The 80,943-nt window shown below is 40.4% G+C and carries 77 protein-coding genes, 20 tRNA genes, 1 rRNA gene, 3 pseudogenes, 3 riboswitches and 1 other annotated feature; of the genes and pseudogenes, 78 read left to right on the top strand and 23 right to left on the bottom strand.

Annotation, left to right across the window (positions count from 1 at the left end):
- Nucleotides 1–150: 150 nt before the first annotated feature.
- From rrf to glmS, 16 genes are all read left to right on the top strand, one after another.
- Nucleotides 151–266: ribosomal RNA gene (gene rrf / locus GJU40_RS08410) — 5S ribosomal RNA — on the top strand.
- A gap of 11 nt (nucleotides 267–277) precedes the next feature.
- Nucleotides 278–352, top strand: a tRNA-Asn gene (locus GJU40_RS08405).
- 1 nt (nucleotide 353) lies between these two features.
- Nucleotides 354–426: transfer RNA gene (locus GJU40_RS08400), tRNA-Thr, on the top strand.
- A gap of 21 nt (nucleotides 427–447) precedes the next feature.
- A tRNA-Glu gene (locus GJU40_RS08395) sits at nucleotides 448–522 on the top strand.
- Between the two features lie 13 nt (nucleotides 523–535).
- A tRNA-Val gene (locus GJU40_RS08390) sits at nucleotides 536–611 on the top strand.
- Nucleotide 612: 1 nt separating this feature from the next.
- A tRNA-Thr gene (locus GJU40_RS08385) sits at nucleotides 613–685 on the top strand.
- A gap of 16 nt (nucleotides 686–701) precedes the next feature.
- Nucleotides 702–786 (top strand) — tRNA-Tyr (locus GJU40_RS08380).
- A 6-nt stretch (nucleotides 787–792) separates the two neighbouring features.
- Nucleotides 793–867 (top strand) — tRNA-Gln (locus tag GJU40_RS08375).
- Between the two features lie 65 nt (nucleotides 868–932).
- Nucleotides 933–1,005 (top strand) — tRNA-Lys (locus GJU40_RS08370).
- Between the two features lie 282 nt (nucleotides 1,006–1,287).
- Nucleotides 1,288–2,190, top strand: coding sequence for an arginase (rocF, locus tag GJU40_RS08365; RefSeq protein ID WP_154307284.1), 903 nt, complete (start codon nucleotides 1,288–1,290; stop codon nucleotides 2,188–2,190).
- A 239-nt stretch (nucleotides 2,191–2,429) separates the two neighbouring features.
- On the top strand, nucleotides 2,430–2,993 hold the full coding sequence (sigW, locus tag GJU40_RS08360) for an RNA polymerase sigma factor SigW (RefSeq protein ID WP_154307283.1): 564 nt from the start codon (nucleotides 2,430–2,432) through the stop codon (nucleotides 2,991–2,993).
- 14 nt (nucleotides 2,994–3,007) lie between these two features.
- A complete protein-coding gene (locus tag GJU40_RS08355) occupies nucleotides 3,008–3,619 on the top strand; it encodes an anti-sigma factor family protein (protein WP_154307282.1) in 612 nt (203 codons plus the stop codon).
- Between the two features lie 1,157 nt (nucleotides 3,620–4,776).
- Nucleotides 4,777–5,598 (top strand): diadenylate cyclase CdaA, encoded by an 822-nt coding sequence (gene cdaA / locus GJU40_RS08350; protein WP_154307281.1) that lies wholly within the window; start codon nucleotides 4,777–4,779, stop codon nucleotides 5,596–5,598.
- Entirely contained in the window at nucleotides 5,591–6,880 is a 1,290-nt protein-coding gene (locus GJU40_RS08345; protein ID WP_154307280.1) for a CdaR family protein, read from the top strand. The genes cdaA and GJU40_RS08345 overlap by 8 nt, the downstream gene beginning before the upstream one ends.
- Nucleotides 6,881–6,908: 28 nt before the next feature.
- Entirely contained in the window at nucleotides 6,909–8,255 is a 1,347-nt protein-coding gene (gene glmM / locus GJU40_RS08340; protein ID WP_154307279.1) for a phosphoglucosamine mutase, read from the top strand.
- A 616-nt stretch (nucleotides 8,256–8,871) separates the two neighbouring features.
- Nucleotides 8,872–10,677: a glutamine--fructose-6-phosphate transaminase (isomerizing) gene (gene glmS, locus GJU40_RS08335; RefSeq protein ID WP_154307278.1), complete on the top strand. Its 1,806-nt coding sequence runs from the start codon at nucleotides 8,872–8,874 to the stop codon at nucleotides 10,675–10,677.
- Nucleotides 10,678–11,639: 962 nt separating this feature from the next.
- On the opposite strand, the gene GJU40_RS08330 is transcribed toward glmS, so the two are convergent.
- Nucleotides 11,640–12,230, bottom strand: a complete 591-nt coding sequence (locus GJU40_RS08330) for a hypothetical protein (protein ID WP_154307277.1) — start codon at nucleotides 12,228–12,230, stop codon at nucleotides 11,640–11,642.
- 152 nt (nucleotides 12,231–12,382) lie between these two features.
- On the opposite strand from GJU40_RS08330, the gene GJU40_RS08325 reads away from it, so the two are divergent.
- Both GJU40_RS08325 and GJU40_RS08320 read left to right on the top strand, forming a co-directional pair.
- Nucleotides 12,383–13,273 carry a hypothetical protein gene (locus GJU40_RS08325; RefSeq protein ID WP_154307276.1) on the top strand — a complete coding sequence of 297 codons (891 nt, stop codon included), beginning with the start codon at nucleotides 12,383–12,385 and terminating at the stop codon, nucleotides 13,271–13,273.
- A gap of 32 nt (nucleotides 13,274–13,305) precedes the next feature.
- Nucleotides 13,306–13,470 (top strand): annotated as a pseudogene (locus GJU40_RS08320) (IS1595 family transposase); the annotation flags it as partial.
- A 112-nt stretch (nucleotides 13,471–13,582) separates the two neighbouring features.
- Here GJU40_RS08320 and GJU40_RS08315 read toward each other — a convergent pair.
- On the bottom strand, nucleotides 13,583–13,750 hold the full coding sequence (locus GJU40_RS08315; protein ID WP_425481210.1) for a DUF4083 family protein: 168 nt from the start codon (nucleotides 13,748–13,750) through the stop codon (nucleotides 13,583–13,585).
- 403 nt (nucleotides 13,751–14,153) lie between these two features.
- Here GJU40_RS08315 and GJU40_RS08310 point away from each other — a divergent pair, with 403 nt between their 5' ends.
- On the top strand, nucleotides 14,154–14,807 hold the full coding sequence (locus GJU40_RS08310) for an HAD family hydrolase (RefSeq protein ID WP_154307275.1): 654 nt from the start codon (nucleotides 14,154–14,156) through the stop codon (nucleotides 14,805–14,807).
- Nucleotides 14,797–15,187 (top strand): annotated as a pseudogene (locus tag GJU40_RS08305) (NUDIX hydrolase); the annotation flags it as partial. The gene GJU40_RS08310 and the pseudogene GJU40_RS08305, both read left to right, overlap by 11 nt.
- Nucleotides 15,188–15,388: 201 nt before the next feature.
- Here the strand turns inward: GJU40_RS08305 and GJU40_RS08300 are convergent.
- The gene (locus tag GJU40_RS08300; RefSeq protein ID WP_154307274.1) at nucleotides 15,389–16,006 is read right to left on the bottom strand and encodes a DEAD/DEAH box helicase; all 618 of its coding nucleotides are present in this window, start codon (nucleotides 16,004–16,006) and stop codon (nucleotides 15,389–15,391) included.
- Between the two features lie 56 nt (nucleotides 16,007–16,062).
- On the opposite strand from GJU40_RS08300, the gene GJU40_RS08295 reads away from it, so the two are divergent.
- The 8 genes from GJU40_RS08295 to GJU40_RS08260 all read left to right on the top strand — a co-directional run bounded on the left by GJU40_RS08295 (nucleotide 16,063) and on the right by GJU40_RS08260 (nucleotide 23,950).
- The gene (locus GJU40_RS08295; RefSeq protein WP_154307273.1) at nucleotides 16,063–16,938 is read left to right on the top strand and encodes an ABC transporter ATP-binding protein; all 876 of its coding nucleotides are present in this window, start codon (nucleotides 16,063–16,065) and stop codon (nucleotides 16,936–16,938) included.
- Nucleotides 16,935–19,037, top strand: coding sequence for an ABC transporter permease (locus GJU40_RS08290; protein ID WP_154307272.1), 2,103 nt, complete (start codon nucleotides 16,935–16,937; stop codon nucleotides 19,035–19,037). Before GJU40_RS08295 ends, GJU40_RS08290 begins: the two co-directional genes overlap by 4 nt.
- A complete protein-coding gene (locus tag GJU40_RS08285; RefSeq protein ID WP_154307271.1) occupies nucleotides 19,034–19,717 on the top strand; it encodes a hypothetical protein in 684 nt (227 codons plus the stop codon). The genes GJU40_RS08290 and GJU40_RS08285 overlap by 4 nt, the downstream gene beginning before the upstream one ends.
- 18 nt (nucleotides 19,718–19,735) lie before the next feature.
- Nucleotides 19,736–20,287, top strand: coding sequence for an RNA polymerase sigma factor (locus tag GJU40_RS08280; RefSeq protein WP_154307270.1), 552 nt, complete (start codon nucleotides 19,736–19,738; stop codon nucleotides 20,285–20,287).
- Entirely contained in the window at nucleotides 20,280–21,083 is an 804-nt protein-coding gene (locus tag GJU40_RS08275; RefSeq protein ID WP_154307269.1) for a hypothetical protein, read from the top strand. The genes GJU40_RS08280 and GJU40_RS08275 overlap by 8 nt, the downstream gene beginning before the upstream one ends.
- The gene (locus GJU40_RS08270; RefSeq protein ID WP_154307268.1) at nucleotides 21,080–21,817 is read left to right on the top strand and encodes an ATP-binding cassette domain-containing protein; all 738 of its coding nucleotides are present in this window, start codon (nucleotides 21,080–21,082) and stop codon (nucleotides 21,815–21,817) included. Before GJU40_RS08275 ends, GJU40_RS08270 begins: the two co-directional genes overlap by 4 nt.
- Before the next feature lie 464 nt (nucleotides 21,818–22,281).
- The gene (locus tag GJU40_RS08265; protein WP_154307267.1) at nucleotides 22,282–23,535 is read left to right on the top strand and encodes a GTPase family protein; all 1,254 of its coding nucleotides are present in this window, start codon (nucleotides 22,282–22,284) and stop codon (nucleotides 23,533–23,535) included.
- Nucleotides 23,536–23,761: 226 nt separating this feature from the next.
- The gene (locus tag GJU40_RS08260; protein WP_154307266.1) at nucleotides 23,762–23,950 is read left to right on the top strand and encodes a hypothetical protein; all 189 of its coding nucleotides are present in this window, start codon (nucleotides 23,762–23,764) and stop codon (nucleotides 23,948–23,950) included.
- A gap of 124 nt (nucleotides 23,951–24,074) precedes the next feature.
- Here GJU40_RS08260 and GJU40_RS08255 read toward each other — a convergent pair whose 3' ends face one another.
- From GJU40_RS08255 to GJU40_RS08235, 5 genes are read right to left on the bottom strand one after another with little or no spacing between them, the layout of a single operon-like run.
- Nucleotides 24,075–24,713 (bottom strand): ABC transporter ATP-binding protein, encoded by a 639-nt coding sequence (locus GJU40_RS08255; RefSeq protein ID WP_154307265.1) that lies wholly within the window; start codon nucleotides 24,711–24,713, stop codon nucleotides 24,075–24,077.
- 15 nt (nucleotides 24,714–24,728) lie between these two features.
- A complete protein-coding gene (locus GJU40_RS08250) occupies nucleotides 24,729–26,231 on the bottom strand; it encodes a permease (protein WP_154307264.1) in 1,503 nt (500 codons plus the stop codon).
- The gene (locus tag GJU40_RS08245; RefSeq protein WP_154307263.1) at nucleotides 26,221–27,009 is read right to left on the bottom strand and encodes an ABC transporter permease; all 789 of its coding nucleotides are present in this window, start codon (nucleotides 27,007–27,009) and stop codon (nucleotides 26,221–26,223) included. The genes GJU40_RS08250 and GJU40_RS08245 overlap by 11 nt, the downstream gene beginning before the upstream one ends.
- 26 nt (nucleotides 27,010–27,035) lie before the next feature.
- A complete protein-coding gene (locus GJU40_RS08240; protein ID WP_154307262.1) occupies nucleotides 27,036–27,755 on the bottom strand; it encodes a permease prefix domain 1-containing protein in 720 nt (239 codons plus the stop codon).
- Nucleotides 27,752–28,093 carry a PadR family transcriptional regulator gene (locus GJU40_RS08235; protein WP_154307261.1) on the bottom strand — a complete coding sequence of 114 codons (342 nt, stop codon included), beginning with the start codon at nucleotides 28,091–28,093 and terminating at the stop codon, nucleotides 27,752–27,754. Before GJU40_RS08235 ends, GJU40_RS08240 begins: the two co-directional genes overlap by 4 nt.
- A gap of 204 nt (nucleotides 28,094–28,297) precedes the next feature.
- Between GJU40_RS08235 and GJU40_RS08230 the strand changes: the two genes are divergently transcribed.
- Nucleotides 28,298–29,524, top strand: a complete 1,227-nt coding sequence (locus tag GJU40_RS08230; RefSeq protein ID WP_343031475.1) for an MFS transporter — start codon at nucleotides 28,298–28,300, stop codon at nucleotides 29,522–29,524.
- Nucleotides 29,525–29,601: 77 nt separating this feature from the next.
- Here the strand turns inward: GJU40_RS08230 and GJU40_RS08225 are convergent, their stop codons facing one another.
- Nucleotides 29,602–30,075 carry a hypothetical protein gene (locus GJU40_RS08225; protein ID WP_154307259.1) on the bottom strand — a complete coding sequence of 158 codons (474 nt, stop codon included), beginning with the start codon at nucleotides 30,073–30,075 and terminating at the stop codon, nucleotides 29,602–29,604.
- Between the two features lie 284 nt (nucleotides 30,076–30,359).
- Here GJU40_RS08225 and GJU40_RS08220 point away from each other — a divergent pair, with 284 nt between their 5' ends.
- Complete coding sequence (locus tag GJU40_RS08220; RefSeq protein ID WP_154307258.1) at nucleotides 30,360–30,806, top strand: hypothetical protein; 447 nt, start codon at nucleotides 30,360–30,362, stop codon at nucleotides 30,804–30,806.
- Between the two features lie 219 nt (nucleotides 30,807–31,025).
- On the opposite strand, the gene GJU40_RS08215 is transcribed toward GJU40_RS08220, so the two are convergent.
- Together GJU40_RS08215 and GJU40_RS08210 are read right to left on the bottom strand one after the other, a co-directional pair.
- A complete protein-coding gene (locus GJU40_RS08215; RefSeq protein ID WP_154307257.1) occupies nucleotides 31,026–32,372 on the bottom strand; it encodes a TrkH family potassium uptake protein in 1,347 nt (448 codons plus the stop codon).
- 5 nt (nucleotides 32,373–32,377) lie between these two features.
- On the bottom strand, nucleotides 32,378–33,046 hold the full coding sequence (locus GJU40_RS08210; RefSeq protein ID WP_425481212.1) for a potassium channel family protein: 669 nt from the start codon (nucleotides 33,044–33,046) through the stop codon (nucleotides 32,378–32,380).
- Nucleotides 33,047–33,126: 80 nt separating this feature from the next.
- A riboswitch (cyclic di-AMP (ydaO/yuaA leader) is annotated at nucleotides 33,127–33,275 on the bottom strand.
- A gap of 376 nt (nucleotides 33,276–33,651) precedes the next feature.
- Nucleotides 33,652–33,926, top strand: a binding site (T-box leader).
- Nucleotides 33,927–33,988: 62 nt separating this feature from the next.
- Here GJU40_RS08210 and metG point away from each other — a divergent pair.
- The 3 genes from metG to abc-f all read left to right on the top strand — a co-directional run bounded on the left by metG (nucleotide 33,989) and on the right by abc-f (nucleotide 37,994).
- Nucleotides 33,989–35,623, top strand: a complete 1,635-nt coding sequence (gene metG, locus GJU40_RS08205; RefSeq protein WP_154307255.1) for a methionine--tRNA ligase — start codon at nucleotides 33,989–33,991, stop codon at nucleotides 35,621–35,623.
- Nucleotides 35,624–35,791: 168 nt separating this feature from the next.
- Nucleotides 35,792–35,911, top strand: a complete 120-nt coding sequence (locus GJU40_RS21215) for an RAxF-45 family protein (protein WP_281350678.1) — start codon at nucleotides 35,792–35,794, stop codon at nucleotides 35,909–35,911.
- A gap of 193 nt (nucleotides 35,912–36,104) precedes the next feature.
- Nucleotides 36,105–37,994, top strand: a complete 1,890-nt coding sequence (gene abc-f / locus GJU40_RS08200) for a ribosomal protection-like ABC-F family protein (RefSeq protein WP_154307254.1) — start codon at nucleotides 36,105–36,107, stop codon at nucleotides 37,992–37,994.
- A gap of 140 nt (nucleotides 37,995–38,134) precedes the next feature.
- On the opposite strand, the gene GJU40_RS08195 is transcribed toward abc-f, so the two are convergent.
- A complete protein-coding gene (locus GJU40_RS08195) occupies nucleotides 38,135–38,878 on the bottom strand; it encodes a bacteriorhodopsin (protein ID WP_154307253.1) in 744 nt (247 codons plus the stop codon).
- Nucleotides 38,879–39,063: 185 nt separating this feature from the next.
- Here GJU40_RS08195 and GJU40_RS08190 point away from each other — a divergent pair, with 185 nt between their 5' ends.
- Both GJU40_RS08190 and GJU40_RS08185 read left to right on the top strand, forming a co-directional pair.
- Nucleotides 39,064–39,798 carry an AAA family ATPase gene (locus tag GJU40_RS08190; protein WP_154307252.1) on the top strand — a complete coding sequence of 245 codons (735 nt, stop codon included), beginning with the start codon at nucleotides 39,064–39,066 and terminating at the stop codon, nucleotides 39,796–39,798.
- A gap of 62 nt (nucleotides 39,799–39,860) precedes the next feature.
- The gene (locus GJU40_RS08185) at nucleotides 39,861–40,454 is read left to right on the top strand and encodes a flavin reductase family protein (protein WP_154307294.1); all 594 of its coding nucleotides are present in this window, start codon (nucleotides 39,861–39,863) and stop codon (nucleotides 40,452–40,454) included.
- Nucleotides 40,455–40,597: 143 nt separating this feature from the next.
- Here GJU40_RS08185 and GJU40_RS08180 read toward each other — a convergent pair whose 3' ends face one another.
- Both GJU40_RS08180 and GJU40_RS08175 read right to left on the bottom strand, forming a co-directional pair.
- Nucleotides 40,598–41,479 carry a GAF domain-containing protein gene (locus GJU40_RS08180; protein ID WP_154307251.1) on the bottom strand — a complete coding sequence of 294 codons (882 nt, stop codon included), beginning with the start codon at nucleotides 41,477–41,479 and terminating at the stop codon, nucleotides 40,598–40,600.
- Between the two features lie 230 nt (nucleotides 41,480–41,709).
- Nucleotides 41,710–42,540 carry a DUF4037 domain-containing protein gene (locus tag GJU40_RS08175; protein ID WP_154307250.1) on the bottom strand — a complete coding sequence of 277 codons (831 nt, stop codon included), beginning with the start codon at nucleotides 42,538–42,540 and terminating at the stop codon, nucleotides 41,710–41,712.
- Between the two features lie 296 nt (nucleotides 42,541–42,836).
- Between GJU40_RS08175 and GJU40_RS08170 the strand changes: the two genes are divergently transcribed.
- Nucleotides 42,837–43,148, top strand: a complete 312-nt coding sequence (locus tag GJU40_RS08170; protein ID WP_154307249.1) for a hypothetical protein — start codon at nucleotides 42,837–42,839, stop codon at nucleotides 43,146–43,148.
- 209 nt (nucleotides 43,149–43,357) lie between these two features.
- Here GJU40_RS08170 and GJU40_RS08165 read toward each other — a convergent pair whose 3' ends face one another.
- On the bottom strand, nucleotides 43,358–44,194 hold the full coding sequence (locus GJU40_RS08165) for an alpha/beta fold hydrolase (RefSeq protein ID WP_154307248.1): 837 nt from the start codon (nucleotides 44,192–44,194) through the stop codon (nucleotides 43,358–43,360).
- Nucleotides 44,195–44,370: 176 nt separating this feature from the next.
- On the opposite strand from GJU40_RS08165, the gene GJU40_RS08160 reads away from it, so the two are divergent.
- From GJU40_RS08160 to GJU40_RS08145, 4 genes are all read left to right on the top strand, one after another.
- Complete coding sequence (locus GJU40_RS08160) at nucleotides 44,371–44,976, top strand: hypothetical protein (protein WP_154307247.1); 606 nt, start codon at nucleotides 44,371–44,373, stop codon at nucleotides 44,974–44,976.
- A 263-nt stretch (nucleotides 44,977–45,239) separates the two neighbouring features.
- Entirely contained in the window at nucleotides 45,240–45,695 is a 456-nt protein-coding gene (locus GJU40_RS08155) for a DUF2243 domain-containing protein (protein WP_154307246.1), read from the top strand.
- 41 nt (nucleotides 45,696–45,736) lie between these two features.
- Nucleotides 45,737–46,492 carry a cytochrome c oxidase assembly protein gene (locus GJU40_RS08150; protein ID WP_154307293.1) on the top strand — a complete coding sequence of 252 codons (756 nt, stop codon included), beginning with the start codon at nucleotides 45,737–45,739 and terminating at the stop codon, nucleotides 46,490–46,492.
- A 31-nt stretch (nucleotides 46,493–46,523) separates the two neighbouring features.
- Entirely contained in the window at nucleotides 46,524–47,192 is a 669-nt protein-coding gene (locus tag GJU40_RS08145) for a haloacid dehalogenase type II (RefSeq protein WP_343031471.1), read from the top strand.
- A gap of 37 nt (nucleotides 47,193–47,229) precedes the next feature.
- Here the strand turns inward: GJU40_RS08145 and GJU40_RS08140 are convergent, their stop codons facing one another.
- Nucleotides 47,230–47,382: a YpzG family protein gene (locus GJU40_RS08140; RefSeq protein ID WP_154307245.1), complete on the bottom strand. Its 153-nt coding sequence runs from the start codon at nucleotides 47,380–47,382 to the stop codon at nucleotides 47,230–47,232.
- A gap of 231 nt (nucleotides 47,383–47,613) precedes the next feature.
- On the opposite strand from GJU40_RS08140, the gene GJU40_RS08135 reads away from it, so the two are divergent.
- Nucleotides 47,614–48,120, top strand: coding sequence for a GNAT family protein (locus GJU40_RS08135; RefSeq protein WP_154307244.1), 507 nt, complete (start codon nucleotides 47,614–47,616; stop codon nucleotides 48,118–48,120).
- Between the two features lie 418 nt (nucleotides 48,121–48,538).
- Here the strand turns inward: GJU40_RS08135 and GJU40_RS08130 are convergent, their stop codons facing one another.
- Both GJU40_RS08130 and GJU40_RS08125 read right to left on the bottom strand, forming a co-directional pair.
- A complete protein-coding gene (locus GJU40_RS08130; RefSeq protein ID WP_154307243.1) occupies nucleotides 48,539–49,810 on the bottom strand; it encodes an MFS transporter in 1,272 nt (423 codons plus the stop codon).
- Nucleotides 49,811–50,068: 258 nt separating this feature from the next.
- A complete protein-coding gene (locus tag GJU40_RS08125) occupies nucleotides 50,069–50,824 on the bottom strand; it encodes an alpha/beta hydrolase (RefSeq protein WP_154307291.1) in 756 nt (251 codons plus the stop codon).
- Nucleotides 50,825–50,923: 99 nt separating this feature from the next.
- A riboswitch (SAM riboswitch) is annotated at nucleotides 50,924–51,028 on the bottom strand.
- A gap of 193 nt (nucleotides 51,029–51,221) precedes the next feature.
- Between GJU40_RS08125 and GJU40_RS08120 the strand changes: the two genes are divergently transcribed.
- Together GJU40_RS08120 and GJU40_RS08115 are read left to right on the top strand one after the other, a co-directional pair.
- Nucleotides 51,222–52,940 (top strand): methyl-accepting chemotaxis protein, encoded by a 1,719-nt coding sequence (locus GJU40_RS08120; RefSeq protein WP_154307242.1) that lies wholly within the window; start codon nucleotides 51,222–51,224, stop codon nucleotides 52,938–52,940.
- Nucleotides 52,941–53,162: 222 nt separating this feature from the next.
- A complete protein-coding gene (locus GJU40_RS08115; protein ID WP_154307241.1) occupies nucleotides 53,163–54,008 on the top strand; it encodes a manganese catalase in 846 nt (281 codons plus the stop codon).
- A gap of 51 nt (nucleotides 54,009–54,059) precedes the next feature.
- Here GJU40_RS08115 and GJU40_RS08110 read toward each other — a convergent pair whose 3' ends face one another.
- The 3 genes from GJU40_RS08110 to GJU40_RS08100 form a co-directional block, all read right to left on the bottom strand.
- Entirely contained in the window at nucleotides 54,060–55,115 is a 1,056-nt protein-coding gene (locus tag GJU40_RS08110) for an LLM class flavin-dependent oxidoreductase (protein WP_154307240.1), read from the bottom strand.
- Between the two features lie 21 nt (nucleotides 55,116–55,136).
- Nucleotides 55,137–56,381, bottom strand: coding sequence for a carboxylate--amine ligase (locus GJU40_RS08105; RefSeq protein WP_154307239.1), 1,245 nt, complete (start codon nucleotides 56,379–56,381; stop codon nucleotides 55,137–55,139).
- A gap of 111 nt (nucleotides 56,382–56,492) precedes the next feature.
- Nucleotides 56,493–56,595, bottom strand: a riboswitch (SAM riboswitch).
- Nucleotides 56,596–56,653: 58 nt separating this feature from the next.
- The gene (locus GJU40_RS08100; RefSeq protein ID WP_154307238.1) at nucleotides 56,654–56,971 is read right to left on the bottom strand and encodes a thioredoxin family protein; all 318 of its coding nucleotides are present in this window, start codon (nucleotides 56,969–56,971) and stop codon (nucleotides 56,654–56,656) included.
- A 173-nt stretch (nucleotides 56,972–57,144) separates the two neighbouring features.
- On the opposite strand from GJU40_RS08100, the gene GJU40_RS08095 reads away from it, so the two are divergent.
- The 8 genes from GJU40_RS08095 to GJU40_RS21210 all read left to right on the top strand — a co-directional run bounded on the left by GJU40_RS08095 (nucleotide 57,145) and on the right by GJU40_RS21210 (nucleotide 66,468).
- On the top strand, nucleotides 57,145–58,236 hold the full coding sequence (locus tag GJU40_RS08095) for a D-alanine--D-alanine ligase (RefSeq protein WP_154307237.1): 1,092 nt from the start codon (nucleotides 57,145–57,147) through the stop codon (nucleotides 58,234–58,236).
- A gap of 70 nt (nucleotides 58,237–58,306) precedes the next feature.
- Nucleotides 58,307–59,674 carry a UDP-N-acetylmuramoyl-tripeptide--D-alanyl-D-alanine ligase gene (locus GJU40_RS08090; protein ID WP_154307236.1) on the top strand — a complete coding sequence of 456 codons (1,368 nt, stop codon included), beginning with the start codon at nucleotides 58,307–58,309 and terminating at the stop codon, nucleotides 59,672–59,674.
- Nucleotides 59,675–59,997: 323 nt separating this feature from the next.
- Nucleotides 59,998–60,690: an alpha/beta hydrolase gene (locus GJU40_RS08085; RefSeq protein ID WP_154307235.1), complete on the top strand. Its 693-nt coding sequence runs from the start codon at nucleotides 59,998–60,000 to the stop codon at nucleotides 60,688–60,690.
- Between the two features lie 159 nt (nucleotides 60,691–60,849).
- Nucleotides 60,850–62,319, top strand: a complete 1,470-nt coding sequence (cshA, locus tag GJU40_RS08080) for a degradosome RNA helicase CshA (RefSeq protein ID WP_154307290.1) — start codon at nucleotides 60,850–60,852, stop codon at nucleotides 62,317–62,319.
- 1,090 nt (nucleotides 62,320–63,409) lie between these two features.
- A complete protein-coding gene (gene uvsE, locus GJU40_RS08075; protein WP_154307289.1) occupies nucleotides 63,410–64,372 on the top strand; it encodes a UV DNA damage repair endonuclease UvsE in 963 nt (320 codons plus the stop codon).
- Between the two features lie 77 nt (nucleotides 64,373–64,449).
- Nucleotides 64,450–64,926 carry a PH domain-containing protein gene (locus tag GJU40_RS08070; protein ID WP_343031470.1) on the top strand — a complete coding sequence of 159 codons (477 nt, stop codon included), beginning with the start codon at nucleotides 64,450–64,452 and terminating at the stop codon, nucleotides 64,924–64,926.
- Nucleotides 64,919–66,358, top strand: a complete 1,440-nt coding sequence (locus GJU40_RS08065) for a PH domain-containing protein (protein WP_154307234.1) — start codon at nucleotides 64,919–64,921, stop codon at nucleotides 66,356–66,358. The genes GJU40_RS08070 and GJU40_RS08065 overlap by 8 nt, the downstream gene beginning before the upstream one ends.
- Nucleotides 66,337–66,468, top strand: a complete 132-nt coding sequence (locus tag GJU40_RS21210) for a hypothetical protein (RefSeq protein ID WP_281350677.1) — start codon at nucleotides 66,337–66,339, stop codon at nucleotides 66,466–66,468. Before GJU40_RS08065 ends, GJU40_RS21210 begins: the two co-directional genes overlap by 22 nt.
- Nucleotides 66,469–66,680: 212 nt before the next feature.
- Here the strand turns inward: GJU40_RS21210 and GJU40_RS08060 are convergent.
- Nucleotides 66,681–67,265 (bottom strand): annotated as a pseudogene (locus GJU40_RS08060) (rhomboid family intramembrane serine protease); the annotation flags it as partial.
- 311 nt (nucleotides 67,266–67,576) lie between these two features.
- Here GJU40_RS08060 and acpS point away from each other — a divergent pair.
- The 14 genes from acpS (at nucleotide 67,577) to GJU40_RS07985 (ending at nucleotide 78,747) form a co-directional block, all read left to right on the top strand.
- Nucleotides 67,577–67,951: a holo-ACP synthase gene (gene acpS, locus GJU40_RS08050; protein ID WP_154307231.1), complete on the top strand. Its 375-nt coding sequence runs from the start codon at nucleotides 67,577–67,579 to the stop codon at nucleotides 67,949–67,951.
- A gap of 157 nt (nucleotides 67,952–68,108) precedes the next feature.
- Nucleotides 68,109–69,122, top strand: coding sequence for a LolA family protein (locus GJU40_RS08045; protein WP_343031469.1), 1,014 nt, complete (start codon nucleotides 68,109–68,111; stop codon nucleotides 69,120–69,122).
- Nucleotides 69,123–69,240: 118 nt separating this feature from the next.
- Nucleotides 69,241–70,395: an alanine racemase gene (alr, locus tag GJU40_RS08040; RefSeq protein WP_343031468.1), complete on the top strand. Its 1,155-nt coding sequence runs from the start codon at nucleotides 69,241–69,243 to the stop codon at nucleotides 70,393–70,395.
- Between the two features lie 153 nt (nucleotides 70,396–70,548).
- The gene (locus GJU40_RS08035; RefSeq protein ID WP_343031467.1) at nucleotides 70,549–70,830 is read left to right on the top strand and encodes a CopG family ribbon-helix-helix protein; all 282 of its coding nucleotides are present in this window, start codon (nucleotides 70,549–70,551) and stop codon (nucleotides 70,828–70,830) included.
- A 4-nt stretch (nucleotides 70,831–70,834) separates the two neighbouring features.
- A complete protein-coding gene (gene ndoA, locus GJU40_RS08030) occupies nucleotides 70,835–71,185 on the top strand; it encodes a type II toxin-antitoxin system endoribonuclease NdoA (protein WP_003253417.1) in 351 nt (116 codons plus the stop codon).
- 387 nt (nucleotides 71,186–71,572) lie between these two features.
- Nucleotides 71,573–72,418 (top strand): STAS domain-containing protein, encoded by an 846-nt coding sequence (locus tag GJU40_RS08025; RefSeq protein WP_154307229.1) that lies wholly within the window; start codon nucleotides 71,573–71,575, stop codon nucleotides 72,416–72,418.
- Between the two features lie 4 nt (nucleotides 72,419–72,422).
- Nucleotides 72,423–72,788, top strand: coding sequence for an STAS domain-containing protein (locus GJU40_RS08020; protein WP_154307228.1), 366 nt, complete (start codon nucleotides 72,423–72,425; stop codon nucleotides 72,786–72,788).
- Between the two features lie 2 nt (nucleotides 72,789–72,790).
- On the top strand, nucleotides 72,791–73,192 hold the full coding sequence (locus GJU40_RS08015) for an anti-sigma regulatory factor (protein ID WP_154307227.1): 402 nt from the start codon (nucleotides 72,791–72,793) through the stop codon (nucleotides 73,190–73,192).
- 14 nt (nucleotides 73,193–73,206) lie between these two features.
- Nucleotides 73,207–74,214: a PP2C family protein-serine/threonine phosphatase gene (locus GJU40_RS08010; protein ID WP_154307226.1), complete on the top strand. Its 1,008-nt coding sequence runs from the start codon at nucleotides 73,207–73,209 to the stop codon at nucleotides 74,212–74,214.
- Between the two features lie 59 nt (nucleotides 74,215–74,273).
- Nucleotides 74,274–74,609, top strand: a complete 336-nt coding sequence (locus tag GJU40_RS08005) for an anti-sigma factor antagonist (RefSeq protein ID WP_154307285.1) — start codon at nucleotides 74,274–74,276, stop codon at nucleotides 74,607–74,609.
- Complete coding sequence (rsbW, locus tag GJU40_RS08000; RefSeq protein ID WP_154307225.1) at nucleotides 74,606–75,091, top strand: anti-sigma B factor RsbW; 486 nt, start codon at nucleotides 74,606–74,608, stop codon at nucleotides 75,089–75,091. The genes GJU40_RS08005 and rsbW overlap by 4 nt, the downstream gene beginning before the upstream one ends.
- Nucleotides 75,057–75,848 carry an RNA polymerase sigma factor SigB gene (gene sigB / locus GJU40_RS07995; RefSeq protein ID WP_154307224.1) on the top strand — a complete coding sequence of 264 codons (792 nt, stop codon included), beginning with the start codon at nucleotides 75,057–75,059 and terminating at the stop codon, nucleotides 75,846–75,848. Before rsbW ends, sigB begins: the two co-directional genes overlap by 35 nt.
- Nucleotides 75,845–76,444 carry a PP2C family serine/threonine-protein phosphatase gene (locus tag GJU40_RS07990; protein ID WP_154307223.1) on the top strand — a complete coding sequence of 200 codons (600 nt, stop codon included), beginning with the start codon at nucleotides 75,845–75,847 and terminating at the stop codon, nucleotides 76,442–76,444. The genes sigB and GJU40_RS07990 overlap by 4 nt, the downstream gene beginning before the upstream one ends.
- Before the next feature lie 143 nt (nucleotides 76,445–76,587).
- Nucleotides 76,588–78,747 (top strand): Tex family protein, encoded by a 2,160-nt coding sequence (locus tag GJU40_RS07985; protein WP_425481211.1) that lies wholly within the window; start codon nucleotides 76,588–76,590, stop codon nucleotides 78,745–78,747.
- A gap of 33 nt (nucleotides 78,748–78,780) precedes the next feature.
- Here the strand turns inward: GJU40_RS07985 and cmpA are convergent, their stop codons facing one another.
- A complete protein-coding gene (gene cmpA, locus GJU40_RS07980; RefSeq protein WP_154307221.1) occupies nucleotides 78,781–78,891 on the bottom strand; it encodes a cortex morphogenetic protein CmpA in 111 nt (36 codons plus the stop codon).
- Nucleotides 78,892–78,990: 99 nt separating this feature from the next.
- On the opposite strand from cmpA, the gene GJU40_RS07975 reads away from it, so the two are divergent.
- The 13 genes from GJU40_RS07975 (at nucleotide 78,991) to GJU40_RS07915 (ending at nucleotide 80,804) form a co-directional block, all read left to right on the top strand.
- The gene (locus tag GJU40_RS07975) at nucleotides 78,991–79,449 is read left to right on the top strand and encodes a SprT family protein (protein WP_154307220.1); all 459 of its coding nucleotides are present in this window, start codon (nucleotides 78,991–78,993) and stop codon (nucleotides 79,447–79,449) included.
- Nucleotides 79,450–79,586: 137 nt separating this feature from the next.
- A tRNA-Asn gene (locus GJU40_RS07970) sits at nucleotides 79,587–79,661 on the top strand.
- Between the two features lie 3 nt (nucleotides 79,662–79,664).
- Nucleotides 79,665–79,755: transfer RNA gene (locus GJU40_RS07965), tRNA-Ser, on the top strand.
- 8 nt (nucleotides 79,756–79,763) lie between these two features.
- Nucleotides 79,764–79,835, top strand: a tRNA-Glu gene (locus GJU40_RS07960).
- 65 nt (nucleotides 79,836–79,900) lie between these two features.
- Nucleotides 79,901–79,976 (top strand) — tRNA-Val (locus GJU40_RS07955).
- Nucleotides 79,977–79,979: 3 nt separating this feature from the next.
- Nucleotides 79,980–80,055: transfer RNA gene (locus GJU40_RS07950), tRNA-Asp, on the top strand.
- Between the two features lie 63 nt (nucleotides 80,056–80,118).
- Nucleotides 80,119–80,193, top strand: a tRNA-Gln gene (locus GJU40_RS07945).
- Nucleotides 80,194–80,200: 7 nt separating this feature from the next.
- A tRNA-Lys gene (locus tag GJU40_RS07940) sits at nucleotides 80,201–80,276 on the top strand.
- A 16-nt stretch (nucleotides 80,277–80,292) separates the two neighbouring features.
- A tRNA-Leu gene (locus GJU40_RS07935) sits at nucleotides 80,293–80,376 on the top strand.
- A 7-nt stretch (nucleotides 80,377–80,383) separates the two neighbouring features.
- Nucleotides 80,384–80,470, top strand: a tRNA-Leu gene (locus tag GJU40_RS07930).
- 82 nt (nucleotides 80,471–80,552) lie between these two features.
- Nucleotides 80,553–80,629, top strand: a tRNA-Arg gene (locus GJU40_RS07925).
- A 6-nt stretch (nucleotides 80,630–80,635) separates the two neighbouring features.
- Nucleotides 80,636–80,712: transfer RNA gene (locus tag GJU40_RS07920), tRNA-Pro, on the top strand.
- Nucleotides 80,713–80,730: 18 nt separating this feature from the next.
- Nucleotides 80,731–80,804 (top strand) — tRNA-Gly (locus tag GJU40_RS07915).
- The last annotated feature ends 139 nt before the right edge of the window (nucleotides 80,805–80,943 follow it).

The following is an 80,943-nucleotide window of genomic DNA, read 5'->3' as shown; positions in this document are numbered from 1 at the left end:
TGGAAGCATGGTGACATGTGGAGCTGACGAATACTAATCGATCGAGGACTTAACCTATATATGATATAGGCATAAACTAGCGAACAAACATATAATATCTTGCGCGTTATCCAGTTTTGAGGGAACATGTTTTTCTCAAACTTTATACAGTCTGGTGGCGATAGCGAAGAGGTCACACCCGTTCCCATACCGAACACGGAAGTTAAGCTCTTCAGCGCCGATGGTAGTTAGGGGCTTCCCCTTGTGAGAGTAGGACGCTGCCAGGCTTTATGACTTTTCCGCAGTAGCTCAGTGGTAGAGCTATCGGCTGTTAACCGATCGGTCGCAGGTTCGAGTCCTGCCTGCGGAGCCATGCTTCCATAGCTCAGTTGGTAGAGCACTTCCATGGTAAGGAAGAGGTCACCGGTTCGAGTCCGGTTGGAAGCTTTCCAATACATACTATGAAATGGCCCCTTGGTCAAGCGGTTAAGACACCGCCCTTTCACGGCGGTAACACGGGTTCGAATCCCGTAGGGGTCACCATTTTTACATATCCGGAGGATTAGCTCAGCTGGGAGAGCACCTGCCTTACAAGCAGGGGGTCGGCGGTTCGAGCCCGTCATCCTCCACCATGCCGGTGTAGCTCAATTGGTAGAGCAACTGACTTGTAATCAGTAGGTTGGGGGTTCAAGTCCTCTCGCCGGCACTGTTTTTCAAAATATGGAGGGGTAGCGAAGTGGCTAAACGCGGCGGACTGTAAATCCGCTCCCTCAGGGTTCGGCGGTTCGAATCCGTCCCCCTCCACCATATGATTGGGCTATAGCCAAGCGGTAAGGCAACGGACTTTGACTCCGTCATGCGTTGGTTCGAATCCAGCTAGCCCAGCCATTTTTTTTTGCCCAAAATTGGGTTTCATTTGGACAAATTGTACTGCCAATCGAATTTTTTAATTTGAGCCATTAGCTCAGTTGGTAGAGCATCTGACTTTTAATCAGAGGGTCGAAGGTTCGAGTCCTTCATGGCTCATCATAATAGAAACCTGTGCGAATGACATTAGCACAGGTTTTTTTTCTGTTTTCATATTTCCTTGCATAGGTGGCACCGTATTTCAATTCCTTCCGACCCGGCAAATCTCCTCGTTAAGGGCTGCCGACCAGCTGTAGGAAAGGGCGCGGATTGCTAAAAAGGGCATTACAGCTTATGAAAAATCTGAGAGAATTTTCTGTATATATATACATATTTTTGTTGAGTTGAGTCACACACCTCTTACTAGGTAAAATGAAGGTATCGTAAGGGGGAGGAACAAACATGAAAAAGAAAATTTCAATTATTGGGGTGCCAATGGATTTTGGCCAGACAAGGCGCGGAGTGGATATGGGCCCAAGCGCAATCAGGTATGCAAACGCAGTAGAAAGATTGGAAAGCTTGCATTACGAGGTTGAAGATCTTGGTGACATTGATGTAGGGAAAAGAGCTTCCGTTGAAGAAGATGCATCTGAAAAGCTGAAAAACTTAAAAGCAGCAGCTGCAGGAAATGAAAAGCTTGCGCTTAAAGTAGATGAAACAGTAAAGGAAGGGGCATTTCCGCTGATTTTGGGCGGAGATCACAGCATAGCAATTGGTACACTGGCCGGAGTGGCAAAGCACTATGAAAATCTCGGAGTGATCTGGTACGATGCCCACGGAGATTTAAATACGGGAGAAACATCTCCTTCGGGTAATATACATGGAATGCCCCTGGCGGTAAGCCTCGGACTCGGCCATTCCACATTAACGAATATCATGGGTTACAGTCCAAAAGTAAAACCTGAAAATATCGTCATTATCGGGGCGAGATGCCTTGATGAGGGTGAGAAAGACCTGATCAAAAAATTGGGTATTAAGGTTTTCACGATGCATGAAATTGATCGTCTTGGAATGACGAAGGTAATTGAGGAAACCATTCAATATTTTGAAGGCCGGGCAGACGGAGTTCATCTGTCATTAGACTTGGATGGTCTAGATCCAATAGATGCTCCAGGTGTAGGTACCCCGGTAATTGGCGGCATCAGCTACCGTGAAAGCCATTTGGCAATGGAGATGCTTGCAGAAGCTGAATTGATTACATCAGCTGAATTTGTAGAGGTTAACCCGATCTTGGATGAAAGAAACAAAACTGCGATTGTAGCGGTAGAGTTGATGGGTTCTCTATTTGGAGAGAAGTTATTATAAAAGTAACGGGCCAGGGGCGATTTCCCTGGTTTTTTTCGTATGAAAAATGGCACTATTCCCTTTTTCCGGCTCATAGCACCGTAAAAAAGCTTGTGTTTTGCACCGATTTTAGATACTCTTTAAAATTAATTCTACAATATTCCCAATTATTTGCTAAAATATTTTTATATGAAAAAAATGAAACCTTTCTTTTTTGCTTTCGTATACTAAGAGACCCGCTAAGAGCGGAGGTTAAAAATATGGAAACCATTGTAAAAAACAGAATCAAGCAGGTGAAAAAAGGCGACCAAAATGCGTTTGCCGAGATTGTTGATCTTTATAAAGATAAGATTTATCAGCTCTGTTACCGAATGCTTGGCAATTCACATGAAGCTGAGGATATTGCACAGGAGGCATTTATCAGGGCTTATATGAACATCCACACCTATGATATGGACAGAAAATTTTCAACATGGCTATACAGAATTGCTACAAACCTCTCAATAGACAGAATCAGAAAGAAAAAGCCTGATTATTATCTGGATGCAGAAGTAGCTGGGACTGAAGGACTGACGATGTATTCTCAGATCGCTTCAGACACAGAGCTTCCCGAAGATCAGGTGGAAACAATGGAACTTCAGGAAACCATACAAAGAGAAATTCTGAAGCTCCCCGATAAATACCGTTCTGTCATCGTATTAAAGTATATTGATGAGCTTTCTTTGATTGAGATCAGCCAGATTTTAGATCTTCCAATAGGGACTGTAAAGACAAGGATCCACCGTGGCAGAGAAGCGCTGAGAAAACAATTAAAGGATTTGTAATTGAGGTGAATGAAATGAAGTGTTCCGAAGAAATCGTACGATATATGCATCAGTATCTTGATCATGATATTGAAGAAGAAGATGAAGTTGTTCTGCGTCATCACCTGAAAACCTGCACAGCATGCTCACAGCATTTTCATGACCTGGAGAAAGCTGTAGCACTAGTGCAGAGCACTTCTCATATTGAAGCTCCTGCAGACTTTACAGCATCTATTATGAAGGCATTGCCGCAGGAGAAAAAATCCGTTACAGCCAACAGGTGGTTCAGAAACCACCCTTTCCTTGTAGCGGCATCATTGTTTCTTCTTTTTATGACGGGAAGCGTGTTATCCGCATGGAATGGAGAACAGGATTTCAGCGTCTCCAAACAGAACAATCTTATAGTAGAGAATGGCATCGTCACTGTTCCTGAGGGTGAGATAGTCAGAGGTGATGTGACGGTCAAAAACGGCAGTATCAATATAGAAGGTACAGTGGAAGGCGACGTAACAATCGTCAACGGAGAAAAATACATGGCATCTGCCGGACATGTAACAGGTGAAATAACAGAAGTGAACCAGGTTTTTGACTGGCTTTGGTTAAAAATGAAAGAGCTGGGCAATGATGTTATTGATATATTCGAGTAAAAGGTCATCAAATGATGGCCTTTTTCTAATAGCCAGCAGCTTGAGGGACAGTCACGTATTGCCACAGGACGTGGCGCACCTAGCATGACTTCCTTTACTGCGCCTCCGCTTTTCGGCTTTGTCCAGCTCCGGCAGCTAGGCCCTCGAGGTCATAAGCCAGTTTGGTCAAGAGGTCAAAGAGCGACCTCCTGTCCAAACTGTCTTATGCTTGTCGGGCCTTGCAAGCTGCCTCCGCTTTTCGATTTTGTCCAGCTCCAGGCGCCAGCCCGTCCAAGCCATCTTATGCTTGTCAGGGCTGAGCGGGCGCCTTCCGCTTTTCGGTTTGTCCAGCTCCGGCAGCTAGGCCCTCGAGGTCATAAGCTGTCTTGGCCATAAGGGCAAAGAGCGCCCTTACGTCCAAGCCATCTTATGCTTGTCGGAGCCCGACACGACGTCGGACAGTCATGCCGTTGCCACAGGACGTGGCGCTCTTAGCATGACTTCCTTTAAAACGGCGCCTTCCGCTTTTCGTGTTGTCCAGCTCCAGGCGCCAGCCCTTCGAGGTCATAAGCTAATCATCTCAAAAAGGCAAAGAGCGCCTTTTAGAGATGCTCGTCTTATGCTTGTCAGGGCTGAGCGGGCGCCTTCCGCTTTTCGGTTTGTCCAGCTCCAGGCGCCAGCCCTTCGAGGTCATAAGCTGTCTTGGCCATAAGGGCAAAGAGCGCCCTTACGTCCAAGCCATCTTATGCTTGTCGGAGCCCGACACGACGTCGGACAGTCATGCGTTGCCACAGGACGTGGCGCTCTTAGCATGACTTCCTTTAAAAGGGCGCCTTCCGCTTTTCGTGTTGTCCAGCTCCAGGCGCCAGCCCTTCGAGGTCATAAGCCGATCCGGCCTGAAGGTTAAAGAACAACCTTCATTCCGGCTCGTCTTATGCTTGTCAGGGCTGAGCGGGCGCCTTCCGCTTTTCGGTTTGTCCAGCTCCGGCAGCTAGGCCCTCGAGGTCATAAGCTGTCTTGGCCATAAGGGCAAAGAGCGCCCTTACGTCCAAGCCATCTTATGCTTGTCGGGCCTTGCAAGCTGCCTTCCGCTTTTCTTATTTGCTTTAGGTTTTTATATGTTATAATGAGAAAGTTATGTACTTTTTAATGATTTGAACTTAATGGAGGAAAGGTGAATGGCTTTAGGGGATTTTCCAATCTTGCAGTACCTCGGCAACGCCGTTGATATTCTCCTTGTTTGGTTCGTTGTATATAAAAGCATTATGGTTATTCGAGGAACAAAAGCTGTTCAGCTTTTAAAAGGAATAACAGTGATTATCCTCGTCCGTATGTTAAGCAGTTATTTGGGCTTAAATACACTGCAGTGGTTAATGGACCAAGCCCTAACATGGGGATTTTTAGCGATTATTATTATCTTTCAGCCTGAGCTTAGAAGAGCTTTGGAACAGCTGGGAAGAGGCCGCTTGTTCTCCAGGGTAGTGGGCACTGAAGAGGAAGGCCAGCAAAAGCTGACAGAAGATATTATGAAAGCAACCTCTTATATGGCTAAGAGAAGAATAGGCGCTTTGCTGACGATAGAAAAAGAAACTGGGATGAGTGACTACATAGAAACTGGTATTCCGCTGGATTCGCGAGTATCATCCGAACTTTTGATTAATATTTTCATTCCGAATACACCTTTGCACGATGGTGCAGTCATTCTCTCAAAGAATCAGGTTGCTGCTGCAGCTTGTTATCTTCCGCTTTCCGAGAGCCCCTTTATTTCCAAAGAGCTGGGGACAAGACACAGGGCAGCGGTTGGCATTAGTGAAGTAACAGACAGCATTACAATCGTAGTTTCCGAGGAAACAGGAGGAATTGCTGTCGCGCGCAACGGAGAGTTGATTCGCGGGGTGACGGAAGAAACACTGAAAGAAATCCTTCAATCTGAATTTGGTAACCAGCCTAAGGCTGTTTCCCAAACTAGATGGCAATGGAGGGGGAAGAAAAATGGATAGATTGATGAACAATCATTGGTTTATGAAAATCACCGCATTATTTATTGCTTTGATGCTGTATATGTCTATCAATTTTGACAACAGTCCTCCTGCCACACAACCTGGCAGTTCAGCCGGCTTTTTAACACCGGCTAATCCGTCTGTATTTCCAAGGGCAACGACGGAAGCGGCTACGATTACAGAAGTTCCGCTTAGATCATATTTTGATCAGGAAAACATGGTGGTCACAGGAGTCCCTGAAACGGTAACCGTAACAGTGGAAGGACCTACAAGCTCTGTAACAAGAGCCAGGCAGATAAGGGACTTTGAAGTATTTGCGGAGCTTTCCAATCTGTCGGCAGGCACACACAGAGTGGAGCTGGCGCATAAAAATATCCCAGCTGACTTAAAAGTAACAGTTGATCCATCTATCATCACTGTCACAGTACAGGAGAAAATCTCCAGGGACTTTCCGATAGAAGTGGATTTTATCAATAAAAATCAGATTAAAGATGGCTATACGCCTGAACAGCCGATCATCAGGCCTAACATTGTCAGGGTAACGGGAGCAAGAGAAATCGTGGACAGCATTGCGATGATTAAAGCCCGAGTCAGCCTGCAGAACAGAGATGAAGCATTTGAAGAAGATTCAAGAGTGACTGTTTACGACGCTGATGGTAATATCCTTCCTGTAGATGTTGAGCCGTCGGTTGTCAGAATCAGCGTACCGATCGCCGCGCCTTCCAAAAAGGTGCCAATCAATATCACCAGGGAGGGACAGCTTCCCGAGGGAGTCAGCATAGCAGGCTTGGAAACTGATCCGTCAGAAATTACGCTGTATGGTCCAAAAAATGTTCTGGATTCACTGGAATTTTATAATGGCATTAAGCTGGACCTTAGCAAAATTACGGAAGACACCGTGATGGAAGTGGAAGTTCCCTTGCCTAACGGAGTAAGCAGGGTTTCGCCTGAGAAACTGCAGGTGAAGATCAACGTAGACAAGGTGGAGGAAAAAGTCCTGGAAGATCTTCCAGTAAAACCGGTCGGCCTGGCAGATGACAGGGATATTGAATTTCTTGACCCGGTCACAGAAGCAATCAACCTGAACCTTATGGGATCACCAAAATTGCTTGAAGAAATAGAAGCTTCTGATGTAGAACTGTTCGTGAATGTAACAGATCTGGATGATGGGGAGCACGATGTGAAGGTAGAAGTAACCGGTCCACAAAATGTAAACTGGTCACTGGCAAAAGATACAGTAAAAATCAAAATCAGCACACCAGAAGCAACTTCTGATTCTTAAGACGATCTGACAAAGGAGCGAAATTGACATGGGTAAGTATTTTGGAACAGATGGCGTACGCGGAGTAGCAAACAGCGAGTTAACACCGGAACTGGCATTTAAAGTTGGCCGCTTTGGAGGCTATGTCTTAACAAAGGACAAAGAACGGCCAAAAGTACTGATTGGGCGTGATACACGTATTTCCGGTCATATGCTGGAAGGAGCGCTCGTTGCAGGCTTGCTTTCTATTGGAGCAGAGGTAATGAGATTGGGAGTCATTTCTACTCCAGGTGTTTCCTACTTAACAAAAGCGGTTGGCGCACAGGCAGGCGTTATGATTTCTGCTTCTCACAATCCTGTTCAGGATAACGGCATTAAATTCTTTGGCCCGGACGGCTTTAAGCTGTCAGATGAGCAGGAAAACGAAATTGAAAGATTGATGGATGAAGCAGTTGACAGCCTGCCAAGACCAGTTGGCGGAGATCTTGGACAGGTGGCCGACTACTTTGAAGGCGGACAGAAATATCTTCAATTCTTGAAGCAGACAGTAGATGAAGACTTTACAGACATCCACGTTGCATTGGATTGTGCACATGGTGCAACCTCTTCGCTTGCTACTCATCTATTCGCTGATCTTGAAGCTGATGTGTCTACAATGGGTACGTCACCTAACGGACTGAATATCAACGACGGAGTAGGTTCCACTCATCCTGAAGCACTAGCGGCCTTTCTAAAAGAAAAAGGTGCAGATGTCGGCCTTGCGTTCGACGGTGATGGGGACCGGTTGATTGCAATTGATGAAAAAGGCCAGATAGTTGACGGAGATCAGATCATGTTTATCTGTGCTAAATATCTTAAGCAGGTAGGCCGTTTGAGAAAAGATACTGTTGTATCCACAGTGATGAGCAACCTTGGCTTTTATAAGGGCCTTGAGGCTGCCGGTATTGGGAGCATTCAAACAGCAGTAGGAGACAGATATGTGGTTGAGGAAATGAAGAACAATGACTATAACCTTGGCGGAGAACAGTCAGGGCATATCATTTTCCTGGATTACAACACGACTGGAGACGGCCTGCTGTCTGCACTGCAGCTTGTCAATATTATGAAGGTAACAAACAAGCCTTTGTCAGAGCTTGCGGGTGAAATGAAAAAGTTCCCTCAGCTTCTGGAGAACGTAAGGGTTTCTGATAAATACAGAGTGACGGAAAACGAAAAAGTAAAAGCTGTCATAGATAAAGTTGAAGCTGAAATGAACGGAAACGGCCGTATTCTGGTAAGGCCTTCAGGCACAGAACCATTGGTAAGGGTAATGGCCGAAGCACCAACAGAGAATCTGTGCAAAGAGTACGTAGAAAGAATTGCTGTTGTCGTAAAAGAAGAAATGGGCATTGAATAAGCGGGGTTTCCCCCGCTTTTTTTTATAGGTATGTTTGCCTGACGGGCATTATATGAGTAGGTCATTCAGTCAATGATTGGGAATGACAATATGGCAAACTGCTTAATTGCAGTGAGAATATCACGGCTGCGCAGCAGAATGAAATTTTTTTTAGGAAAAAAGGTTTAGAGAGCAAAAAAAGGGGCTAATACATAGTTATGCCTAAAGGTATAGACTGTCCTTAACGTTCGGCAAGCACCTTACATATCTTATATTAGTTAGTGAAAAGGTAACATTGACGAAATTCAGCAGCTTATGTCATAATATTGCTTGTGTTGCAGTTTAGTCCAATAAAGAAAGGGGTTTAGGGTGAATAATAGAATAAACAGCGCCTGAACTGGGTGGAGACGAAAATCCCCAGTTGACGAGGAGGAGGTTTATCGATGTTTCGGCGGATGCCTCCCGGTTACCGAGTTATAACCGTAAGTTTGCTCTAAAATAAGTAGGCAACTATTTACACAAGGCAGCAAACAATAACCAACACTTAAAATTAAAAACATGTATGAGGGGACAGCAGAAGTCCCCGAATTGATTCAGTTGGATTTCCTGTCCCCCTGCTTACGGGAGGAACTTATAAATGTGCGGAATTGTTGGTTATATTGGACAGAATGACTCTAAGGAAATCTTGCTTCGCGGCTTGGAAAAACTGGAATACAGAGGCTATGACTCAGCAGGGATTGCAGTCGTTAATAAAAACAGCGGCGTACAGGTTTTCAAAGAAAAAGGGCGAATTGCCGAGCTTCGTGAAGTAGTGGATACATCTGTGAATACTACAGCTGGAATCGGTCACACAAGATGGGCAACACATGGTGTACCGAGCAAAGTGAATGCACATCCACATCAAAGCTCCACAACTCGTTTAACGATTGTCCATAATGGCGTGATTGAAAACTATTCCGGCCTGAAGAGAGAATTTCTTGAGGGCGTTGAATTGAAAAGTGAAACAGATACTGAAATTGTTGTTCAGGTAATCGAAAAGTTTATGAAGGAAGGCCTTAATCTGGAGGAAGCCTTCAGTAAAACTTTAGGCATTTTGAAAGGCTCTTATGCCATTGCCCTGTTAGACAATGAAAACCCTGACACGATTTATGTAGCAAAAAACAAGAGTCCATTGCTGGTAGGCCTTGGAGAAGGCTTCAATGTTGTGGCTTCCGATGCAATGGCGATGCTTCAGGTAACAGACCAATTTGTTGAACTAATGGATAAAGAGGTTGTTTTTGTTACACGAGAAGAAGTAGTTATTAAAAACCCGGAAGGCGACATCATTGACCGTGCTCCTTACACAGCAGAATTGGATGCCGGAGATATTGAGAAGGGAACATACCCTCACTACATGTTGAAAGAAATTGACGAGCAGCCGCTTGTGATTCGTAAGATTATTCAAAAGTACCAGGATGATAACGGCCAGCTTGTGATCCAGCCGGATATCTTAAATGCAGTGGATGAAGCTGACCGTGTATATATTGTAGCGGCGGGAACAAGCTACCATGCAGGTCTTCTTGGTAAGCAGTTTATTGAAAAGTGGGCTAAAACACCGGTTGAGGTGCACGTAGCGAGTGAATTCTCCTACAACATGCCGCTTCTATCCGAGAACCCATTATTCATCTTTATTTCACAAAGCGGTGAGACAGCAGACAGCCGCGCAGTACTTGTACAAGTAAAAGAGCTTGGCTACAAAACACTTACGATTACAAATGTACCGGGATCAACACTTTCCCGTGAAGCAGACTACACGCTTCTTCTGCATGCAGGACCTGAAATTGCAGTGGCATCAACAAAAGCTTACACTGCGCAGATTGCTGTTCTGTCTATTCTTGCAGCAGTAACAGCTGAAAGAAAAGGTGCAGGACTTCACTTTGATCTGGCTCAGGAGCTTGGAATTGTTGCAACTGCAATGGAAGCACTATGCGATCAGAAAGAAGAATTTGAATATATTGCACGCGAGTACCTGTCTACAACGCGCAACTGCTTCTTCATCGGCCGTGCAGTCGACTACTATGTTGGCTTGGAAGGTTCTCTGAAATTAAAAGAGATTTCCTACATTCAGGCTGAAGGATTTGCGGGCGGAGAGCTAAAGCACGGTACAATCGCATTGATTGAAAACGGCACTCCTGTCATCGCACTTGCAACGCAAGAGCACGTAAACCTGAGCATTCGCGGTAATGTAAAAGAAGTAGTAGCACGTGGTGCAAATCCTTGTATTATCTCCATCAAGGGACTTGAGGAAGAAGACGACCGCTTCGTCCTTCCAGAAGTGCACGAAACACTAACTCCGCTGGTAGCAGTAGTACCGCTTCAGCTGATCTCCTACTTCGCAGCGCTTCACAGAGGCTGTGACGTTGATAAGCCGCGTAACCTTGCTAAGTCTGTTACTGTGGAGTAATGTTGCGGGTGTAGTGTTACAGGTTGTGTCCGCGGACAACTCAGTCGTACCATAGACAACTCGGTCGTACCATAAAAACCTAGTCAATTAGTTAGAATAATATTTGTAATAAAGCCCATCTTCAAAAATGAAGGTGGGTTTTGAACAATAAAGTTGGTAACTAAAAACTCACATCCAGAAACATAAAGACGGCTACTCTTGTACTAACGGGTTCGGTTTTGAAGTGCAAAATTCTAATTATCAGTGTAATTCGCAGTTGAATTAGCAGGCCTTTTAGCGGTGAAATATTAGTACACAAAAAAGCTCGGAGTCATTACGCTTCGAGCTTTTTTTACCGTATTACTTTGTTGGAGATTAGCCCTCTTTAGCTTAATAAGAACCATTTTATAATACGTGTAGATTTTCAACAGCAAAAGCTCGAATATTATTATTTTTGGCTATTATGGCTTCACAAGATAAAGTAAGATCTAGAATCCTTTAAGCAATTATTTAAAAAATATGATTATAAGAAAACCCTCATCTCCGATCATGTACAAAGCAGAAGATTTAGTCATTCCAGTAGTTATTAGACTAATCATTTCATCAGTAATTTTCAAATCACTTAAGGATCGTGTTTTAATGGTTGCGTTAAATCTTTGCTAGTTGCTATGCAAATTGGTGTGTAAAAGAGTGGATTTTGGACATTTATGTTAAAATTGGAGAAAAGCTTATTTTTCTTTATTAAAGAATCAGGACATATTTCTAGAATAACCAGTTGACACCTTCTGCTAATTAAGGGTTTACACTTCTATAAGAGACGTGCGAGATGCGGGTTGATATAGCGGATGAGCCATAACTTCTGCAGATATCTCTTAGCATTTTAAGTTGACCGCAATTATAAGATAAAAAGGCTTAGTTTGTATTCTAAGCCTTTTTTATAATGGAACTAAATATAACTACAATATCTGAAAAGGACAAAACATTTATTTTAGATTTGAATTAATAAATTCCACTAATTTATCTGTAAAAAGTACTGCTATTGGTTCGTCCTTTGTTTTATCGTTTAAATTAAGAACTGTAACTTTAAAAATGATATTCTTGTAAACTAATATTGATTCATCAAAAGTAGCTAAAACCTCTTTATTTTTTAAGCCGTAAGGTACAGACTGATTCCAATATAGCATATCATTATCCATTGGTTTTTCTAAATAAATTAAGTCAAGTGCAGTAACTACGTTTGTATTATTATTCTCAAAAAAAACTCTTTCATTAGTTTCCTTGCCGTCCATTTTGCCTCCTATCGTAAGAAATTCCCTCTTCCCAAAAGATGCTTTTTTTTCGACAATGGTTATCTGAGTATCTGTAGATGCCCCTTTAAAATGAAAACCTTCTACTTTTATTGAATTTCCTAACTCGTTTAATAAAGATTGATATCTGTCATATGTTATAAGTTCAGGTTTTTTTTTTTCGGCAGGTACCTTCGTTGTTGTATGTACACTCTGATTTTCGTTTAAACTGCAACCTACTAACATAAAAAGTACTATAAGAGTTGAAAATCCTACAAATCTTCTCATTACTTCACCAACCTACTTTTTTAACTATTATAATACATAACCAAAAATATACAAATATGTTATTTTTTTAATTTAAAATTTGTTTTTTTGGAAAAAATGTAATATATTTGTAAAAGTAAGGGATAAAAACCAAAATATTAGAAGGAAAATAGATGAAGAAAAAACAAACTGTTTTAGCATCATTAGCTTTAATTACTGGGTTAAGTTTGTATGGCGGTTCCAGTGCAAGCGCAGAACTAGGAACATATAGCAATTCAATGGATTCAGCAGACTACAGTCAATATATAACCAATACTAGAGTGCAACCAATATCAACAGTCGATTATAACTTATTAGGTAGTGTAACTTCTACAGGTGAAGAACCGGCGTATTTGGTCAATGCTAAAGCGGGTAGTACTAGATATGTATACGATTCATTTACAATGTCAAGTACTTCACCTGTTACTAAATCTCACTATGTATCAAAAGTAGGGTTTTCAAACAGAACTCTTTCGGCAGTTCCTTTAGAATACACTCAACAAAATAGTGAAACAGTAGACTGGAGAGTAAGTTCAAACATAGCTGCTGAAGCCAGTCTTGGAAATAAGTTCCTAGCTGATCTTAAGGCTTCAACATCGGTTTCAGTAGAAAGACAAAAAAACGTGGCTTCATCAAACACTGTAACCTTTATAATACAGATTCCTGTAAATAAATATGGAATAATTACCCGTTGGAAAGACGGTCAAAAGGGCGTTGGTACTGCAAGATACAAAAAATATATTAATGGTACCTATGTAGGAATACGTAGTGAAAGAGCAAGTGGATCTGGAATTAAAAATGCAGATGAATACGAAGGGGTAGTAAGTTCTCTTTATAATAAAAGAGTATTAACCGAGTTTTGTAAAACGAACCATCCTAGGCTTGACCTAGGATGGTTTTTAAATTTTGAAATAGTTCAATGTGTGTATTTTCATATTAGAATGACAATGCTAATTTTCGATTGGTATAACTTTTTCTTAGGCTGTTTTCGTATAGATTGTTGCTATACAGAACATAATATATAATTTGGTCGAAGAATGTTGAAAGGGTGTTCCGTATGACGATGGCTTGGCACGATGTTTATAAAGACTTTAATTCCCTTACAAAAAAAGAGCAATTGGAGCTATTTAGAGCAGTTCAACAAGACTTGTTCCCTGAACCGAAATCCTACATATCAAAAATGATAGGGGAAGTTCGAGAAACAAGATTTTCAAAGGGATTAGAACGTGTATTAAATATGTTTCTCAGCTCTTGTCAAAAGGTGAATTTTAATACTGTAAATACTATTAGAGAAATTGCATAAAAGCTCGGCTTTCTGAGCCGAGCTTAATATGCTATTTTTTTGGAGATTGTCCTGATGCTCTATCTAACTTTTCTTCAATTCTATCTAATTGTTCTTTTCTCTTTTTTGAAGAACGAACAAAAATAATAATAGCTACAATGATTGCGATAGGAACTAAAAGTGCAAATAACTGAAAAATAATATCACCGATATTCAACATATGTATCACCTCTCTTTTAGAATATTATACCATTTATTATTATATTAAAAAAACCTTATTCAATAGCAACAATCTTTTAGAAAAGAGCCTTTTCTTATGTTTAGTTTTAGAGTCTTTTTAACATTCTTCTATCAGTGAAAACTAAAGGTCGAAGAATCAGACCAACAAATTCTTTTGTTTTATTTCGGTTTCTTGTCAGTACTCTAAACAAAAAGGTTTGACTGGGTTGCACCGCAAAATTGATCATAGCATTTTATCCTCTTCGCTGGACATTGGTAAAACGATTATAGTCAATTAAAATAAACAACAAATAAACTTAACAGAGCATCTCACCTCAAAAACGTACCACTAAAAGGATTAATGGATATTATGGGTGACGTTAAGCAAGACAGGATGTGTTTTTATGAAAGCGGTAATCTTAGATTTTGATGGAACTTTAGCGAATACCTTACCAATATGTTATTGTGCTTTCAAGAAAGTATTTAGTGAGTTTGATGATAGAGAGCTTTCGTCAGAAGAGATTAAAGCGATGTTTGGGCCTTCTGAAACGGGGATTATTAGAGAGAATCTGTGTCATCAAAATAAAGAACAAGCAATTGAAATGTATTATGAAACCTATACAGCATTTCATGAAGATTTAGTAGAACATAATCAAGAAATAGATGATCTAATACAGTATTTAAAAAACATGGGAGTAAGGTTAGGAATTGTTACAGGCAAGGCAAAGAGGAGTTTGGATATTTCATTAAAAGCTCTACAAATGGAAGATTTATTTGATGTTATTATAACGGGTGATGATGTAACAAACCCAAAACCGCATCCTGAAGGGGTGATTAAGTCTTTATCTGATTTAGGTGTAGACAGAAGTGAGGCAGTGTTTGTTGGAGATAGTGACGCTGATATCCAGGCAGGTGCAAAGGCAAATGTTTATACGGTTGGAGTTCAATGGTTGCCTGATTATCAAACTTTGGAATTTACTATTAAACCTGATTCTTTTTTTAAAAGTGTAGCTGAATTTCTTGAATTTATAAAAATAGGTGTTCCAAATGAGTCATAAGTGGTTGGAATGGGCAAAAAAATTCAATCATTATCCCAAGCGGGATTAGCTTTTTCAAAAGATGTTTATGACATTGAACGCTTTGAAGAGTTACGAAAAATAAGTGCTGAGATCATGGAAGAATATACTGGATTAGAAATGCAAAAAATTAAAGATTTATTTACTAATGAAACAGGATATCAAACTCCTAAGTTAGATGTTCGTGGTGTTGTGTTTAAAGATGATAAAATCTTAATGGTAAGAGAAAAAATGGACGATAGATGGTCTTTGCTGGAGGGTTTTATGATACAGGATTATCACCTAAAGAAAACATTGTAAAAGAAATAAAAGAAGAATCGGGCTACGAAGTAATTCCTACAAAAGTACTTGCTTTATTAGACATGAATAAACAGGCTTAGAAAAATGCAAGAGGTACTCTATATATGTAATTAATAGTTCAGACATGATAGAGCAATTATTTCGTATTATATGGAGTGCCTTACAAGTATTATGAAGATAATCAAACGATGAACACTTCGGCAATAAATCCGTCAAGTTTAGGACAAAATGAGCCGTCAGTTTCAGGACATTATAGAGCGTCATTAACAGTATACCTCTCTTATTAAGGTTCGAAGGTTTATGTTATATATAATATCATTTGGAAATCCTTTCTTTAAAAGCCCCTTTTCTTCAACTTTTGTTCTAAATGGAGTGGCAGTTGATCCTAAAATTCCTAATTTATCAACCTCTTTCCCTAACAAATTAATAATATTCCTGTATGATTTAGCCGTCGCACGATGTGTCTCATCAATGACCAAAAAAACCTCCTTATTAGACTTCAACCACATACTTATTAAATGGTCTTTCTTTCTCAAACTATCTTTACTTGCGATTATAAAATCGTCATCCCCTCTTATTTCAGTTGGTTTACAATGTTGTCCAGATATTACTCTATAATTAAAGCATTCTCTCTTGGTAATTAGATTAGCATATGAATTACTTTTTACAGTTCTAAGTGCTTGATCAAGCAAATCGTATCTGTGTGCTATCCAAAGAACACTCTTATTATTGTTAATTATATTTTTTAATACCCAGTGCACAGCAGTCAGCGTCTTCCCTCCACCGGTGGGTATCACTAATAATCCTGCAAATTTATCATCTTGGTAATTATTTACCGCCTTATTTATTGCATGAAGTGCTTCCATCTGTTTTTGAAACATTTTCTATCTCCTATTCGTGTTAAGGCTAGAACATGGTTTTAGGGGGAGAGATGTATATGTATAATGTCAAAATAAAAGGATTAAGTAAATCCTATCGGAACTTTCAAGTTTTAAAAGATATCCAACTTCAAATTGAAACAGGTTTATTTGGACTTCTTGGACCTAATGGTGCTGGTAAGACGACTTTAATAAAAATCCTTAGTACCATCCTTCCTTGGAAGGAAGGAGAAGTGACTATATATGATTATGATCTGTTAAAAGAAGGAGACAAGGTACGAGAAATACTTGGTTATTTACCGCAAAATTTCCATGCTCCTTTACAGTTTACTGGTAAAGAGTTTTTACACTATGTAGGTTCGATGAAAGGTATTACTGATAATCAGGAAAGATCAAAACAAGTTGAACGAATTTTGGAAGAAGTAAATCTTCTGCAGCATGCCAATCAAAAAATAAAAAGTTTCTCTGGCGGAATGAAAAGGCGGCTTGGAATTGCACAAGCATTACTTGGAAACCCGAAATTAATTATTCTAGATGAACCGACCGCAGGGCTTGATCCATCAGAGCGAATTCGATTTCGCAACTTAATTGAAAAATTGAGTAAAGATTATTCCATCATTCTTTCCACTCATATTATAAGTGATATAGAATCCAGCTGTGAAAAGGTTGCAGTATTAAATAACGGTAAGGTACTTTATCAAGGAACGACTGATTCTTTAGCGAAAATAGCAGTGAATTACGTCTGGGAGTTTCAAGCGCTATATTCTGAATATGACAATGTAGAAAGGGAACATTTAATTATTTCTAGCAGAAGAGAAAAGGACATTGTTGTCTTCCGAGCAATTGCGAAAGAACCACCATATAAAGGCGCCATAGCCGTACAACCAACGATAGAAGATGGGTACATGGCGGTCATAAATGGGATGATTCAATGAGAATAATGAATAGTATTTTTCGCTATGAAACACTACTATTAATTCGGAATAAGTTTTTAGCTGTGCCATTCATACTGAACATCTTGTGTTGGGGATATGTCATTCTATCCTATGAATTTCAATCCGTTCATTATAATGAAAGGGCAGCCGTTTTTTATGATAGCTATCAATGGGTTCTACTATTAAATCTATTATTTCTAGGATTATTTGCGGTGTATATGGCGGGAAAAGACCGTGAAAATAACTTTGAACATTTAGTTATTACCTATAAGGTAAAAAATGTTGAATGGATACTAGGGAAATGGCTGATCACTCAATCATTTGGTCTATGTATTACGTTAATCACATTGATTATTCAAGGAATATGGTTTTCGAGTGGAAGCATCACTTTTGGGGAATGGTTAAAAAACATTATCTACTTATTTATCCAAATGGAAGGTGCATTTGCTTTACTGATTTCATTAGGTTTTTTGTTCGGTATTTTGATAAGAAATATGATAGCCTATGTTTTTATTCCGGTTATTTTGGCAGGGGTATTCTACCTTCATTTCGAGATTCAGGGTTATTCATATATAAATCCAAAATTAAAATTACTAACTCTATATGATTCTATGTTTTCAAATTCTCCTTTTAATAGTATATGGGGAATCAATGCCGTATTTGAAGGTGCAATTATTCACCAGGTTATCGTTTTTTTGCTTGGGATTGTTATAGTTCTTGTTACACTAATCCTGTATAATCCGGCTCGCAGTAAAAGAAGAGATAAAAAAAAGATTGTAGTAATTTTAATGGTAATTTCTATTCCTGCAGTACTGCTAAGTGGTTTTCGCTACATTCAATATTATGTAGCGTTAGAACAATACATTCAAGCAGGAGAGTATTACTTAGAAGATGATGCAGAGAATTCATTTTATGATTCTCGACAAGATCAAATAAAATATGATTTTTCAATGGAGCGTACAAATTTAAACATTCAGTTCCCATCTGAAAATCAGATTGATGTCATAAGTAGTTTGATGATCAAGTATAACGGTGATAAACCAGTTCAAGATGTTTATCTTACATTACACCACGATTTAAAGGTGAAGGAATGTTATAGTGAATCGGGGGTTACTTGTTCAAGAGAAAAGGATGCTCTAGTTGTTCACTTCAACAATATGATTGAACCAAATGAAGAGATCCACTTAATGTTGAATTATTCCGGAAATATGAAGCAATATCATAACGACGCCTTTGTGCAGCATTCCTTTATAGAAGCAAATCGGATCTATCTACCTAAGGAAGCTGGTTGGTATCCACTCATTGGAAAACGTCATTTAGCGAAAAGTCGTGAACATAATAATCGCTATGCACAGTTTGAACTAAGAAATGGAAGAATTGTGGAAGATCATCCTACTGAATTTATTGTTGAAATAACAAATAAAGAAGATCGTATTCCTATCGCACTGACGATACCTCGTGTGGAAAGTGGTCTATATAAAGGAACATCTAAATATGGATTATCCTTGATTGGAGGCAATTTTGAGAAAGTGATGGTTGATCATACTAGAGTGGTCGGTCATCCTGAAGTTCTAGAAGGTGCCAGAGAAACTGTACGGAAATATCAAAAAGGATGGAAGATTGCAGAAGAGTGGCTAGAAGTTCCGATGACGCCAAATGTGATTTATATTTTGGATCCTGTACATAGCTCTCTTACAGAAAACACGCCGAGCCAGGAGTTTATCGTGTGGGATGTTAATGACCTCGATCAGAATGATTCTATTATTCCATATAAGATTGTGGTAGACCTTACTAAAGGAGAAGCAATATTGGGGGAATATGATGATCTATTTTTGTTGCAAAAAGCCATGGAATGGTCATTACTGAATGATATGGAGAATGAAACAGGCTTTAATAAATTTAAAGACTGGATTGTTAGTCATACGGGATTAGAGCAAACAAATCTCATAGATATCTTAAATCGTTATAATGAAAAAGGAGTAAAAGAATTTAAGCAAGTCGTTAAATTTCTTTTTACTCAATACTCTCAACTGGAAGAAGAGAAAGATTTTAATATGAGTGCCGAATTGCAAAGGTATGAAGGAGAAAAAAGCAAATGAGTGGACTAGCGATTAGATTAAGAATTTGGATTAAGCTTTGGTTTACTTCTTTCCATTTCATTGTCATCATGTTACTCATTCCTTTTGGAGGATACTTTATCCATATTTTCCAATTATATACTGTCGGTTCCTTATCAAGTATGATATATGAAAAAGCCGCGCTCATTTTATTCGTGTTTATTTTACAATGGTGCTTCTCCATTGATTTTGATTCGAAATTTTATGGCCAATTAATTACGTATTCTATATCAAGATGGAAGCTGATTGTTGAAAGATTAGTAATATCATCACTAATTTTTTTCACCTTACTGTGCTTCGTTACACTTTTGTTGACGCCTCTTACTGGCAGCTTTATTTGGAAAGGCCTTCTGTTTTCTATTCCAGTTTACATAGGAATTGGAGGGACTGTAGTAGTAGCTACGGTAACTGGAAATCATTCACTTGGGGGGGGATTTGCAGGACTAATTTTTTGGATGATATCATTAAATGGAGGAGCGCTATTATTATATTTAAACCCAGTTTTACTGGATTTTCCTAATGTTTATAAGTATATCAACGGTAATAGTGGTTTTTTTTCAATCGATGATCGATGGATCTTATATAATCGATTGTTTTATATCGGTCTAGGAGTATTATTATCAATATTGGCTGTTTTTCAATTCAACCGAAAGTCATTTTGAAAAAACGGAGGGACAGGAATGCAAGACGAGGATTATATGAGACGGCTGTCAGTCGGTAATGACTCGGCTCTGGATACACTTGTTTTCCGCTATCATAAACCTCTGTATGGTTATGTGTACCGATTACTCTTAGATGAAAAATTGGCAGAAGACATTGTTCAGGAGACATTTATTAAAATCTATCGACAAGGAAAAAGAGGACACATCCCTGATCAGTTCAAACCATGGATATACAAAATAGCGACGAATCTTTGCAAAGATCACTGGAAAAAGGCTTCAACTCGTCAGGAACAATTTACCGATTTGAATTTAGAAACAAAGGGGCAGATTCACCATATAATCGATCGGCAACTTGAACGCCAATGGATGGTAGACTCCTTAAATCAATTATCAATTGAATATCGTACTGTTCTTTATTTGAGATTTTATCAGGATTTGCAATATGCAGAGATTGCTTTGACATTGGATATTTCAATCAACACGGTAAAAACTCGGATTGCGCGTGGTTTAAAGCATCTTGAGAAAATTTTAAAAGAAGATGATAGAAAAGGGGTGGGTGTAAATGGGTGAAGATCAAGAATTGTCACGTATGGAAGATCAGTGGAAAAAACGTTTTGACCGTTTTACATCCCCAGAGCCAACGAGAGAACAAACTTTTAGTTTGATTGAAAAAATAAAAGAGGTTGAGGAGATAAAGCCTGTAGATTTACGTGCAGAGCTGGAAGCCAATCAATCTGCTCAATCTATGTTTTCAAAAATATTGAATTTATTTTTATCCCAATGGAATTTTCACGGTACAGCTAGTTGGCTGCTGACAGGAATAGTTATGCTCGTATTGACAATTACAATCAGTCATAATTCGGTTAATGAAATAATTGGATATATGACATGGATCAAGTGGATCACGCTTATTATAATTGCTGTAATTAGTTACTCCTTTCGCTCTGGAAATGAAGGAAATGAAATCATTGAAAAGTTAAGTTATTATTCTTTAATACAGCAAATGTTTACGCGTTTTATGATTGTCATGGGTTTACAATTAGCAATCACATTACCGTTAAGCTTTTTAATATTAGGAAGAGCGAATTCAATCTTGTATTTATTAAGTTCTTTTACTCCTATTTTTTTCTTTGGAGTAGTTGGTTTTGTAAGTACATTTTGGTTTGGACAAAAGATAGGATCTACCTTTGCACTAATCGTATGGTTTAGTCAAACTTTATTTGACAAGCAACTTAAATCAGCATCTATGTTTCAGTTACCTGAAAATGATTATTTCTTTTTATTGAATAGTGTCATCATAGGATTTTCTTGTCTTATGTTAAGTAGCGTCCTACTGAGGAATCGTCTGTTGAGGGATATGGAATGAGCCTGAGGATTTCGTTGAATAATGTGGAATACATGGAGGGTAATACCAAACTCATAAACAATATTACATGTTCGTTTTCAACAGGAATCACCTATATGGTCGGAAAAAATGGGGCAGGAAAAAGCTCAATTTTAAAACTTATTGCTACAGCTGTACATCCAAATAAAGGTGAGATATTCTATACAAATTTAATATATGAAAAAAGATTAGGAGTGTCTCTTAAAGAGCTAAACGATGAGGATATAAGAGAAATGATCGGTTTCATGCCACAGCACTTTACTGGCCATGCGGAAATGACAATTGAAAGATACTTAAAGTATATGGCCTTTCATAAAGGGATTCCTCACACGCTTGTTAAACCTTTATTAGATAAATGGTTAAAGGACACTAATTTATTTGAACTTAAGAGAAGAAAGCTCCGAACCCTTTCGGGAGGGCAACGACAAAAAGTAGGTTTGATTCAGGCACTTATTAACCAGCCACGAATTTGTATTCTGGATGAACCATTTGAAGGCTTAGACTCTAAAGAAAAGTCATTTTTTAAACGGATCATACAAAGGCTCTCTTTTCATAGTGTCATTATAATTAGCACACATTTACTTGAGGAAATTGAGCAATCCGACAATGTCAGCGTATTATATATAGAAGAAGGAAAATTGTGTTTTTATGGGGGGGCAGATGAAATTGAGAAAATATTGGTAATATTAAAGAGAAATAATAATCCGTATAATTAATCTTCGGTTTTAAATCAAGATTTACAATTTCCACTCATTTTAAACAACTTTATTGTTTCTTTTTCAATGGTTAAGATAGGTAAAATTAAAGAATTAAACAACATTATTTTTACACCGTTTACACTTGTGGACGGTGTAATGCGTATTTGCAGCTTCAAAATTAAACAACTTTATTCTCATTTAACAGGTTGTCTCAAACAAAAATTACAGTTTCTTAAACAAAAATACGATTTAAATAAATATAACATTCAAGACTGAAGGTTTCCTGATCTGATTCAGATGATCTTCAGTCTTTTTTGCTTGAAAAAGAAAGGGTGAAAAGGAGAGAAACAGGGAAAAGAAGAAATAATTGTGAGAAAGTAGATGCTAAGCAAGTTATATAGTGTGAATTTACAAAATCTTCTAATATCGGGTTGGTTTTGCTATAATAAGACATATGTAATATATGTTTTGGGGGATAGTATATGAGCAGCAATGAGGAATTTAACTATGAACAAATAGAGGATTTATTAAAATCAATTTATGATGCTTTAATAGAATCGAAGTTACCTGAAAAAATAAAAAAGAATATGAGAGAAGAACTTGAAACATTAAAAGCGTTTACTTTAGATGCCAGACCTGCACGAATTGCTATAGTAGGAAGAAGAGGTGCAGGAAAGTCCAGTTTGATTAATGCTATTTTTAGTGAAATGAGAGCGGAAATTGGTGATGTAAAAGCAAGAACCGGTATGGGCAAATGGCACACTTACCAATCTGACTCAGGTGATCTTGAAATACTTGATACAAGAGGCTTAGGAGAAGCTGATAAACCAGAAGAGGATATTTCAGAGGTTTCTGCCATTGAAGAGGTACAAGCATCAATAAAGGAAAAATGCCCCGATGCAATTTTGTTTTTAAGTAAAGCCAAGGAAGTCAGTTCAAGAATAGATGAGGATATGGCTCAACTTATAGAATTGAAAAAGACAATCCAAATAGAACATGATTATGATGTGCCAATTATTGGGGTAGTGACACAAGTAGATGAACTGAGTCCGAAATCGTCAGATAAACCACCGTTTGACCATCCAGTAAAACAAAAGAATATAATTGATGCAATGGAAGTCTTATCTGTAAAGTTACGTGATGCGGTTTCAAATCCTGTTACAGTAATACCTATTTCTTGTTATGTTGAATTTGAAGATAATCAAATAGTATATGACATAAGATGGAATGTTGATTCTTTATTAGATTATCTTATTGAGCAGTTGCCAAATGAGGCTCAAATGATACTTGCAAAATTGTCTAAGGTTAAATCTGTTCAGAAAAAAATAGCAAGAAGAATAGGTAAAAGTGTGGCAGGTGTAACAGGTGCGATCGGTGCGAGTCCAATTCCTCTTGCTGATTTACCCATAGTAACTGGATTGCAAATGGCAATGGTTACTTCTATCGCTTTAATTGGTGGTAAGAAGATTGATAAAAAAGGCGTTGTTGAATTTTTGGGAGCTTTAGGGTTAAATGTGGCCGCTGGTTTTATACTAAGACAGGTAGCAAGACAGTTACTCAAGATTATACCTGTTGCGGGAAATGTGATTTCGGGGGCTATAGCATCAGCAGGTACTTATGCTTTATGCGAAGCAGCTATTGCATACTTTATTGACGGGAACTCAATGGATAATGTTAAAAAGACATACAATAAAGTATATGAAGACAATAAAAAAGAAAATGAAAATGAAAAATAGTGATAGATTATAACTAAAAAACTTTTGGGTTTAAACCATGTTCTTTAATAAAGAAGATTGGTCAAGACTGGAGGAAAATTAGGTGATAGCCTGGTAGCCCCTCGGTCTTTTTTACATGAAGAAAAGCGGGAGAAGGAGTGTTGAAACGTGCCAGCCAGAATGAATAAAAATGCTTGAACAAAAGCCTGATAAATCAAGGTTTAAGGCAGGAAAGAGCATGAGATAAATGGAAAAGAAAAGCAGGAGAAAAAGTAGGAGGAAAACCAGAGAGGCAGGAGAAAAATGGGAGAAAAAAGCAGGAGAAATACAGGATGTTTGGACAAAGTTTCTCATGTCAAAGACCATGAAAAGTTGGTACAAGTTTGAGAAAAAGTGGGGAAGAAGAGGGACAACTTGTTTCTTTTCTAAGAGGTGAATAAAGTGCATGAGCATAAGGAGGAAGAGTAGGGATAAAGATTATTATGTGTGAAAAGATGTATTTAAGTAGGAATTAAAAAAGCATGGCAAATGCCATGTTTTAAGAAAAACTAATAATCTACTTACTTTAACTGTTCTAAAGCGTAATTCCTTACTCTAAAAATATGGTCACTCAGAATATCGATGTCCTCTTGGTTATGACTGGTTAGAACAATTGTCTTTCCTTCTTTTTTCAAGGATAGTAATAGCTCCCGTATATTTTCAACACTGTCAATATCAAGAGCATTAAACGGTTCATCTAATAAAAGAACTTCTTGATCTTCCATAATAGCTTGGGCGAGAGCTAATTTTTGTTTCATGCCAAGAGAATAGTTCTTCACTTTTTGTTTGGCTGTTGGTTGCAGCCCAACCTTCATCATGGTTTCTTTTATCTGTTCGTCCGAAATCTTATCTTGAATCATCGCTAAATATTTTAAGTTCTCAAATCCAGTTTTATTTCCTAAATAGCCTGGACGATCAATGATTACACCAAAATTTTGCGGGAACCGATTTTTCTTTCCGAGTTCTTCCCCTCTGACGGTTACGCTTCCCTGGTCAGGAAATATAAAGCCGCACATCATTTTAAATAAAACCGATTTTCCTGAACCATTAGGACCAATTAGTCCATAAATTTTTCCCTCTTCGACTGAAAGGTTCGTATTTTCAAAAAGAACCAACCCTTTATACGATTTACTTACTTGTTTCAATTCAATTAGAGACATAAAACCACTTCCTTTTCATAGAATAAAATCTTTTCGTCTTAATAAATAGACTAGAATTGTTAGTTCAGCAAGAACAGATATCACTAAAACAATTGAATGTGTATAGGGGGTTGGATTTATGAATAATTGCCCCATACTGTTTAAGCCGATTGGTATCAGGTAATCAAAATTGATTCCTGGAAACATAAACACAATGAATATTAGCAGGGTGACAAAACTTTTTAACACATCTTTTGTTATCCATGAAATTAGAACAATCAGTAATACATAAAACGTAATTTGCAAAAATCCATTTATAAAAAACTGATAACTAAATATAAACGCAGAAACATCTGGAAGTAAGCGTGAATTCAAAGAAAGTGAAAAGCCAAAACCAACCGAAATAATTAAAGTAGAAACAGTAAGTAAAAGCAGAAATACTATGGTATTTCGGAGAATAGCAGAAAACCATCCCCAGAACCATTTGACTAAAGATTCATAGCGAATGATGGAGTAATGGCTCAACTCCATAAGTTGTTTTTGCAGGAAGAGCTGCACAAAGTAAACAAATCCAATGAATACGATTACATAAAAACTGAGAGAAAGAATTTGAAACGCCTCATGAGTAGTTCCAAAAAATGCAAGCAGCCATAAATCCATTGCCGTGAGATTAGCATCTGAATATTTCATAGCCTGGAATACGATACCCAGGAGAATTAGTCCGATAAATATACCTATAGGAGCTACTTCAATAAAATTTTCTTTCAAAAGCCGAAAATCTCTCCCGATAAATTGTAAGCTGATTAAGGCTATTCCAAGCAGGAGGATTAACACTAAAAATGAAGCCCAAGTGCTACTGAAACTTTCTACTCCATGAAATAAACTTAAATAGTTAGGCAGTAGGAGCCATTTATAAGTTACTGGGATAACTTTAAAAGACAAAATGGACATTACATACAAAAAAGATAGACAAGTGTAAATAGCACGTTTACTTTTCGTTAAGACATATAAGATGGATAAAACAAGTTGAATTGTATGCATTGCCAAGAAGAATAATAGAAACTGCAATATCAAGGCATATAATGGTTGTGAAAAATTGCTACTTAAAGTATAAAGAATTTCATTTCCGTCTAAATTTAGCTGCCCAAATTCACTCCATTGCAAAGTGAAAGGTAGTCCGAAAGATACTACTAAACTGCATAAGTTCCAGAGAAGTAACAGGCAAACATTAAATAGAGAAAAAACCTTCAAATTTTGAATGATCCATCTTTTATAAGAACCCCATCGTACTAATTGTGTATATTCAAACGAGTTTGCCAATTGATGTCCTGTTTTTAATAAGAAAATAGGAAACATAAGATAAACAATCAAATATAGGTCATTTACACTCACTAAGATAACATCCCAAAAATTCAGGGTAGCATCTTCGGTTTCTGCTTTAAGCAAGATGGAGTTCCGTTCGCTAAAAATATAAAGAGAAATGATAGGCACAAAGATCAACCAATACACCGAAAGTGGTTTTTTCCAATTAACTAGCATGTTCAAAAACCTTTTCTTGAAAATGGGTTTTTACATAAAAGATTAATGAGAATAGAATCATTATATTAGTAGTAAAGGGAACAAATATCGTCCAAATAGGTTGTTGTGTAATGTTAAATGGGAATGCTGTGCTGGACATTGAAAATTGAGGAAAGCCCAAAATGGCGATTGCATAATTTACAACAAAGTACCATAGGAAAGGCAATGAAAGAGCTAGAAAATTATTTTTAATTATGATTGTTAGAACATATGAAGCTGTACTATAAAGGACCGCATTTACTGCCACCCAAAAAGAATAAACAAGACCATACGTTAAGGTACCGTACGATAGAAAAATCTCAAACGTACCAACCGATACGTGTCTAATATCTCTTGTCTCATAAACGACGATATTTAATAACGGTTCAATATATACAATGAGTACAAATGATACAAAGACCATGGAAAAAGCCACCGCAAATGTTAATACCGCATTGACAATTCCTTTGGCTAATAGATAGTTTGACAACTTTGTTCGAGACTTCATATACGTGATGAAGTTATCTTTTATTTCACTTGCATAACTATTTGAATAGATAATAATGAACAGAATTGGAAATAGAAGAGCAATGATACCTCCTATCATTTCTGTATGCACTTCGACAGGACGATAAAATTGATACCCAGTTTTCACATAGAGAAATTGCACAGTTGTTGGAATAAATATAATTGCTAAACACATCAGAATTCTGTTTAATGTCAATGCTTTCTTCCACTCAACGCTTAATAACTGTTTCATCTCATTTCCTCTCCTTAATAATCTTGTTAAAAGATAATATTTATCTTTCTTTTTCTTTTATGGTAAGCATTAATAATTGTCCAGATAATAAATAACAATCCAAAGCTAGCAAAACCTACAAATAAAAAAATGATGGCAAAAGTACGGTACTCCACTACTTCAAGTTTTACGAAGCTCTCTCCAGTACCATAAGAGTAATTGTTTAAGAAAAAGGTTGAAGGAAAACTAATTTCTCTTTCATATTCATATACAGGTTCGGAATTATTTGCTCGATTCAAATTGTTTGCTTTATAAGCACTTACTTTAGCAATATAATTCGTATCTTGTACAAGAGCTTCAATTTCTTTTTCTTTAGAGTTTGCTATTTCTGCACTGTTTGAAACTATGTCAGCTATTTCATAAGCAATGATTGATTGTTCACTAACATGATCGTCACCAATTTTTATAGTAAATCCAAAAATGATTGTTGAAATGAGAAGAATACCTAAACCTGTAAAAAGGAGTTTTTTGCCGAATGTTTTTTGCGTTTGAAATAATTGGCTGATAATAGACCGTAATTCATTTTCTTTACCAAAACGTTCGATTGCGATTGCGATTGCTTCCTCTTCAGATTTCCCCTCTAATTTCAATTCGTGAACGGCTTCAAGTAAGTGGTTCTTCATTTCTAACTTTAATTCTTGGACTTCTTTATTATTGCCTTTGACGTTTTGATAGACTTTGTTTACATATTCTTCAATTTGTTTCATTGTTTCTCTCCCCTTTCAAGAAATGAATCCATTATTTTTTTTACGAATTCCCATTCTTTTCGTTTTTCTTCATAACCTTCTTCACCCAATGGTGTCAGATTGTAATATTTCCGTCTTCCACCTGGTCCTTGTTCGTCACCCCAGTAAGAGGAGATCCATTTATTTTTCTCCAGTCTCTTTAAGGAGAGATAAAGTGTACCTTCCTTTAACTCAAATTGATTTTCACTTTTCTCTCTAACTAATTTCGCTAACTCATATCCATACATGGCTCTTTTATGTAACAGGGAAAGTATTAACGTATCAATATGCCCTTTTAATACCTCTTTATTTATTTCCATCTTAAAACCTCCCTTTTAGAAATGAATCTTATATACTCTATAATGCAAGGTATTGTTGTAAAAAAATAACATGGCTTTACTATAAGATATTATACTTAATAATGCAAGGTATTATTTTGTAATGTTGCAATATACCACCTCTTAATTTTACACATTGTGGTATAATCCCTGCATATTGCAAAAATTTGTGAGAGGAGGACTGAAGTGAATCGCTCTTTCTTTGCTTTGTTAGTCAGTCAGACTACAACTAACCTTGGCTTTGCAATATATACAATGGTCGTTGTTTTACATCTATATGAAATGACTGGTTCAACGACATTAGCTGCAACGGTTACATTGGTTAGTGTTGTTTCTCGGATTATAAGCACTATATTTCTACCTGCAATTTCAGATAAATTTAAACCATCTAAATTGCTAATGTATTCTCAAATGAGCCAATTGATACTGCTTTGTGTATTATTTGGATTGTTTCTTCAAGTAATCAATACGATAAACGTAATGATCATTTTCTTTTTGTTAGGGTTTATATCTTTTTTTAATGGTTTTTTTTCTCCTGTGAAATCATCAATAGTTAAGTCTATTGTTCCAAAAAGTCATAGAGTGAAAGCGAATAGCCTTATATCAAGCGTGGACCAAACATTTTTATTTGCTGGTTGGACCTTTGGAGGGGTACTTTTAGCTTTTCTTGGCAAACAAAATACTCTTTTCATTACAATTTGCTTAACTATAATATCTATACTCTCTTTATCATTGGTAAAAGCTAATATGTCTTCAAAAGTTCAATTACAAGAAGGGATAATCACTCGCATAGCAATTGGTTGGAAATATATCTTCAAACATAAAGGACTCAGAATCATTATTATAATGGATTTAATGGAGGCTTGGGTTGGAAGTATATGGATAGGAGCTGTAACACTAACTTATGTTCAAGATGCACTCGGGAAAGGTGAAACCTGGTGGGGTTATATCAATGGCGGCTACTATCTGGGAACTATTCTTGGTGGATTTTTAGTGTATCGTTTTTCAAAAATGTTAAAGGGACGTTTAACAAGTTTTATGTTGTTTGGTTCCGCAGCTTTTGGGATTTTAACCTTTGTTTATGGTTTTGTTTCTGAGCCTTTTATTGCTTTGTTTTTAGTGTTATTAATGGGGCCGTCTTATCAAATGAGAGATTTAGCACAAGAAACAATGTTTCAAAATAGTGCAGATGAAGGGACTTTAATGAAAATACTTTCAGCAAGATCTACCTTAGTTCAACTTATTTTTATCGCCTCTATTATTGGAATAGGAGCTTTAACGGATTTGATAGGAGTTCGTCTTGTTTATATTCTATCTGGATGTTTATTGATATTTTCATCTTTATTCGGATTAATTAACCTTCAACACTATAAAAAAGGTATTTCTTTGGAAAATGAAAATGTAAATTATTAAGGAGAATGACCTTGGCTTATCATAACACTTTTAAATAGAAACGCTTGGAGATGTCCAAGCGTTTTTTCATCACGTGTCTACTTCTTATATTTGCTCTTCCACTCATTGTTCCATTTCTGCCAGTCACCATGAATTTCCTCTATTGTTTTTCCGTCAATTGAATAAGGAGCTCCAACTAAAGGTTCCTTAGAGTGAGGGAAAGACCATCCACCAATAACTTCCCCGTTCAACGTCATGACAGTTGCATTTGTTTTGCCCATATCAAATTGATCATCTAATGGATGATTTTTTATCAGAAATTTCTCCAATAGTATTTCTTTATCAAGATATTCATCAGGTTCTGTGTATTGAACTCCCCAAATTTGTTCATCTGGCATGTCTGTTAAGCGAGGTTTTGTGAAAATAATCATGCTTTCACCCTCATAAGATACAACTTCATAACCCAATTTCTGTAGATATGAGTCTGCTATTTCTCCATTTTCAGTTAACGTAGGTTGATTACTGCATCCTGTAAGTATGAAGGCTATTAGAAGGATAAACACCTTTTTCAATTTGTCCTCTCCCCTCATGATTTACTTTTAGTATATAGGGTGGTAAATTCATTTTAGCATATATTTTCCATTTTTTTAAAAAAGTTAGCTGTATGATAGCGAACGATTCTACTAAGAACTTTTAAGTTTACTTTTTAATACTTAATCGGTTAAGGAGTACCCCATTGCAGAGATACTTCTCGGTACTTTCATATTTACACAAAAAAATAGTGAGAGTAATCATATTATAATGATTTATAATGGGTTTGGAGGATACAAATCATTAAGACTTGAGGGGAAATTCAATGGTTTTAACTTTTATAGCACTGTGCTTTTATACATTATTCATATATCAGTTTTATTTTAAGCCGATTAGAAAATACAGCGATATTATCAATCGAGGTTTTGCTTTACGCATAATTGGAAGAGCTGACAAAGAAAAAGAAGTATATTTGAAGTCTTTAAGGGACGTGCGTTTATCTGATACTGAACAAAGAGATGTGAAGTATGTTTTGGGTTTATGGTATGCGAGGAAAGAAGATTATTCAAATGCCATTCAGTATTTTGATGGAGCATTTCAAAATTTTCCTGACGATTACAATTATAAAAAGGAGTTTGTTACAGTTGTAGACTCATATATAAAAGCAAATTGTGAAGATGAAGCTAGGCTGAGGCTGCAATCCTTTCTTTCGAGAGTATCTTTTGATAAGAATTTCAAAAAACTGGAGCGGCCTTTCAAGAATCTTCTTTAAGAAGCAACCTTGTAGGTTAGGGAGCTATTTGTGTCTACACTAACCTAAATCATACGGATTCCCGGAATCTTGGTTATTAAATTTCAAATAAATTAAACAGAGACACACTGAAAAAAGTTGTCTAGTCTTATGTTGATATCTATTCAAGCAATAGAGAATCAGACTCATCTGATTCCCTTAGATGTAAGTAGAAGCATTCAATAAGTTAATATTATTCTATTATCCAGTAAATATTTCTTCATCAGGGTATCTCACCGCTGATTTTTGTCGTCTTGCCAAAGTAAATGCCAACGTTAATGGCCCGATTCGACCGATAAACATCATAACGATAATTACTTGCTTACCAACTGTTGATAGTTCGCCTGTTAAACCCATTGATAATCCGACTGTACCAAATGCAGAAATGACTTCAAATAAGATAATAAGAAACGGTGCATTTTCTGTTATGGTCAAAATAAAGAGCATAATAAATATAAATAATAGACTTATTACAATGATAGCAAGTGCTCTAAGGATTGTTTGCTGTTTGATTGTCCGCTTAAAGGCGACCGTTTCGAGCCTGCCTTTTAGAAATGTAATTGTAGCAAGTACCATAATAATAAAAGTTGTCACCTTTATCCCGCTACCTGTAGAAGCACTACCTGCTCCTATAAACATTAGTACGATAATGAGCAAAATGGCGGGTGTAGTCATATCTCCTATTTCAATGGAATTAAACCCTGCGGTTCTTGGTGTTACTGCCTGGAAGTAAGCCCCCCATAACTTTTCTGATAAAGGCAGAGTCCCTAATGTTGCAGGATTAGCGTATTCTAAAATAAAGATTAGAAAGAAAGCAAATATGTTAATGAAAAACGTCCCTATCATCATGAGTTTAGAATGAAGGGATAATTTTCTGAAATTCTTCTTATACCACATATCAGCTAGTACAGTAAAACCAAGTCCACCCGTTATAAATAAAAAGGTGATTACTATATTTACTGTTGGATCACCGACATAACCTGATAAGCTATCAGACCATAATGAAAATCCTGCATTATTAAATGCTGAAACTGTGTGAAATAGACTTTGGTACATACCCTCTTTCCAACCATACTCAGGAACCCACCGGATAGATAAGAATGTAAAGGCAATGCTTTCTATAATGATGGTGAATACAAAAAGCATCTTTACCAAACGAACTATTCCACCTAGAGAAGTCTGGTTGAGCGATTCCTGTACTAGAATTCTTTGTTGCAAGCCTATCTTCTTTCCGAGAACTAAAATAATTAACACAGCAAATGTCATTAAACCTAAACCACCAAGCTGTATTAGACACATAATAACCACTTGGCCGAACACCGAAAAATCAATACCTGTATCAACTACCACTAGCCCTGTGACAGTAATTGCTGAAGTTGCAGTGAAAAGGGCGTCAATCCAGGAAATATAAGTTGTTGATGCAAAAGGTAATTTTAATAAGATGGTTCCTATTGTAATAAATGATAAGAAGCTTAGTGCTAAGACCTGTGGCGGGCTAAGGTGCAAAACCTTACCTTTAAATGGATTTGAAGAGAAGAGTTTTGTCATTCTTCTTACAGCCCCTCTTCTTCAAAACTAGTAATATCTTTATTATGGCCTATTACAATTAGGATATCGCCTTCAAGGATAGCGTCTGTTGGTGCAGGCGATATATTAACGTTAGCTCCTCTTTTAATAGCCAAAATTGTACATCCATAATTTGCCCGTACATCTAAATCGACAAGAGATTTATTTTTCACTTTAGTAGTGGCACTTAATTCAACGATACTGTAATTCTCTGACAACTCAACATAATCAATTATTTTCTCAGATGAAAGATGGTGAGCAATTCTCGTTCCCATATCTTGTTCGGGATGTACTATTTTATCTGCACCAATTTTCTCTAAAACTTTATGGTGATAATCGTTTTGGGCTTTCACCCAAACTCTTTCTACGCCCATCTCTTTTAAAAGTAGTGTGCAAAGTACGCTTGATTGAATGTTGTCACCTATAGCAACAATAACATAATCAAAATTCCTTATCCCAAGTGACTGCAGGGCAGTTTCATCCGTCCCATTTGCTATAGCTGCATGTGTTGAGAAGTTTGTAATCTGGTTCACTTTTTCAACATCTTTGTCAATAGCCAGGACTTCATGACCTAACTTATCCAGCTCTTTACACACACTACTTCCAAAACGACCTAAACCAATGACTGCGAACTGCTTTCTCATTCTTTCTCCTATCTCCTTTTAACTCTACACCAATACAAAAAAGACCATCACAAATAGAATGGTCTTTGGGTTAACCCAAGACCTTTCTCCCGAAAAGATACATGTAACGCTTACGAGGTTAGCTGTCGGATTAGGAATTGAGAGTATCCCCTCTTACATCAAGTAAGACTCACCCCAAGATAGGAAGTTCCCTATCGAATATGGTTCCCCCGCTCAATAAATGATTCAGCGAATAAAAGGTGCAGGTATTTTTTATTTATTATGGAGATAAATTTACTCCTGTTTATTTTTGATGTCAAGATTTTTTTTTGCAGTATGTGGGTGCTCAATTGTTGAATATAAAGTGGATTAGAAGTTAGATACATAAACAAAGTAAGTTATTAAAATTGAGTATAATAATGTTGGGACTACAAGTGTAACCAATTAAAAAAGACGAGAATAATATGTTAATTAGCACATTTTGTTGAAAGTACTAGGCTTTATTTAAGGCTCGGTCGACTGCCGTCTTGACAGAAAGTTAATATTCCAGCCAATCAAAGCTCTTTCAAGTCTAAGGTAATTCCTGCTCTTAAACGAGTTGACTTCATGAAAGTTCTGAAATACAATACAACTAACAAATAATGGCTATGACGAGAAAAAGTAAAATGAGTTTGTTTTTCACCAGAGAGCTTCGGCAGCTGAAAAGAAGCAAAAACATTCATTTGAACAATGGTCTCTGAGCTTCGTACTGAACGTACTTTTGGTATTAGTAGGATACGGCGAGTTTTGGCACTCGTTATCAATGTCACAGTATAAGAGTTGTCATAAAAACTCCGTACTTGTTGAGGCAGATAGTGTGAGCTATTTGCGAATAAAGGTGGTACCGCGTGGAAATTTAAACCTCGCCCTTAACGATTACAGTTAAGGCGGGGTTTTTTTGTTTTTTCAAAATTCAACTGCAGGAGGTTCAAATGTATGAGTATTTTTATTGGGGGAGCATGGGTTTATGCTAATGGCTCACTACATGTAGGGCATATTTCAAGTTTATTGCCAGGGGATATTCTTGCAAGATATTATCGCCTAAAAGGAGAAAGAGTTTTATATGTTTCGGGAAGTGATTGCAATGGAACCCCTATTACAATTCGGGCAAAGCAAGAAGAGGTATCCCCTAAAGAGATCGCTGACCGTTATCACAAAGAGTTCGAAGAGTGTTTCTCGAGATTGGGGTTTTCTTATGACACCTACACGAGAACGGATACAGCACATCACCATAAAATCGTTCAGGAGATCTTTTTAGAACTGCTTGAAAAAGGACTTATTTATAAAAAGGAAATGCAACAAACGTATTGTCAGTATGATGAGCAATTTTTACCTGATCGTTATGTTGAGGGCAATTGTCCTCACTGTGGTGCGAATGCCCGCGGAGATCAGTGTGATGCTTGTTCAAGCGTGTTAGAGCCGCTTGATTTGCTGGATAGGAAATGTAAAATATGCGGAAAGTCACCTACTGCAAGATTAACTGAGCATTTTTACTTTTCGTTAAGTTTCTTTCAAAATCTGTTGGAAAATTATACGCAAGAAGCGGGGATACGTCATCTGTGGAGGGAAAATGCTATTTCATTGACCAGCCGGTACTTAAAGGAGGGTTTACAGGATAGAGCAGTTTCACGAGATCTGCCTATTGGAGTAAGTGTTCCAGTAGAGGGTTATGAAGATAAGAAAATTTACGTTTGGATTGAAGCTGTTTCAGGATATTACACTGCCAGCAGGCTATGGGCAAATGAAACAAATCATGATGATTCAACTTTTTGGGATTCCTCTGCTATATCTTATTATGTTCACGGAAAAGATAATATCCCGTTCCATTCAATCATTTGGCCGGCAATTCTTGCAGGTATAGAAAAAGAAGCTCTGCCAACACATATTGTTTCTAACGAATACTTAACATTGGAAAAGAGGAAATTGTCCACAAGTAAAAATTGGGCAGTCTGGGTTCCAGATATATTAGAGAGGTATGATCCGGATTCTATACGCTATTTTCTTACAATTAATGCACCAGAAAGCCGAGATGCAGATTTTTCTTGGAAAGAGTTCATTTATAGCCATAATAGTGAGTTATTAGGAGCCTATGGGAACTTTATTAATCGAACATTAAAATTTATAGAAAAGTCATTTGATGGTGCAATACCTAATATGTTGATTACTTCAGCTGTTCAAGAGAAAGTTAATCAATTATACATTGAAACAGGGCGCTGCATAGAAACTGCTTACTTCAAAGAAGGATTGGAAAAAATATTTGAGGTTGTTAGATTTTCGAATAAATACTTCGATGAACAACAACCCTGGATACAGATAAAGGATGATAGAGAGGCGTGTAAGCAAACCATGGCAGATTGTGTCTATTTTATTGCAAACTTAGCTCATATCCTTACACCATTTCTACCTTTTTCAAGCCGAAAGGTCAAGGAGATGATTAATATAACAGAAACGGGTTGGAGACCGTTTTTAGTACAATCTCAACAAGTAACGAATGTTGAACCATTATTTGAAAGAATAGAACCCACAAGAATTCAAGAAGAACTTGATAGATTAAGCAGTCAGTCAGATTAAACCCTTACAACAGATTTGCCCTTGAAGAAAGCAGCGATCTCACAAGCTTATGACTCCGATTCAGTCTTCTTAAAAGTTTAAAATGGAGCACTCTAAGATCCTATTGAGGTTTGGCCAGTATAATGATAAAATATGGTTAAATTTAGTGAAACGGAGGTGGGATAAGGAATGTTGAATAAAGCTGTTTTATTGTGCGATTTTTGGATTGAGTTCCTTTATTTAAATCGTGCAAAATTTGCTGTTGCAGTTGTTAACGGGATCAGTCTGCCCTTTTTAACAACTCAATAGCAAACTAAAACGGTGAAAAACATCTCTTACCCACATGATAGAAGGACGGTTGAAAGGAGAGCATTTTCATGCTCTCCTTTTTTATATTGATTAGAACGCTGATCGTGCGACGTTGACGTTCTATATAAATTACAGCCACGGGAAGATACGTTTTTCTGCGGCTTTTTTTGTATTTATAAAAGGAGGAAGAAACATGATAATATGCAGCGCTCATAAGATTGGTAAGATGTTCGGAGGGAACGCAATTTTTGAAGAGTTATCTTTAGAAATAAAAGAGAAGGAGCGAGTTGGATTAGTTGGTCGAAATGGTAGTGGAAAAACGACTCTGATTTCTTTACTAGCTGGTGAAGAAACGCCAGATTCAGGACAAATCCATTTGAAAAAAGGGACTACTATTGGTTATCTTACACAAATCCCGGATTATCAGGATTCTTCAACTGCAAAGGATGTATTAAAATCAGCCTTCTCTTCCTTACTGCAAATGGAGGGAAAAATGAAAAAGTTAGAGGCAGAAATGGCAGTGGAGAAGCACGAAGATAAACTTCAAAAGCTTATTGGGGAATATGGAGATTTACAAGATCAGTATGCAAGTAATGGTGGTTATGAAATAGAATCCAATATTGAAAAAATCGTTCATGGTTTAAATATTCAGCTGCTACTGAATCAGTCATTTTCCCGTTTAAGCGGGGGAGAAAAAACAAAGGTTGGGCTGGGTCTCATGCTTTTAAAACAACCAGAGCTATTGTTATTGGATGAGCCAACCAATCATTTAGATTTAATGGCAGTCGAATGGCTTGGGAACTTTCTGCGAGAATATAGCGGGACGGTTCTTGTTATTTCACATGATCGGTATTTTCTGGATGAAGTGGTTAACAAGGTGATTGATCTGGAAGATGGAGAACTAACGACTTATCACACTAACTTTACAGGGTTTGTCAAAGAAAAAGAAGAAAAGCTTTTAAGGGAATTTCAAGCCTTTGAAGAACAGCAAAAGAAAATAAAAAAGATGAAGGAATCCATTAAGCGGCTAAAAGACTGGGCAAACAGGGCCAACCCGCCAAGCGCCAGTCTTCACAGGCGAGCAAGGAACATGGAAAGAGCGTTAGAAAGAATGGAAAAGTTAGAAAAGCCAATCGTCAATCGGAAGAAAATGAGCCTGGAGATGGAAGCTTCAGATCGAAGTGGAAATGATGTTCTGATGCTGAAAGATGTCTTCAAGCAATTTGACGAGAAGTTGTTATTTGAGGATGTAAATATAAATATGACATATCAAGATCGTGCTGCCATTATCGGAGAAAACGGAACTGGAAAATCAACATTACTGAAAATGATTCTGAAACAATTCTCTCCAGATAGGGGTGAGGTAGTAATTGGCAGCAATGTGAAAATAGGGTATTTATCGCAAAATATTTTCTCTGCCGTAAAAGATGAAACGGTTATTGAGGTGTTTAGAGAAGATGTGAAAGTGACAGAAGGTGAAGCAAGACAAATACTAGCCAGGTTTATGTTTTATGGATACGCAGTTTTTCAAAAAGTCTCCCAGCTGAGCGGGGGTGAGAGGATGCGGTTAAGATTATCCCAATTAATGTATCAAGATATTAATTTGCTTATCTTGGATGAACCAACCAATCATCTGGATATTGATTCAAGAGAGGTATTGGAAGAAGCGCTAGAGGAGTTTCAAGGGAGCATATTAGCTGTATCCCACGATCGCTACTTTCTTAACAAGCTATTTGAGAAAATTTACTGGATAGAAGCAAAAAGAATTCATTGCTTTGAAGGGGATTACAATTGGGCCAAGGAAAAAATGGCTGAATTAAGGGAAAGCGAGGTACCACTTAGGAAGGAGAAGAAGAAAGAAACACCCTTAAGAGTAAAAGTGCCGAAAAAGAGCAGTGCTATAGAGAAATTGGAAAGAGACTCCAGCCTGTTAATGGAAAGCATCACAAAGTTAGAAAATAGATTGCTGGAAGTGGAAGACTTGGAGTTGCTGCAACATTTACAGCAGGAAAAAGAGGAATTAGAACAGCAATGGGAGAAGCTTTTTAATCAGTTGGAAAATGAAAAAGAAGGGCGCCTCTAGTTCTGTTCGTAAGGTGAAGAGTTTACGTAAAGGGACGTACAGTGAGCAAGTATTCTGCGAACATGAGGGGATCTACCTTGATAACGGAACGGAAGTAATCTTTAACATGCAGCTAGTAAGTCAACAAAAAACAGTCTTCCTCAAATAGAGGGAGACTGTTTTGGTTGTGTTGATTGGCGCATGTGTTTTTGCTTAATCATTCTAAGTCCATTTAAGTCTAATAAGCTAAATCCTACCTTTGAGAAAATAGGCAGCAACACAAAGGCCAGGTTGTCGCCAAGCGAGCCGTACACTCCTATTCCTGAAGGTCCCAGCAGCCATGCGATGGGGTAGCTAACCCACAAGAATGTTAAGTAGGATGCAACAATGAGAAAGAATTTGTAAGATTCGGGTGATTGAGTGGAAGAGATTTGCCGTAACGGTCCCCAAATCAAACCCAGAATGACAACAAAGGCAGCCACGCCAAATAGATACCATGTCAGCTTTGTCGCATCTGGTGAAAAATCAGCTATCATTCCCGTTAAGATCATGATCACATCTGCAACGATTAAACCCGCAATGAGAAGGTAATCTTTCTGTTTCTTTTCCGTCATTCCTGTGAGTGCGAGAGCGACCAATAACAGAGGGGTCGTTACCACCCAATCAATATATCGAGCGAAATAAATCGTTTGGCCATTAAACTCCACGATACCCTGACCAAAAGCAATCGACATATAGGCCAGCCCTGACCATAGCGGGATCAAAAAGGCAATGAAGTATTCAACACGAGGCAGTCCTTTCCGGTTTCTACTCATCAGTGCGAAGGTAAGACAACCAAGAAACATGACTACAACATAAAACCACAATAAACTTTGAATTAATTCAGAATGCATCACGCCTGACATAAGACACGTCCTTTTATAATAAAAGTGGTATTACTTTTCAGTTATTGTCAAAGATTGAACAGAGTATACAAGCAGGATGACTGCCGCTGCATTAGTTAATAGTTCTCACTACTTAGATTTACAAATAAATGTAAGGTGCATCCTATTTACTTTCCTGTTTGTTATAATCTACAGAGGTGATAAGTATGTTCCTGAAAAGAATTAAACTCTTGCAAGAGAACATCCCTTCTTTTCAAGAGTATCCTTTTTCAATTCCATCTATAAAAAGTTTTCATGAACTACACCTTGAAAAGAGTGTGACATTCTTTGTTGGTGAAAATGGATCAGGAAAGTCTACATTGTTAGAAGCTATTGCATATCAGTGTGAGTTTAATACCGCAGGTGGAGGACGTAACAACATATATGATGTACACGCAGCAGAATCGGCTCTTGGAGAATATATTAAGCTTTCATGGATGCCGAAAATAACCAATGGATTCTTTTTGAGGGCAGAGTCATTTTATAATTTCGCTGCTCACCTTGACGAAGTAGAAAAAGGAAATGGTTCACGTTTTAGTCATTATGGAGGTCAATCTCTTTTCAAACAATCACATGGGGAATCGTTCTTAGCTTTATTCCTCAACCGTTTTAAAGATAAAGCTATCTATCTTTTAGATGAACCAGAGGCGGCTTTATCACCTTCCAGACAGTTAACACTGTTAAGAATACTCTATAACTTGGCATCCAAGGGAGAAGCACAGTTTATAATTGCAACCCATTCACCAATCATACTGGGCTATCCCTATGCCGATATTTTAAGCTTTGATGATGGGGAAATCTCAAAAATTGAATATGAAATGACCGACCACTATCAACTAACAAAGTACTTTCTGGAAAACAGACAGAAGCTCCTGTCCGAACTATTTAAGGAAGATGAATGAGCGTAGTTTTATCGGTTCAAGCTGGGTTTTCTATAGATTTAAAGCATGAAAGGATGAGGTCTATGCCTTCAATTGATCCATCAACGAATGTGGGGAAAGAGAATTATAAGCTGTTGATCGGGAGTATTATCCCCAGACCGATTGCGTTTGTGACCACCGTTTCAGAGCAAGGGACTCTCAATGGGGCTCCCTTTAGTTATTTTTCAATTGTGTCTTCAGATCCGCCAAGAATCTCACTGGCAGTTCAGAGGTCTGGTAATCAGCAAAAAGATACAGCGAGGAATAGTATAAACAAAAAAGAGTTCGTTGTTCATATTGTTGATGAACAGAATGTAGAGATGGTGAATAGAACAGCTGCACAACTTCCGCCTGATCAAAGTGAAATAGAATTAGCTGGCCTAACACCGGTTAACAGTGAAATGATATCTGTACCGGGAGTGAAGGAAGCTAAAATTCGAATGGAGTGCAGGCTGGAACAAGCAATCTCTTTTGAGTCGAGTGATCTGCTTATAGGAAGAGTTGTTAAGTTTCATATTGATAATGATATCTATTCTGATGGAAAAATAGATCCGCGTGCATTAGCCGCAGTTAGCCGGTTAGCAGGTCAAGATTATGCCAAAATCGGAGGAATTTTCACTTTGGAAAGGCCCCAATAACATTTCAGTTTTAATGGAGTAGAATCCTAAATGAAGAAGACTATCAGCACTCTTGGGCTGATAGTCTTTTTCTTCATATCTATATAGCAGGGCTGTATCTGCCTTATAGAGTACTTAATTAAACGTTTGATTAATCGCTTTATTTAAAGTAGGGAGCGGGACGATGTACCCGTCCCCCTGTCCCTGCTCAGTGTAAAACCAATTGTCTTCAGAGCACTTTCGAGGTTAGCCACCGTTTTGACTGAATGAAGATCCGCATTTGTATTGATGGCTCTTAATGCCAAGTCCGGCCTGATTCCTGTCAGTATAGGTGTAACTCCCAGCAGACGCAGCATGCTGGCAATTTTTAAAAGAGATTCACTCACCATATCATTGATTTGAAGAATCCCTGACAAATCAATGATTAAATACTCAAGTGACAAGCTTTCGCTTTTAGTGAGTGCCAGTTGGATAATCGTATTCAAACGGAATTCGTTGATATTGCCGATAATGGGAAGAATGGCTACTCCTGCAGTAATAGGAACGAGCGGTGCTGATAGTGTTTGTATTTGCCTGTTGGCATCATCCAGCTCCAGAACATAGGAAAGAACAGAGCTCATTGTTTCAAATAATTCCACATGCTCCTCAGTGAGAACAAAGGGGTTGGTGTCCAGTCCGCAGATGGTTCCGTAATTTCTGCCGTCTTCATAAAAAATAGGCAGGCCTACAAAGCTGCCGCTTCCTAAATTTCGGGTAACATCCAGTGCGTTAGTCAAATTGCTTTTTGTAATATCAGGAATAAACAGAACCTTCTTACCGAAATCCACACTCAGTTTACAAAATGTCTCTTCAAAAGGGAGTGCGTCACCTTTCTTTAACAATATATCTTCATGATTCACTACCTTAACGATCTCATTTGTCTTTTGATCATTTTTGGCAATAAATAAAGTGTTTATATTTAAAATCTTGCTCATCATTTTTAGAATGCTGTCCGCAGCTTCATCAAAATTGGCAAATTTATTATAATTGTAAGCAGTTGAATTCATTTGGATGTATTCCCCTCAAATTTTAAATGATCCTCAACTCAAATTATACCACTACAGCTGATTGATAAACCTATTGGGGCGAACTATCATTTTTTTTTGAAAAAAAACTTGCTGACCCATAGTCTTTGTGTCAACTATTGAGCGGTGTTACAGGAAACCAGGCGCTGGGTACTCAATTTGTAAGCTGTTCAATCCGGGAAGATGTTTACTTAAACGAAACTTCTATATTATCAATGCTTCGGCCTTAAAAATAATAACTGTTTCCTGAGTTCTTCCAAATCGATATGAGGGTACTCCTTGGATATCAAATTGTATAAATCCTGCAAAAATGCCTCCAGTTCTTTAATCGAACTGTCAGGAGCTTTTGAGAATAATGTGTGTAATCGATCTGCTGCATGTTCAGGAACAACTTTCATGCTATTCAATGTTTGTTTTTGCCACTTAAAAGCCGGGTGGTGGACGTATTGATTATTCAGCCCAAACAGCATTCCCATAATTTTTGTCTGAACATCAACCATGACTTTATAAAGCATTAGCCAATCTTGTCTCTTCAGAAGTGCTTCACGATTGTTCCATCTGTTCCCTAAATCAGCATTCTCTTCTATCATCGCCATGCTTAATTCCTTCGGATATTCACTTACTTTATTCTTCAATATGCGAAGGACCTCTTCACCACTAAGTGAAACTCCATCATGGATTGCAGCTGCTATACACTGCTTATCTAGGTCTGTTTCATATGAAAGCACAACATCATCCAAAATTTTATGGATATGAGTGGTTAGAAAATTGCTGATTTCTAACTTTACACCTTGTGTAAGATACGTTTCTGACCACTCTTCATCTTCGTAGGGATGAAAGTCAATCATTTTGCCTCCCATCTTTTCAATAGGTGCCTTTCGGTCCTGAGCCGAAGGAGGCTGTTTCCAAAAAATAAATAGTTCAATATCTGAAAAAGAATCATGCCAGTTTCTAGATACCGAACCGCCTAATAAAACCGCTTCCACTTTTGAGTTTTCCTGATAGATACTTGCAGCCCTTTTCGCCAATAAAGGTAAATTCATCGAATTTCTATCCTCTTTTTAAGATTTTTTACTACAATTTAAGAATAACACGTATTGATATCAATTTTATTTTAATATCTAAGGTTAAGAAAACTTTGGTATATGCAACTCCTAAGGTAAAGAAGTTAAACCAGAGAAAAAGACTTACTTCTGCAGCAAATTCACCGAAAAGTATATGAAGGGAGAGGAAACATATGTTAGATAAAAGCCTTGTATGTCGAGTTGAAGGAGTTTATTCTGATGCTCTAACCAGAGGGAATACGTACAAAGTCATACAGATAGATGAGGAGAGGGGGATGTTGAGGATAAAAGGTGACAACGGGAGAATCAGATGGTTTTCATTTAATCATTTTCATGTTAATGGTGAAAAAGGTGATGAGGTCACAGATGAGCCCAATCAAACAAATTGGATAGAAATCAGTATGACCATGAGTGATGAAAGTAAAAGATGGTGTATTTTATATACTCCGGAACGGTTAAAGAATCTTTTGCAGCAAGAGCATGTTCACCCAAAAGGGCTGCATATCAAACATATGATCATTGTTAAGAGTTATAAAAAAAAGATGTGGAAAGTGTTCTGCAAGATCTTAACGATAGAGACGAATTGATTGATGCAACTTTACCATTATAGAAATATGATGTGCAGGGCCACCCAACGGACATATTTAAAGTATGCAGAGATTTCTCACCCTGTTCAGAACATAATAGGGGAATATAATATGGTTTTGGTGTTTTTAACCAAACTAAAGTGAGCCCTCCTATTAATTCAATAGAAAAACGGCAAAAGAGATTGTCTTTTGCCGTATCCTTTTCAGGGTTACTTATTCAAAAACTCTATTAAAGCCGAATTAAATTCCTGAGCATGTGTAGCATTAAATCCGTGTGGGGCACCTTTAATGAGAACAAGCTCACTGTTGTCCAGCATCTCATGTGTTCGTTTTCCGCTTACCTCAAATGGTACAATCTGGTCAGAGTCTCCATGGATGACAAGAGACGGAACATTGATGTGTTTTAAGTCCTGCCTAAAGTCCGTCAGCGAGAAAGCAGCAATGCAGTCAAGGGTTCCTTTTGGAGAGGCAAAGGCAGCAATTTCTTTTATATAATGCCTGAATGGCTCGCTGACCAGTACTTCATCGTTTCCTGCCGAAAAGAAGTTGTGCGTAAAGTCCTCAAGAAATGCCAGGCGGTCCTCTTTGACACCGTTTTGAAATTCTTGAATGGTTTCATCATCAAGTCCGCCGTCCGGATTGTCTTGTGACTTGTATAAATATGGAGGTACAGCACCTGCAAAGACAGCCTTGCTGATTCTTGATGTTCCATATGTGCTGATATAGCGGGCTACTTCCCCGCCTCCCATGGAAAAGCCGACAAGAACAGCATCTTCCACTTCCAAATGTTCCATCAGTTTGTTCAAATCGGCAGCCAGCGTATCATAATCATAGCCTTCATATGGCTGAGAAGACTTTCCGAATCCGCGGCGGTCATAAGTGATGACACGGTAACCGGCCTCAATCAAAGCAGGGATCTGCGCTTCCCAAGACCTTCCGCTGAGCGGCCAGCCGTGAATCAGAACGACAGGTTGGCCAGAGCCGGCGTCCTCATAGTAAAGTTCAATATCTTTTCCATTTTCTTTGTCACTCTTAAACCATGGCATGCTTTTTCCCTCCTGATCAATTAGTCTTATAACCAAAAACAATCCCAATACTCTTCCCCTTCAGAAGATGGTGAAACCCTGAAAGTTCCCTGTATGGAAAAATGTGTATAATAAAGTCAGTGATGAGGCATTGAGAAGTAGTGTTATTCTACATGAATTAAAAGAGGGTGAGGAAAATGAAAAAATTACTCATAATGATTATCACGTTGCTGATAGTTACTGTAAGTGCGTGTGAAGATGGCAGCAGTAAACAGGTAAATACACTTGCAGCAGCAGATTTAACAGACAGGGAGCAAGGAATACTTGCCGTTATAACGGACAAGTCTTATATATTTGACTTCACTATTGACCCTCAATATAAAAAGGCAGCTGTGGGGATTGAAAAATATGAATTTGGCAGACTGATTAGTGGCGGTCTTACTCTAGAAGTTGACGTCGGAGAACAAGGTTCTATTATCTTTGCCGTATCTGAGGCAGCAGAGCATGAAAATCAACAAATTTTTAGATTTGGAATTAACAGCGAAGGAAGTTCGGCTTCTGGATCTCAGACGGATAGTATTTCTGAAAAAGGTCGGGAAGTCAAACTTTCCACGTGGGCAAGCAGCAGCCAACTGATGGATGTTACAGAGAATGAGATGGTGTTAGCGGCTATGATCTATTCATTTGAAAAAAACTCAATCAATTCATTTTCTGAAGAGTTTTTTAAAGATGCTGAAGTTCGTGAAAGTGAATTAAAAAACAAAGAGGCCGTGTATCTGTTCAAATGTAAGTTTACGAAATAAGAAGATGGCCTAAGGGATGATAAAGTAGAAGAGCATACCATTCTGACTGAAAAAGCAGATCAACAAAACATACTCTGCTTTCACCACACTAAAGGGTCTTCACACTTGAAGATCTTTTTTTAGTGCTTATCGATACTCTAAAGTCTCCAATGGCAGCCGCTTTTATAATAAAAGGTTTTTATAAGGTACTGTTTACCAGAAGGCTGTAAAGGGAAATTCTGAAGGTAGAAAAACGAACGGCAACTTGAAAGGGTGAGCGTAGCATGAAAGAAAAACGGGGACAGGGAAGAGCTCAAGGGAAAAATCTCTGGTCTGGATTTCTGTTCGGACTCGGTATGATTGCATTTATTGATGAGGCTGTCTTTCACCAGCTGCTTCACTGGCATCATTTTTATGACAAATCTACAACAGAAGTTGGATTGATTTCAGATGGATTGTTTCACGCGTTCAGCTGGTTTGCTACAATTGGCGGCTTGTTTATGTTCGCAGATTTGCGGAGAAAAGGCAGTTTGTGGATGAAAAGATGGGTTGGGGGCGTCTTTCTGGGAGCAGGGCTGTTTCAGCTTTATGATGGCATTATTCAGCACAAAGTGATGAGAATTCATCAAATTCGGTATGTGGAAAATGTGATTGTCTACGATATTGTGTGGAATGTCTTCGCGCTTGTGCTGGCAGGAATCGGTCTTTACCTGGCAGCAGCAACGAGGAAACACTCGTGATACTCTCGCATATTCACACTTCATCTGCTCAGGAACTTCCCATGATTGTGTATCAGGCTGCTTTAGCAGTTCCTTTTGCAGCGGGCATCATTCTCTATTGTGCTGGTTCTGTCATGTCTAGAAGAACGTACAAAACCTGGCCATGGCAGCGGCAGCTATGCTGGTATGGAGGAAGCATCTGTGCCCTCGCGGCAATCATCGGGCCTCTGGCTGACAGAGCTCACCACGATTTTTATTTTCATATGCTCGGGCATCTGCTTCTCGGCATGCTAGCTCCCTTGCTGATGGTGCTCGGTGCACCCATGACACTTTTATTCCGCTCTATCAATACAAGCACAGCAAGGCAGGTGACAAAGCTTCTTAAATCATGGCCAGCCCGCATTCTGACTGATCCAGTCACTGCATCTCTTTTGAATATAGGCGGGCTTTGGCTCATCTATACAACAAATGTGTATGCACTTATGCATGAAAATGGATTTCTTCACTTACTTATCCACTTTCATGTTTTTGCTGCGGGATATTTGTTTACAGCAGCTATGATCTATATAGATCCAGTCTCCCATCCTCGGCCTTATCTGTATAGATCTGCCGTTCTTGTGGCTGCATTGGCGGGGCACGGGATACTGGCAAAAATTCTATATGCAAACCCTCCGCTGGGTGTGTCAGAAGCACAGGCTCAATCAGGTGCGATGCTGATGTATTATGGAGGAGATGCCGTTGATGCAGTGCTGATTTTTCTTTTATGCCTGCAGTGGTACCGATCTGCACGCCCCAGGGCAAAACTTGTTTCTGTATAGCTTTATCAATCCAATGTATACAAGGAGAAGAATGATGACTTCATCTGTAAAAGCAATGGTATTTGATGTGTACGGAACTTTATTTGATGTTCATTCTATTCAGTCGGCTTGTGAGAAGGTATATCCTGAAAAGGGCTTGGAAATCAGCAGGGAATGGCGGTTAAAACAGTTGGAATACAGCTTTCTCCGGCAAATTATGGGGTGCTATCAACCTTTTTCAGCTGTTACGCGCGATGCATTACGGTATGTGTTAAAGGAGCTTCAGCTGGAAGGCGGCAGAGAGGTTGAAGAAGAGCTGATGAACGCATATCGCAGCTTGCACTTATATCCTGAAGTAAAAGAAGTACTGAAGGAATTATCAGATAAGAAACTGGCTGTGTGTTCAAACGGGTCTCGTGACATGCTGCTGCCGCTGATGCAGACATGTGGCTTGGATTCATTTTTCACCCATATAGTCAGTGTGGAGGATGTGGAACAGTTTAAACCCTCACCTGGCACTTATGCCTTTATGCAGGAAAAGCTGGGATTGAAAAAGGAAGAAATCTTGTTTTTGTCTTCCAACGGGTGGGATATAGCGGGAGCAAAAAGCTATGGTTTTCTTACAGCATGGATTAACAGGGGGAATCTTCCGCCCGAGGAGCTTCAGCTTGCCGCAGATTTCATATACAGAGACTTGCGCAGTTTACTTGATCAGCAGTAAAAAGGCCGGAGAAATCCGGCCTTCTTTGTATGATATCTTACCAGCGATGGGCTTTGGCATTTGATCTCAAAATAATCGTTTTTTGAGACATTTGCGTATGCCCGTTCACTTGCGATTTTGACCTTTTGGGCCTCGTCCAGTTATGGTGAAAAAGCTGAGATCGCGGATCTAACTGATCGTGTATGCTCATCAAATCACCTCGCAGGCAGGATATAAAACAGATACTCTGTGAGTATCAATGATTAGTCTTGGTTTATAAGTCAGTATTTATTACAAATTCTCTTCAGTTTCTTCCTGCCAAACAATAACTTTCCATTTGAATTTCCTTCTTCTTTCTAGTAGACTAGACAACTGTGTGTTCTTGGGCTGTTAGTTAGCAAGCAGGCTCTCATTTCATTTTTTGAAAGGAGGAAGATGGAGTATGGAAACAGCAGTAAAAGATACTGAACAGGAGGAAGAGCTGCAGCAGGAATATGAAAATTTGGAATTTCAGCTGTACCGGATGCAGGATAATCTAAAAAAGATAGCCAGAAACAGCAATGTGATTGGAATTGATCAATCGAAAGAGGATAAGTGGGTGATTGTGTACTCACATGAAGATTCCCATTCATGCAAAATTATGATCAGTGAGTGTGATGCTGCTTATGACGGAACATGGGACTTCTCCCTGCAAGCAACATACTTTGATAATCATACTATTCACATTGGGGACATCAAGGGTCCTGCAAATAAAGGCTACGGCTCTATCTGCATGAAGTATTTAAAGGAAAAAGCCAGACAGCATAATGTGTCTGCGATAACAGGGGACATTGCCAAGCGGGATTGGGACCATGTTGACCGCCTCGTCCATTTTTATGAAAAGCATGACTTTGATGTCTCTGTGGACTATGAGCAGAAGTCGGGTGAAATACATTGGCAGGACTATTAGAAAGAAGCAGCCTTACCGGTATGCTTCTTTTTTGTATGTCTGCTCCTAGTTTAGAATTTCCATTCGGAACCTAAAAAGAGCACACCATCACAGGTGTGCCCCCAGTTTGTAGGCAGGTTCGGAGTGAGAGCATTCCGAATTCCTTTTTTTGATTTCATCGGATTTTCACAAAGCGGATATGTCCGTTAATATCAATGTCTTCCAGCTTGCAGATTCGAAAACATCTTTATTACCTCAAGCGTTATAGTGAAGAATCCTGTTGATTGGAGTGGAAGGCGCTTAGACTCCTGCGGGATAGACGGACAGGTGAGACCCCGGAGACGAGAGCGGCGGCGAGGAGGCTCACCCGCCGCGCAAACAAAAAAGACTGTAGACAAGCTCGTTCCATCGAGTTTGTCTACAGTCTGAGAGCACACCCTCACAGGTGTGCTCCGTTCTGCTGATCTTTTTTCATTTTGTAAAGCTTTCGTGCCCTCATAAATACAAGCAGAACCGGAAACAGAAAGACTGCAGACAGCAACAAAGATGTTCTGACAGTATACCGTGTTCCTGCAGCTCCGACGACAGGACCGCCTACCGTCTGGCCGAACGCATCAAATACGCTGATCATGGAAAGTGTTGTTGAGCGGGACTCACTTGGAATGTGCTGAATAATCCAGGCATCGTAAAGAGGGCTCTTTACATTTCTCACCATGGCTAACAGCAAAAAGCTAATTAATGCCCACAAAAATTCCCCGGCTGCTGCAAAGCCAATCGTACAGGCTATCTGAATCACAGTCAGGATCGATAGAAAGAAAGCAATCGCACCCGCTTCTTCAGTATTGACGAGCTTTCTCACTGCAGCAGTTGCCAAAAAAGTGAGCAGGGATGCACATAGCGTAATCAGCCCTATCCACACAGATGGAGTAAAGCCAAAAACCTCAGGCAGTTGAAAGGAAGTAAGCAAATGTGCTTCCCATAGCCGGTCGATTCCTTCAAGGCCGGCTCCTGCAAAAAAGACAGAAACCATAAGTGCCGGCAGAACCGCACTTCTTCTAATAATTGCAAGCCCGCTTTTCATGGTGGCTGCAGCATGAGAAACATGAGAAGAAAATTCTTCAGCTTCATGCACTGTAAGGGACTCTTTCATCTTAAAGAGGAGAAACAGCGCCAAAAGCAGGTACAGAACTCCCCCCACAAGATAAGGCAGGTTCAGTGAAAGAGAAGATAGAAGCATGCTCAGTAAAATACCGGCAATCCCTGCCCCTATATTGATTGAATTAGATTTCAAAAGCAGGTCTCCTACCTGCTTTTCACCGACTTCATCTGTTATCCAGGCAATAGAGGCCCCGCTGATAAATGTTTCGCCTATACCCCTGAATACTTCCGCCAGGACAACTCCTGCAAATAAAGACAGCAATCCTCCTGTTAAGGCAAAAATCAACGGAACAGAACCTTCTAAAATAAAGGCTGAGCCAACGATCGCAATGCCAATGATGACAGAGAGGCGTCTTCCTCTTGTATCAGCAAAAACTCCTGTAGGTATTTCAAACAAAAGGATTGTAAGCTCCAAAGCTGTTCCAACCAGCAGGAGCTGAAGAGGGGACAGCCCCAACCCATTCACATAATAAACTGCATATGTGGTAAACATGATGGCATTTGCCAGTGTTAAGACGGCAGCCATCCAAATATATACTGTTGATGCGCGCATTCAGTCTCTCTCCTCGTAGAGAGCAGCACGCTGCTATTCTATTAGAGGACGTGCTGCCTCTCGCTGTTCATTTTTTCTCTCTCTGGGGTAAATCGACTGAATGTTTTTTGCATCTTTATCACTCCTGTTCATTTTCTGTTTTCATTATAAGAGAAAAATATCCATTTTGACTAGCGGGATGATATCAGACTTGAAAGAATTGGAAATACAAGAGATGGAGAGGAAGGGAGGAGAGATGATCAATTCTCTCTCCTTTTGTCATACATGCTGCAATTCTGCATTTCTGCGAAAGAAATTGCAGGATTGCTGTACAATTTCTTCTTTGTCATAGTCCATGGAAGCAACATGATATGAATTTTCCAAAATCACTCTTTCTTTAACGGGGGAAGAAATGCTGTTAAATATATAATCGCTGTTTGCTGGCGGAACAACATGATCAATGCGTGAGGTGATGAGAAGGACTGGGCAATGGATGCTTTTTAAACATCGAGAAGTTTTTTTCATAAGTGAAAGAAGCTCATTTACTGCAGTAAACGGGACTTTCGGGTACGTAATTTCATATACACCGGGCGCTTTAATATCAGGACTGCCTTCCTCAATAAATTCAGCCGCTTCCTTGATATCCATATATCCTACATCATTAATCGCTGCATTGATGAGCACAAGACCGTTTGGCTGAAGCAGCTTCGCTGCAGTATGAAGGCAAAGTGTGCCTCCCATAGATTGCCCAACCAAAAAAATGTCACTGCAGCTCCTTTTCAGGTAATGAAATCCGTCAGACAGGCTTTGAAGCCAGTCTTGATAGCAGGCATTCTGCATATCATGCTCAGAAGTGCCATGTCCCCATAAGCGCGGAGCATAAACAGTATAACCCTGATCTGCATATTTTCTGCCGATTTCCTCGACGCTCTGCGGTGTTCCGTTAAACCCGTGGCAAATCAATACACCTGTGGAATTTCCGCTATAGTAAAAAGAATCAGCACCTTGGATGACATTGTAGTGTTCCCGCTTCATAATTTCTACCTCCAATTAAGTGAATTCTCGTTTCTCCCGCTGACCGCTCAAATAAAAAAACTCCCCTGCAGGTACGCAAAGGAGTTTATATGACAAGTGTCTTTATCATCCAAAGCAGCTGCTTTGCTGGTTGAAGCACCTTTCCCAACAGGCAGGTTGCTGTGAAGTCACAGAGCCAGATCTCTCGTTCACTCTTTATAAAAGTTATCCAGTTTTTATTAATATCAGGGTCAAAAGGGTCAATTTACTTTAAATCCTTATCGGTTTAGTTGGTTTTAATGTATCATACTACCCTCTGTAGCAATCGTCAAACAATTTGTGGAAAATTGAGACTTATGCCCTAAAAATAAATGTAAACAGGCCGATATAAAAGGAAAAAAGGTTGGAAGGAGAATGGATGATGAAGCGGTTGAGACATCTGAAGGTATCTCAAAAGATTTTGCTGATTATCGTGCTTGCTGTGTTTTCCCTTGCAGGTACTGGGGGAGTGGGCTATTACTATTTAAAGCAGATGCAGGATAATTCGCAGGATATGTACGAAAACCGTCTGCTTCCTATACACTCGCTCAATACAATCCGCACTAATTTGATTCTTACAAAGGTGGATATATATGAAATGCTTCTATCAAATAATATTTCCAGGCATAATCAGCTGGTGAAAGAAATTGAAGCGAATGTTGAGGAGAATAATAAGCTGATTGAAGAGTACAAAACTTCCAATCTGGATGAAATTGAGCAAGATAATTTAAAAATATTCGAAGAATTTCTGAGCAATTATCGAGAAAAAAGAGATCAGGTTATCAGCCAGGTAAGAGAAGGGAACAAGGACAAAGCATATTATATTTACAATAATGAAATAGATCAAATGTTTGATAGGGGGGACAATATCATCTCATTTTTGATCTCTCATAATACAGACATTGCTGAAGAATTGAATCTGCAAAATACCGAAAGCGAGCAGTCAGCATTGATCATGACGCTGATTGTGATTGGAGTTTCAGCCATCGCATCTGGCATAGTAAGCTTACTGATCGGCAGAACGATTACAAAGCCGCTGAAAGAACTTCAGGAAAAAATAAAGGAAGCGGAAAATGGAGATCTCACTGTCCGCAGCCCCTATGTCAGCCGGGATGAGATTGGAAACATTACAGGTTCTTTTAATTCGATGCTTGCCGGTTTTGAACGCATTATCCAAAGTGTTATGGGAAATGTCCAAGCACTGTCTGCAAGCTCTGAGCAGATGTCTGCCAGCAGCCAGCAGGGGAGAGCTTCAGCAACTCAGGTTACCGCTGTCATTCAGGAAATTGCAGACGGAGCCGATCGTCAGGCTGCCAGCGCTTCTGAGTCCCTCCATGCCACAGAGGAAATGGGGAAGGGTATTTCAAGAATTGCAGAAAACTCAGGAAGAGCAGCAGGCCTGGCAAAGGAAACCGCTGATCAAACAGGCAAAGGGACGGCACATGTTCAGTCATCTCTGCAGCAGATGTCAGGCATACAAAAAGCTGTGATAGAATCTTCAAAAAAAATTAGCAGTGTGAAAGATAAATCAAGAGACATCCGCAAAATTGTAAAAGTAATTACAGATATCTCTGATCAGACCAATTTGCTCGCACTAAATGCAGCAATAGAGGCTGCCCGCGCAGGAGAACATGGAAAGGGTTTTGCAGTGGTTGCTGATGAAGTCCGCAAGCTTGCAGAGCAGTCCGCAGCTTCGGCGAATGAAATAACAGAGCTGGTCAGGGCTATTCAGCAGGAAGCGGACTCCTCTGTAGAGTCAATGAATGCTGTAACAGAAGAGGTAAATACCGGTGCTCAGGCAATGGATGGAATATATAAAGTTTTTGAGCAAACATTATCGGCCATTGAAAATGTTGTGTCTGAAGTAGGAGATATTTCTGTAACAGCGGAACAGCTATCTGCCGGCAGTAAACAGGTGGAAGAATCTGCAGGGCAGATCTTCCGCGCAGTCAGTGAAAGCTCCAGGCATTTTCAAACCATTGCTGCTTCTTCGGAAGAACAGCTTGCTTCCAGTGAAGACATTTCTAACTCAGCAGTCTCGCTGAGCAGCATGGCTCAGGAGCTGCATGCATTCATCTCGCATTTTAAAACTTCATAATTCCTGAAAGTGCCGCCTGAAGAGGGCGGCATTTTTTCCGTAGTTTCAGGGGGAGAAAGGAACGAGGAAAATATACTGATAAAGCTTAGGGAAGAAGCAAAAACTGCAGAATTTGTAAGAACATGCTTCAGAAAGATTAGTTTGTCCTGCTTTTTATACGGGTAGTGACTACTATGCTCAGTGATGAGTAAATTTACCATTTTTGAGAGGTGCAAGTAATCTATGTTTTTCCATCGCAAAGAACTGCAATACCATGCTAGTCCACAAAGTCCAGATCCAGTGTACGCAAAAAAATTGCAGGAAATCCTAGGCGGGCAATTTGGTGAAATTTCCGTTGCCATGCAATACTTATTTCAAGGCTGGAACACACGCGGCAATGAAAAGTACAAGGATATGCTCATGGACATAGGGACAGAAGAGCTCGCACATATCGAAATGATTACAACAATGATTGCAAGGCTTTTGGACAAGGCTCCTGTAAAGGATCAGGAAGAAGCAGCGCAAAACCCGATCATTGCAGCGGCACTAGGCGGGATGAATCCGCAGCATGCGATTGTATCAGGGCTGGGAGCAATGCCTGTTAATAGTACGGGGGTGCCATGGAATGCAGGCTATATCGTGGCGAGCGGCAATTTGATTGCTGACTTCAGGGCAAACCTGAATGCAGAATCACAAGGAAGGCTGCAGGTAGCTAGGCTGTATGAAATGACAGATGACCCTGGCGTCAGAGAGATGCTGTCATTCCTGGCTGCAAGAGACACAATGCACCAAAACCAGTGGATTGCTGCCCTGAAAGAACTGGAAGAAAAAGAAGGAATTGTCGTGCCAGGCACATTTGGCAGCGACAGAGAAGCGAAGGAGTTCTCCTACTCGTTTATGAACTGTTCCCAAGGAACAGAAAGCAAAGCCGGCAGCTGGGCAAGCGGACCGAGCATCGATGGAAAAGGTACATTTGAGTACGTAGAAAATCCAGAACCACATGCAGAAGCACCAATCTTGGAGCCTGCACCTTTATATATGCACAGTACATTGCCTGATGATATGAAAAAAATGCCTTTCAATGAATAATGGAAAAAGAGGTTTGCCGAATGAAGGATGTCGGCAAACCTCTTTTTCTTTTTATTGTGCAGCCATCGACTGGCGCTTCTCTTCTACCAGCGGCATCACTTTTTGAGAGAAATTCTCCATCTCTTCTAATTGAGGTGAAAATTGAAGAAGCAGTAAATCCAGTCCTGCATGTTCATACTGCAGAATCCGCTCTGCAATTACTTCAGGAGTCCCGATTAAGTTCGGACGAAGGCCACGGTTTGAAACGGAATAATCATAAAGCTGAATGCGCTGTTCAAGCTGTGATTTCGTTGTAAAATCTTTAAAGCCTGCATAGGCAGAGGATTCTTTCAGCGTGGTAATTCTCTTCAGCTCTTCCTGAGCCTCTTCTTCAGTATCCCGGCAAATCACGTAGCCAGCCATTCCGAAAGATTGAAAAGGTTTTGTGCTGAACTGTTTTCGCAGCTCTTTCATGCCTGCTATTTTTTTTTGAATTTCTTCCACTGTTCCGCCATGCATCACATAGGCATCTCCATGCTTGGCGATTGCTTCTTTTCCGCGCGGACTTTCTCCGCCGGCATAGATAACCGGGTTAGGAGATTGAACGGGCTTTGGATACAGATTTGTATTTTCAAGCTGATAAAACTTTCCTTCATGGTCAAAGGGATTTTGCGCAGACCATAGTCCTTTCAGCACTTCGAGAAATTCTTCCGTTCTATCATACCGCTCATCGTGCTCTGTAAAGATGCCGCCATACTGCCTGGCTTCTTCCTCCCACCATGCCGACACAACATTTAACGTAAACCGCCCTTGGCTGATCTGATCAATATTGGCCGTCATTTTTGCAGCAATCGCAGGATTATGGTATCCGGGACGAATAGCTGTCATAATTTCAATTTTTTCCGTTACGGCCGCAAGTGCAGCGGCAGTTGTCCATGCTTCCAGGGAATCTCGCTTGGGTCCCTTGATATCATTCAAATAGAGCTCGGCAATCAGCGTTGTATGAAAGCCCCACTTTTCCCCTGATTGAATCACCTTTTTTGCGTATTCATACGTAGCAGGCATGTTTTCATCTTCAACATTCCGAAGCCAGCCTCCGAAGATAGGGAGCCAAAATCCGTATTTCATAGCTAAAACTCCTTTCCTTTGTTAACAAGGGCATATATAGCCGTTCTGGTACTGATTTTTCACCTGGCGGACGGATGGAAGAGGATCGTCTGCATCAATGACTGCATCAGCAAGATTTTCCGATGGGAGCTGCCCTGTTACAACGGAAAGAAGCTCTTCATCTGTCAAGTGGCCATATCCCGATGTTCCTTTTTCCTGCTTTAATTGAAGGTAGTCTTGTACATATACCCATTTTGCATAATCTCTTTCAGCTTCCATTTTTTCAATGGAGCGCCCGGCAGCTGCACTGTATGCAAGAAGCGGCAGGTTAACCCCGGCAAAAACAGGGAGTCCGATCCACTTCCACACTCGTGTGTTTACATCTAATAATTTATATGTTTGATCTCTGCTGTCATATACAAATTCCGTCTCAGAAATTCCGTAATAGCCGGCAGTCTGAAGAATTTCCGTTCCAGCAGGTACAAATTCGTCAATAGGAGAAGACTCAACAAGGCAGCCTGTCCCAAAATTTTGAGGATACTGCTCAAGCTTTCTTCCTGTAAAATAGCCCTTTACTTCGCCATCGGGATCGACATAGGTGCAAAGAGAGTAAAAGTCTGAGAGGGAGCTTCCGACAATCTCCTGTACCACTGTACCGTGTCCTGAAACCTCGGAAAGAGCACGTTGAAATTCCTGGGGATTTTCAATGAGAATTGCTTTTTTCTGAAAGGCTTCATAAAAGCTTCTTTGCTCCACCGGCTTAATAATACAAGGATAAGGAACTGCTTTCGAAAGTGCTTCCGGACTTTCCCATTCACCGGGATACCAGGTTTTTGGATGAGGTATGCCCAGCTCTTCCGCTTTTTTATAAAGCTTATGTTTATTGAGCAAAGGTTCGACAATGTCATAGTCTGCAAAGGGGAAATGGTAATATTGCTGCAGCTTTTCTCTGTGTCTCGAGACTGTAAGCACCCATTCATCATTGCAGGGAAACAGCACGCCTTTTAGTGGAAGGCGCTTGCCGATTTCCAAAAGGAGGCTGATGAACCCCTCTTCATCTGTCAGGGGATTAGGACAGAGAATTCCTGCTCCTACGTATTTAGATTGCAGTCCTACTGCACGGCCGTCCCTGTCCAGGGCAATGACCGGAATACCCTCTTTGCCGAGAGAACGCGCGATGGCAAGGCCTGTGATATGAGCATTAAAAACAATGGCAGGAGGGATATCAGAGGGAAACTCTTTTAATTTATCCCACAATTCACTTCCCTGAATATAGGTGTCTTTCAATTTGTATTTCTCCTCTCTATTTACTCGGAATTAAGTGCGTATATCCCTGATGGGCGGGAACAATAGAAAAGCCTCTCCTTCATTAGAGGGAGAGGCTGCATACATCAGCATCTCTCATCTTCCAAACGAATGTTTGCAGGACTTGGCACGGTGTCTCAGAGATCCGTTGCCGAGGCTTCGCAGGGCCGTTTCCCTCCGCCTCTCTTGATAAGAGTATTAAAATATTTAGAAATGTAAGAGAATCATATGTGTTTATAACTGCATTGTCAATTTTACAGCTTTTCGCTCAGAAATGCCTGAACCTGCTCAGGAGTTTTTGCGTTTGCACTGTGCAGGTGGCCGAGCTTTTCTCCATTTTTGAATATCAGCAGGCTCGGTATGCCCATTACCTGATATTTCTCAGCAATCTCAGGAAAATCGTCTTTGTTAATTTGATACCAGTCGATGTTCTTGTACTCTTCAAGAATATCACCGATGAACATGTCCATTCGTGTGCAATCAGGGCACCATGTCGCGTAAAACTTTATAATGACTTCTTTTGGCTGCTGAATGAGCGTATTAAATTGTTCTGTTGTTTTTATGGATTCCATATGTATCCCTCCTCGTTTATATTGTAATACAAAAGGGTAGGTTTCATTTGTAATCTTGCTCAGGGCTGAAAAAAAGAATTCACTCCGAAGTATATATAGATTTATAAAATGCGATAACAATTTCAGCTGAAAGTGATAAAATGGATTAGATGAATTTGTGAGGGGGAAGCTGCATGAAAATGAAACTTGGTCTTTTATACGGCGGAAAGTCCGCTGAACATCAAGTGTCTTTGCAAACTGCTTTTGCAGTGATTAAAGCATTGAATACGGATAAGTTTGATATCCATCCTATATATATAACTGAAAAGGGAGAATGGATCCGCGGCAAGCAGCTTGAGGGACCGGTTAGTGAAGTCTCCTCTCTCCGCTTAAATAGCAGTGAACACAGTGTCATTTCACCTGCAGCATTAAACAATCAGCTTTTTTCAATTGGGGCTGAAGAAAAAAGCGAGAGTATTGATGTTATTTTCCCTCTTCTCCACGGACCTAACGGCGAAGACGGAACAGTGCAGGGACTGCTGGAAGTCCTTAATGTTCCATACGCGGGGAATGGTGTTCTGGCTTCTTCTGCAGGAATGGATAAAGTGGTAATGAAGCAGCTGTTTGCCCAGGCTGGTCTTGAACAGGCGGAATATGTGTGGTTTATTCGAAATGACTGGGAAAAAGACCATGAAAAAGCTTATGAGCTGGTCGAAGAAAAACTTGGCTATCCTTGTTTTGTAAAGCCTGCTAATCTTGGCTCCAGTGTAGGAATTAGCAAGTGCAGCGACCGCGAAAGTCTGATTTCTGCATTTCAGGAAGCTTTTCAATATGACCGGAAAATTATTGTGGAAGAAGCTATCGTTGGAAGAGAAATTGAAATCGGCGTGATAGGAAATGATGAGCCTGCTGTGTCTGTAATCGGAGAAATTGCCCCGAAAAAAGATTTTTACGATTATAAAGCCAAGTATGAAGATGGAGATACAGATTTGATCATCCCGGCAGAGGTAAGTGCAGACGAGCAAAAGCAGATTGGCGAAATGGCTGTCAAAGCTTTTAAGGCAATTGACGGTTCAGGGCTTGTCAGAGCAGACTTTTTCCTGACAAGAGATGGCAAAGCTCTTATCAATGAAGTCAACACAATGCCAGGGTTTACGCCATACAGCATGTTTCCGCTGTTATGGAAGCATACCGACCTTGAATATCCTCAATTGATTGAGAAACTGGTTGATCTCGCTTTGGAACGATACAAAGCAAAACAGGAAATTAAACATACGTTTAATTAAAAGAAGAAACACTATCAGGGAAGAGTCTGATAGTGTTTCTTCTACATAAATGAGAGGAGAGTAGGCGCAAATGATCATCCGCTCCTTAAAGGAAGTTCAGGAGATGTCAGGCGGAAAAGGCCTGAAGCAGTCTGATGAAAGCATCATGTTAAACGGTGTAACAACAGATTCCAGAAGCATTGTCGAGGGCAGTTTGTTCATCCCTCTAATAGGTGAGAAATTCAATGGCCACACATTTGCTGAAAAAGCATTGAGTGAAGGAGCAGCTGCAGTTCTCTGGCAGGAGGGACAGCCCAATCCTCCGTCTGATGGCCCTGTCATTTTTGTTCAGGATACACTTTCCGCACTGCAGCAGCTTGCCGGGGAATATCGCAGGCAGATTGGTGTGAAGGTAGTTGGCGTAACAGGCAGCAACGGAAAAACCACAACAAAAGATTTGATCGCCGCTGTTGCGGGCACCAAATATACTGTTCATAAAACAAAGGGAAACTTCAATAATCACATAGGGCTTCCCCTGACACTGCTGGAAATGAATGAGGATACTGAGGTGGCAGTACTTGAAATGGGTATGAGCGCAAGAGGGGAAATCAGCACGTTATCAAAGCTTGCTGAGCCTGATATCGCTGTAATCACCAACATAGGCGAATCACATTTGATGGACCTGGGCTCACGTGAAGGTATCGCGGAGGCAAAGCTTGAAATTATCGAGGGTTTGCATGCTGAAGGTGTTTTTATTTACATAGGTGATGAACCGCTTCTTCAGGAAAGAATCACCTGGGCTACACAAAATTGCATCACGTTTGGCGAGGATGAAGAGAATCAGCTTTATCCGGTTTCGGTGGAATCTGCTTCCAACGGGATGACATTTACAGTTAATGACTCCAGCCAGGAATTTTATGTTCCCATTCTGGGAAGGCACAATGTTCTTAATTCTCTGGCCGCGCTTGCAGCGGGAAGAAGCCTTGGCATTACCGATGAAGAAGCAGCCAAAGGCCTGAGGGCTCTGGAGATGACGAGAATGCGCCTTGAAATGTCAGAAAGCAAAGAGGGCTATTCAATCATCAATGATGCCTATAACGCTAGTCCGACCTCCATGAAAGCAGGCATCAGCCTGACAGAGGATATGGGAGGCTATCACAGAAAGATATTGATCCTGGGAGATATGCTGGAGCTTGGTGAAAAGGAAGAGGATTTTCACAGAGAAGTAGGGGAATTTATTAACCCTGAAAAAACGTCGCTTGTTATAACTTACGGCAAACTTGGGAAGAACATAGCTGAAGGAGCTTTGAAGAAACTCGGTGAAGAAAGGGTCTTCAGCTTTGAAGACAAAGCTGAACTCATTAGCTTTATTCAAAACACAGCAGCATCAGGAGATCTGCTTTATTTGAAAGCTTCCAGAGCAATGAAGCTTGAAGAAGTGGTGGAAGCAGTTTCTTAACAGGCAGCGCAAAAAAAAGAGGGTGCCCCAGGACCCCCTCCATTTGAAACGTATGTAAATCTTGATGCCTCCGTGCTGTCGATTATGTAATGAGCGGCAGAATCAGCAGCAGAGCCAGACCGGCGCCTATGGTGTATTGCAAAGTTTCATCCAATATTTCTAAAATGCTGTTTTTAAGGGCTGGCATGAAAGTTTTCTCCTTTATTATGTAATAGTTTTGGTATACCCCGGTATTTTGAAGAATGAAACCAGCCACTTAAAGAGGTTTCAAATTGTATTGAATCAGGTATAATTTTGGTAGACAGTTATCAGGAGTGATTCCTATGGCCGGTTGCCTATGTATACACGGCTTTACGGGTGCGCCCTATGAAGTAGAGCCGCTTGCAGTTCACCTTCAGAAAAAAACAGACTGGGAAATTATTATGCCGACTCTGCCGGGACATGGAGAGGAATTGTCATTAAAGGGAATACTGTTCAATGAGTGGATTCAAGAAGCAGAGAAAGAGCTGCAGTCTCTGCTGAAAAGGCACGAAGAGGTATATGTGATCGGGTTTTCCATGGGAGGGCTGATTGCAGCATATCTTACCTCGAAATACCCTGTTTCAAAGCTTGTGCTGTTAAGTGCAGCTGCTTACTATGTGAACCCTAAGCAATTCCTTAGTGATATTTCCGCTTTAGTTAGAGATTGGCGAAAAGGTAAAATAACAGATAACGAATTGTTTCACCGCTACAAATCAAAAATTACAAAAACACCAATAAGTGCTACTTTACAATTTAGAAAGCTTGTCAAATATATTAAGCCCCATTTAGCAAACATTAAGGTTCCGGTATTAATCGTCCAGGGCGAGTGTGATGGGATTGTTCCTGTTAAAAGCGCCCATTTTCTTTTTCAGACAGTCGGCTCCAGCAAAAAGGAGCTTTGCCTGCTGCCTTGTTCCAAGCATCATGTCTGCCATGGGGAAGATTTCCCCCGGCTGGTCGAGGAAGTGGATAAGTTTCTGATTGAGAAAAGGTAAAAAAAGGCGACTTATTGTAATAACAGCATTTTCATGTTATGATAGTCTTTAAAGTGTTTACGGCTTCTTAATATGAAACACATGCTCTTATTGCAAGAGCATTTTTGTTTGTTGGAAAATAAAACCGTGAAGTAGCTAGATAAAAGGAGTATGAATAAATTGACAATTATGTTCCAAGATTTAGGCTTAAGTTCTGATCTTATGAAAGCTGTAAAAAGAATGGGATTTGAAGAGGCTACACCAATTCAGGCTCAGACAATTCCTCTAGGCCTTCAAAAAAGAGATGTCATTGGACAAGCGCAGACAGGTACAGGGAAAACAGCTGCGTTCGGCCTTCCGCTTGTTGAGAAAATTGAGCCGACTAATTCACAAATTCAGGCAATTGTCATTGCCCCGACAAGAGAATTGGCGATTCAGGTTTCTGAAGAGCTTTATAAAATCAGCTATTACAAGCGTGCACGCGTTCTTCCTATCTACGGAGGACAGGACATCAACCGCCAGATCCGCGCTTTGAAAAAAAATCCGCAGATCATTGTTGGTACACCAGGACGTCTGATTGACCATATCAACCGTAAAACAATCAATCTGCAAGGTGTTCACACTGTTGTACTTGATGAGGCAGATGAAATGCTGAATATGGGCTTTATTGAGGATATTGAAGCAATTCTTTCCAATATTCCTAATGAGCGCCAGACGCTTTTGTTCTCTGCAACAATGCCTGATCCGATCAGAATGATTGCTGAGCGCTTTATGACAAACCCTGAGCTTGTTAAAGTAAAAGCGAAGGAAGTTACCGTTCCAAACATTCAGCAGTACTCTCTAGAGACTCAGGAGAAAAAGAAGTTTGATGTACTTACGCGCCTTCTTGACATTCAGTCTCCTGAACTTGCCATTGTTTTCGGACGCACAAAAAGACGTGTAGATGAGCTTTCCGAGGCTCTTACGCTGAGAGGCTATGCTGCAGAAGGAATTCACGGCGACCTCAGCCAGGCGAAGCGTATGTCTGCACTTCGCAAATTTAAAGACGGTTCTATTGAAGTGCTTGTTGCAACTGATGTAGCAGCCCGCGGACTTGATATTTCCGGTGTTACCCACGTTTACAACTTTGATATTCCGCAGGACCCGGAAAGCTACGTTCACCGAATTGGTCGTACAGGCCGTGCCGGCAAAAACGGTGTTGCAATGACATTTGTTACTCCAAGAGAAACAGATATGCTTCGTAACATTGAGCGTACAACAAAACGTAAAATGGACCGCATGAAGCCGCCTACTCTGGATGAGGCTTTGGAAGGCCAGCAGCAAATGACGACTGAAAAAATCCGTACTACCATTGATGGTGCAGACCTTAGCTATTATAAGAGGTCTGCTCAGGAACTGCTTGAAGAATTTGATTCTGAAACAGTAGTAGCAGCAGTTATCAAGCTGATGACGAAAGGGCCTGACGACGTACCTGTTCGTTTGACGGACGAGCCGCCGGCATACAGCCGCAGCAAAAACCGTTCACCGAGAGGAAAGCGTGACGGCCAGCAGCGTCCTTCCGGTTCCAGCAAGAAGGGTACTCGCTCTTACTCAGAGAAAGGCCGCTCTCAGCAGCGCCGCCCTTATAACAAAAAATCAAAATCAGAATAATAATACAGAAACAGCGCCGCATGATGTGGTGCTGTTTTTTTTATGCTTTGGCTAAATGTCCTTCATCGGGGCGATGAAGGACAAAAGTGAGGCTAAAATCTGGAGAAACGTCCTTCATAGGGGTGATGAAGGACAAAAGTGAGTGGAAAAGCGAGGTAAATGTCCTTCAAAGGGGCAATGAAGGACAAAAGTGAGGCTAAAATCTGGAGAAATGTCCTTCATAAGGGTGATGAAGGACAAAAGTGAGTGGAAAAGTGAGGGAAATGTCCTTCATAAGGGCGATGAAGGACAAAAGTGAGTGGAAAAGCGAGGGAAATGTCCTTCATAAGGGCGATGAAGGACAAAAGTGAGTGGAAAAGCGAGGTAAATGTCCTTCGAAGGGGCAATGAAGGACAAAAGTGAGTGGAAAAGCGAGGGAAATGTCCTTCATAAGGGTAATGAAGGACAAAAGTGAGTGGAAAAGCGAGGGAAATGTCCTTCATAAGGGCGATGAAGGACAAAAGTGAGTCTCCCCTTCACAACAAACAAAAATAAGCGTAAGAAATCCGGTTAAACTCAGGATAGGCCGTTTTTTAGAGAGGATAAGGGAATGAATTCCGCTTAAGCTTCTTAAAATACTCCATTTTAAGGTTTTTTAGGAGCTTAGACGGAAATCCTCCGTTTATTTCAGCTCATATTCGTTGTTTTTTCTGAATAGACGAAAATCCTCCGTTTATTTCAGCTCATATTCGTTGTTTTTTCTGGATAGATGGAAATCCTCCGTTTATTTCAGCTCATATTCGTTGTTTTTTCTGAATAGGCGGAATTCTTCCGTTTATCTCAGCTCATATTCGTTGTTTTTTCTGGATAGACGAAAATCTTCCGTTTATTTCAGCTAATATTCGTTGTTTTTTCTGGATAGACGGAATTCTTCCGTTTATATATGTAGAGTGGTTTTCACTAGTCAGGGGAGATGCTTAACCAGTTTCCTCAACATGCTCCAAGATGTATCCTTCAACTGCGAAAACTCCACGCAAATCAGTTTCGCATGCTAAAAATGCAGCTAACATGGACAAACTATTTGTATATTGGTGAAATAGGGGTTGAAAACATGCGGGTAAGAATGGGGTATGTTGCGATGAGCATGCAGCTGCAAAATTGCTCACCCTCCCAAACGATGACATACGCACAGTTCAGCAAGATTAAGGATAGAGATGCTGCCATTAAAAAGCTTGAGAGAATTGCCCGTTCCAATTTGGAAAACTGTCTCAGGCTGCTCAAGCACAATGCGGGCAATGATATTCATTTTTTCAGACTCAGCTCAAAGCTGATTCCCTTGGCAAACCATCCGGAACTGAGTGAGTGGCGGTATATGAATGAGCTTCGTGAACCGCTCAACAGCATAGCCGACTTTATAGGAAAGCATGAAATGAGGGTGGATTTTCATCCAGATCATTTTGTTGTTCTCAATTCAAAAGAACCTGATATTTTGAATATGTCATTAAAAACCCTTCATATGCACGAAGCTTTACTGAGAGGCATGAATATTCCTGCCGAACATAGATGTGTCATGCATATTGGAGGCGCTTATGAGGATAAGGAGAAAGCACTTGAGCAATTTATTCATAATTGGGGTCTGATACCGGTGAAGTATCAGAAGCTGGTAATGCTGGAGAATGATGATACAACGTTTCATCTTAAGGACACCCTCTACTTGTGTGAAAAGCTGGGGATTCCCTTGGTATTTGATTATCATCATCATTTGGCTTACCATGAGGAGAGAGACTGGGAGGAAGATTGGATAAGGATATTATCTACCTGGGAAGCTTCTCCGCTGCCTGTGAAGATGCATATTTCCAGCCCCAGAAGTGAAAAAGAATACCGCGCTCATGCAGATAAAGTGAATGTACAGATGTTTCTTGAATTTTTACATGCTGTGAAAGACTCGACCGACAGAATAGACTGTATGATCGAAGCAAAGATGAAGGACGAAGCTCTGTTTACCCTGATGGAAGAGCTGAGCGGCTTCCCGGAAATTATAATCTTGGATGGGTCGACTTTTGAGATTGTATAAAAGTTATTCCTATCCAAACGGCAAGATTTGGATTACGATAAAATAGATCACATATAGAAGACAGAGGAGAGGAAATCGTGAGGAAAGCTCCGCAAAATCAAATCAGCCCGAGGGCACTGAAGGTTTGGAGGCTGTCCGCCGCCATCATGTCCGGAATTTTGCTGCTTGCTGCGGCTGCAATTTTTACGGGTATTTATTATTTCAACTTTCCGATTGGAATTGGGTATACTCTTTTAGCAGTTTGGCTGATGTATGCGCTGGTAAATATTTTTCTTATTCCAAAAATTCGGCACCGCATCTGGAGATATGAGGTGCATGAACATGAAATAGATCTTCAATTTGGCGTATTCATTGTGAAAAGAGTGCTGATTCCAATGGTGAGAGTACAGCATGTGGATACAAGCCAGGGGCCTTTGCTCAGAAAGAACAATCTTGCAACAGTTACCATCTCCACTGCTGCAACTGTGCATGAAATTCCGGCTCTTGATATTCATGAAGCTGATGAGCTGAGAGACTCCATTTCAAGGCTGGCAAGGGTGACAGACGATGTCTGAACCAAAAAGAATGCATCCCGCAGCTGTACTGCTTAATATTTTCAAATTAATTAAAGATTTGATTATTCCGATCCTGCTCCTGTTAATCGTGAATGGAGGAGGGGCGGAGCGGCTTTACGGAGGATATGTTTTGCTTATTCTGCTGGCAGTCCTCGTCATTTTTAGTGTTATCAAATGGCTTACTTTTACATACAGAATTGAAGAAAGTGAACTTAGGATAGAGCACGGGCTTTTTGTGAAAAGAAAACGGTATATACCGATTGAAAGAATACAGACAGTTAACACAAGTGCAGGAATTATCCAGCAGATTTTCGGGCTGGTGAAGCTTCAGGTGGAAACAGCAGGGGGCGGACTTGATGCAGAAGCAGTGCTGACTGCAATCTCCAGGGAGGATGCAAGGAAGATCGCAGAAGAGCTGGAAGCCTACAAAACTGACTTCAAATCTGAAACAGCAGATCTGTTGGAGGAAGGCGAATCTACTTCCGCAAATGAAAAAAGGCATATATATAAACTTAGCAAAAAAGATCTACTGCTTGCTGCAACAACATCAAGCGGAATCGGCGTAGTATTGTCCGCACTGTTTGCGCTGTTTTCACAGATAGACAATCTTATTCCGTTTGATGCAGTGGCTGACAGATTTTCTTTCCTTACCAATGCAGGCGTTGCTGTCTTTGCCGTCATTGCGTTTACGCTGCTGATTATTGCATGGGTGCTGAGCATCGCCGGTGTTCTTTTAAAATATGCTGATTTCACTTTGGAGAGAAAAGATAAAGATCTCATTATCTCCAGGGGTCTGCTTGAGAAGCATCAGCTGACAATTCCTCTTGAGCGAATTCAAGCTTTAAAGATATCAGAAAACCTGCTAAGGCAGCCGCTGGGATTTGCTGCGCTGCAAATTATTAGTGCCGGAGGAGATTCTAAGGAAGAGGGAACCACTATGATGGTTCCGATTATCAGGAAATCAGCGATTCCGCAATTTTTGGAAGAGTATTTGCCTGGCTATACATTTCCTGCGGCTGTCCAAAAGCTGCCTTCCCGTTCACTCAGGCGCTACATCATTCGCGCGATCATTCCGGTGCTTCCTTTTGTGGCGGGTGCGCTTTATTTTCTAAGGCCGTGGGGATATCTTTCCTTATTGCTTGTGATATTGGCCTGTGTTGTGGGCTATGCGAAATTCAAGGACGCAGGATGGAGTATCCATGGAGAACAGCTCTCCATCCGTTCCCGTACAATCGGCAGAAGCACAGTGGCAGTAACAAAGAGAAGAATGCAGGTTTTCCACACACAGCAGGCGCTGTTTCAAAAACGAGCGGACCTTGCAACCATAAAAACCTCTACCATGTCAGGGTTTATCGGAGCTCACTTTTCGCTGAGCGATGTGGAGGCGGAAGATTCCGAGCAGATTAGAACATGGTACAGAGACAGAGTGTGATCAATGCGGCTGCCAATTGCGATTGGCAGCCTATTTATGTGTTAATGGGATGGCTGGAAATGAAGAAAGCTTGGATTGATACTGACCCAAAGCTAGATGTAGGACTCTAACTGTGGGGTAAGCATCATGCTGCCCAAGCTTTTAGTGTACATTTTGTATTGTGCATAACATACTAGGTGCTTTGATATTAAAACCTGGTTAGCAGCCCGAACAGAATCAGTACAACCAGGACAGCCCAGAATATATGCTTTCTCTCTAGTCGTCTCATTTGAAATTTCCTTTTATGCGGCTGATCGTAGAAAGTCTGATGAACGAAGCTTCTTCGCTTTTTCAGGAAAAGCGGCGCAAGAGCAAATCCAGCCCCGAAGCCGGCCAGATGGGCTACGACGTTGATATTTGCGTTGATAAAAGTCATAATTAAGCTGATTGCCAAGATGGTTACAGCAATTTGGGAGCTGGCTTGATCCATCAAGTCTTTTCGATAAATTGACATGTACAGAAAAACACCAAACAAACCGAAGATTGCACCGGAAGCTCCCACATGAGAATACTGAAGCGGCTCAATCAGGAAAGTTGCAATATTTGCAAGAATTCCCGCCAGTAAATAGATGGATAGGAACCTGATTTTGCCCATGAGCCTTTCAAGAGCAGGTGCAAATAAAATAAGTGAGACAGAATTAAAGAATAGATGTGAGAAACCGGCATGTAAGAAAATAGGGGTCAGCAGCCGCCACCACTCACCATTTGCCACGCCGGCGTTATAACCGACCACAAGGTAGCGGATTAGTGTCAAGGCAGGGACAGGGAGCAAAAAGAAAATCCATAGAAACAGATTTATTGCGATAAGCGCTGTCACCACTGGATAAAAACGAACAAAGGTCCTGAAATTTTCTGTTCTGGAGAACATAGAGATAACTCCTTTGGCTATGGTTTCCCTTCATTATCACATAAATAAGCAAGACTTTCATGCGCGAAGTCCGATGGGATGTGTCGGCCTGTTATGTGCTGCGGTGGAACGTGGCGCCTTCCGCTTTTCTACATTGTCCAGCTACAGGCGCCAACGGCTCGAGGTCATAAGCTGTCTTGGCCAAAAGGGCAAAAAGCGCCCTTCCGTCCAAGCCATCTTATGCTTGTCGCCGCTGAACGGGCGCCTTCCGCTTTTCTTTTTTATGTCATTCAATTCAATATTATTACTTTTCACTGTAGGAGGTTTTGCTGATGATTTCCGGGATTGGGATGGATATTGTTGAGATTGGGCGCATCGCGTCTTTGCTGGAGCGCCAGCCGCGCTTTGCCCTCAGGGTGCTGACTCCTTTAGAGCTGGAGCGGTTTGAGGGGTTGTCCGAAAGAAGGAGAGTGGAGTTTCTTGCCGGCAGGTTTGCTGTGAAGGAGGCTTTTGCCAAGGCGAAAGGAAGTGGAATTGGTCACGAGCTTTCTTTTTTAGATATAGAGGTGCTCAATGATAAACGCGGCGCGCCTTTTTTGCAGTATAGGGGAAAGAAGGAACAGGAAGAGCTGAAGGTGCACGTCAGCATTACCCATAGCAGGGACTATGCTGCTGCACAGGTAATTCTTGAAAGCCTGTCAAGCTAGTCTGCATAATCCCGGAACCAGCCTCATATATTTGTAGTGCGATAAGGGAGACAAGTCGTTTTTAGGCTGTACGGCTTCCGCTTTCAGTGGAACGGCGGTGCCGAACAAGCGGTTTCTTCCTTTTGACGTCACTTAAGACAAAGGGGTTGGAAGAAAGGTGAGAAAAAGCTTTCTGTTACTGATTACGGGACTGCTTGCTGTCTTTTTGCTTGCGGGCTGCGGAGAAAAGTCTCAAACGGATGTAGTTAAAGGACTGGGCAAAAAGGTGGAGGAGCTGACCGGTTATAAGACGAAAGCAAAAATGACGTTGCAGACCGGAAGCGAACCGCAGGTATACGAGGTCGACATCTGGCATAAAGAGCCGTCTTTTTACAAAGTGAACCTGAAAAACGCCGAGAAGGATCAAAACCAGATGATTTTGAGAAATGATGAAGGTGTATTCGTCCTGACACCGGCGCTGAACAAGAGCTTCCGCTTCCAAAGCGACTGGCCGCAAAACAGCAGCCAGGCCTATCTTTATGAGTCCCTGGTAAAGGATATCATGGAAGATTCCCAGGCTGTGTTTAAGTCGACAAAAGAACATTATGTGTTTGAAACCAAAACAAATTATCAAAATAACAAAATGCTCCCGGTCCAGGAGATTACTTTTAACAAAAAGGATTTATCCCCGGTATCTGTCAAAGTGTTGGATACTGATCGAAATGCACTGGTAACAGTGGAGTTTACTGACTTTGCATTCAACGCTTCTTTTGATAAAGACTCCTTTGATATGCAAAAGAACATGTCTTCAGCCATGATGGATATGCCGGCAAATGCAACACCTGATAAGGGTCCGTTTGCAGTGAAGTATCCGCTTGAACAGCCGGAAGGGACAAAGCTTCTTGAAGAGAAGGAAGTTTCAGTGGAGGACGGCAAACGGGTGGTCATGACCTTTGGCGGTGAAAAATCCTTTACGCTTATTCAGGAAAAAGCGGAAGTAGCACCTGTCGCATCTACATCTTCCTTCAGTACCGGCCAGCCGGCTGACCTTGGCTTCACGGTTGGGGCGCTGACTGATAAAATGCTGACCTGGACTCATGAGGGCGTAGAGTATACGCTGGCGTCAGAAGATCTCAGTGAAGAAGAGATGCTGATGGTTGCCCGGTCCATACAGGGGCAGAGCGCAAAATAATCCGGATGACACCCTCATCCGGTTTTTCTATTCCGGGATTGTTTCCGCTTCCGTTGACAACGCAGCTGAAAAACACTAATAATAATGCTAGATATACTAGCCAGAGGAAGTGGAAACTGTGAATGATGCTGTTTACTACAGAGATACGTGGGCAGAGATTAATTTGGATGCGATTGAATATAATATCAAGCAAATGAAGCAGCATATTGGAACAACTACAGGGCTGATTGCTGTAGTAAAAGCGAATGCCTACGGCCACGGATATGCACAGGTGGCTGAAGCGGCCTTAAAAGCGGGAGCCGACATGCTGGCTGTTGCTTTTTTGGACGAGGGTATCCTGCTGCGGAAAGCAGGTTTAACTGTGCCCATCCTTGTCATGGGTGCTGCACGGCCCCGGGATATACAAGCAGCTATAGATTATCAGCTCACACTGACCGTTTTTCATCGTAACTGGCTGAAGGAAGCGGCCGCATTTCACAGAATGGGAAAGCTCCAGTTTCATATTAAGCTGGATACAGGTATGGGCAGACTTGGCATTAAATCCAAAAGCGAGCTGGAGGAAGTGCTGAAGGACTCCTGTTCATCAGATTTTGCAGAGGCGAAAGGCATTTTCACTCATTTTTCAACGGCAGATGAATTGGACAGCAGTTATTTTCAAGAACAATTCGGGAAATTCGAAACCCTCATCAAAGGGCTGCAGAATACCGGAATGATGATACACTGCGGAAACAGCGCCACCGGCCTGAGATTTCCGGAGCGGCTTTTTAATGCTCTCCGTTTTGGAATCTCTATGTACGGCCTGGCTCCCTCGTCTGAAATGAGAGGCATTCTTCCATTTCCCCTGAAGGAAGCTTTTTCTCTTCATACGAAAGCTGTTCAAGTTAAAAAAATGGCTGAAGGCGAAAAAGTCAGCTATGGAGCTGTTTATGAAGCTGAAAAAGAGGTGTGGATTGCGACGCTTCCGATCGGATATGCAGATGGATGGATCCGCCGCCTTCAGCATTCAGAAGTGCTTGTTAACGGGAAAAGAGCTCCTATTGTCGGAAGGATTTGCATGGATCAATGTATGATTGCCCTGACAGAGCCTGTGCCCCTTGGAACTCAGGTCACATTAATAGGGAGTCAGGGAAAGGAAGTGATTCCTGTAGATGAGGTAGCTGAGCGGCTTGATACGATCAACTACGAAATTACCTGCTCTATTTCGACAAGAGTGCCAAGAGTCTACACAAGAGACGGAAAAGTTGAAGAAATTGTCAATTTTCTTCTGAAATAAGCATAATATTAGACACATAGTGAATAAAAAGTGCATTCATATGCCGATAATATTGAGGAATTATAAGAAAATGGTTTGCATCTCTTCGGATAGATGTTATTATTAAAAATGGAATGGAATACGGGTTTGTAGTTTTGGTGGAGGTGTATGTTTGTGTCTGAATCCAGCGCGACAACTGAAATCTTAATTCGCTTACCACAAGCATTGGTCTCAGAGTTAGATGGCCTGGTTAAGCAGGAAAACGGAAATCGCAATGAGCTTATCTATCAAGCAACGAAAATGTACTTGCGTGAGCGAAAGAAACGCCAGATTCGAGAGTCGATGAGACGCGGTTATATGGAAATGGCTAAAATCAATCTCAATATCGCTTCTGAAGCATTTTTGGCAGAGTATGAAGCTGACCACACCGTTGAACGCTTAGTCAGCGGAGGTTAATGTTTTGATTGTTAAGCGCGGCGACGTTTATTTTGCAGATTTATCCCCTGTTGTAGGTTCAGAACAAGGGGGCGTTCGTCCAGTGTTAGTCATTCAAAATGATATTGGAAATCGATTTAGCCCTACGGTGATTGTTGCTGCTATAACAGCTCAAATTCAAAAGGCAAAGCTGCCCACTCATGTTGAAATTGATGCTAAACGCTATGGATTTGAACGGGATTCAGTTATTTTGCTTGAACAGATTCGCACGATTGATAAGCAAAGACTTACAGACAAGATTACCCATCTGGATGATGAAATGATGGATAAGGTTGACGAAGCGCTTCAAATTAGTTTAGGTCTTATCGATTTTTAAGATTATATAATAAAAAAAGGAAGTTGTGACAGTGGTCCAGCTTCTTTTTTTTATTATATCTATTATTAGTGTCAGTTTATGCGTGCAGTCCCTGCCGTACTGAACTACAATAAAGTAAATGGCAGGAATGTCCATCTATCATTAATAGCGAGATGAAAATTTTGGAGGAAATATGTGTCTGCAGCGAAATAGAGCATGGAAATCAAGCCATACACAGCACTTCCTTATGCAAATAAAAAACCTTGTTAAACATCTATGGTGCCAAGGCCCTGTTGCTGTTATATGGAGTTGGAAAATAGAAGAAAAAGAGTTCGCGGTATCTTTCTTTTGTTTAAAGATGTAAATCTGTATAATATGAAGAAGGAGAATATAAAAGGGGGCAGCCTAATGCAAGGAGAGGCAGGAAGGTTTCTGCAGGCAGCGGAAGCCAATTATCATGACCTGATTGAAGGTTGGACCAATAAATTAAAAGAAATTCATACAGATAAACCAACAGATATTGTATCTGATCATATCTATACTTCGCTTTGTACGGAGTATGTGAATATTGTTATCGGGCATTTAAAGAACGGGGGCAAAGACCTTAGCAAGGACCTTAATGAGGAAATCAGCGATTTTTCTCAAAAAGCTGTGCAGCTTGGGTGGACCCTTCGCTTCTTATCAAAAGGCCTGAGAGATTTTAATGTTATTTTATTTGAAAAAATAACAGGAAATCTCGAAGAACAAGAGAAAATGAAGATTGTATGGGAATTTGACCGCTTGCTGAACCCGGTAAATGGTGAAATTCTGCATCAGTATGCATTATCCTGGGAACGAACGGTTTCCTTACAGAAAATAGCGCTGCAGGAGCTTTCGGCGCCGCTCATCCCAGTTTTCGATAATATCACTGTTATGCCGCTTGTCGGAACAATTGATACGGAACGCGCTAAAAGAATTATGGAAAATCTGCTTCAGGGAGTTGTGAAGCACAGAGCCCAGGTAGTATTGATTGATATAACCGGCGTTCCGGTAGTAGACACAATGGTTGCCCATCATATTATCCAGGCCTCGGAAGCGGTCAGGCTGGTAGGGGCTAAATGCCTGCTCGTGGGTATCCGTCCGGAAATTGCCCAGACGATCGTGAATTTGGGCATTAACCTGAATCAGGTTACAACAAAAAATTCCCTTCAAAAAGGAATTGAAGCAGCACTCGAAATGACGAGTCGAAAAATTGTATCATCATCGGAGGCGTAAAAAATTGAGAATTCCTAGAATACCTATACTGAAACTGTATAATTGTCTGCTCGTTTCAATCCAATGGGAATTAGATGACCACACTGCCCTTCAATTTCAAGAGGATTTGCTGGAAAAAATTTATGAAACTGGAGCAAGCGGGGTTGTAATAGATCTCACTTCTGTTGATGTAATAGATTCTTTTATTGCAAAAGTTCTCGGAGATGTGATTGGAATGTCGAAACTGATGGGGGCTAAAGTTGTTTTAACAGGCATTCAACCTGCAGTCGCAATAACATTAATAGAGCTCGGAATTCAACTGGAAGACGTCCAGACTGCGCTCGATTTAGAACAAGGGCTTGAAACATTACAGCAGGAATTGGGGGAGTAGCCATGGAGAACCAATCCTGTGTAAAAATTGTAACGGAGTGGGACATTGTGGCAGCTCGCCAGCTTGGCCGCAACATGGCTAAAGAGCTGGGCTTTGGAACTGTTGACCAAGCCCGTATTACCACAGCAATATCAGAACTCGCCCGTAATATATATCTTTATGCTGGACAAGGTCAAATCTGCATTGAGACAATCAATGAATTCGGCAAAAATGGATTAAAAATTATAGCCATTGATAATGGTCCAGGCATTCCTGATATCCGCAAAGTTATGGAAGATGGATTTTCAACTTCCGGAGGTTTGGGAGCTGGACTGCCTGGAGTGAAACGCTTAATGGATGAGTTTAGTATAAATTCTGGTGTTGGAGAGGGAACTGATATCCAAGCGATCAAATGGCTTCGCTAGGGGGAAGCTGATTTATGGATTTAAGAGAAGTCATTGAGACAAAATACCGTGAGCTTCTCACTAACTATATGAACGAACTCACGGAGACTGCCTTATATCAAGGGCAGAAATTTAGCAGAAAAACACTCGAACAGCAGGTGCCGCCTGAAGAGATTGTAAGCATTCACCGAAAAGTACTGCAGGAACTTATTCCAGATGTAGATGAGAACGTTTTGAACTCTCTGGACTTTCTTCTTGAAGTAATGATTGGCTATGGGCTTGCATATCAGGAGCATCAGACGCTGCGAGATATTCAATTTGAAATCAAATCAGAAATGGAAATTGCCGCTAATGTACAGCAAACATTGCTGGAGACAAAAATTCCTCAAACCGACTGCCTTGATGTAGGGGCAATCAGCATTCCAGCCAAACAGATGAACGGCGATTACCATCATTTTGTTCAGGACAGCACAAGCATCAGCATTGCAATTGCTGATATTATCGGAAAAGGAATTCCGGCTGCCCTTTGTATGTCCATGATTAAATATGCCATGGACAGCTTGCCGGAAAACCGGGAGAACCCAAATCTTGTTCTGGAAAATCTGAACAGAGTAGTAGAGCAGAATGTGGATCCAAGCATGTTTATTACAATGTTCTACGGGATGTATGATTTGCAGCAGCATACTTTTTCATATGCTTCTGCAGGCCATGAACCTGGATTCTACTATTGTGCAAAAGAAGATACATTTTACGACCTGGAAGCAAAAGGACTCGTATTGGGTGTAGATTCAAGCGTAAAATATAGACGATATGAAAAAATGGTTGAAAAGGACGATATCATTGTTCTGTTATCCGACGGTGTGACAGAGTCACGTCTTGACGGCGACTTTGTCGAGCGGAGTGATATTACTGATTTAATCAAGGAGTACATTGACCTTCCTGCACAGCAAATTGTGAAAAATATTTATGATAAATTTCTAAGCATGCAGGAATTTCATCTAAGAGATGACTTTACATTAATTGCCATCAAAAGAAAGGTTTAATAGCCCCTAGCCCGGGGTATGAATTAAAGTAGTTCAAAAGAAAACCTGAGGTGAAAATGATGAATGTAAAAATAGATAGCAGCACACAAGATAACAACAAAACACTTGTTCATGTAGAAGGGGAGATTGATGCATTTACCGCTCCGAAGCTTCGTGAACAGCTTATTCCTCTTGCTGAGCAAGAGCAGCCTAATATCACCATCAACCTTTCAAAGGTTTCATATATGGATAGTACGGGTCTGGGCGTATTTGTAGGTTTGTTGAAAGTTGTAAGAAAGAACGAAGGTCAATTGGAGTTGGTCGAGCTGTCTGACCGTTTGGAAAGATTATTTGAAATTACAGGCTTATCCGACATTATTGACATATCTTCAAAATCTGAGGGTGGGGTATTATGAAACAATTAGTTGATTATGTTGAGATTAAAATTCCGGCGAAACCTGAATATGTGGGAATTGTTCGACTGACTCTCTCAGGTATCGCAAGCAGAATGGGCTTTGCTTATGATGAAATTGAGGATTTGAAGATTGCTACGAGTGAAGCATGTACGAATGCAGTTCAGCATGCTTATAAAGGTGAGACAACAACCGGAGAAGTCAATATTGGCTTTGGGTTATATGAGGAACGTCTTGAGGTAATGGTAGCTGATAGCGGAAAGAGCTTTAATTTTGAGCAGAAGAAGAAGGAATGGGGGCCGTATACTCCTTCTCAGGCTGTTGAAACACTGCACGAAGGAGGGTTGGGTCTGTACCTGATGGAAACACTCATGGATGAAGTTAGAGTTCATATGGATTCTGGCGTCACAGTATTCATGACTAAGTATCTTGACAGGGAGCGGGTTGGACATGACACAACCGTCGTTAACTATGAAACGAACTAAAGAAGAGGTTGATCAGCTCATTTCTGAATATCAGCAAAATGAAGACGAAAACGCTCAGCTCATACTCGTAGAATATTACACCCCGCTTGTAAATACTCTTGCCAAAAAGTATTCTAAAGGGAAGAGTTTTCATGAAGATTTAAGACAGGTAGGAATGATTGGGCTGCTTGGGGCCATCCGCCGCTATGATGCGACTGTTGGTAAATCCTTTGAAGCGTTTGCGATTCCGACTATCATCGGTGAAATAAAAAGATTTCTCCGTGATAAAACATGGAGTGTGCATGTTCCGAGAAGAATCAAGGAACTGGGTCCGAAAATCAAAGCAGCTGTTGATGAACTGACGAATACTTTGCAAAGATCTCCAAAGGTCTATGAAATTGCTGACTACCTGGAGGTCACTGAAGAGGAAGTGTTAGAAACGATGGAGATGGGCAAAAGCTATCAGGCTCTATCGGTCGATCATTCGATTGAAGCTGACTCTGATGGAAGTACTGTCACAATCCTTGATATTGTCGGGTCTCCAGAGGATGGATATGAGAATGTTGACCAAAAAATGATGCTGGAAAGTGTCTTTCATGTCCTGTCTGACCGTGAAAAACAAATTATTAATCATACCTTTATAGAAAATAAAAGCCAGAAAGAAACAGGCGAGCTGCTGGGCATTTCCCAGATGCATGTTTCCCGCCTGCAAAGAAGAGCGATTCAAAAGCTTCGTGAAGCCTTGTCTTCTGATGCATCCATGGAGTTATATCAATGATAAAATATGAATCAAACAAGCATGTTCATGCCTTGGCATATCAGCAGCAAAAGGCGGGTAAAACCTTATGCGGCGATAGTTTTATCATGGTGACTACTGATGAATACTTCATGTGTGCTGTTTCAGACGGCTTGGGGAGCGGCGAACGGGCCTTTGAATCCTCTTCCGCTATCAGCGGGGTAGTTTCTGAATACCATCATGAAACAATTGATGTATTGCTGGATAGATGCAATCATGTGTTGAAAGATAAGCGCGGGGCTACAGTTACTCTGTTTAAAGTAGATTTTCTAAAGAAACAATTTACTTACAGCTCTGTTGGAAATGTAAGATTTGTTCTCTACTCCCCTTCAGGAACCTATATCTACCCTCTGCCTGTTTTGGGCTATATGTCAGGAAAACCCCAAAGATATAAAGTAAATACGTATTCCTACGAAAAAGGGTCTAAATTTATTGTGCACACAGACGGGTTAAAGGTTGCTGCGATCAAAAGTTTATTGAAGGATTTTTATTCCATTGAAGAAATCTCTAATCACCTTGAGATTTTTACGCATGCAAAAGATGATGATCTCACATATATAGTCGGTCAGTTATTCTAGTCAAACGGATAACGGGCCGGCTTTTTTGCTGCATAAAAGCAGCTTTGAGAGAAAATACTGCTGAACAGCCTCTAAAAGGTGATATTAAACTTTTGAAGAAATCTCTGTTAAAATGGATTCATTAAGAAAATGGAGGATGCATGATGGAAACACAGGAAAGAATATTAAGGCAAATAGAAAAGGAATTATCCATTACATATAAAAAGATTTCAAATGTTATTTCCCTGCTTGGGGAAGGAAACACTGTTCCATTTATTGCCCGTTATCGAAAAGAACAAACAGGTGCATTGGATGAGGTTCAAATTAAAGATATTGAAGATAAATGGGTGTACATGCAAAACCTTGAGAGCAGAAAAGAGGAAGTCCTCAGGCTGATTGAAGAGCAGGGAAAACTGACAGAAGAACTGAAGCGCGATATTGTTTCAGCACTAAAGCTTCAGCAGGTGGAGGATTTATACAGGCCCTATAAGCAAAAAAGAAGAACGAGAGCAACAGCTGCAAAGGAAAAGGGTCTTGAACCTCTTGCTCTCTGGATTCAAGAAGAGCCTGCAAAAGGATCTCTGCGTGCAAAAGCAGCTGGATTTGTAGATCCGGAAAAAGGTGTAGAAACGGAAGAAGCAGCTATAGCGGGAGCGCTTGACATTATTGCGGAAAGTATATCGGATAATCCCCAATACAGGCAGTGGATTCGTGCGTTCACCATGAAAAACGGAACCATCTCAGCAAAGCTGAAAGATAAGGGAAAAGATGAGAAGGCTGTTTATGAAATGTACTATGAGTATGAAGAACGTATTTCCAAGGTAGTGCCTCACAGAGTGCTTGCTCTGAATCGAGGAGAAAAGGAAGACGTGTTAAGAGTAACGATAGGAGCTGACACGGCAAAAATAACAAGCCATCTTTCTGCAAAAGAACTGAAAAATCCGCAGAGCATTGTAAAGGATGTCATGGGAGCTGCCATTGAGGATGCATACAAGCGGCTGATACAGCCTTCTATTGAAAGGGAAATTCGAAATGAGCTGACAGAAACCGCAGAAGACAGGGCAATTCATATCTTTTCGGAAAACCTGCGAAAGCTGCTGCTTCAGCCCCCTCTGAAAGGGAAAATCGTTCTTGGTGTTGACCCTGCCTACAGAACAGGGTGCAAACTGGCGGCAATTAACGAAACGGGAAGAGTGCTGGAAATTGGCGTCATGTACCCTCATCCGCCAGTTAAAAAAGCCGCTGAGGCAAAGAAAATGCTTCAAAACCTGATTGAAAAATACGACGTTGAACTGATCGCCATCGGAAATGGTACGGCATCAAGAGAAACAGAACAGTTCGTAGTGGAAACAATCAAAGAAACGAAAAGAGACCTGGCTTATATTATAGTCAATGAAGCTGGAGCCAGCGTATATTCTGCATCACAGATCGCCCGTGAGGAATTCCCGGATTTTCAGGTGGAAGAAAGAAGCGCTGTATCAATAGCCCGCAGGCTGCAGGATCCTCTTGCTGAACTGGTGAAGATTGACCCGAAATCGGTAGGTGTCGGCCAATATCAGCATGATGTATCACAAAAAAAGCTGAATGATTCACTTTCTTTCGTTGTTGAAACCGCTGTTAACCATGTTGGAGTCAATGCAAACACTGCTTCAAGCGCCCTGCTTCAATATGTGGCCGGCTTGTCCAAAACGGTAGCCTCCAATATTGTAAAGGCGAGAGAAGAAAAAGGGAGATTTCAAAACAGATCAGAGCTGAAGAAAATACCGAGGCTGGGTGCCAAGACTTATGAACAGTGCATCGGATTCCTAAGAATCACAGACGGCGATCAGCCGCTCGATTCTACCGGTATTCATCCGGAAAGCTACCCGGAAGTAAAGAAACTCCTGAAACAGCTGGGCTTTTCACTTGAACAAATCGGTTCAGAAGAGCTGAGACAGGCGATAGGTTCACTAAATCTGAAGGAGACTGCTGCCTCCCTGCAAATAGGTGAGCTTACATTGAAAGATATCGCTGATGCACTGGTCAAGCCTGGAAGAGATCCGCGTGATGAAGTGGCGGCTCCGCTTTTAAAGAAAGATGTTCTTCAGCTGGAAGACCTGAAAGAAGGAATGGAGCTTCAAGGAACTGTCAGAAACGTTGTGGACTTTGGAGCTTTTGTTGACATTGGCGTAAAGCAGGATGGACTCGTCCATATCTCCAAACTAAGTACCCGTTTTGTGAAACACCCATTGGATATTGTATCAGTGGGCGATGTGGTAACAGTGTGGGTAGATGGAATAGATGCCAATAAAGGCAGAGTAGCACTTTCCATGGTAAAAGAATAATTTTGACTGCTGATATGAAAAAACACTGCATAATCAGCAGTGTTTTTTTCTGTAAAAGAACCAGCACTGATTCAAAAGCTTGATCTGATAGCTGTTTTTTTCATAGTAAGCACGCTGCATCTGATTTATCAGCCAAGATGGCATTTCCTCGTGCCTCCTTTATGAATATAATAAAGAATGGGTATAAATCTATAGTATGCGGGGAGGAAATGTCCTGTTCTATATTAATAATGAGGTGTATTCATGACTAACAAAGAACTGCAGAAGCTCGTGGAACAATTATCGCTCTCGCACTTTTATAAACCCTTCCTTCATCAAGCAAGCTTTAACAATCGTCTGCGTACCACTGGCGGCAGATACTTGCTGAGGTCTCATGACATAGAAGTAAATCCGAGGTATCTAAGCGAACTCGGATTAAATGAAATAATCGGCATCATTAAACATGAACTATGTCATTATCATTTGCATCTGGAGGGAAAAGGATATCAGCACCGCGATAAAGATTTTAGAGAATTGCTGGAAGCTGTAGATGCACCGCGCTTTTGCTCCCCATTAGAAACACAGCAAATCAAAAGTAAGGTCCATCTTTATCAATGCAGCAAATGTCAGTTGACCTTCAGGCGAAGAAGGCGCATGAATACTGCCAGGTATATATGCGGAAGATGCAGCGGGGCAATTTCTCATGTAAAAACTATTGACTAGCGGCGGACAACCATGTTAAATTATAAAAGCCGTCGCTGCTGATGAAATAAATGGTGAAGGCACAAGAAGTTGAGAATGTACTCGTATTGACAGCTTGTCTTTGAGACATTATAATGAAGAAAGTCTGTTAAGATTATTCCGCAGTAGCTCAGTGGTAGAGCTATCGGCTGTTAACCGATCGGTCGCAGGTTCGAGTCCTGCCTGCGGAGCCATATGGGGAAGTACTCAAGTGGCTGAAGAGGCGCCCCTGCTAAGGGTGTAGGTCGTGTAAGCGGCGCGAGGGTTCAAATCCCTCCTTCTCCGCCATATGTTAAGGCCCGTTGGTCAAGCGGTTAAGACACCGCCCTTTCACGGCGGTAACACGGGTTCGAATCCCGTACGGGTCATAAAATGGGAAGCTGGTGATCGCATCAGCCTCCCATTTGTTTGCTGAAATATGTAACACAGGCACGGAGGATTAGCTCAGCTGGGAGAGCACCTGCCTTACAAGCAGGGGGTCGGCGGTTCGAGCCCGTCATCCTCCACCATCTGGTCCCGTAGTGTAGCGGTTATCACGCCTGCCTGTCACGCAGGAGATCGCGGGTTCGATTCCCGTCGGGACCGCCATTTAAAAAAGAGTTGACATCAACTCAAAAGATATGGTAATATATAAACCTACTATTGTTTTATTGGGCTATAGCCAAGCGGTAAGGCAACGGACTTTGACTCCGTCATGCGTTGGTTCGAATCCAGCTAGCCCAGCCATTTACATGAGCCATTAGCTCAGTTGGTAGAGCATCTGACTTTTAATCAGAGGGTCGAAGGTTCGAGTCCTTCATGGCTCACCATTTACAACTTGATATTGCGGGTGTGGCGGAATTGGCAGACGCGCTAGACTTAGGATCTAGTGTCTTTGACGTGGGGGTTCGAGTCCCTTCACCCGCACCAATATCTTGCGGTCGTGGCGGAATGGCAGACGCGCTAGGTTGAGGGCCTAGTGGGAGTTAATCCCGTGGAAGTTCGAGTCTTCTCGACCGCACCAAAAAGTTATGAAAAAGCAGTTGACAACATCTTCGCTAAATGATAAGATGTTCTAGTCGCTTTTAAAAGACACAAACATATGTGCGCCCGTAGCTCAATTGGATAGAGCGTCTGACTACGGATCAGAAGGTTATGGGTTCGACTCCTGTCGGGCGCGCCATTATTCCGGGGAGTAGCTCAGCTTGGTAGAGCACATGGTTTGGGACCATGGGGTCGCAGGTTCGAATCCTGTCTTCCCGACCATTTCAACTTAATTATTATGCGGGTGTAGTTTAATGGTAAAACCTCAGCCTTCCAAGCTGATGTCGTGGGTTCGATTCCCATCACCCGCTCCATTATACAAATGATCTTTGAAAACTAAACAAAGCAGAACGTCAACGTTAAATCTAGTTTTAAATTTTTACTATGAGCAAGTCAAACAATCTTATTGGAGAGTTTGATCCTGGCTCAGGACGAACGCTGGCGGCGTGCCTA

Source organism: Metabacillus lacus (assembly GCF_009674805.1).
Lineage (GTDB): Bacteria > Bacillota > Bacilli > Bacillales > Bacillaceae > Metabacillus_C > Metabacillus_C lacus.
The sequence above is the reverse complement of the archived record's forward strand: the minus strand, read 5'-3'. Positions and strand labels throughout refer to the sequence as shown.

Coding starts and splice junctions, on each gene's coding strand:
- GJU40_RS08260 (WP_154307266.1), top strand. CDS start 23,762: ATGGAAAAGAAAAGCAGGAGAAAAAGTAGGAGGAAAACCAGAGAGGCA.
- glmS (WP_154307278.1), top strand. CDS start 8,872: ATGTGCGGAATTGTTGGTTATATTGGACAGAATGACTCTAAGGAAATC.
- GJU40_RS08215 (WP_154307257.1), bottom strand. CDS start 32,372: ATGACAAAACTCTTCTCTTCAAATCCATTTAAAGGTAAGGTTTTGCAC.
- GJU40_RS08065 (WP_154307234.1), top strand. CDS start 64,919: ATGTCTGAACCAAAAAGAATGCATCCCGCAGCTGTACTGCTTAATATT.
- GJU40_RS08170 (WP_154307249.1), top strand. CDS start 42,837: ATGTTGAGGATAAAAGGTGACAACGGGAGAATCAGATGGTTTTCATTT.
- GJU40_RS08315 (WP_425481210.1), bottom strand. CDS start 13,750: ATGTTGAATATCGGTGATATTATTTTTCAGTTATTTGCACTTTTAGTT.
- GJU40_RS07990 (WP_154307223.1), top strand. CDS start 75,845: ATGATAAAATATGAATCAAACAAGCATGTTCATGCCTTGGCATATCAG.
- GJU40_RS08300 (WP_154307274.1), bottom strand. CDS start 16,006: ATGTTTCAAAAACAGATGGAAGCACTTCATGCAATAAATAAGGCGGTA.
- GJU40_RS08150 (WP_154307293.1), top strand. CDS start 45,737: ATGATTGTGTATCAGGCTGCTTTAGCAGTTCCTTTTGCAGCGGGCATC.
- GJU40_RS08090 (WP_154307236.1), top strand. CDS start 58,307: ATGATCATCCGCTCCTTAAAGGAAGTTCAGGAGATGTCAGGCGGAAAA.
- GJU40_RS08220 (WP_154307258.1), top strand. CDS start 30,360: ATGGTTTTAACTTTTATAGCACTGTGCTTTTATACATTATTCATATAT.
- GJU40_RS08285 (WP_154307271.1), top strand. CDS start 19,034: ATGAGTGGACTAGCGATTAGATTAAGAATTTGGATTAAGCTTTGGTTT.
- GJU40_RS08310 (WP_154307275.1), top strand. CDS start 14,154: ATGAAAGCGGTAATCTTAGATTTTGATGGAACTTTAGCGAATACCTTA.
- GJU40_RS08280 (WP_154307270.1), top strand. CDS start 19,736: ATGCAAGACGAGGATTATATGAGACGGCTGTCAGTCGGTAATGACTCG.
- GJU40_RS08085 (WP_154307235.1), top strand. CDS start 59,998: ATGGCCGGTTGCCTATGTATACACGGCTTTACGGGTGCGCCCTATGAA.
- sigW (WP_154307283.1), top strand. CDS start 2,430: ATGGAAACCATTGTAAAAAACAGAATCAAGCAGGTGAAAAAAGGCGAC.
- GJU40_RS08175 (WP_154307250.1), bottom strand. CDS start 42,540: ATGAATTTACCTTTATTGGCGAAAAGGGCTGCAAGTATCTATCAGGAA.
- GJU40_RS08255 (WP_154307265.1), bottom strand. CDS start 24,713: ATGTCTCTAATTGAATTGAAACAAGTAAGTAAATCGTATAAAGGGTTG.
- GJU40_RS07985 (WP_425481211.1), top strand. CDS start 76,588: ATGGAAACACAGGAAAGAATATTAAGGCAAATAGAAAAGGAATTATCC.
- GJU40_RS08275 (WP_154307269.1), top strand. CDS start 20,280: ATGGGTGAAGATCAAGAATTGTCACGTATGGAAGATCAGTGGAAAAAA.
- rsbW (WP_154307225.1), top strand. CDS start 74,606: ATGAAACAATTAGTTGATTATGTTGAGATTAAAATTCCGGCGAAACCT.
- GJU40_RS08005 (WP_154307285.1), top strand. CDS start 74,274: ATGAATGTAAAAATAGATAGCAGCACACAAGATAACAACAAAACACTT.
- GJU40_RS08140 (WP_154307245.1), bottom strand. CDS start 47,382: ATGAGCATACACGATCAGTTAGATCCGCGATCTCAGCTTTTTCACCAT.
- GJU40_RS07975 (WP_154307220.1), top strand. CDS start 78,991: ATGACTAACAAAGAACTGCAGAAGCTCGTGGAACAATTATCGCTCTCG.
- GJU40_RS08015 (WP_154307227.1), top strand. CDS start 72,791: ATGGAGAACCAATCCTGTGTAAAAATTGTAACGGAGTGGGACATTGTG.
- cmpA (WP_154307221.1), bottom strand. CDS start 78,891: ATGCCATCTTGGCTGATAAATCAGATGCAGCGTGCTTACTATGAAAAA.
- GJU40_RS08130 (WP_154307243.1), bottom strand. CDS start 49,810: ATGCGCGCATCAACAGTATATATTTGGATGGCTGCCGTCTTAACACTG.
- glmM (WP_154307279.1), top strand. CDS start 6,909: ATGGGTAAGTATTTTGGAACAGATGGCGTACGCGGAGTAGCAAACAGC.
- rocF (WP_154307284.1), top strand. CDS start 1,288: ATGAAAAAGAAAATTTCAATTATTGGGGTGCCAATGGATTTTGGCCAG.
- cdaA (WP_154307281.1), top strand. CDS start 4,777: ATGGCTTTAGGGGATTTTCCAATCTTGCAGTACCTCGGCAACGCCGTT.
- GJU40_RS08025 (WP_154307229.1), top strand. CDS start 71,573: ATGCAAGGAGAGGCAGGAAGGTTTCTGCAGGCAGCGGAAGCCAATTAT.
- GJU40_RS08135 (WP_154307244.1), top strand. CDS start 47,614: ATGGAAACAGCAGTAAAAGATACTGAACAGGAGGAAGAGCTGCAGCAG.
- GJU40_RS08240 (WP_154307262.1), bottom strand. CDS start 27,755: ATGAAACAAATTGAAGAATATGTAAACAAAGTCTATCAAAACGTCAAA.
- metG (WP_154307255.1), top strand. CDS start 33,989: ATGAGTATTTTTATTGGGGGAGCATGGGTTTATGCTAATGGCTCACTA.
- GJU40_RS08125 (WP_154307291.1), bottom strand. CDS start 50,824: ATGAAGCGGGAACACTACAATGTCATCCAAGGTGCTGATTCTTTTTAC.
- GJU40_RS08270 (WP_154307268.1), top strand. CDS start 21,080: ATGAGCCTGAGGATTTCGTTGAATAATGTGGAATACATGGAGGGTAAT.
- GJU40_RS08195 (WP_154307253.1), bottom strand. CDS start 38,878: ATGTCAGGCGTGATGCATTCTGAATTAATTCAAAGTTTATTGTGGTTT.
- GJU40_RS08165 (WP_154307248.1), bottom strand. CDS start 44,194: ATGCCATGGTTTAAGAGTGACAAAGAAAATGGAAAAGATATTGAACTT.
- GJU40_RS08235 (WP_154307261.1), bottom strand. CDS start 28,093: ATGGAAATAAATAAAGAGGTATTAAAAGGGCATATTGATACGTTAATA.
- GJU40_RS08180 (WP_154307251.1), bottom strand. CDS start 41,479: ATGAATTCAACTGCTTACAATTATAATAAATTTGCCAATTTTGATGAA.
- GJU40_RS08155 (WP_154307246.1), top strand. CDS start 45,240: ATGAAAGAAAAACGGGGACAGGGAAGAGCTCAAGGGAAAAATCTCTGG.
- abc-f (WP_154307254.1), top strand. CDS start 36,105: ATGATAATATGCAGCGCTCATAAGATTGGTAAGATGTTCGGAGGGAAC.
- GJU40_RS08250 (WP_154307264.1), bottom strand. CDS start 26,231: ATGCTAGTTAATTGGAAAAAACCACTTTCGGTGTATTGGTTGATCTTT.
- GJU40_RS08120 (WP_154307242.1), top strand. CDS start 51,222: ATGATGAAGCGGTTGAGACATCTGAAGGTATCTCAAAAGATTTTGCTG.
- GJU40_RS08295 (WP_154307273.1), top strand. CDS start 16,063: ATGTATAATGTCAAAATAAAAGGATTAAGTAAATCCTATCGGAACTTT.
- uvsE (WP_154307289.1), top strand. CDS start 63,410: ATGCGGGTAAGAATGGGGTATGTTGCGATGAGCATGCAGCTGCAAAAT.
- GJU40_RS08190 (WP_154307252.1), top strand. CDS start 39,064: ATGTTCCTGAAAAGAATTAAACTCTTGCAAGAGAACATCCCTTCTTTT.
- GJU40_RS08010 (WP_154307226.1), top strand. CDS start 73,207: ATGGATTTAAGAGAAGTCATTGAGACAAAATACCGTGAGCTTCTCACT.
- GJU40_RS08325 (WP_154307276.1), top strand. CDS start 12,383: ATGAAGAAAAAACAAACTGTTTTAGCATCATTAGCTTTAATTACTGGG.
- GJU40_RS08095 (WP_154307237.1), top strand. CDS start 57,145: ATGAAAATGAAACTTGGTCTTTTATACGGCGGAAAGTCCGCTGAACAT.
- GJU40_RS08355 (WP_154307282.1), top strand. CDS start 3,008: ATGAAGTGTTCCGAAGAAATCGTACGATATATGCATCAGTATCTTGAT.
- sigB (WP_154307224.1), top strand. CDS start 75,057: ATGACACAACCGTCGTTAACTATGAAACGAACTAAAGAAGAGGTTGAT.
- GJU40_RS08330 (WP_154307277.1), bottom strand. CDS start 12,230: ATGAGAAGATTTGTAGGATTTTCAACTCTTATAGTACTTTTTATGTTA.
- GJU40_RS08145 (WP_343031471.1), top strand. CDS start 46,524: ATGATGACTTCATCTGTAAAAGCAATGGTATTTGATGTGTACGGAACT.
- GJU40_RS08185 (WP_154307294.1), top strand. CDS start 39,861: ATGCCTTCAATTGATCCATCAACGAATGTGGGGAAAGAGAATTATAAG.
- GJU40_RS21215 (WP_281350678.1), top strand. CDS start 35,792: ATGTTGAATAAAGCTGTTTTATTGTGCGATTTTTGGATTGAGTTCCTT.
- GJU40_RS08110 (WP_154307240.1), bottom strand. CDS start 55,115: ATGAAATACGGATTTTGGCTCCCTATCTTCGGAGGCTGGCTTCGGAAT.
- GJU40_RS08245 (WP_154307263.1), bottom strand. CDS start 27,009: ATGAAACAGTTATTAAGCGTTGAGTGGAAGAAAGCATTGACATTAAAC.
- GJU40_RS08115 (WP_154307241.1), top strand. CDS start 53,163: ATGTTTTTCCATCGCAAAGAACTGCAATACCATGCTAGTCCACAAAGT.
- GJU40_RS21210 (WP_281350677.1), top strand. CDS start 66,337: ATGGTACAGAGACAGAGTGTGATCAATGCGGCTGCCAATTGCGATTGG.
- GJU40_RS08290 (WP_154307272.1), top strand. CDS start 16,935: ATGAGAATAATGAATAGTATTTTTCGCTATGAAACACTACTATTAATT.
- acpS (WP_154307231.1), top strand. CDS start 67,577: ATGATTTCCGGGATTGGGATGGATATTGTTGAGATTGGGCGCATCGCG.
- GJU40_RS08160 (WP_154307247.1), top strand. CDS start 44,371: ATGAAAAAATTACTCATAATGATTATCACGTTGCTGATAGTTACTGTA.
- GJU40_RS08345 (WP_154307280.1), top strand. CDS start 5,591: ATGGATAGATTGATGAACAATCATTGGTTTATGAAAATCACCGCATTA.
- GJU40_RS08265 (WP_154307267.1), top strand. CDS start 22,282: ATGAGCAGCAATGAGGAATTTAACTATGAACAAATAGAGGATTTATTA.
- GJU40_RS08100 (WP_154307238.1), bottom strand. CDS start 56,971: ATGGAATCCATAAAAACAACAGAACAATTTAATACGCTCATTCAGCAG.